The 113766-nt window shown below is 67.8% G+C and carries 112 protein-coding genes, 4 tRNA genes, 3 pseudogenes and 1 riboswitch (2 of these 120 running past the window's edge); of the genes and pseudogenes, 64 read left to right on the forward strand and 55 right to left on the reverse strand.

Annotated elements, in window-relative coordinates; genetic code table 11:
• A protein-coding gene (locus ACFPIH_RS19740) for a hypothetical protein (RefSeq protein ID WP_381173777.1) crosses the window boundary here: on the reverse strand, positions 1–283 show its 5' portion. It extends 233 nt beyond the left edge of the window; the window shows 283 of its 516 coding nt (coding positions 1–283); its start codon is at positions 281–283; its stop codon lies off the left edge, out of view.
• A gap of 475 nt (positions 284–758) precedes the next feature.
• On the opposite strand from ACFPIH_RS19740, the gene ACFPIH_RS19745 reads away from it, so the two are divergent.
• The 25 genes from ACFPIH_RS19745 (at position 759) to ACFPIH_RS19865 (ending at position 22350) form a co-directional block, all read left to right on the forward strand.
• Positions 759–1094: an HNH endonuclease gene (locus ACFPIH_RS19745; protein WP_381173775.1), complete on the forward strand. Its 336-nt coding sequence runs from the start codon at positions 759–761 to the stop codon at positions 1092–1094.
• 152 nt (positions 1095–1246) lie between these two features.
• A tRNA-Asn gene (locus tag ACFPIH_RS19750) sits at positions 1247–1322 on the forward strand.
• 117 nt (positions 1323–1439) lie between these two features.
• Positions 1440–1513: transfer RNA gene (locus ACFPIH_RS19755), tRNA-Glu, on the forward strand.
• Between the two features lie 5 nt (positions 1514–1518).
• Positions 1519–1590 (forward strand) — tRNA-Gln (locus ACFPIH_RS19760).
• A 149-nt stretch (positions 1591–1739) separates the two neighbouring features.
• Positions 1740–1815, forward strand: a tRNA-Pro gene (locus tag ACFPIH_RS19765).
• A 226-nt stretch (positions 1816–2041) separates the two neighbouring features.
• On the forward strand, positions 2042–2470 hold the full coding sequence (locus ACFPIH_RS19770; RefSeq protein WP_381173773.1) for a phage terminase small subunit: 429 nt from the start codon (positions 2042–2044) through the stop codon (positions 2468–2470).
• Positions 2471–2491: 21 nt separating this feature from the next.
• A complete protein-coding gene (locus tag ACFPIH_RS19775) occupies positions 2492–4057 on the forward strand; it encodes a hypothetical protein (protein WP_381173771.1) in 1566 nt (521 codons plus the stop codon).
• A gap of 12 nt (positions 4058–4069) precedes the next feature.
• Positions 4070–5488, forward strand: coding sequence for a phage portal protein (locus ACFPIH_RS19780; protein ID WP_381173769.1), 1419 nt, complete (start codon positions 4070–4072; stop codon positions 5486–5488).
• Positions 5489–5518: 30 nt separating this feature from the next.
• Positions 5519–6076, forward strand: coding sequence for a hypothetical protein (locus tag ACFPIH_RS19785; protein WP_381173767.1), 558 nt, complete (start codon positions 5519–5521; stop codon positions 6074–6076).
• Positions 6077–6140: 64 nt separating this feature from the next.
• Positions 6141–7232, forward strand: a complete 1092-nt coding sequence (locus ACFPIH_RS19790; protein ID WP_381173766.1) for a phage major capsid protein — start codon at positions 6141–6143, stop codon at positions 7230–7232.
• 129 nt (positions 7233–7361) lie between these two features.
• Positions 7362–7835, forward strand: coding sequence for a phage gp6-like head-tail connector protein (locus ACFPIH_RS19795; protein ID WP_381173764.1), 474 nt, complete (start codon positions 7362–7364; stop codon positions 7833–7835).
• Positions 7819–8148, forward strand: coding sequence for a hypothetical protein (locus ACFPIH_RS19800; RefSeq protein WP_381173762.1), 330 nt, complete (start codon positions 7819–7821; stop codon positions 8146–8148). Before ACFPIH_RS19795 ends, ACFPIH_RS19800 begins: the two co-directional genes overlap by 17 nt.
• 349 nt (positions 8149–8497) lie before the next feature.
• Positions 8498–8884 (forward strand): hypothetical protein, encoded by a 387-nt coding sequence (locus tag ACFPIH_RS19805; protein ID WP_381173760.1) that lies wholly within the window; start codon positions 8498–8500, stop codon positions 8882–8884.
• Between the two features lie 61 nt (positions 8885–8945).
• Positions 8946–9533 (forward strand): phage tail tube protein, encoded by a 588-nt coding sequence (locus ACFPIH_RS19810; protein WP_381173759.1) that lies wholly within the window; start codon positions 8946–8948, stop codon positions 9531–9533.
• A gap of 71 nt (positions 9534–9604) precedes the next feature.
• Positions 9605–9919: a hypothetical protein gene (locus ACFPIH_RS19815; protein ID WP_381173757.1), complete on the forward strand. Its 315-nt coding sequence runs from the start codon at positions 9605–9607 to the stop codon at positions 9917–9919.
• Positions 9919–10335, forward strand: a complete 417-nt coding sequence (locus ACFPIH_RS19820; protein WP_381173755.1) for a hypothetical protein — start codon at positions 9919–9921, stop codon at positions 10333–10335. Before ACFPIH_RS19815 ends, ACFPIH_RS19820 begins: the two co-directional genes overlap by 1 nt.
• A gap of 8 nt (positions 10336–10343) precedes the next feature.
• Positions 10344–14894 carry a transglycosylase SLT domain-containing protein gene (locus tag ACFPIH_RS19825; protein WP_381173753.1) on the forward strand — a complete coding sequence of 1517 codons (4551 nt, stop codon included), beginning with the start codon at positions 10344–10346 and terminating at the stop codon, positions 14892–14894.
• 204 nt (positions 14895–15098) lie between these two features.
• The gene (locus tag ACFPIH_RS19830) at positions 15099–15899 is read left to right on the forward strand and encodes a phage tail domain-containing protein (protein WP_381173751.1); all 801 of its coding nucleotides are present in this window, start codon (positions 15099–15101) and stop codon (positions 15897–15899) included.
• Positions 15900–15908: 9 nt separating this feature from the next.
• A complete protein-coding gene (locus ACFPIH_RS19835) occupies positions 15909–17141 on the forward strand; it encodes a siphovirus ReqiPepy6 Gp37-like family protein (RefSeq protein WP_381173749.1) in 1233 nt (410 codons plus the stop codon).
• 4 nt (positions 17142–17145) lie between these two features.
• Entirely contained in the window at positions 17146–18213 is a 1068-nt protein-coding gene (locus ACFPIH_RS19840) for a hypothetical protein (RefSeq protein ID WP_381173747.1), read from the forward strand.
• A gap of 12 nt (positions 18214–18225) precedes the next feature.
• Positions 18226–19755, forward strand: a complete 1530-nt coding sequence (locus tag ACFPIH_RS19845) for a hypothetical protein (RefSeq protein WP_381173745.1) — start codon at positions 18226–18228, stop codon at positions 19753–19755.
• Positions 19756–19766: 11 nt separating this feature from the next.
• The gene (locus ACFPIH_RS19850; RefSeq protein WP_381173743.1) at positions 19767–20747 is read left to right on the forward strand and encodes a hypothetical protein; all 981 of its coding nucleotides are present in this window, start codon (positions 19767–19769) and stop codon (positions 20745–20747) included.
• 130 nt (positions 20748–20877) lie between these two features.
• Positions 20878–21099 (forward strand): hypothetical protein, encoded by a 222-nt coding sequence (locus ACFPIH_RS19855; RefSeq protein WP_381173741.1) that lies wholly within the window; start codon positions 20878–20880, stop codon positions 21097–21099.
• Entirely contained in the window at positions 21099–22112 is a 1014-nt protein-coding gene (locus tag ACFPIH_RS19860; protein ID WP_381173739.1) for a peptidoglycan-binding protein, read from the forward strand. The genes ACFPIH_RS19855 and ACFPIH_RS19860 overlap by 1 nt, the downstream gene beginning before the upstream one ends.
• Positions 22113–22122: 10 nt before the next feature.
• On the forward strand, positions 22123–22350 hold the full coding sequence (locus ACFPIH_RS19865) for a hypothetical protein (RefSeq protein ID WP_381173736.1): 228 nt from the start codon (positions 22123–22125) through the stop codon (positions 22348–22350).
• A gap of 277 nt (positions 22351–22627) precedes the next feature.
• On the opposite strand, the gene ACFPIH_RS19870 is transcribed toward ACFPIH_RS19865, so the two are convergent.
• The 20 genes and pseudogenes from ACFPIH_RS19870 to ACFPIH_RS19965 form a co-directional block, all read right to left on the reverse strand.
• A complete protein-coding gene (locus ACFPIH_RS19870) occupies positions 22628–22873 on the reverse strand; it encodes a hypothetical protein (RefSeq protein ID WP_381173734.1) in 246 nt (81 codons plus the stop codon).
• Positions 22870–23058 (reverse strand): hypothetical protein, encoded by a 189-nt coding sequence (locus tag ACFPIH_RS19875; protein ID WP_381173732.1) that lies wholly within the window; start codon positions 23056–23058, stop codon positions 22870–22872. The genes ACFPIH_RS19870 and ACFPIH_RS19875 overlap by 4 nt, the downstream gene beginning before the upstream one ends.
• A 250-nt stretch (positions 23059–23308) precedes the next feature.
• Entirely contained in the window at positions 23309–23701 is a 393-nt protein-coding gene (locus ACFPIH_RS19880) for a hypothetical protein (protein ID WP_381173730.1), read from the reverse strand.
• 98 nt (positions 23702–23799) lie between these two features.
• Positions 23800–24114: a hypothetical protein gene (locus ACFPIH_RS19885; RefSeq protein ID WP_381173728.1), complete on the reverse strand. Its 315-nt coding sequence runs from the start codon at positions 24112–24114 to the stop codon at positions 23800–23802.
• A 509-nt stretch (positions 24115–24623) separates the two neighbouring features.
• On the reverse strand, positions 24624–24989 hold the full coding sequence (locus ACFPIH_RS19890) for a histone-like nucleoid-structuring protein Lsr2 (protein ID WP_381173726.1): 366 nt from the start codon (positions 24987–24989) through the stop codon (positions 24624–24626).
• Between the two features lie 498 nt (positions 24990–25487).
• Positions 25488–25751, reverse strand: a complete 264-nt coding sequence (locus tag ACFPIH_RS19895) for a hypothetical protein (protein ID WP_381173724.1) — start codon at positions 25749–25751, stop codon at positions 25488–25490.
• A gap of 59 nt (positions 25752–25810) precedes the next feature.
• Complete coding sequence (locus ACFPIH_RS19900) at positions 25811–26158, reverse strand: hypothetical protein (protein ID WP_381173722.1); 348 nt, start codon at positions 26156–26158, stop codon at positions 25811–25813.
• Between the two features lie 276 nt (positions 26159–26434).
• The gene (locus ACFPIH_RS19905; RefSeq protein ID WP_381173720.1) at positions 26435–26941 is read right to left on the reverse strand and encodes a hypothetical protein; all 507 of its coding nucleotides are present in this window, start codon (positions 26939–26941) and stop codon (positions 26435–26437) included.
• The gene (locus ACFPIH_RS19910; RefSeq protein ID WP_381173718.1) at positions 26938–28587 is read right to left on the reverse strand and encodes a YfjI family protein; all 1650 of its coding nucleotides are present in this window, start codon (positions 28585–28587) and stop codon (positions 26938–26940) included. The genes ACFPIH_RS19905 and ACFPIH_RS19910 overlap by 4 nt, the downstream gene beginning before the upstream one ends.
• 100 nt (positions 28588–28687) lie before the next feature.
• Positions 28688–28984, reverse strand: a complete 297-nt coding sequence (locus ACFPIH_RS19915; RefSeq protein WP_381173716.1) for a hypothetical protein — start codon at positions 28982–28984, stop codon at positions 28688–28690.
• A 1-nt stretch (position 28985) separates the two neighbouring features.
• Positions 28986–29138 (reverse strand): hypothetical protein, encoded by a 153-nt coding sequence (locus ACFPIH_RS19920; RefSeq protein ID WP_381173714.1) that lies wholly within the window; start codon positions 29136–29138, stop codon positions 28986–28988.
• Positions 29139–30453: 1315 nt separating this feature from the next.
• On the reverse strand, positions 30454–30813 hold the full coding sequence (locus tag ACFPIH_RS19925) for a hypothetical protein (protein ID WP_381173712.1): 360 nt from the start codon (positions 30811–30813) through the stop codon (positions 30454–30456).
• Positions 30814–31230: 417 nt separating this feature from the next.
• Positions 31231–31575: a hypothetical protein gene (locus ACFPIH_RS19930; protein WP_381173710.1), complete on the reverse strand. Its 345-nt coding sequence runs from the start codon at positions 31573–31575 to the stop codon at positions 31231–31233.
• On the reverse strand, positions 31568–32467 hold the full coding sequence (locus ACFPIH_RS19935) for a hypothetical protein (protein ID WP_381173708.1): 900 nt from the start codon (positions 32465–32467) through the stop codon (positions 31568–31570). The genes ACFPIH_RS19930 and ACFPIH_RS19935 overlap by 8 nt, the downstream gene beginning before the upstream one ends.
• Before the next feature lie 859 nt (positions 32468–33326).
• Positions 33327–33611, reverse strand: a complete 285-nt coding sequence (locus tag ACFPIH_RS19940) for a hypothetical protein (protein WP_381173706.1) — start codon at positions 33609–33611, stop codon at positions 33327–33329.
• Positions 33612–37468: 3857 nt separating this feature from the next.
• Entirely contained in the window at positions 37469–38461 is a 993-nt protein-coding gene (locus tag ACFPIH_RS19945; protein WP_381173704.1) for an MvdC/MvdD family ATP grasp protein, read from the reverse strand.
• Between the two features lie 20 nt (positions 38462–38481).
• Positions 38482–38748 carry a hypothetical protein gene (locus ACFPIH_RS19950; protein ID WP_381173702.1) on the reverse strand — a complete coding sequence of 89 codons (267 nt, stop codon included), beginning with the start codon at positions 38746–38748 and terminating at the stop codon, positions 38482–38484.
• An 89-nt stretch (positions 38749–38837) separates the two neighbouring features.
• Positions 38838–38977 (reverse strand): annotated as a pseudogene (locus ACFPIH_RS19955).
• Positions 38978–39077: 100 nt separating this feature from the next.
• Positions 39078–39584: an NUDIX domain-containing protein gene (locus ACFPIH_RS19960; protein ID WP_381173700.1), complete on the reverse strand. Its 507-nt coding sequence runs from the start codon at positions 39582–39584 to the stop codon at positions 39078–39080.
• Between the two features lie 469 nt (positions 39585–40053).
• The gene (locus ACFPIH_RS19965) at positions 40054–40569 is read right to left on the reverse strand and encodes a hypothetical protein (protein ID WP_381173698.1); all 516 of its coding nucleotides are present in this window, start codon (positions 40567–40569) and stop codon (positions 40054–40056) included.
• 125 nt (positions 40570–40694) lie between these two features.
• On the opposite strand from ACFPIH_RS19965, the gene ACFPIH_RS19970 reads away from it, so the two are divergent.
• On the forward strand, positions 40695–41519 hold the full coding sequence (locus tag ACFPIH_RS19970; RefSeq protein ID WP_381173696.1) for a helix-turn-helix domain-containing protein: 825 nt from the start codon (positions 40695–40697) through the stop codon (positions 41517–41519).
• Positions 41516–41725, forward strand: a complete 210-nt coding sequence (locus ACFPIH_RS19975) for a DUF397 domain-containing protein (protein WP_381173694.1) — start codon at positions 41516–41518, stop codon at positions 41723–41725. Before ACFPIH_RS19970 ends, ACFPIH_RS19975 begins: the two co-directional genes overlap by 4 nt.
• A 137-nt stretch (positions 41726–41862) precedes the next feature.
• Here ACFPIH_RS19975 and ACFPIH_RS19980 read toward each other — a convergent pair whose 3' ends face one another.
• Positions 41863–42093 (reverse strand): hypothetical protein, encoded by a 231-nt coding sequence (locus ACFPIH_RS19980; RefSeq protein ID WP_381173692.1) that lies wholly within the window; start codon positions 42091–42093, stop codon positions 41863–41865.
• Positions 42094–42201: 108 nt separating this feature from the next.
• Here ACFPIH_RS19980 and ACFPIH_RS19985 point away from each other — a divergent pair, with 108 nt between their 5' ends.
• Positions 42202–42420 carry a hypothetical protein gene (locus ACFPIH_RS19985; RefSeq protein WP_381173690.1) on the forward strand — a complete coding sequence of 73 codons (219 nt, stop codon included), beginning with the start codon at positions 42202–42204 and terminating at the stop codon, positions 42418–42420.
• Positions 42421–42481: 61 nt separating this feature from the next.
• Positions 42482–43279 (forward strand): SURF1 family cytochrome oxidase biogenesis protein, encoded by a 798-nt coding sequence (locus ACFPIH_RS19990; RefSeq protein WP_381173688.1) that lies wholly within the window; start codon positions 42482–42484, stop codon positions 43277–43279.
• 48 nt (positions 43280–43327) lie between these two features.
• Here ACFPIH_RS19990 and ACFPIH_RS19995 read toward each other — a convergent pair whose 3' ends face one another.
• Positions 43328–43498 carry a CstA-like transporter-associated (seleno)protein gene (locus tag ACFPIH_RS19995; protein WP_381173686.1) on the reverse strand — a complete coding sequence of 57 codons (171 nt, stop codon included), beginning with the start codon at positions 43496–43498 and terminating at the stop codon, positions 43328–43330.
• Entirely contained in the window at positions 43495–45639 is a 2145-nt protein-coding gene (locus ACFPIH_RS20000; RefSeq protein WP_381173684.1) for a carbon starvation CstA family protein, read from the reverse strand. Before ACFPIH_RS20000 ends, ACFPIH_RS19995 begins: the two co-directional genes overlap by 4 nt.
• 226 nt (positions 45640–45865) lie before the next feature.
• Between ACFPIH_RS20000 and ACFPIH_RS20005 the strand changes: the two genes are divergently transcribed.
• The 5 genes from ACFPIH_RS20005 (at position 45866) to ACFPIH_RS20025 (ending at position 51111) form a co-directional block, all read left to right on the forward strand.
• Complete coding sequence (locus ACFPIH_RS20005) at positions 45866–47422, forward strand: sodium:solute symporter family protein (RefSeq protein ID WP_381173682.1); 1557 nt, start codon at positions 45866–45868, stop codon at positions 47420–47422.
• Positions 47419–48015: a SigE family RNA polymerase sigma factor gene (locus ACFPIH_RS20010; RefSeq protein WP_381173680.1), complete on the forward strand. Its 597-nt coding sequence runs from the start codon at positions 47419–47421 to the stop codon at positions 48013–48015. Before ACFPIH_RS20005 ends, ACFPIH_RS20010 begins: the two co-directional genes overlap by 4 nt.
• Before the next feature lie 221 nt (positions 48016–48236).
• On the forward strand, positions 48237–48518 hold the full coding sequence (locus ACFPIH_RS20015; RefSeq protein ID WP_381173905.1) for a hypothetical protein: 282 nt from the start codon (positions 48237–48239) through the stop codon (positions 48516–48518).
• Positions 48519–48552: 34 nt separating this feature from the next.
• Positions 48553–50340 carry a glycoside hydrolase family 15 protein gene (locus ACFPIH_RS20020; protein ID WP_381173678.1) on the forward strand — a complete coding sequence of 596 codons (1788 nt, stop codon included), beginning with the start codon at positions 48553–48555 and terminating at the stop codon, positions 50338–50340.
• Positions 50341–50355: 15 nt separating this feature from the next.
• The gene (locus ACFPIH_RS20025) at positions 50356–51111 is read left to right on the forward strand and encodes an SDR family oxidoreductase (RefSeq protein WP_381173676.1); all 756 of its coding nucleotides are present in this window, start codon (positions 50356–50358) and stop codon (positions 51109–51111) included.
• A 40-nt stretch (positions 51112–51151) separates the two neighbouring features.
• Here ACFPIH_RS20025 and amaP read toward each other — a convergent pair whose 3' ends face one another.
• The 5 genes from amaP to ACFPIH_RS20050 are packed head-to-tail and all read right to left on the reverse strand — an operon-like array spanning position 51152 to position 53470.
• Positions 51152–51730: an alkaline shock response membrane anchor protein AmaP gene (amaP, locus tag ACFPIH_RS20030; RefSeq protein WP_381173674.1), complete on the reverse strand. Its 579-nt coding sequence runs from the start codon at positions 51728–51730 to the stop codon at positions 51152–51154.
• Between the two features lie 5 nt (positions 51731–51735).
• Complete coding sequence (locus ACFPIH_RS20035) at positions 51736–52395, reverse strand: DUF6286 domain-containing protein (protein WP_381173672.1); 660 nt, start codon at positions 52393–52395, stop codon at positions 51736–51738.
• Positions 52392–52769 (reverse strand): Asp23/Gls24 family envelope stress response protein, encoded by a 378-nt coding sequence (locus ACFPIH_RS20040; protein WP_381173670.1) that lies wholly within the window; start codon positions 52767–52769, stop codon positions 52392–52394. The genes ACFPIH_RS20035 and ACFPIH_RS20040 overlap by 4 nt, the downstream gene beginning before the upstream one ends.
• The gene (locus tag ACFPIH_RS20045) at positions 52766–52951 is read right to left on the reverse strand and encodes a hypothetical protein (protein ID WP_381173668.1); all 186 of its coding nucleotides are present in this window, start codon (positions 52949–52951) and stop codon (positions 52766–52768) included. The genes ACFPIH_RS20040 and ACFPIH_RS20045 overlap by 4 nt, the downstream gene beginning before the upstream one ends.
• A gap of 36 nt (positions 52952–52987) precedes the next feature.
• Positions 52988–53470, reverse strand: coding sequence for an Asp23/Gls24 family envelope stress response protein (locus ACFPIH_RS20050; RefSeq protein WP_381173666.1), 483 nt, complete (start codon positions 53468–53470; stop codon positions 52988–52990).
• Between the two features lie 88 nt (positions 53471–53558).
• Between ACFPIH_RS20050 and ACFPIH_RS20055 the strand changes: the two genes are divergently transcribed.
• Positions 53559–54446, forward strand: coding sequence for a nucleopolyhedrovirus P10 family protein (locus tag ACFPIH_RS20055; protein ID WP_381173664.1), 888 nt, complete (start codon positions 53559–53561; stop codon positions 54444–54446).
• Positions 54447–54571: 125 nt separating this feature from the next.
• Here the strand turns inward: ACFPIH_RS20055 and ACFPIH_RS20060 are convergent, their stop codons facing one another.
• From ACFPIH_RS20060 to ACFPIH_RS20070, 3 genes are all read right to left on the reverse strand, one after another.
• Positions 54572–55375: an enoyl-CoA hydratase/isomerase family protein gene (locus ACFPIH_RS20060; RefSeq protein ID WP_381173662.1), complete on the reverse strand. Its 804-nt coding sequence runs from the start codon at positions 55373–55375 to the stop codon at positions 54572–54574.
• A 116-nt stretch (positions 55376–55491) separates the two neighbouring features.
• A complete protein-coding gene (locus tag ACFPIH_RS20065; RefSeq protein WP_004002281.1) occupies positions 55492–55713 on the reverse strand; it encodes a helix-turn-helix domain-containing protein in 222 nt (73 codons plus the stop codon).
• A 364-nt stretch (positions 55714–56077) separates the two neighbouring features.
• On the reverse strand, positions 56078–57676 hold the full coding sequence (locus ACFPIH_RS20070) for an ABC-F family ATP-binding cassette domain-containing protein (protein ID WP_381173660.1): 1599 nt from the start codon (positions 57674–57676) through the stop codon (positions 56078–56080).
• Positions 57677–57818: 142 nt separating this feature from the next.
• Between ACFPIH_RS20070 and ACFPIH_RS20075 the strand changes: the two genes are divergently transcribed.
• Positions 57819–58232, forward strand: coding sequence for a VOC family protein (locus ACFPIH_RS20075; RefSeq protein WP_381173658.1), 414 nt, complete (start codon positions 57819–57821; stop codon positions 58230–58232).
• Positions 58233–58248: 16 nt separating this feature from the next.
• On the opposite strand, the gene ACFPIH_RS20080 is transcribed toward ACFPIH_RS20075, so the two are convergent.
• The 3 genes from ACFPIH_RS20080 to ACFPIH_RS20090 all read right to left on the reverse strand — a co-directional run bounded on the left by ACFPIH_RS20080 (position 58249) and on the right by ACFPIH_RS20090 (position 61793).
• Entirely contained in the window at positions 58249–59676 is a 1428-nt protein-coding gene (locus ACFPIH_RS20080; protein WP_381173656.1) for a hypothetical protein, read from the reverse strand.
• 158 nt (positions 59677–59834) lie between these two features.
• Positions 59835–60971, reverse strand: a complete 1137-nt coding sequence (locus tag ACFPIH_RS20085) for an alpha/beta hydrolase (protein WP_381173654.1) — start codon at positions 60969–60971, stop codon at positions 59835–59837.
• A 174-nt stretch (positions 60972–61145) separates the two neighbouring features.
• Complete coding sequence (locus ACFPIH_RS20090) at positions 61146–61793, reverse strand: class II aldolase/adducin family protein (RefSeq protein WP_381173652.1); 648 nt, start codon at positions 61791–61793, stop codon at positions 61146–61148.
• A gap of 83 nt (positions 61794–61876) precedes the next feature.
• Between ACFPIH_RS20090 and ACFPIH_RS20095 the strand changes: the two genes are divergently transcribed.
• The 10 genes from ACFPIH_RS20095 to cobI all read left to right on the forward strand — a co-directional run bounded on the left by ACFPIH_RS20095 (position 61877) and on the right by cobI (position 75641).
• The gene (locus ACFPIH_RS20095; RefSeq protein WP_381173650.1) at positions 61877–62620 is read left to right on the forward strand and encodes a lysozyme; all 744 of its coding nucleotides are present in this window, start codon (positions 61877–61879) and stop codon (positions 62618–62620) included.
• 69 nt (positions 62621–62689) lie between these two features.
• Positions 62690–63895 (forward strand): inorganic phosphate transporter, encoded by a 1206-nt coding sequence (locus ACFPIH_RS20100; protein WP_381173648.1) that lies wholly within the window; start codon positions 62690–62692, stop codon positions 63893–63895.
• Between the two features lie 38 nt (positions 63896–63933).
• Positions 63934–64155, forward strand: coding sequence for a hypothetical protein (locus tag ACFPIH_RS20105; RefSeq protein ID WP_381173646.1), 222 nt, complete (start codon positions 63934–63936; stop codon positions 64153–64155).
• Positions 64156–64567: 412 nt separating this feature from the next.
• A riboswitch (cobalamin riboswitch) is annotated at positions 64568–64707 on the forward strand.
• Positions 64708–64808: 101 nt separating this feature from the next.
• Positions 64809–65738, forward strand: a complete 930-nt coding sequence (locus ACFPIH_RS20110; protein ID WP_381173644.1) for a cobalamin biosynthesis protein — start codon at positions 64809–64811, stop codon at positions 65736–65738.
• Positions 65735–67270, forward strand: coding sequence for a cobyric acid synthase (locus tag ACFPIH_RS20115; RefSeq protein ID WP_381173642.1), 1536 nt, complete (start codon positions 65735–65737; stop codon positions 67268–67270). The genes ACFPIH_RS20110 and ACFPIH_RS20115 overlap by 4 nt, the downstream gene beginning before the upstream one ends.
• On the forward strand, positions 67267–70920 hold the full coding sequence (gene cobN / locus ACFPIH_RS20120) for a cobaltochelatase subunit CobN (RefSeq protein ID WP_381173640.1): 3654 nt from the start codon (positions 67267–67269) through the stop codon (positions 70918–70920). The genes ACFPIH_RS20115 and cobN overlap by 4 nt, the downstream gene beginning before the upstream one ends.
• On the forward strand, positions 70917–72917 hold the full coding sequence (locus ACFPIH_RS20125; protein WP_381173638.1) for a putative cobaltochelatase: 2001 nt from the start codon (positions 70917–70919) through the stop codon (positions 72915–72917). Before cobN ends, ACFPIH_RS20125 begins: the two co-directional genes overlap by 4 nt.
• Positions 72917–73516, forward strand: a complete 600-nt coding sequence (cobO, locus tag ACFPIH_RS20130) for a cob(I)yrinic acid a,c-diamide adenosyltransferase (protein ID WP_381173636.1) — start codon at positions 72917–72919, stop codon at positions 73514–73516. Before ACFPIH_RS20125 ends, cobO begins: the two co-directional genes overlap by 1 nt.
• On the forward strand, positions 73516–74892 hold the full coding sequence (locus ACFPIH_RS20135; protein ID WP_381173634.1) for a cobyrinate a,c-diamide synthase: 1377 nt from the start codon (positions 73516–73518) through the stop codon (positions 74890–74892). Before cobO ends, ACFPIH_RS20135 begins: the two co-directional genes overlap by 1 nt.
• Positions 74889–75641 carry a precorrin-2 C(20)-methyltransferase gene (cobI, locus tag ACFPIH_RS20140; protein ID WP_381173632.1) on the forward strand — a complete coding sequence of 251 codons (753 nt, stop codon included), beginning with the start codon at positions 74889–74891 and terminating at the stop codon, positions 75639–75641. Before ACFPIH_RS20135 ends, cobI begins: the two co-directional genes overlap by 4 nt.
• A 35-nt stretch (positions 75642–75676) precedes the next feature.
• Here the strand turns inward: cobI and ACFPIH_RS20145 are convergent, their stop codons facing one another.
• Entirely contained in the window at positions 75677–76405 is a 729-nt protein-coding gene (locus ACFPIH_RS20145) for a ZIP family metal transporter (protein WP_381173629.1), read from the reverse strand.
• Positions 76406–76493: 88 nt separating this feature from the next.
• On the opposite strand from ACFPIH_RS20145, the gene cobM reads away from it, so the two are divergent.
• Genes cobM through cobC form a run of 6 tightly spaced genes read left to right on the forward strand, consistent with a single transcriptional unit; the run spans position 76494 to position 82880 of the window.
• Positions 76494–77321 (forward strand): precorrin-4 C(11)-methyltransferase, encoded by an 828-nt coding sequence (gene cobM, locus ACFPIH_RS20150; RefSeq protein ID WP_381173625.1) that lies wholly within the window; start codon positions 76494–76496, stop codon positions 77319–77321.
• Positions 77318–78553 carry a precorrin-6y C5,15-methyltransferase (decarboxylating) subunit CbiE gene (gene cbiE / locus ACFPIH_RS20155; protein ID WP_381173622.1) on the forward strand — a complete coding sequence of 412 codons (1236 nt, stop codon included), beginning with the start codon at positions 77318–77320 and terminating at the stop codon, positions 78551–78553. Before cobM ends, cbiE begins: the two co-directional genes overlap by 4 nt.
• Positions 78550–80253 (forward strand): precorrin-3B C(17)-methyltransferase, encoded by a 1704-nt coding sequence (cobJ, locus tag ACFPIH_RS20160; protein WP_381173619.1) that lies wholly within the window; start codon positions 78550–78552, stop codon positions 80251–80253. Before cbiE ends, cobJ begins: the two co-directional genes overlap by 4 nt.
• Complete coding sequence (locus tag ACFPIH_RS20165; RefSeq protein WP_381173616.1) at positions 80250–80915, forward strand: precorrin-8X methylmutase; 666 nt, start codon at positions 80250–80252, stop codon at positions 80913–80915. Before cobJ ends, ACFPIH_RS20165 begins: the two co-directional genes overlap by 4 nt.
• The gene (locus ACFPIH_RS20170) at positions 80912–81826 is read left to right on the forward strand and encodes a sirohydrochlorin chelatase (protein WP_381173613.1); all 915 of its coding nucleotides are present in this window, start codon (positions 80912–80914) and stop codon (positions 81824–81826) included. The genes ACFPIH_RS20165 and ACFPIH_RS20170 overlap by 4 nt, the downstream gene beginning before the upstream one ends.
• The gene (gene cobC / locus ACFPIH_RS20175) at positions 81816–82880 is read left to right on the forward strand and encodes an Rv2231c family pyridoxal phosphate-dependent protein CobC (RefSeq protein WP_381173611.1); all 1065 of its coding nucleotides are present in this window, start codon (positions 81816–81818) and stop codon (positions 82878–82880) included. Before ACFPIH_RS20170 ends, cobC begins: the two co-directional genes overlap by 11 nt.
• Here the strand turns inward: cobC and ACFPIH_RS20180 are convergent.
• From ACFPIH_RS20180 to ACFPIH_RS20225, 10 genes and pseudogenes are all read right to left on the reverse strand, one after another.
• Complete coding sequence (locus ACFPIH_RS20180; protein WP_381173608.1) at positions 82828–84678, reverse strand: DUF2264 domain-containing protein; 1851 nt, start codon at positions 84676–84678, stop codon at positions 82828–82830. The two genes, cobC and ACFPIH_RS20180, sit on opposite strands and share 53 nt — an antisense overlap.
• 100 nt (positions 84679–84778) lie before the next feature.
• On the reverse strand, positions 84779–85828 hold the full coding sequence (locus ACFPIH_RS20185; protein WP_381173605.1) for a LacI family DNA-binding transcriptional regulator: 1050 nt from the start codon (positions 85826–85828) through the stop codon (positions 84779–84781).
• A gap of 69 nt (positions 85829–85897) precedes the next feature.
• Positions 85898–87535, reverse strand: coding sequence for an extracellular solute-binding protein (locus ACFPIH_RS20190; RefSeq protein ID WP_381173603.1), 1638 nt, complete (start codon positions 87533–87535; stop codon positions 85898–85900).
• Between the two features lie 17 nt (positions 87536–87552).
• Complete coding sequence (locus tag ACFPIH_RS20195) at positions 87553–88440, reverse strand: carbohydrate ABC transporter permease (RefSeq protein WP_381173600.1); 888 nt, start codon at positions 88438–88440, stop codon at positions 87553–87555.
• Positions 88437–89291, reverse strand: coding sequence for an ABC transporter permease (locus ACFPIH_RS20200; RefSeq protein WP_381173598.1), 855 nt, complete (start codon positions 89289–89291; stop codon positions 88437–88439). The genes ACFPIH_RS20195 and ACFPIH_RS20200 overlap by 4 nt, the downstream gene beginning before the upstream one ends.
• Positions 89292–89510: 219 nt before the next feature.
• A pseudogene (locus tag ACFPIH_RS20205) lies at positions 89511–90435 on the reverse strand (SCO1860 family LAETG-anchored protein).
• A 153-nt stretch (positions 90436–90588) separates the two neighbouring features.
• Positions 90589–91680, reverse strand: a complete 1092-nt coding sequence (locus ACFPIH_RS20210) for an amidohydrolase family protein (RefSeq protein WP_381173595.1) — start codon at positions 91678–91680, stop codon at positions 90589–90591.
• Positions 91681–91717: 37 nt separating this feature from the next.
• The gene (locus tag ACFPIH_RS20215; protein ID WP_381173593.1) at positions 91718–92497 is read right to left on the reverse strand and encodes an amino acid ABC transporter ATP-binding protein; all 780 of its coding nucleotides are present in this window, start codon (positions 92495–92497) and stop codon (positions 91718–91720) included.
• On the reverse strand, positions 92494–93327 hold the full coding sequence (locus ACFPIH_RS20220; protein WP_381173590.1) for an amino acid ABC transporter permease: 834 nt from the start codon (positions 93325–93327) through the stop codon (positions 92494–92496). Before ACFPIH_RS20220 ends, ACFPIH_RS20215 begins: the two co-directional genes overlap by 4 nt.
• Positions 93324–94175, reverse strand: coding sequence for a transporter substrate-binding domain-containing protein (locus ACFPIH_RS20225; RefSeq protein WP_381173589.1), 852 nt, complete (start codon positions 94173–94175; stop codon positions 93324–93326). The genes ACFPIH_RS20220 and ACFPIH_RS20225 overlap by 4 nt, the downstream gene beginning before the upstream one ends.
• Before the next feature lie 175 nt (positions 94176–94350).
• On the opposite strand from ACFPIH_RS20225, the gene ACFPIH_RS20230 reads away from it, so the two are divergent.
• From ACFPIH_RS20230 to ACFPIH_RS20240, 3 genes and pseudogenes are all read left to right on the forward strand, one after another.
• On the forward strand, positions 94351–95445 hold the full coding sequence (locus ACFPIH_RS20230; protein ID WP_381173586.1) for a pyridoxal-phosphate-dependent aminotransferase family protein: 1095 nt from the start codon (positions 94351–94353) through the stop codon (positions 95443–95445).
• Between the two features lie 42 nt (positions 95446–95487).
• Positions 95488–95949: a hypothetical protein gene (locus ACFPIH_RS20235; RefSeq protein WP_381173584.1), complete on the forward strand. Its 462-nt coding sequence runs from the start codon at positions 95488–95490 to the stop codon at positions 95947–95949.
• A gap of 41 nt (positions 95950–95990) precedes the next feature.
• Positions 95991–96302 (forward strand): annotated as a pseudogene (locus ACFPIH_RS20240) (hypothetical protein); the annotation flags it as partial.
• Between the two features lie 336 nt (positions 96303–96638).
• Here ACFPIH_RS20240 and ACFPIH_RS20245 read toward each other — a convergent pair.
• Complete coding sequence (locus ACFPIH_RS20245; RefSeq protein ID WP_381173581.1) at positions 96639–97682, reverse strand: alpha/beta fold hydrolase; 1044 nt, start codon at positions 97680–97682, stop codon at positions 96639–96641.
• Between the two features lie 534 nt (positions 97683–98216).
• Between ACFPIH_RS20245 and ACFPIH_RS20250 the strand changes: the two genes are divergently transcribed.
• The gene (locus ACFPIH_RS20250; protein WP_381173903.1) at positions 98217–98393 is read left to right on the forward strand and encodes a DUF4259 domain-containing protein; all 177 of its coding nucleotides are present in this window, start codon (positions 98217–98219) and stop codon (positions 98391–98393) included.
• A gap of 166 nt (positions 98394–98559) precedes the next feature.
• On the opposite strand, the gene ACFPIH_RS20255 is transcribed toward ACFPIH_RS20250, so the two are convergent.
• The 3 genes from ACFPIH_RS20255 to ACFPIH_RS20265 form a co-directional block, all read right to left on the reverse strand.
• Complete coding sequence (locus ACFPIH_RS20255) at positions 98560–99594, reverse strand: hypothetical protein (RefSeq protein WP_381173579.1); 1035 nt, start codon at positions 99592–99594, stop codon at positions 98560–98562.
• Positions 99595–99613: 19 nt separating this feature from the next.
• Positions 99614–100822, reverse strand: coding sequence for a right-handed parallel beta-helix repeat-containing protein (locus ACFPIH_RS20260; protein WP_381173576.1), 1209 nt, complete (start codon positions 100820–100822; stop codon positions 99614–99616).
• A gap of 238 nt (positions 100823–101060) precedes the next feature.
• The gene (locus ACFPIH_RS20265; protein WP_381173574.1) at positions 101061–101789 is read right to left on the reverse strand and encodes a hypothetical protein; all 729 of its coding nucleotides are present in this window, start codon (positions 101787–101789) and stop codon (positions 101061–101063) included.
• A gap of 438 nt (positions 101790–102227) precedes the next feature.
• On the opposite strand from ACFPIH_RS20265, the gene ACFPIH_RS20270 reads away from it, so the two are divergent.
• Together ACFPIH_RS20270 and ACFPIH_RS20275 are read left to right on the forward strand one after the other, a co-directional pair.
• Complete coding sequence (locus ACFPIH_RS20270; protein ID WP_381173571.1) at positions 102228–102524, forward strand: GYD domain-containing protein; 297 nt, start codon at positions 102228–102230, stop codon at positions 102522–102524.
• Between the two features lie 111 nt (positions 102525–102635).
• Entirely contained in the window at positions 102636–103433 is a 798-nt protein-coding gene (locus ACFPIH_RS20275) for a bestrophin-like domain (protein ID WP_381173568.1), read from the forward strand.
• A gap of 32 nt (positions 103434–103465) precedes the next feature.
• Here the strand turns inward: ACFPIH_RS20275 and ACFPIH_RS20280 are convergent, their stop codons facing one another.
• On the reverse strand, positions 103466–103684 hold the full coding sequence (locus ACFPIH_RS20280; RefSeq protein WP_381173566.1) for a GIY-YIG nuclease family protein: 219 nt from the start codon (positions 103682–103684) through the stop codon (positions 103466–103468).
• A 266-nt stretch (positions 103685–103950) separates the two neighbouring features.
• On the opposite strand from ACFPIH_RS20280, the gene ACFPIH_RS20285 reads away from it, so the two are divergent.
• From ACFPIH_RS20285 to thpD, 6 genes are all read left to right on the forward strand, one after another.
• On the forward strand, positions 103951–104250 hold the full coding sequence (locus ACFPIH_RS20285) for a MarR family winged helix-turn-helix transcriptional regulator (protein ID WP_381173901.1): 300 nt from the start codon (positions 103951–103953) through the stop codon (positions 104248–104250).
• Between the two features lie 57 nt (positions 104251–104307).
• Entirely contained in the window at positions 104308–104835 is a 528-nt protein-coding gene (locus ACFPIH_RS20290; RefSeq protein WP_381173564.1) for a DinB family protein, read from the forward strand.
• Positions 104836–105062: 227 nt separating this feature from the next.
• On the forward strand, positions 105063–105572 hold the full coding sequence (ectA, locus tag ACFPIH_RS20295; protein WP_381173562.1) for a diaminobutyrate acetyltransferase: 510 nt from the start codon (positions 105063–105065) through the stop codon (positions 105570–105572).
• Positions 105573–105623: 51 nt separating this feature from the next.
• Complete coding sequence (gene ectB, locus ACFPIH_RS20300; RefSeq protein WP_381173559.1) at positions 105624–106895, forward strand: diaminobutyrate--2-oxoglutarate transaminase; 1272 nt, start codon at positions 105624–105626, stop codon at positions 106893–106895.
• A gap of 69 nt (positions 106896–106964) precedes the next feature.
• The gene (locus ACFPIH_RS20305; protein WP_381173557.1) at positions 106965–107369 is read left to right on the forward strand and encodes an ectoine synthase; all 405 of its coding nucleotides are present in this window, start codon (positions 106965–106967) and stop codon (positions 107367–107369) included.
• A gap of 5 nt (positions 107370–107374) precedes the next feature.
• Complete coding sequence (thpD, locus tag ACFPIH_RS20310; protein ID WP_381173555.1) at positions 107375–108262, forward strand: ectoine hydroxylase; 888 nt, start codon at positions 107375–107377, stop codon at positions 108260–108262.
• 36 nt (positions 108263–108298) lie between these two features.
• Here thpD and ACFPIH_RS20315 read toward each other — a convergent pair whose 3' ends face one another.
• From ACFPIH_RS20315 to ACFPIH_RS20330, 4 genes are all read right to left on the reverse strand, one after another.
• The gene (locus ACFPIH_RS20315) at positions 108299–109138 is read right to left on the reverse strand and encodes an RICIN domain-containing protein (protein ID WP_381173553.1); all 840 of its coding nucleotides are present in this window, start codon (positions 109136–109138) and stop codon (positions 108299–108301) included.
• Positions 109139–109247: 109 nt separating this feature from the next.
• Positions 109248–110141 (reverse strand): RICIN domain-containing protein, encoded by an 894-nt coding sequence (locus tag ACFPIH_RS20320; RefSeq protein ID WP_381173551.1) that lies wholly within the window; start codon positions 110139–110141, stop codon positions 109248–109250.
• Between the two features lie 52 nt (positions 110142–110193).
• A complete protein-coding gene (locus tag ACFPIH_RS20325; protein WP_381173549.1) occupies positions 110194–112803 on the reverse strand; it encodes a right-handed parallel beta-helix repeat-containing protein in 2610 nt (869 codons plus the stop codon).
• Positions 112800–113766: the 3' end of a hypothetical protein gene (locus ACFPIH_RS20330; protein WP_381173546.1), read on the reverse strand. Its footprint extends 7637 nt past the window's final position; only the last 967 of its 8604 coding nucleotides appear in the window; the start codon falls outside the window, past its right edge; it ends in the stop codon at positions 112800–112802. The genes ACFPIH_RS20325 and ACFPIH_RS20330 overlap by 4 nt, the downstream gene beginning before the upstream one ends.

Genomic DNA, 113766 nt, shown 5'->3' on the forward strand with positions numbered 1-113766 from the left:
CCCGCTCAGAGAGCTTTTCTCCCATGCGTTTCTGAAGGAAGTATCTGAGGCCTCGGAAAGGTGCCTGGTTTGTCAGTCTGCGCTTGTCCGGATGACGGGCTATGTCCCAGGGCAATGCCGAGGACACAGGACTTCCCGGCCCTTTCAGGCTGATTCCCATGCGGTTGAATCGGTTGTAAACCGCCGAGGGACCCACGTTGTACCGTGCGGCAATCGCCTCGCCATTAAAACCAGCGGAAAGCAGCTTGCGCAATTCGAGATCACTTTCAGGAAGTGCACCCACTGATATCTTTCCTTCGTTTATTACTGGTCCCCAGTTCGCTACCTGGTCCCGCTACTCGGTGACTGAACAAGGGAACGTTACTCGTACCTTACTTAACGTTCAAGATGGCGCTCAGCCCCATTCCTGACGGTGTGACCTACGTCTCACTGACAGTCCATGGCGTCCGCCAGGACGCCTCAGGACGCCTACATACCTAGTGAGAGAACACAACAGGAGGAGACCCTGAGACTACCTACTCGGCAACAATAATAAACAGAAACAAACCTACCCGTCTGTTTCTGTGGTTAGCCGTTTGAGTCTGCTGAGTCTCCTCTCAAGCAACCTCGTGGACCTCCCAGTAGGGGAGTCCTGAGACATCGGCCCCGGCGCCAGATCAGCAACCGCCGGGGCCGCCACGACTCATCCAGCACCAGCCCAGGCAGCGGGCCAACGCAAGGGACTGCCACGTCCCGGCCACACAACGGAGGTGGGAACGATGCCACGTGCCGCCTCCATCTGCTACGTCCGAGGGTGCCCCAAAAGGACGGTGTACCGGGGCCGATGCCCCAAGCACGCTCCACCGGCCTGGGAGACCACCAGCGCCCGGAACACGGTCAGAGGACCCGAGCAACGTGCGTGGGACCGCGTAATCCGACCCCGTGTGCTGGTTCGGGACGGCTTCGCGTGCTCCCTCTGCGGAGCCCGTGAGCGCCTGGAGGTCGATCACGTGGTCCCCGTGGCACGTGGGGGCGCCTGGACGCTGGAGAACGCTCAGACACTATGCCAGGACTGTCACGCAGCGAAGTCCGCCCGCGACCGCCGGCAGAAGTAGCGACCCCCCGCTCAGCAGCGAGGAGCGTCGTCTTGGAGCACCAAGGTCGCGGGTCCGACTCCAGCAAGGTCGGCTAGGAGTCATGACGGCACGACTCCTACACCTAAACTCGCCTGTCCGCGATTCCCGATTCGGCGATAAGGAATCGGCCTTGGCGTGTAGCTCAATGGGCAGAGCAGCGGACTGTTAATCCGTGAGTTGCTGGTTCGAGTCCAGCCACGTCAGCCAAGAGGGTTCCCGACGCTACGGGATGAGAAAGCAAAGCGGGCTGAGCGCCCCGCCCTCTTAGAAGTGGGGTAGCTCCCCTGTCTCTGAAACTCCCCCCGATCAGGGGACAGAAGGGACGCGCGTTTCGTCTAATGGGCACAGGACTCCTCCCCTTCCGGGAGGTAACGCGGGTTCGAATCCCGCAACGCGCCCACCTTCTCTGTTAGTGCAATTGGCAGCACACCGGGCCCTGGACCCGGAGGTTGAGGTTCGAGTCCTTAACAGAGAGCATTTGTGACTGCTCGCTCCTGCCTTTAGGTCGGCATTGAGAGGCATGCCGCAGTCACCCCACCGTGCTCATCCGAGGTGGCTCAGGTAAACGCCTGAGGAAATCGGTGCAGCCCTACAACGTCATCTCGACCATGGCGGTAGGGCCCTCTGGCTATAGCTCAGTTGGGAGAGCGCTCGCTTTGGGAGCGAGAGGCCGCAGGTTCGTGACCTGCTAGCTAGACCACCACCAGGCCCCCGCTGAGGGGCCTTAGTTGTTGTTACTACACGGGGGTTGATGCAGGGATGCATGAGGACGACCAGACCCAGGACCACCAGGCCCAGGACGGCCCGCGCATGCGGGACGCTGCGGAGCCCAACCGGGCTAGCAGACAACGGGGTTGGCGGCAGGAGGCCTTGTGGGAACTCAACGATCTTGCGGACCTGTACCCAGACCTTCCGGCGGTGAGGCTGTGACGAGAGGGCCAGCGCCGAAGCCCAACGCCGCCAGACGCAACGTCCACGAGCACGCCCAGGAGCTGGGGGCGGACACGCAGCCCGGTCGCGAACTCCCCCGGGTCCTCGGGATCACCACAGGGGGCGCTAAACGCTTCTGGAAGACGTGGAGTCAGTCACCTCAGTCCGCGTCGTGGGTCGAAACAGACTGGGCCGAGCTGGAAATCACAACCAAGCTGGTCGACGAGTTTTTCAAGGGCGACACCAAAGTAGCCGGGGAGATTCGTCAGAGGGTGGCCAAGTGGGGCGCCACGGTCGAGGACCGCAACAGACTGCGCATGAAGATCGAGGACCCCGAGGACGAGTCCGACAAGGACGCGCCGGCAGGGAGTCCCCCAGAAAATCGGATCACTGACGACGAGCTTTACCGGATGCTCAGCGAATAACTGAATGGTGGTGAGGCCCCTGTGCAGACAGGAAACCTCCCGCCGGGTGTCCCGAAGACCAATGAGTCACTGGGATACCGGATCATCGAATGGGCTCAGACCTACATTGTCCAGCCCGACGGAGACAGCGCCGGTCAGCCCTGGAAGTTCACTCCTGAGCAACTCCGCTTCGTACTTTGGTTCTATGCGCTGAACCGTGATGGGACCTGGCAGTACTCAGCCGCCACACTAAGACGTGCTAAGGGCTGGGGGAAGACACCGCTCCTTGCTGCTCTGGCCATCGTGGAATTCCTCGGGCCCTGTCGTTTCTCCCACTGGGATGCCTTCGGGCTCCCTGTTGGTAAGCCCGTACCGCTTCCCGTCGTCCAGATCGGTGCTACGTCGCTTGATCAGACGGAACAGACCATGGATATGGTCCGGGCGATGCTGGCCGAGTCTCCGGCAGAGGTCGTGTACGGCCTGGATATCGGCAAGACGATCGTTCAGTTCAAGTCTGGCAAGCCCGGAAGCATCCGCCCAAAGGCCACCGCGGGGCGTACTAACGAAGGAAATCGACCATCGTTTTGTCTGATGGACGAATGCCATCACTGGGTCAGCTCCAACGGGGGCCCAGAATTCTTCCAGACTCTAAAACGGAATATCGAAAAGACCACCAAGGCCGGTAGCCGTTGGGTCTCTACGACAAATGCCTACAACCCGTCCGAGGACTCCGTAGCCCAGATCATCCATGAGTCCGAAATGGTGGCTCAGGGGTATTGGCTGTATGACTGCCTTGAGGGCGGGATAGACCCGGAGGGCATCCGGATTGAGCATCTTGTTCGCCAGGCGCTCATAGAGGCATACGGAGATGCCTCCTGGGCTGACATTGACGGCCTGACGAGAACGATCCTCCACGACCGTACGACGCCCGACAGCACCTATTTCCGGTTCTTCTTCAACCAGATTGCCGAATCTTCTGGCGGCTGGATGAGTAAGAGCGAGTGGGACGCATGTCTTGTTGACGACGATGACCCGATCTTGCCGGGCGATCAAATAGCAATTGGATTTGACGGGAGTATCCGGGGAGACTCAACAGGGCTCGTGGGCGCCCGTTTGAGGGACGCCAAGGTATTTGTCATCGACGTGTGGGAGCGTCCGGAGAACGCCCACGATGACTGGGAGATTGACGTTCTCTCGGTCGAGGCCGCTGTAGCGGAAGCCTTCCGGACGTATCGAGTCGAGTGGATGTATTGCGATCCGCCTTACTGGCAGGAGGCCATTGGGCGGTGGGCGATCGAGTTCGGCGATGACTATGTCTATGAGTTCTGGACGAACAAGCCAACTCGGATGGTCCAGGCTGTCGAGCGCTTCCGAAGTGCCGTCACTGTCGGGGATCTCAAGCACGAAAACGATCCGAAGCTGAGCCGGCACGTCCTCAACGCCCAGGCACGCGAAGTTCCTCAAGGAATTCTCATTCAGAAGGACTCACCGCGGTCGAAGCGAAAGATTGACCTAGCTATTTGTGCAGTTCTCGCACTGGAGGCAAGAGCCGATGCCATCGCAGATGGACGTCTCAAGATACGCAGGAGCCGCGTAGTGGGCTTCTAAGGAGGCCCGCCTATGATCGTTCCCCCAGGTAGCCATACCGCTTTCATCGGTAAACCCGAGACTCCTGAGCAGTGGCTCATGTACCTCTACGGAAAGGTTCCGGGCCCCGTTCACCAGTCGCAGGAGTTCTCTCGCTACTACGAGGGAGACCAGCAGAAGCTTGCTTTCTCTCAGATGCGCTACAAGGCCGCGTTTGCCAGCGTATTCCAGCAGTGGCGGGACAACTTTTGCGGGACCATCATCGACGCCACGAACGAGCGCCTTCACGTCGACAGCTTCCGGATTCCCGGAGAGGACGATGGAAAGGACGCCCGGCGGTTCTGGCAGCGCTCGTCCATGGATTCCTACTCGACATCCGTCCACCTTGAGTCCCTGATCACCGGGATCTCCTATGTGGTGGTCTGGGCCGACGCCAGAGGCGAGCCGACCATCACACCCGTGCCGGGTCACCGCATGGCCGTCTGCTACAAGCCGGGCTCCCTCTGGGAGCTGGAGGCAGCGGCCCGCTTCGAGGTGGACCCTTGGGGCCGGCAGCAGGTGACCTTGTGGACCGAAGAGTACGTCTACGAGGTCGCGTACGGTACGACCGAATGGGACAAGGGCGAGACCAAGCCCAATCCGCTGAAGACCGTTCCAGTGGTGCCTTTTGAGAACCGGTCCCGGCTCGACATGGAGCCGACTTCGGATCTGGTGAACTGCATTCCAATCCAGGATGCCATCAACAAGATCACCATGGATGCCCTCACGGCAAGTGAGATGGCTGCTTACCCCCAGCGATGGGTCACAGGGCTTGAGATTCAGGAAGACGAGAACGGCAACCCGCTTGCCCCGTTCAATGTCGGTCTTGACAAACTCCTTCAAGCCGAGGACCCCCAGTCTCGATTCGGGTCCTTCGAGCCCGCCAGTTTGGCGAACTATGTAGCCCTGGTCGATATGCTCGTCCAGCACCTGGCAACTGTATCCAGGGTCCCGAGTCATTATTTCTTGGTCAACTCCTCCAACACTCCCTCGGGCGAGGCCATCATTTCGGCGGAAGCCGGTCTAGTGGCCAAGGTCCGAGAGCGGATGCTTCATTTCGGTGAAGCCTGGGAGAGGGTCATCAGGCTTTGTTTCGCGGTGATGGGCGACAAGCGCCGAGACGCCTTCGAAATGGAGACGCGTTGGTGCGATCCTGAGTACCGCACTGAAGCCCAGCACATCGACGCGCTGCTGAAATTGAAGCAGCTCGACGTTCCCCTTGAGTTCCTGTGGGTCCAGGCGGGTTTCACCTCCGCCCAGATATCTGACTTCCGCGAAATGCGTAAGCAGGATGCGAAGGCACAGGCGGAGATTCAGAAGCTTCTCCCGCAGCCTGAGCCACAGGCCTCCATCAAGCCCCCTCAGGGCAACTCCGGCAATGCCAACCGGAAGATACATGAGGTTAAGCCGTGACCCGCCGAAATGGCATGGGTCCCTTCCGAAATGGAATCACGTATGACGACTCCGATTGATCCTGCCCAGCCTGTCACTCCTCCGTCTACCGAGGGAAATCCTCCTTCGACGGCTCCGATCACACCTCCTTCGACTTCCGACGTCGAGGCGCTTCAGGCAGAAGTCGAGAAGTGGAAGAACCTTTCCCGCACCAACGAGCGGCGTTGGAACGACAGCAGCGCGGAGCTTCAGCAGCTCCAGGCGAACCAGGAGGCCGCCGTGGAGGCCGCCCGCACCGAGGGCCGGACCTCTGTCCTTGGGGAGGTCTCCACTGAGCTGGTCACGGCAGAGCTTCAGCTCCAGGCCGTCAAGGCCGGTGCCGAACTCCCAGACCTGTCCTTCCTCGACCTGTCCCGGTTCAAGGGCGACAACGAGCGCCCCAACTCGGACACCGTAAAGGCCTTCGTCGAGTCTCTCCCCCAGACTTCCGCCGGTTCCGGCTTCCCTCACATCGCGGGCGCCGGCCACAACCGGGGCGGGAACGGAACCTTCAGCAGCTTGAATCCGAACGAACTCGCTGACTACATCTCCGGCGATTCTTTCCTCTAGACCTCCACCTCTTTCGCACAGCCCTCCATCTGGGGGGCTTTTTTTATGCCCTCTTGGAGGCTGAATGCCAACTCAGCATCACTTTAACCTTGACCCGGTTCAGGTCACTATTGCGGCTCTGGGCATTCTCGACCGGCAGCTCACCCTTGGTGGCATCCCTGCCCGGTACTCGGAACTCAACTTCACCGGCGGTGTGGGTGACGTCATCAACGTCAACCGGGAGAGCCGGGGTATTCCGGTCCAGGAGTCGGGTATTTCCTCGCCGATTACCAACCCGATCACGGGTGATAAGAACGTTTTCGCTGCGGCTTCCGACCGTCCGCTTCCGAGCGCCGACCGCCGCGCGCCAAACGGATTTGTCAACGAAACTCGGTTCCCCGTTCAGCTGACCACCTTGGCGCAGAATGCTACCGCCCTGGGGATGGAGCAGGTGGCTTTCGACCTCAAGCGCTTCGGTGCTCAGGTTCTCACGAAGCTTACCCGTGGCTTTGCCGAGTACTTCGATGACACGATCGCCGCCTTTATCAAGGCCAACATCAACCGATCCAGCCTTACGGCTGCGCAGAAGAACGCGGTTGGCGGTGACGTCGCAGTGTCCATACCGAAGGCTGACGGCACTTCGGCCAACCTCACTCAGCGGGCTCTCTCTATTCGCACCTCGCTGGTCGATGCCCGGATGGCTCTCGGCATTGCCGGAGTCCCCGTCTCTGAGCGTTACCTCATCTGCGGGCCAGAGGTCGAGGCGATCCTTCTCAAGGATCCCGAGTTCGTTGCCGTGGACTATTCGGGCGACACGAACGCCCTTCGTCGGGCGACCATCGGACGTATCTACACCTTCGATATCGTGCCGCACAACTCCTTTGGTCTGGAGATGTACGTCTTCCACAAGTCGGCAATGCTTCTCGCGTCGGCCTGCCCGGCCCTGCCGATGGGCGCGGTTACCGGCTCCGTTCAGAATATCAACGGAATCGCCACGCGAATGCTGGTCGACTACGACTACGGGAAGAAGATGGACACCATCGGCCTGGACACCATGTACGGTCTCGCGACCGTCAAGGAGGATCCCGATTACGCGGTTCGAGGGACAGTCATCGGCGAGAAGTTCATTCGCGGTCTGAAGATTTCCATCACGGAAACCGCTTCTTCCGGTAGCTGATTTCTCTGCCCTTTGGGGGGTCTAATGCCTCTGGCTACCATTGAGGATGTGGCCGTCCGTCTCGGGCAGCCCATCTCTCCGGATCAACTCTCTCGCGTCTCCGCCTTTCTTGATGACGTCACAGGTCTGATGGAGGACCACTGTGGGCGGGACCTGGACCGGCGCCTTGACCGGGCCCTAGAGGTGCTGGCGAACGGCAGCCGTTCCCTCCGGGTTCCCCCGCGCTATCAGACCTTCCTCTCCGTCTCGGCCGTCGAGGTCGACGGCCAGGCCGTGACCGGATGGGCCTTCAACGGCAGGCAGCTCACTCTTGACTCCCCCGCCGGCTGGCCGGTCGGCCCGGTCACCCTCTGGGCGTCCTGGGGCTTCCCGTCGCCTCCGGCTTCCCTCAGAGCCCTCGCTTGTAGTGAGGTCATACGCTGGCTTGCCCTCTCCCCCGGCATCCAGTCAGAGAAGGTCGGAGAGGTCGAGGTGACCTTCTCCGGCGCGTCGAGTACACAGACGCTCTCCGCCCTCACCAGGTCGGCCCTCAAGCCGTACCGACGGCGTGCGGTCGGAACTCTCTCCCTCCGGAGGGAGGGGCCGCATGGTTTCGGCTACTGACCCTGTCGAGGTCTGGCGCACGGCGGCCAGGAGCCGGAGCGCCTACACGTCCCGGCTGGACTGGGACCAGGCCGTCAAGGTGTGGGAGGGGCTCGGAGACGTCCAGCCGGACAGGTCTTACGAGTCGTACACCCCGTCCCGGGATATCTCTCAAGAGCGGCGCATCGTCTTCCTGCCCATCACGGCAGACGTCACCGAACAGGATCGACTTCTCATTGAGGGGCAGTTCTTTGAAGTGGACGGCAGGCCCGAGCGTCATACCAAGACTTCCCGCCGGCACATCCGCCTGATTGCCTGGCGGTCCTTGCGATGACAACGCCAAGGGTGAAGGTCACTCTTCGTAAGGGCTGGGAAAGAGAGGTCTACTCGTCCCTTGGCACGAGAGACCTGATCCGGCTGGCCGTGGCGCGGGTCGAGGCTTATGCCAAGGGCGATACCCCGCGACGCGGGACGGGACGCCGGACTTCATGGAACTCCATCCGCAATCAGATCGGCTCCGTAACCGCCATGGACAAGGACGGCTGGTACGGAGGCGTTTACACCGAGGCGAATGACCGGGCCCGGCACGCCATGCTTGTTGAGCGGGGATTCACAGACCGTTCCGGCCGGAGGCACCCCGGGCGCCGTTGGCTCAAGCGGGCTCTGCTGAAGGGGAGGACTGAGTGAAACTCGACCCTGTGGAAGTCCTGGTGCAATTCCTCAGAGAGCAGCCCGATATCCCCGCCGGCTCCCCCATCGGCGACATGACGGAACATCGGGCCGGTGAGACCTGCGTCTACCTAGAGCACTCGGGCGGTTATCGAGTAGTAAGGGACTCCGAGGACTGCGCGCACGTCGAGTACGACGTTTACGACCTGGACCGCAAGGCCTGTGTTGATCTGGCGTTCCTTGTCAGGGAAAAGCTTCTAGAGGACCTGCCCGGTAGGGCTGTTGCCGGTGCGCTCGTGCTCGACGTGGAGGACGTCGCCATCCCCTCCTACTACCCGGATGACTCCTCCCGAGAACACATGTACGGCGGAGAAGTCGCCGTCTTCTACACCTCCGCCTAATTTCTCCCTGATCCGCCCCCCCTCCACTTCTGGGGGGCTCTTTTATGCCCTAGGAGGCCCTATGGCCAATAACCCCAAAAAGATTCGCTTTGCCCCCAACGGGGCTATCTATATCGCCCCCGCACCTGTCCAGGGAGGTACCGGGGGCACTGTTCCGCCGATCGATCTGGGATCCACCCAGACAGCGCCGACCGGATACACGGCCGTCGGCTACGTCGACGAGGCAGGCGTAACACTGACACCCGCCCTTCAGACTCAGCCGGTAAACGCGTGGCAGAGCGCAGTGCCGGTTTTGTACAACGTCCAGTCTGCGTCGTTCTCCGTGAAGGCGACTTTGCAGGAGACCAACGAACTCACGACTGAGCTTTTCTGGGGTTCCGAGTGGGTTGAGACTTCCACCGGGTCCGGAGTTTTCAAGCTGGATCTTTCCAGCAACCCGGACCTCAGGGAAATCAGTCTCGTTGTCGACTGGAACCAGGACGCCATCCGGTACCGGTGCGTAATTCCGCGCGCCATGATTTCCGACCGCGGGGCCATCCAGCTCAACCGAACGGAAAACGGAAAGTACGAGCTGACGATTGAGGCCATGGATTTTGACGGATCTCTCGGCTACGTCCTCACGAACGACGACATTACCGATACACCGTAGGCAGTGCACCGAACCGGGGCGGGGCCGCAGCCCCCGGATCATTCCCTCTCACCCGTTCCTCAGGAGACCACATGACCGCTGAAAACACGCCTGCACGTAAAACAACCTCCCGCAAGCCTTCAGCCCCCAAGGCGGCCAAGGCCGAGGCGCTCAATGAAGAGATCTCGTTCGAGCATGCGGGCATCGAGTTCACGTTCCCTGCCGACCCCAAGAAGCTTCCTCTCACCCTCCTCATGACGGACGACGAGATCGAGGCGACTCGCATTGTTCTCGGTGAGCGACAGTTCACGGAATATCTGGCTACCAATCCGACGATTGAGGACTTCGGGATTCTCGTTGACAAGATGAGTGAGGCCCGCGGCCGGGAAGCCGGCTCGGGAAACTGATGGCAGTCGCCCGTGTCATCCGAGAATTCCACGACGAACTTGAAGCCGATCTACTGGAATTCTTCGGCGTCGATCTGCTCGACGTTTGGCGCGGGCGACTCTCTCTCCGCCGGGTAGGCGTTCTCATTGACTCACTCATGAGGAAGAACGGCCGAAGCGCCCTGCTGATGGCCATGGATGAGCGTTCTTCCTGGTCCGATACGGACTATCTCCTTGCTCGGGTCAGCGACGCCCTTGAGCTGTCCAACTTCCTGTTCATCAGGGCTCACGCCGATAAATCCGATGACCTTGAAATCCCGATTCCCATTGCCAGGCCCGGAGAGCCGGAGCCTGAGCCGCACCAGCCCGAGACGCAAAATGACTTCGCCACCGGCGAAGAACTGTCGAGCTTCCTCGGGCGGATGAATTCGCTTTAGGAGGCTCCATGGCGAGTGAACGCGGGCCTATCAAGGTCGGTTCAGGTTACGTCGAAATCGTCCCCAAAGTTCTGTCCAGGGACATGGCGGAACTTCGCGGGAAGATCACCTCTGAGCTTGGCAAGATCGGTGTAGCGGCTTCCAACGAAATGACCCAGGCCGTCAGCAAGGGCCTCGCCAGTCTCCCAGGGGAAGTCCAGAAGCAGGCCCGAAAGGCCAAGCAGGCTGTTGAGTCGGAAGCCAAGGACTCTGCCGAGACGATTGCAGAACTGGAAAGGTTCGTCACCAAGCAGTATGGCGAGCAGTCCAAGAAACGGCTTCAGGAACTCCGCGAGTTCTACGCCCGGTATGAGGGGATGACCGAGGAGGCATCCGCGACGACCCGTCAGGCCCTGCGGGAGACGGTCCGCCAGGAGGAGCGCGCTGCCAGGGACCGCGTCACGGCCGAGCGGGACCGGGTACGGCAGTCCGAGCGCCTGGCCCGCCAGCAGACCACCGATCAGCAGCGCGAGCTACAGCGGCAGACACAGGCGGCCCGTGAGGCAGCTCGGCAGCAGGCTGCCGCTCAACGGGCTGCGGTCCAGGCGCAGATAGCCGAGATCCGGGCTCAGGCGACCGTGCAGCGGCAGGCCATTCAGCAGCAGATCAGCGACCAGCAGAGAGCCATGCTCCAGCACCGCACGAGCATCCAGACCCTCCGCCGGTCGATTGCTGACGCCAATACGGCTCAGGCTTCCATGTTCAAGCGGACTCAGACCGGTCTCAAGAACATGGGCACTTGGTTTCACGAGCTTGGTACGAGCATCACCGAAGCCGGCAACCTCCTCGCAACCAAGTTCATTGCACCTCTGGCCATAGCGGGTACCGCCCTTACTGCTGTCGGTGTCACGAACGCAGATAAGCGCCTCCTCGGTCAGCTCGGTCTGACGTCTGCCGGCGTCTCCCAGAGCGAGTCTGCCAAGCAGATGAGCGCCATTCAGAAGTACGCCATCGACACCCCCTACAGCATTGACGTCATGCACGAGTACCAGATGCGTCTCATCCGCTCTGTAGCAGGTGCAGACAAGGACTGGTATTCGAAGAATCCTGTTACCCGCACTACTGCCGCGAACAAGGCGGCCGACAAGACAACCGACCTCATCATGTCCGTTGGTGACTCGATGGCGCGTGCGGGAAATCTCGACCCTGAGATGTTCCGCCGGGCCATGTACGCCGTGGACATGATTATGGACATGGACCGGGCTCCGACCCGGAGCCTTAAGCAGCTTGCGGCCGCATCCGGTATGCCTGCTTCTGAACTCGCTCACCTCCTCGGGTTCGAGAACTCTCAGGAGCTTTGGAAAGTTGTTGGTACTCCGGCAAATCAGGGTTCCAAGACCAAGAAGGCGGGCGTATCCGGCACCGAGATCATGAATGCCCTTCTCAACTACTGGAACCCTAGCGAGTACAGAGGTACCCAGACGGGTGACGGATCCCTCGGATTCGCTGAGAAGATGACCTCTGAGACTATCTCCGGTCGAATCCAGCAGATGAAAGAGCGGGCAACCTTCGAGCTGGGCAACATGTTCATCCGCGAAGGTGACAACGGGAAGTACGAATACACCGGGCTCGGCCGGAAACTGATGGGTCAGCAGGTCCCGGTCTATCAGCGTGACGAGAACGGTGAACTCACCGTCACCGGCTACCGCAATCAGGGCGGGCTGCTGAACCAGGTACAGGACGTAGCCAAGAAGTACGCTCCCGACGTTGAGAAGTTCCTCAGCGAATTCCTGGATGCGGTCTCCCGTTTCGTTTCGGTGATTGATCAGGTCATTGGGTGGGTCAAGGAATCCGGTCTGGACAGGCTTGCTCTGGCAGTCGGCAATTTCCTGGTCCAGTGGGGTCCGCTGATCGTGGCTGTCGGCCTGGTCAGCAAGCTCCTCGGGAAGGTGCTGAAGGTCGGTGGTGCTGCTCTTGCTCCTGCGAGAGCCGCCGGCCGTGGCGTCCTCAACGCCCGTGACGGCATTCAGGACATCCGCTCTCAGCGCCAGGCCCGGACCGCTGCGCAGGAAGCAGCTCGGGGCCGTGGAGCCTCTGACCGGGAGGTGCAGCAGGCGGGCCGGGACGCCTACCGCGCTCAGCGGACCGAGAATCGTGGGGGCGACAGCCGCTCCAACGGCCGCCGGATGGCTGACGCCGTCTTCGGCCGGGACGGTGCCGATACGAGCGCTCAGCGGGATGCGATACGGGACCTTGAGGACCAGATCACCGAGGCCCGGCAGGAGTCGGCTCGTCTCCGTGACGAACTCCGGGGCGTCAACAACGAGAGCATGCGGCAGATCGCTGCGGCTCTCAGCGGCAGCAGCAACAACGCGGTTACCGGTGCGGCCAGTCAGGCCCAGCAGGGCCTACAGCAGGCTCAGCAGCAGGCCACCCGCCTCAACGCGGCGACCCTTTCCGGGCTCGACCAGGAACTCACCAGGACCAAGGAGAAGGCGGAGTCCCTCGCCAAGGGGCTCCGGGAGGCCGGAACCGAGGCCAAGACCCTGGACAGCCGCAAGCTGGGCTCGCTGCGGGCTCAGCAGGTCGAGACGACCACCAAGCGGGTGGGCGACCTCAAGAAGGGCGTGAGCGACGCTGAGAAAGCCGTCCAGGCCCTCAACGGGACCACGCTTACCGGCCTGCGCAACGACTTCAAGGAGACGTCCTCGGCGGCGGACGGCACGACTGGGGCCGTCAAGGACGTGTCCAGCGCCGTCGAAAGGCTCAAGGTCAAGTCCCTCAAGGCACTGCGGGAGCAGTTCAAGGGGGTCGAGGACGCCGCCCGCGCGGCCTACCAGATCGTCGGCCAGGGCACGGGTGCCGGGTCCCTGGCCGGTCGTGTCGGGCTCCTCAACGGGCGCTCTCTGTCCAAGGTGACCCGTGCGGTTGAGGGCCTCAGGGGCGGGCTGAAGAAGGCCCGTGACGAAGGTGACGGCCTGGACGGTGCGCTTGACCGCATCGGCAAGAAGTCGCCGGGAGGTTCCTCCTCGGGAGGCAAGAAGAGCAAGAAGGCTCGCGGCGGTGTCGCCAAGGCGTCTGAGCCTTCCTACGCGGGAGTCATGCCGGGCTACCAGCCTTGGGCAGACAAGATCCCCACTCTTCTTACTCCTGGTGAGGCGGTACTTCGTCCAGAGGTCACGCACGCCCTTGGCGAAGAGCGGATCAACGCATGGAATGCCCTTGCAGTCCGGGGCAAGATTTCTCGCCACGCTCGTGGTACCAGTGGGGGTGGAAAGTTTGATCTCGACCAGCTCAAGGAGCTGATTGAGCTTCAGACCATTACGCCTATCGGCACTGCCATGCTGAAGACAATGCAGCTCGACGGCTCCTCTGACCCATTGGGGGGAAGCACTCAGGGCGGCATTCTGCGGACGGGCGACGTGTCCGCCGGCTTCGGTGGCTCCATTGCGGCCGACAAGTTCAAGGGGATGTACGACTGGTTCACTGGGGACATTTACACCTTCGCCAAGAAGGTGCCGTCTTTCATCGGCCAGATTGCCGGTATTCTCGGCGGCGCTCTCTCGCCTGTCCTCGGAGACTACTTCTGGTCGGACGTCTGGAAGGGGCAGGGGAACATTGTCGACCGAGGGAAGGATTACCTAGGTGACGTCTTCTCGACGAAGACACTCTCTGCCGTCTGGGACAACCTGTTTGGTGGCGTAAGGGATTCCCTCGGCGCCATCTGGGACACCGTTACCAATCCGGTCGATGCCTTCTCGGGAGCCTTCTCCGATCTGGGTGACATCGTCTCCGGTTCGTACAACAACCTGATTGGAATGATCGAGACAGTCAAGGAGATCAAGGATTCTCCACTGAGCTATGCGGGCCGTGTGGCCGAAGGCTTCATGGACGACGCACAGGCGGCAATGCCGAACCTGACCGGTCTCTTTGATTTCGACAAGGGTTCAAAGGTCAACGCCGATATCCCTGACTTCGGCGCAAGCATGCAGACGCCAACGGGCAAGGGTGTTCAGCGGTGGGCACCTATTGCCGCTCAGGCTCTCGGCATGCTCGGCCTCCCCGGAACGGCGCTCAACACAGTGCTCGGCCGGATTCAACTGGAGTCCGGTGGTAACCCAGTGGCCGTCAACAGAACGGATATCAATTGGCGGAACGGCACGCCGAGTGTCGGACTCATGCAGGTAATCGGTCCGACCTACAAGGCGTATTCCGGGATGTTCAAAGACACCGGGCCCTTCATGTACGGCACTTCCACGAACGCACTCGCCAACATCTATGCGGGATTGAACTACGCCAGAAACCGTTACGGCTCCAACTGGCAGAGCGTTCTTGCCGGAAACAAGGGATACGCAACTGGCGCCGCTTCCGCTTCTCCTGGGCTTGCCCTGGTGGGCGAGAAGGGGCGCGAGTTGGTGATGTTCGGGGGCGGTGAGCGCGTCTTCGACAACCGGGACACCGAAGGGATTCTCAACGGCCGCAAGTACGAAATCCACGTGCATGAGGCTCGCACCGAGCCGACGCCCCAGGCAGTGATGAGGGCACTCCAGACCGCTGAGGCTCTCTATACGACCCTGTAAGGAGGCAACATGCCCATCCCGGTTCCAGCACGGGCAATTCCGCCCGTGGCCTCCAACCCGCCTCCGCCGGCACCAGTCAAGTGGGGTCGGACGAGCCTATCTGTGGTTGGGAACAACGGTGAGGGAGAGCCAATCTCCCTCACCGGTTTCCGGGATCATGGTTGGCCGTCCATCATCTTGCAGCCGGGAGCTACCGGCCTGGACATGCCGCCATTCGCGCTCTTTTCCGACGACTCTCCGAACCTGGACGGCTCGATATACCGTTCCGCCCGTGCCTCGGCGCGAGAGGTCGTGATTCCCGTCTATCTCTACGGCATTGACCGGACAACGGTTAACCAGATCAAGCGCAAGCTATTCCAGAACCTCAATCCCAAGCGCGGCTACTGTCTCCTCAGGTTCACCGAGGGAGACAACCGAAGCCGCATACTCCAGGCTTACTACAAGGGCGGCATGGAGGGATCAGAGTCCACGGACACGGCCGGTTTCACCTGGGCTAAATATGGGCTGTCATTCACCTGTATGGATCCCTGGTTCTACCCGGACCGGCCGGAGTCCGTACGGTGGGATTTCGGTTCCGGTGAGCCGCTGCTGAGTACTTCTCAGGCATTTTTCCCGATGCGGATCAGTGCCGGAGTAATGGGTACTGGTTCAGGCCTCACAATCTCCAATCCCGGAGATATCGAAGCATGGCCGACCTGGCAACTGCACGGCCCCATCAAGAATTTTACTCTGACGAGCCCTTACGGGCAGACCGTGAAGGCCTCGGCTCCTGCTGACGGCTCGGACCTTGTTCCGACGGGACGAGTCCTCACCATCGACACACGGCCGGGACACAAAACTGTGAAAGATGACCTGGACGCCAATTACTGGTCCAGGCTCGACACCGCTCCCGAATTCTGGAGCATCGATCCAGGAGAGTCGACCGCATCAGTAAGCGTCGTCACCGGTGCCGGAAAGGCCGCAGTCGCCCTCTCTTTCTTCCCCCGGTACGCGTCTTTCATCTAAGGGGGAGCCGTGGGCTATCGCGTCGAGGTGTTCGACAGGAACATGAAGCGCATTGGAGAGATCGACCAGTGGCTGTCTCTGAACTTCACTGTCCGTCTCCGCCAAGAAGGAGCCTGGCAGATCCTTATCAAGGACGGCACGCCTCAGGCTGAACTCATCCAGAAAGGCGGGGGTGTCATCATCTGGCAAGACGGCGTCGACAGGCCCGTTCTCAGCGGCCCCGTGGACACCTATCAGAAGTATTGGACCAAGCTCCAGCACACGGGCCCGGGAAGTCTCTACATCGCCGGTAAATGCCACAACACCCTTGCCTACCGGCGTCTCGCATTCCCCGATCCCTCCAAGTCCGTCACGAATCAGTATCAGAGCCGTCTCTACTCCCGTCCAGTCCGCGAAACCAACGCTGGCCGCGCCATCTACAACGAGGTCTACACGGCTCTTGGTCCTGGTGCCCTGGCCGATCGACGGATCGGAAATGTCAACCTCGTTGACTCAGGAGCCGGGTCGGCGATTGGGGACACACTTCGGTTCGACGTCATCGGCACCAAATTCGAAGAGTGGTGCGAGGAACACAACGTGGCCTACCGGTTCATCTACAACCCTGCCACGCAGAAGATCGACCTTGAGATCTTCGAGCCCAGAGATCTTTCCAAGACCGTACGGTTCAGTCCCGAGCTGGGAAACCTTCGGGAATACATCTGGACCCTTCAGGCTCCGAAGGTTACCCGGGTCATCGTCGGTGCGGCCGGCGAGCAGCGTGACCGCTATTACTACCAGAAGATTGATGCCACCGCGGAAGCCGAATGGGGAATGCAGGTCGAGCAGTTCCTAGACCGTCGGGACATTCAATTGAAGGTGGACCTCACCACTGGTGAGGCGGTCAAGGCAGACGACTCAATGACCGCCGATGACGTCGAGGCCGCCCACCAGGCCGTCACGGATGCCGCTGACGGTGCTTTCACCGAGGGAGGCGGAGACGGCAACTTTCAGATTTATCCCATCGACACGGAAACGTGCGCCTTCGGGAAGCACTACTACGTAGGCGACAAAGTGACAGTCGCGGTCGACGGCACCGAGTACACAGACATTGTGCGCGAGGTCGTCATTTCGGTGGACGACGCCGGCAGCACACAGGACGTCGCTCCGAAAATCGGGCAGCAGGGAACGGGAGAGCCCCTGAATCTCTACCGGACCGTGAGCGAGATGCAAAAGAAACTGCGCCGACTCGAAGCGAGGATGTGAACCCATGCCCGAACTCAGTTTTCCTTTCGACGCGGACAATACCGATGGCGGCTCCAAGGTGGTCTCTCAGACACAGTGGCAAGCCATGGCCGCCAACTGGGGAGGTGACCGCGTCGACTACGCACTCACCAACACCTCATACACCGCTGCGGCACTCCCCTTTGCCCCAACGATCAGCGGCAGGAACATCACCCTCTCCGACGGATCCGCGTGGGTTGGTGGCTTCTATTACAAGCTCAGCGGCACCAAGACACTGGCCATTGCGTCCAACTCCAGCACGAAGGCTCGGAAGGATCTCGTCATCCTTCGGGCCGACATGGCCAAGTCTGCGGTCAACATGGTCGTCCTCCAGGGAACTGGAGCCACGACACCGGTAGCTCCTCCGCTTACCCGAACACCTGGTGGCGTATGGGAAATGGCGCTGCACGAGGTCGAGGTGCCAGCCAACGGCGGAAGCATCGTGACAGTTTCCCGTCGGGCTCCACACCCCGTCCCAGGATCAGTCTCCTACCCCTGGAACCAGGGCGACAGCGCCGCATTGATGCCCCGTGGCACGTTCAGTTACGACCTGGACAGCAACGGCGGAGGAGTCCAGCTAGAGGCCTACAACGGTCGTGACGGCTGGGTCAGGACCAGGGACTTCGGCAAGTCCCGCACCTACACCCCGAGCACGCTTTACGTCAGCGCTCTGCCGGCAGCCAACCGGCGGGGCCGTTGGCGCTGGGTTTCTCCGAACGTCTTTTGGTTCTCGATCACCGTTGTGAACGATTTCGAGGACCAGGGGGCGGGAGTTACCGGGTCAAATACGGTGGCCGCCGTAACCCTCCCCGCGGCCTGCAATCCGAGAATGTTCCAGACGACTCACGGGATGCTGCGGAACCCCTACGAAAGCGGGGGCCTGCCAAACGCCATGGCCATTACCGGCGTTACGCAGCCGGGTACTTCGACGCTCTACTTGTACACACAGAACTACAACACCCTTTCCCAAGGTCTCGACGGACTCCGGCAGTTCCCGGCACGTTCCACCTTCCTCATTACCGGCAGTTTTGAGGCGAATGAATTCAACGAATAAGGCGGTTACCTCATGGCTCGTAATCAGTATGGCGGGACTGCCGCTGACGTCGCGGAGGACGTGACCGGCGCCCGTGTGCCCGGCGCAATGGGAACTGTCTGGGACGGCCCGGGATCCGGAGCCAATCAGCTCACAGATCTGACCGACATGGACGGCAACGCCATGGGCCAGCTCGTTGCGGACGACCAAGGCATGATCCCCGCCTTCCTTGGGCCCGATGAGGCGGAAGTCCTCTGGGTCGACTTCGGTGGGGGCCGAGTCGCCATCACCCCGGTAGACGTGGGCAGTCGGCTCCGGAATCACGTTGAGAACCTCACACCCGACGCGCACGGGGACCGTGCCTATGCCAATGCCACGTTCGTGAAGCTCGTGGATGCCGCGTGGCTCGTCACACCGAACGGCAGGGCGACAGGTAAGGGTGTTTACGTTCCCCGCCAGTGGGGCGAGTTCTGGCGACCGGCGCGAGCAGCTGCCAGGGCGGGCACGGGTAAGGCCAGGATCGCAGTCATCGGCGGATCCAGCGCCGTCGGCTTCTACGCGTCGAACCTCGTGACCAGGTCCTGGCCGGGTGTCGTGGCCACTGCTCTTCAGGCTGACAACGGGGACGGCGGTTCGGGGTTTGTCTCCGCGCTCTTCAGCGCGACCGGCATTCAGGGCAACGACGCTGCGGCGGTCAACCAGTGGAACACCAGCGGTGGGCTCGCCTCCCAGACCGGTACATGGGCCATCGGCGGTCTCCAGGCCGGTCCGGGCTGGGGCTACCTCTACACCTCGACCACCGGCAGTTCAATGACCTGGACCGTCCGGGGCAGCACACTGACCGTCTACACCCTCGGGGGCGACGGGGGCCGGGCGCCCTGGGCGTACTCCATCGACGGAGGCCCCGACGTCGTGGTGACCGACTCGACCACGACAGGGCTCACGGTCCTCAGGACGACTGTCCCCGGGCTCTCCGCCGGCACCCACACCGTACGGGTGAGGCACACCGGTACAGGCTCGCAGTACCTCTCTGTCTGCGGCGTCTCTGCCGAAAACAATTCGGGCGTCGTGCTGAACAACTTCGGCAAGAAGAACGCCAATGCCAGCCAGTACCTCCCTGTGGGCAAGGTCGGTTGGAATGGCGGAACCAACTACCCAGCGGACATCCTGATCTACGGCATAAGCCCCCAGGACGTCATTGATGGCGTTGCCGTGGACACCTGGGCATCCCAGGTTCGACAGCACCTTTCCCAGGTGAAAGACGGCGGTTCGAACGTCGGGACAACGGACGTTGTCTTTGTCCTCCCGCACATCGGGCGGGCGGACACGCAGGGCCATCGCTTCCAGGATTTCACAGACCGAACTTATGCACTGGCGAGCACATTTGAAGCCGCGGTAGTCGACATATGGAATCTCGGGCGCAATTCCTGGAACTTCTTCAACTCTCTCGGGTACTGGGGAAACCCGTCGGCTCCCGGCACGGCGGGAACTGATGACGCCCTGCTTTCCGATGCAGGCCACTCCTACATGGCGGGAGTTCTCGCCTCGCTCCTGAACAGCTAAGAGGAGGCCTCATGGCAACCAATAATCAAGTGGCCCAGGTAATCGCCGTGGCCAAATCTCAAGTCGGTGTCCGAGAGGGATACGCTGAAGGCGGCTGGACCAACATTACCCGGTATGCCACCGAAGTTCCCGGACTCGCCTGGGCCCAGGGAATGAGCTGGTGTGCCATCTTCACGTCATGGGTAGCAACGCGCTCCGGTACAGCACCTCTATTCCCTCGCACTGCGGACTGCTCTGCTGCGGTAGCGTGGTTTACGAATGCAGGCCGCTGGTCCTGGTTTCCCGCCCTCGGGGCTCAAGTCATGTATGGCTCTTCAGGCCAGGACCACACCGGAATCGTCATCGCATACGACCCAACTTTCATTTGGGCTGTAGAAGCCAACACAAGCGATAACGGCTCCACCGAGGGCGACGGTGTCTATATCCGCAAGCGTCGTCGCTCGGACTCTATTGTTTACGGATATGGCCTGCCCGCGTATGCCGAGGGCATTTACACCTCCGACCCCGCCAAGAACGGCGTGAGCGGCTACATCTACCAAGCCGCTCACGCAGGCCCCGGTCCCGCTGAACTCACGGCCGGTGTCGTAGCTGTGCAAAACTTCGTAGCGGACACCGCAACCATTACCGGCCCCCTTCATGCGGGCCGAGCCTTCATCCAACAGAACGACGGCTCCACCATTGCCCTTGAGGTGGTGGGCTTCACCGGGACTGGCCCCCAACTCGTCCTCGTGAAAGACCCAGACGGCATCGCACGCTTCGAAATCTCAGCGTCCGGAGCAATCACTCACCGAGGAGTCTCAACGTTCTCTCAGGCCGTACAGATCGGATCCGCCACAGCTGACGTAGGCGGGGGCGCCGGCGTGCTGGGACTCAAGAACGCAGCCACGATCCCGACGTCCAACCCGACCGGTGGAGGGGTCCTCTACCCCGAGAACGGCGCCCTCAAATGGAGAGGCCCCAACGGCACCGTTACCACCATCGCTCCCGCATAAGCAGCAGACCTCTCCATAGGCGGCCCAGACACCTGGGCCGCCTTTCTGCTGCCCTATCGGAGGTCTAATGAACCCTTCTCAAATCTTCTCCTACTCAGGGCCTCTAGCCACTTTCATCGCGGCTGCTGTCGTGATCCTCGCAGCCTTCCGGACCAATACCGCGCGAGTCTGGAAAGAAGAGGCCGAGGCCCAGAAGGCCCGTGCTGAGCGCCTTGAGAACGACCTCAAGGAAATCAAGTTGCGCCTGACGCATATTGAGCGGGATAACGCCCGCCTGGTGCAGCTCCTCACTTCTCTCGACCCCGCAAGTCTGGCGCTTATCCGCCGGACCCCCAACCCCACGGAGGAATAATGGCGACTACTTGGATTTCTGGCGCCGAGCGTCTCGGAGACGGCTCTATCGGCGGAGCCATGGACAAGCCCGATGCCCCTGCCCGCGTTGTCTGGCACACAACCGAGTCCGGGCACGGCAACGCGGCTTTCGATAGCGTCGCGGACTACCTGATCCAGAAGGCTGCCGAGCCGCACATTCTCTATGACCCAGTCACTGACAGAATCGGGCAGTACGGTTCTTTCGCTGAGTCGGCTCGTGCTCTCAAGAATGACGGTTCGACCCGTACCAACAGGGTCGGCAGGGCCTGTATCCAGATTGAGGTTCTGGCCCGAGCCGGCGACCCCTTTACGGCCTACTGGAGGCCTGGCAAGAATTTCAAGGCTCTCATGGCGGCCATTCGTTCCTGGGGTATCCTCGACGAATTCCCCATGGGCACTCCCGCTAAGACCGCTTCTGCGGCCAAGCGGGACCGGAACAAGTGGCTCACCAAGGGCGGCCACTACGGGCATTGCAACACGCCCGGAAACGATCACTGGGACCCTGGCGCGATCGACGTGAAGGCCCTGTTTGCTGCGGCCCCCGCCTCCGGCGGATCGAACGGGGGCGCCTCGACGTCGCCCAGCTCGGCCGCGTACACCGTCAAGGCCGGTGACACGCTGTCCAGCATCGGCGTCAAGACCGGCGTTGCCTGGAAGACCATCGCGACCCTCAACGGCATCAAGTCGCCGTACACCATCACGGTTGGTCAGAAGCTCAAGCTCAAGGCGACCGCCACGACTACCCGCCCGAGCGTCCCCGCCTTCCCCGGCGCCGGCTACTTCCGTCCGGGCGCCAAGAACTCCTACGTCACTCAGCTCGGTCAGCAACTCGTGAAGCGGGGCTACGGCCGGTACTACCAGGAGGGCCCAGGACCAACCTGGACTGCTGCTGACCGCGCCGCCGTTCGAGCCTTCCAGCACGCTCAGGGCTGGACCGGTACGGATGCCGACGGCTACCCGGGGCCGCTGACCTGGAAAAAGCTTTTCAGCTAAGGGGGACCACATGACCGACTTCATTTCCAAGCACGGTGTACGTGTCTATGCCATCCTCGCGGCCCTGGTGCCAGCGCTCGTGCTGATCTGGCCGAACCTTCCGTGGGAAGCGCTCGTGTCCGCGTCTGCGGCCCTCCTGGGCGTCGGTGTGGCCGCAGCCTCACACGAGGACGCCAAGACCCTCAGAGCCCTGTACGAGGACAGCCCCTTTGCGGATGAGGTCCAGGGACTCGAATAGTCCCCCAACGTCTTAGGCGGAGCGGTCCGTCTAAAGTGAGAGAGAAAACAGAAAAGCCCCCTGCCAATGGCAGGGGGCTTTTCGTCGTTTACAGCTCCGATTTACAGACCTCGTTCAGGGCGTCGCGGATCTGTTCTGCCCTGGCTGAGTCCGTGTACTTGTGTGCATCTCTCTCGGCCCCTTGGGGAGTTACCGCAATGACGACGTAATGATTCCCAAGCTCTTCACTCCACCGCTCGGCCATCCTGTAAGATTCAACCTGGGCCATATGCTCTCTCTACGAAAGGTAAGTGTCTACAGGTCGCAACCCGGCAAGCTGCTCAATCTCCTTGTCCACCGACTGACCGAGCTGCACCATGGCCTGAATCAGCAGAGAGAACGCTTTCGAGTCGATCCCGTGGAGTTCTCTCAGAGTCGGAGGCATGTTGCCCTCCGAGACCTCTTCGAGTCGTTCCCACGCTTCCGCAAGTTGCTTCTGGACTTCTTCCCTGGAGCGGATGACAACGTACTGCCCATCGCTCATTGCCCAACCTCCTTGTCCCGGAGCGCGTTCAGGAGACCCGCCACCTCGTCAGCAGCGGGCCTCTCGGTGTGCTTGTACTCCCCGATGACCAGCCCTCCGCTTCCGCCGTTCGGCCTCTTGATGACGCGCCAGCCACCGGCCGCCGGCTTGGCCTCGACCTCATACCGGTGAGATGCCCCCTCCATCACTCGCCCTCCTCGTTCACGGCCTGGTGAGCCCTGACACGGCGGACCCCTTCCCAGCCGGTCAGGCCGACCGGCTGACTCACGGCCCCCTGGACGGCCCCCACGATGCGGGCCCACCTGGAAGCCTCCCACGGTTCGGCTTCCTCCTGGCGGACTTGGAGAGCGAGACTCAGAGCCCCCATGTCCTCTTCTGTGAGCCCCCGCAGGGTCCAGCTCGACGCCGGACCCTCGGAAACCTGCTGCTCGCCGGTCACTGAGCCTTCCTCAGGTAGTCGCTCTCTCCATCCGGGCCGCACAACAGGACCTGGTCACGACCCCGAGTGCCGACCACCACAGTCCAGGGCTCCGCCAAGCCACCACTGGGCCAAACCCCGGTAACGACGCCCAGTCTCCAGTGGTCGTCTCCAGATTGAAGCTCGACCTTGTCCCCGGACTTGAACGGCGCCCCGTCCGCCTTCAGAGACTCCGCGTGCCACCGGTTGTCCGAGTCCCGGTAAACCCGGCCGGAAGCGCCCTTGAAACCGGTCTGCCCCCAACCACGAGTTGAGAGTGCCCGAAGCGGCTTTTCTCCAAGCTCCTCAAGTTTCGCCAGAGCTAGGAACGCCGCAAGATACGCCCGGCTCACTTCCTGTTCATGGATCACTCAAAAACTCGCCTTCTGGTACGGCTGGAGCGTGCGCCCCGGGTATCCGGCCCGAATCTTCTTCGTATCGCTATCGCAGGAGTCTCCGCACTTGCAGTTCATACGGGGCTCTCCTTGTCTTTCTCGTCCAGGTCGATTGCCTTAAGGAAGCGTGAGCGGTGCTCCTTGATGAGCTTCTCCGCCTGCTCCTCAGTCTCAACTTCGTTGTATTCGTCGGACAGCAGGATAATAACTGCCGACTTGCGGAAGCCTTCCAACTGAGCGTTGAGAAGCCGCTTAGCGGGGCGGGCAAGATCCCTGCTGCGGTACTCTAGGCCGCTCATGGTTCCGAGTACGCGAATGTAGGCCTTCGGGAAACCGGATTCCGAAAGCTCTTGCCTCAGATAATGCCGCTCCTGCGATACACCGTTCACATTCTTCCCTCCCTATGAAAACAGCCCCCTCCCCTTGTGGGGGAAGGGGCCGTTTGATGCTCCTGATTTGGTGTTACCGGAGCCGGCACACACTCTGTGTGCCGCTCTCGAAGTACGCCCAGAACTCCTCATCGGAGCCCTCAGGGGACTCGAACCGCCACCGAACGTTCCTGCCCGCCTGGAGCCCGTCCCCGGCTGTCAGCGACTCAATGGCATGACTCACTGACGCAGCGAGGCCACACCAATCGCACGGGCACGCGCCACACCGGCACTGCTCGGCGTCCGGGCAATGCGTCTCGCAGCTCTCCCGGTAGAACGCCGCTTGCAGCCTCAGAACAGCGCCCAGGGCTGCGGATGCCTCACCCTGGTCGGCAAAGCACTGCGGCCCTACCTCCGGCTCACATCCGGGCGCGCTGTGCCCGACGTGTATATGCATGGACCTGTCTCCCAAACAGACGACGCCCACTCCCCTCGGAAGGGAGTGGGCGCCCTGGCCGCTCTGCTGCTGGCTACGCAGTCGCCTTCGCGTACGCCTCACGGATGTGCTCGGGGACGCGGCCCCGGTCGTTGACCTCGAAACCGTTCTCCTTCGCCCACGCCCGGATCTGGGCGGTGTTCTGGCCGCCTCCGGCCGACGCGCTACCCGTACCGCTCCCGGTCGCCCTGGTGGACACGTGCCCCGGCTTCCGGCCCGGACCACCGGCCGTCTTCCGCCCCTTGGTCACGTACGGCTCCAGGAGCTTGCGCAGTTCGTCGGCGTTCGCGTGGCTGAGGTCGATCTCATACGTCTTGCCGTCGAGGCCGAACGTCACGTTCTCGTCTGCTTCTCCGCCGCTGAGGTCGTCAATGAGGAGAACCTGAACCTTCTGAGCCATTCTTTCCCACTTCCTAGTAACTGTGATTGCGGCGTATGCCGTCATGAGATCACACAGAGACGACGTTCGATACCTGCTTTCCCGAACGCCTGACTTGCATGCTGTGTGAAGTTGGTCAGAACTCTTGGGGGCGGTGCGTGTCTCGGTCAGATGCGATGACCGCCCACTTCCGGCAGAGCTGGGAGTATCGACCCTGTATGAGACGGGGTCCGACCGGCTGTGTCTGCGGCATCCCCGAGGGGGCCGGATGCCTCCGGCCCCCGTTTAACCGAGAGGTCACCTCAGTTGCCGTCTTCCGAGGTCTCACCGGACTTCGCCGGCTCGGTCAAGGCAGGCGAGACCGGACGGTCGCGATAACGCTCCTGCTGCCGTTGGTGACGGTCGGCCGCGATCCCGTGGTGTGCTTCACAACGGGTGATCGTGTACCGCGCGTCAGCGGCGGACGGCCGGGCTGTTATCGCGCCCGAGCACTTGCCCTCAAGGGCGTGCAGGCATCCCTCATAATTCATTGCTCACCACCTTCCAACGGGTCTTGAGGGCTTCGAGTTGTTCGGCACGAGCCGTGTTTTCGCCGATCACCTGAAGTTGGGTGTTTCCCCAGTAGCTGTCGACGTGTGCCCCGGAGCCGTCCAGGTTCAGGACGACTCCGTACACGGCCCCCTCGTACCAGAGGTCAACGATCCTGCTGAATGCCGTGTCGTAGGGCATTTCATGCAGGTGCAGCCGTCCAGGCAAAGCGGCCTTGCGGAGAATCTCGTCCACCGCCTCACGCGGCAGCTCAAGAGTCCTTTGCGTAGCCGTGCTTCCCTCAGGAAATCCCATCAGGGCGCCCCCACTTCCCTCATGTCTCCGCATGCTGCCCTGAACTCTGCCTGAATTCGCGCAGCCATGCCCTCGTTACGGTCCGCCTTGCGGGCGAGTCGCACCGAGTCACAAAGCCAGTCGTAGTCAGCCTCGCTCAGGTAGAGAACGTATTTCATCTCGCCCTTGTCCAGGTAAGCATCCGCTGTTGCCTCGGTTACAACCGAGTCCACCACTTGATAGCGATCCCTTGTTTTCGCTGAACGGATACGCCGTCCACGTCCTTCCCAGGACGCTACGAGATAGTTCCAATCTTCCTCAAGGAGGAAGATTGGATACCGGTAGACCGTTGCCCTGTCATTGGCCATTGGAGGGCCGCTCTACCTTTCCGGGTCGCACTACTTTTACACGCCCGTCGACGACTGCGTAAAACGCGCCCTCCATCTCGGAAGTGTCCGGATAATACGCGGTCCGGCACTTGAGCTTCGCATCCCAACTGCATTTCCAGTACCAGACTTGTATCCCGTCCTCATTTCCGTCCGTGGCACGCAATACCTTGGACTTCAGACGAAAGACACCCCACAAGCAGTGCGGACACTTGACGCCCTCAGCAAGACGCACCGGGCCGGTTCCACCGTCCGCCACTACTGCCCCTTGCTCAGATTTCCTTCAGCGGCCTTCTCCAACTCGGCCTTGACGTCCTCGACTGCGACGAACCCGTTGTTTGGGGTGCGGAAACCAATCAGCCGGTCCGCGTCACGGACGTGGTAGAGCGGGTGGCCGAAGGAGGCCGGGACGGTCACGCCGTCCACCTGGACGCCCTGAGGCTGGTTGGCGGCCTCCGCCTTCTCCCCCTCGTAATAGGCGTCCTCGTAACGCTGGAGCGCGTCACTGGCTGCCCGAGCGGCAGACGGAGTCAGGTCGGGGAAGTCCAGGTAAGCCCGCGCGATGACCGCGATCCACCCCAGAGTGACAAGGCTGACCTCTCCATAGGCCGCCTTCCCCTTGGGCTGACGAAGGCTCTCCAACTCAGCCTTGACGTACGGCGGTTCGCTCTTGTCGCTTCCCTCCATGAGGCCGGTCCCGCCGATGTGGTCCATCAACCCGTTGGGGATCTTCACCGGGTACATGGTCAACTGCTGCTCACTCACTGAGTCTCCTCTTCCCACAGACCGGCAGGCGGGTTCGCCGCCGGCGCCTTCTTAACAGCCCCCGCTGACACTGGTGTCCTGGCGGGAGTCTTGGCCTGACCTGCGGCAGCCTTCTTGGCCGCCGTCCCCCTGGCCCTGGTGCTCGTCGGTCTGGTGTGTCCAGCTGCCGACTTACTGGCCTCTGCCGTGGCCTTCCTGGGGGACGCAGAGCGCTTGGCAGGCACCGTCCCGACGCGAGACTTGGCTGGTCCCTGCGAGCTCGTCAGGAAGTCACTCACGGACTTGCCCCCGTTGCCTGGCTTGCCCAGCCATTCCGCGTAGGCGTTCAACAGGGCTTCCGCATCCTCCGCCGTCCTGACCGATTCAGGCTCCCGAGTCTGAGCCGGAATTGGTGTGGCGGTTTCCTCAGGGACAATCAGCCGAAAGATTCTCGCCTGTGCACCGGCCCTGCCCGGTTTCCTGGGGGTATCGAAGACCTCAACATCAGCCATCGCCACTGCTTCGGTTTCGATCTGCTCAGCAGTGAAACGACCTGAGCCCAGAGCACGGTATAGCTGCGACCGGGTAGCTTCCCCATCGAGTTTGAGGAGGTGCCGCCTGATCAGATCATCAAGCGCTTTCGGTGTGTGCGCCGTAGAACTCACGGTGTCGTTGTTGAGCTGAGTAACGCTCTGCACCGAGTAATTCACAAACGCGTGCGCCGCCTCAATTGCATCCAGCGGAATGACAGTCTTCTTGTTGGCCGCAGTCAGAACCGCAGCAACACGCCAGACCTGCTCTGCCGACCGCTCGATAAATGAAGCCAACACTTCCGGCAGCTTAGCAGTCTCCACCAGGAACTGAGCCCGGATCTCGTCGAACCGCTTACGGGCGGGCACCCCCAATGTCATGACCCGCTTTTCCTTGCGTGCCCAATCGTATGCCTGCTTGAGGGCCATTCCGGGTTCGTAGTCGAAGATGGGACGCTGTTGCCCAGGTTCCGGGGAAGGCAGAACCTTTGACATCTTCACGAGTACAGGAAGGATCCGGTTGTACGAACCCCCGAGAGCTTCAGTATCAGATATGTACCGAGCCCAAGCACCCGGCTGAATGTGCGAGTGGAAGCCCAGGAGGGGTTTCTCTACGCACTGCTCATCAGACTCGCCCTTCTTACCCTTGGTTGTATTCCGGATAGCCTTTCCGTCCCATGCGGTCCTGAAGTTTCCGGAGAAGGTAGGGCACCGGTTAGTGCGCTTGAGCTGATTTACCCACTCCTCTTCGATCACGATGATCCGGCCGTCAGGGCCGTCCTCCAGGGTCAGGCTCTTTTCGTACTGCTCGTAGAGGGTGTTGATGAGTGACGGGCCTGAAGAAATGCCGCCCCGCCGGTTCTTGCCCAGGAAGTCAGAAAGCCCGTAGAGGATGTGCTCTGCGGCTTCCAGGGCTGTTCCCTTGCAGCCCTCACCCGACCGGCCAACCAGAGCCGTCCAGACCACAATTGGCCTGTCTCCTGACTGCACCACATGCCCGCTCAGTGCTGCCGAGAAGAGCGCCAACATGGCCGCATGCACTCCAATGGGGTCGGCTTCTGTGTAGGGCTGCGACTCCAGTACTTCCCTGCCGATGGGCCCGTAGGCCATTTCGTCGTATCGCGTTCTTGTCTCCACTGGTCCTCTCTAGGCAAATGGGGTTGCACGTTCACGCGGAATGCATGAGCGTCCATGGTTCGAGCCGGAACTGAATCCGCCCAGCTCTCCCCAAAGCAGCTCAGTACTCCAGTACGTTGCCCAGCTCCGCCGACACGCGGGCGGCCTCACTGGCGTTGTGGCGGTACTGATCCGCTAGCCCACCCCAACCCTCGTTCGTCACCCAGGAACCATCCTGCTTTGCCCTGATATCCGGATCAGACTGGCCGTCCTCGTAGTGCCTTTGGGCCATCGTCCTGGCAGAGGTCATGGCCTCCTGGTAGACCCTCAACGCCTCCTTTATGACGTACTTGTTGGCCACCACGAACCGGCGGAGGTTCTCCGCACTATTCAGTGCGCTTGCTTCGATGAACGGCATTTCAGCTGTCCCCCTTCGGGCAGTCTTCGTGTTCCTCTTCCAGGGAAAGAACGATCTGGAAGGCATCAGGACCCACATTCTGGCAAACGGTGAACTCTTCCTTGCAGTCACCGCACTTATAGGTGACCTCAACTCCAGTTGCCTTGCCGGCCACGCTTACTCACCCTCCCTTTCAATGGCCCACAGATCACCAGGTCCGCCCTGGATGTCCCAACGGTCATCCCTGTGCGTAACCCACTTGTGTAGATCGGGATCCCACCTGTGGGTTGTGAGCATGCCCCGTGTTATCGGTCCCGCCTTCACGGCTTCGCTCACGTTGGTTACGGTGCCCGGCCAGAAAAGACCAATTTCGCCAAAGTTGACGCCATGCGCCTTGAACTTGGCAGGTTCACCCTGGATCAGGACCCGCATACCCCAGACAAGGACGACGTCCCCACTCCGCAACTCGGAAGTCGTGACCGTTCTGACGCTGCCCATTACTCGGCCTCTCGCACCGTCAGGCTTTCCGACCCGATGCGGACTATTTTCCCTTGCCCTACGTCCAGAACGTGACCCTGTTTCGTCAGCAACTCCCATACTCCATTGATGACTTGGCTAGGGGATGCGTCCGGCTTGCCTCCGACTTCCAGGGACACGACTTGCCGGCCGTAGAGGGGCGGGGGGAAGGTCTCCCACCACACTCGGTAAAGCGGGTACTCCTCCCCCTGCTCAGGAGTCGCACCCCCTTCCAGGGCTCGGCGCTTCCGCTCTGCCCGGTACACCCTCACCGCCTCCTGGACCAGCCGCCGCGCGGCCTCCTGCGGGCAGTCGTACCGGTTGGAAGCATCTCCAAGCGATCTGAACAGCTGACCCAGGAGGTCCATGCGTTCGCGCCCTAGTGGGAGGCCCGCAGCCTCTCGGGCACCCTTACGAGCCGTCCTCAGGTCTTCCGGCCAGTCCTTGACTCTCACGCAGTCTCACCCGACCGAACCTGAGGAACGATCCTGGCATTTGCCCAAGGAGAGTCCGCAAGGAAACTGTCCCGCGCCCGATCCGCATCCGCCCAATCCGAATAGTTCCGGAGGCTCAAAGGACGGTATGTTTCGCCGCCTTCCGTGACCTCTATCTGAAACACAGTGATCCTCTCTTAATCCAGCCGTTCCCAGTGCCGGGTAATGCGAGCCGACCGCGAAGGCAGTCGACCCGCAAAACGAACCACTAGGCCTAGCGAAGGGGCTTAATCCTCACCCGGTCCACATACCAAGGGAAGGGGTGAATGCCCCTTCCAGACTTTCGAGAGAGCGCAAGCATCTGCGCGTAGTCCCTCTGATAGGAGCCCACAGGAGGAACGGGCCGCCAACCCGCCCACTGGTGTTGCCTCACGCGTATGCGGGCGATCCGTCCCGCATGCCCACGGCTGCGGGAGCCGTTTGGCCAACTCGTCCACTGGTGCTGAGTCTTCCGGACAATACGAATGGTTTGGCTCTCCCTCATCGCGCCAACCTCTCCGGAACCCACTTCCAACCCCACTCCAAGGAGAAGTGAGCTGCGAGCGATACCGGGTCGGATGTCCAACCCGACCCCGGAATCCGCCACTTATCCAGGTGCGCACCCACCAGCCGGTCAAGTTCAGAATCCTCTACCGGGGTGCCTCCTTCCTTCAGCGAAAGAGGGTCGGCTGTCTCAACGTCCCAGCTTCCGTATTCCTCCGCCGTTTCCAGGTCTGAGAGTACGAGCCGCGCCCCCTCCTGCCCTGCGATCCAGTACACCCGAATACGCAATTCCAGGGGCTCACCGATTCCACCGGCCGCACAATGCGTGGCGGTTTCCTCAGTTACGAACACGGACATGCACTATTGCCTCTCACTATCGGTGGGAGGTGGCCCCGAGTTGGCCACCTCCCGCCTTCATTGCTAGCTACCGGCTCGCGCGACACGTCTTGCAGTACGCGCACGGATCGGCAAGTCGGATCCCCGACTCTTCGTAGATCTCTCCGGCCCACCCCTCCGGAACGTCCGTACTGCGGTGAGCGAGGTACTGAGCGACCCGCCAAAGACGCCAGCCTTCGGGGTCAACGGCCCTCCACTCCGTGAGCAATTCGCGCCGCCGGCGGAGGTACTTCTGGCGGGTCAATTCGGGTAGAGGCGCCAGCACCGGACGTCCGCCGGACCCATTCGGGTATGTGTTCACCTTTGCCCCCGGAGAGGCAAGATAGAGAACCTGCCGGAGGCTCACCGCGATTGTCTGAGGCGTGCGAGGAAGGCGAGTCACTTACGCTCCCTCCATTCCTTCAGTGCGGCCTCACGCTTGGCAGACGGAAGGCAGCCCTTGTGACGTGGGCTCGGCTTCCAGTTGCCTTCCTTGTCCTTGCGTCCCCGGATGTGACTGTAGAACTTCTCGACCTGCTGTCCGCAGCCCTTCAGCTCACAGCGCCACAGAGAACGGGTGTCACTGCCGTTGTAAGTGCCGAGCAACGTCCACCCATTGAAGAGGGCGACCGCGACCGCATTACGGGCCGCATCGATGTTGCGCCTACTCGCCCCTTGCTTCAGCACAGGGGAAATCTCGGGAATCTGGTCAGCCATTTCGTACGTTCCCTTCTTGTCAGGCATTCGAGTGACCTCGTGCGTGGATAAGGTCAACGCCGCCATCAGGGCAGCGCGTACAAGGGACGGAGTTCTCTCGCTCCCACTGCTCTTTGGTGATCACGATTTCGCCGCTGCACGCGGCACACTGCACGGTTCGTTTCTCTGTCTTGCTATTCAGGTACTCAACGGCCTCACGCTCTATGAGTCGCAGCAGATCAAGCGGCAGGGCGGCGTTTTCCTGCCCGTGGTCCTCACGCATGTAGACCTCGTACATACCCTCTGCGTGCTCCTGCGCACGCTTCCACTGTCCCCGCGCATCGATGCACGACCTCTCGTTCAGGTCGAGCGGATAGCGCGCATAGTGAGCCCTCCAGTAATGCAGTTCGGCCAGCGGATGGACCACGCGGCCAAGCGCAATCCACATATTCCGCTCGGTCATGGTCGTTGCGTCGTAAGCGCACTCTTGAATGGTCGGGTAATCCAACGGAGGAACAACACGGTCGCCGTAAATACCCGTATCGGGGATGAGTCCGAACTCACAGCGATAGTCCGTGACGTGGTCCGTTTCCCAGCCCTTCATGACGGCGGAGTGTTCGCCGCACAGAACCAATCGCAGCCGCTCACCTTGGTAGACCTTCGACCGGACTACCGCCCCCGGATACGGGCAGTGACCCGTTTCTTTGTTGCGCCAGACCTCACACAGGAACTCGCCCCGTACGGCCGTCTGTGCCGCCTCACGAGTGGGAGCCGCAGCAACCCACACGTGCTCCCCCTTACGCGTGTCCCGCTCGTACGCGAACCACTTTTCGGGGAGGGGGTCACCCTGGATCCGCACGACGTAACCGCCGTACTCCTCCGTTCCCTCCTTGCCCAGGTAGAAGACCCCGTCATAACCGCCCTGTCGCCATTCGACCATTGAGTGATCCCTTCTGCTTTGCTCCGAGCTTGCCTCTAGAGACTCAATGCCTAAGGCATGGGTGATCTCCGCCCGGATAGCCGGGTGACCTTCCCATGCCTTGGCATTCAATCGCTAGTACCAGGTGATCCCGTTATTCCTCGTACTGGCTCACGACCGCGAAGCGGGACGCCCTTTGCGCGCGCTGCAATAGAGCGTGCACGTGTCGGAAGCAGGCGAGGAGAACGAACTCCGTTCCTTCTCCTGGCAGGCCTGAAGGGTTGTACACGTACCTCACGACGTGACGGGGTTTCCTGGTGCAGCCAGCACTACCGAGCCCCGCCCCCACGCAGGCCGGTCGGGTGTCGCGTCTTTCCTCCGCCAGCTCACCCGTAAACAGGCGCCAGAACTTGACCGGGTACTTCATTACCTGTCTCGCCCCTTACGTATGTCTTCACGTAGCGAATGCTGGGGGATGATGCGGAGAGGCTCCGCCCCGTACAGGTTGGCGGCACGGGCTACGTCCCTGATTGCTTTACGGATGTGGCGCCCGCATGCATACCTACCGCCGTTACCGTCGACGAAGTACGTCACGAACACGTCTGCCGTGGCCAGGCATAGAGTGCCCCCGCGCTTTTCGACACTGCACACGGTCACTCGATTTCCTGAGGAGTACTGGCAGGCAGGACAACCAGCACGTATTGATAGGACCCGTACCGCCGGCCAGAGTGCACAGAAAGAGCCTGCATCCTGGGCAGACACCCGCCCTCACAGCGAAAGGCAGTCTGTTCTGTCGCTCTGAGTGCGCGGTTTTTGAAAACGACCTCCACGACAGCCCAGAGGCCCCCGCACCAGCCGCACGGCATTGACTTGTAGCGGCTCACGCGGAAACCTCCGCCATTTCCCCAGTGATGTTCGCGGCGTCCATATGCCGCACGAACGCCACGCCGTCGTCAAATCCGCCCCGCATTCGGAATGCCACAGCGAGGGGAGTTCGCGGGTTGTGGTACCAATACTCCGGCCGTCGGTAGGCAATGCTCCATACACTTCCGTCCGTCATCTGCACCACTTCACGGGTGGTGAGGGCCGGGTCCCTTTCCAGGGTGAATTTCTTACGGCGCACTGCCTTCAGCAGCACAACGCGATCCGTAGACAGGTCGATCATTGCGTCTCTCCGCTCGAATGAACGGGCACACGAAACACCGAGTTTGTATCGTGTGCCCTTACACGTACGGGCTACTTAGTGGGGCCTAGTAGGCACCCCACCGGGTCACGCGCCGCCCAAACTGATGGGCCTCCTCCAGAATCGGGGAACCGTTCTGGTCCTCCCCGATCACGCGGGACACAGTCACACCGAACAATGGCGCGTTCGGTTCCTGGGAGTACAGGGCGTGTCCGACGAACGCAACAAACCTGTACCGAGTCGCGTTGATTACTCTGTCGTGCGTCTCGAAGATCTGCGAAGCCTGGATTCCAGATAAGAACGGCTCACGCTTGCCTATCTGCACTGCCCTACCTCCAATTGCGCTACCGCATTTCCTGTACGCAGTAGGTAAGGGGGCACACGAAACACCGAGTTTGTCTCGTGCACCCGATACCTATTCAGCGGACTAGTTCTTGACCTGTGCAGCCCACCTGAGACGCTGTTCAAAGAGTGCGCGGGCTGCGTCTTTGCGGTCCGCATGACCGTGTACGTGATGCTCTGGGTTGTCCAGTTGGCTTGTGAACGTTGAGCCGTGCCATCCCTTGCAGTGCTCACCGTTGTCTACGCACAAAGCCTTGGCCGCCCATTCCGGGCACGGGTAGACCGTGCCAACCCACTTTGATGGGGAAAATCCCGCAGGTTGCGGCAGGCCGTCAAACTCACTGCTGTAGACCGTGAGCGTGTCCTCCCCCAGATGAGCGGGTGCAGGCTTGAATGTGAATCGAACCTCAGCCATTGGAAACTATCCCCTTGTGTTCCTCGCAGTTACATCCGCGCATGTGTGTGCAGTAGATAGCCGCATAGCCATGCTTCGGAAGAACGAGGTTCGCCCGGTACCTCACATTCCCGGACAGCCACCATTCGACCCGCTTAACGGCCAATTCCCAGTCATCTCCCACACGTCCGGGACACAGTCCCCCGTTAAAGGGTTCCGTGAGTATCCAAAACGTCACCTCACTGCGGATGACTTGTCCCCCACTTTTGTCCATATGGACCTGTGTGGAACACGCATCACTCAGCCACACAGTGAGCACGAGAGAATTACCAATTTCCTGTTTCCTGATCTCACCTATTCCGGGCATCACTACCTCTTTCCCAGTTCCACTACGCACTTTCGCAGCGGGTGACAGGGTGCACGAGACACCGAGTTTGTCTCGTGCACCCGACGCCCTTACGAAGCGGCTAGTCCCCCATCACCTCGCGATAATGAGCGCAGCCACGGTGAGAGACACCAGGAAGAGGGTCACGAACGGTTTCCACATCTGATTTCACCTCCTCTCGGACAGGGATCACTTGGACAAAGGACCCGTTCACTTGGGCTTCGCCCTTGCGGTAGATATCCGCCATACTCCGGGTCACTTCGCCTGTCATTCCGGCGTACTCAGTGAACCCGCGCACGGAATACACCATGCGTGCGAACGAGGTAACCCTGTACACGAACGGCACCGATTCCCCGGGATCCAAGATGCCCACCTGAAACAGCAGGTGGTCTCTGTGATCAATCCAGAATCGGAACTCACTTACGGGAGAGCGAAAATCCCCCGCCTTTGCTGCCATAGATCCACCTATGGGTTGCTCGGCGGCCATTACAGGCCCTTGCAAGTGCCTTGACGACACTCCCATAGGCAGACATGCGCTCACGGGTCATAGGGACCAGCCCACGGCCGAGTGAGTATCAGTCGCTCGAACCGCCGTGATCCTGCTGATTCCGGTATTGCGTCATATCTGCCGTAGGCAATCTCGTAAAGCTCTCGCGGCATCCGGGCGTACAACTCTCATGCGTTGTTGGTTTCCCTTCGTGCCGCTCATCAGGTGTTCAGCCCTCTTGCGTTGCTGATTTCCTGGTCACAGGTACTCACCCCTGTGTGGTGAAACCGTGCGCTCCCTCAGAGTTGAGGACTACACGGACTGTCCGCACCAATGTGAGATGCGGCCCTCAGTGACCGTCTGAGAGGTGGACACCCTTTACTGGCACTGGTCGGTGTCACCAGTCCCGTTCGAGCCTCTGAGACGCTTACAGGGCCGTTGCTGGCACTGTGTAGGTGTGAGCCTTAGTGCGCTCACTACGAGACTGCCGTTTCCGGACCAGTCACCATGCGCCCCGAGTAGGGAAAGTGTGGCGAGTCGCTTTCACTCGCGGTACTGAATTGATCTAGGCATTTGGCACTCTGTTCAGTTATCAAGCAACGCATTTCCGACGTCACCCCCGATTTCCCGGAGTTCACTGCCGCTCTTTCACTCCACCTCTTCCAGGACTTCCGCACTCCCCTTCTTTGCGTGACGCCCCGTTTCCGCTTGCCCTCTGGGCCGGTACTCCGGGGCCGCTCCGTTCGGTGCGGTTGGTGTTGCATGACGAATCAGATCACACGTTCACCGCAACCTCACTTCGCGTCATCTCGACATGAAGGGTGTCGCCGAGAGCCTCAATAAAAGAAATAAGGCCTAGTCATGGCATTAGTGAGAATGTGAATGGGGCATAGTCAGACATAGCGACACCGTCACCGCAACCTCACTTGTTATCCGTTCGTTACCATTACAACGTATCGTTCTTATGCAATTCGGACTCCGTGCAGGTAGCACCTATATGCATGGCCGTATAGGCCTGGTGCTGACTACACCCCTTACATTCCCGCTAGCCGTACCCGGGTGAGCCGATAGGGGACGCACCTCTCTTGGCTCATGGGTCGGCATCCCAACGGCAAGGGTCCTCAATGGGCACACAGAGGCCGTAGCGGCTCGTTCACGCACTTGGCCGCACCCTGGGGCACTCGGAGGCTGCACGAGTGGCACACAGAGGGTTGCGTGACTGCATCACTGAACTCTTGGCTAGCGAATTTGGTTGCCAAGGTTCACGCCCCACCACTGAACCAACAACATCTGTAGTGATGTAGTAATTACTCCACAGGTAACGGGCGAATAACATTGCTACATCACTACACGTCATGCACATATAGGCACGGGGGTAATATAACGATAATCCAACTCAGAGAACCGCAGGAGCGGGTTCCTTCCGCCGTGTACGGGTTTCAACAATTTCCCGTCAGCGCGATCCGCCGGCCCGCCCAAGCCGCCCGCGGCCTCCGTTATGTCCCTTTGGGTCCTACTTGCCCTCCCCGAGGGACTCTCAGCTGGCTCGGGGTTCTTACATCACGGCTGATGTAGTAACAATAATTTCCCGCAGGTCAGGGGCAGGCACACCCTCAGCAACTGCGCCTCTCCTTGCGTTGGCTGGCGCACACCTTGAGGCCGAGCTGTCCCGCTCTGAGCCAAAGGACACCTACGATATTTATGAGGGGTTGGTTATACCCCCCCCCTCAGTCGTCCTCCAGCTCCCCGATTGGGGGGAGGGTTCCATACTGAGCGAGGTGGGCCATGGCCTGGTCTAGGATGGCAGAGAGGGCCACTCTTTCCGGATCTACTGTCTCCCAGTCACACCCCCCCGAGTGGTCCTTAAAGAGCGCGCAGGTTTCCGAATCCGGAGACGCCCTGTTGAGGCATGGCTTCGTCACGGATACATACTGAATTATCCCATCAACCCAGAAGAAAAATATCTCTCGGTCATCTCCGGGGATGCTGCGAAGGAAAGCCCCGTGAACTCTATGCTCCGTGCTATCCAACTGACATTGAAGAGTGTCGTGTAGGTAAACGAAGGTGTCGTCTTCGCTGTATGGGGCGATGTGGAGGGCAAAACTTGCCGTAATGGGCTCGATTGTGCGGAAGCTAGTGCAGCGAAGGGTCATTTCCACGTCTCGTGAGGATATAGAGAAGCCCCGGCCTGTCCCCTTTAGAACCGAGACGGGCCGGGGCTTCGCTGTTACTCAATCTGCCGATCTCGGCCGCCGGCGCCCAGATCCGGATGAGGCCCTATGGCCTCCATCCGGAGTGAAGACGCGCGTTGCCATGGCTGTCTCAACCAGATGCTCCGCAATGGAGCGTGAGATCACCATGCCGGTGGCAGCTTGGACGAATCCGAATTGACCTGACGGATTCGCTTCCAGGAACCACCAAGTGCCATGGCTGTCAACGGCGAAGTCCAGTGCCGCGTATTCCAGCCCGAGTTGCCCCATGAGCTTCTGAATCTTCTTGACCAGCGGCTGACTCACTGCCACGGGCTCGAAGGAGAGTTCTTCTTCGGGCACAACCCGCCAGTCCAGTTTTCCGCCCTTCCCGTTGATCTTGCAGGGGAACAGCCGATCCCCGATCACCGTAAGGCGAATGTCGTAGACCTTCTCAACAGGTTGTTGGAAGTAGTGCACTGCCCGGCTGACGGCATCCGCGTCCGCTTCGATCTCGCCGGCCGTTACGATCCGTGCGGGCACGAACCGTTCGGAGTGGCCAGTGAGGGTCTTGCAGACGGCTCGGCCGTTGTGCTCACCGGCGAAACGGACCGCTTCCTCGGGGTCGTTCGTGTAAATCGTGTGAGGTGTGCGGAAGCCGAGTGTGGCAGCCTGCTTGAGCTGCCCAGGGCCAGGCTTGGCCGCTGCGGCGCGGTGCGGATGGTTCACCCACAGGACGCCTTCAAGTCCGTACAGAAGACCTTCCAGCACGGCCCGAGATTCACCCTGTGACCAGCCCTCGGGGGCATCAGGATGCCACCAGAAGACTGACACGATCGCGGCCGAAGGCGTTGTTCGATGCTCGTCGGCGAGTAGGAACCTCAGCGGTTCGTTGTCGGCGTACCCGGTCAGACGCAGTACGCCAGGCTTCACCAGGTCGTTGGGGTCGATCCGGTGGACGTCCGTCCCGCGACCGGTGAGTTCCCGAACCACGAGATCGGCGCTGAGGTCGCCGGGTGCAGCGACGACAAGCACTGTGGGAGGGAGAGGCATTGTCAGTCGTCGTCCTTCTTGTGGCCGGAGGAGTTGTGCGTGTAGGTCGGCCCGAACAGCATCCGGGGGGCGTTCGCGAAGTCGTCATCCTTCTTGAAGCCCTTGGAGTTGTGCGTCATGGTCTCTGCCCTGACGTCGGCGATGTCGACCACGGCCGCGCCGGAGGCGGCGACGTTGAGCTGCCGGAACCTGTCGTACGTGAAAGCGGGCGTCCGGTCGACGGGGGGCGTCGGGGACTCCACGAGGAGCGCGAAGGGAGCGATCGTCATGGTGACGGTCCTTCCAGGTAGACGATTGGAGGGTAGCGCGGTGCATCTCGCTCCAGCCGGGTTGCACCGTCACAGGTGGCTGGAGCGAGCAGTCCCCTTGTCCGGACTCGAACCGGAGTCTCCGGAGGATCCCCAGACGCTACAACCGGGGGTCCTCGGCGCGGGAAGTTGAGCGCGCCGTTGCCAGTTTGTTGGTAACCGGGCTCTTCCTGACTGAGCTATAGGGGCTGCGCCCGCCCCTGCCGGGCTTACTGATTAGCGTGGGAGGTTGACTAACCAGCTACTTCCGGCAGGGACGGAGTTCTCAGGTGGTGCGCTTCTGTTCGGCTTCAGCCGGCGGTGACCGCACGTCCTTCCACGAGGTACACCCCGTGCCGCCCTTCTTCGAGCGCTGCGACCGCCTGGAGGATGCGGCGTTCCGTGTGGGGCGCGACGAACGTTGCCAGTTGATCGAGCGCCACGAAGTCCGAGCCGATTAGCTCCGGCCCCTCACCAGGCGCGGCAGCGGGGAGCCTGATGTTGGTGTCGCTCGACACCCGGCCTCCGTCGAAGACGAAGTTGTAGCCCTCCGCTGCCCCGTCCTTCTCGTTTCGGGGCATGTAGTCCATGACGAGGAGCGGCCCGCGCGGTACGTGCAGGCCCGTCTCCTCAGCAACTTCCCGGGCCCATCCCGCGTGCGGCGGCTCGCCGGCATGCGCACAGCCGCCGGGTAATCCCCACGTCTTGTTCCCGTAGTTCTTGTGGACCAGGAGGACTCTGCCGTCCTCGTCCGTGACAAGGGCGAGGTTGCCGATACGGCGGGCAGGGGGGTGGTTGAAATCGGTGTCGCTGTGCACGCGTCTCCTAATGTTAAAAGGGGTTGGGGTTGTGCAGCTCCCATGTCCGGACTTGAACCGGAGTCCTCTGGTGCCTGTCAGGGTCGAGTGTTTTGACAGTTACGGCGCATTCTGCGGGAAAAGAACCGCGGTGAGCACTGCGCCACCGCCGGGTGGTTGGCGGTCAGGCTCTACTCATCTGAGCTACATGGGAACGGTTCCCCTTGCCCGGATTCAAACCGGAGTTTCGGGTTGCCTACGTGGCCGTTCAGTTACCAGCGAAGGCGCTTCCGCGTTCTTTCACGCTGAACTACAAGGGGAGTCCGAGGACTCCCCTCACCAGTGCCCGAAATTTTGCGGATGGCGGTTTCTGGTGAGGGGAGGTTTCGCCCTGCCCTGCCGGTCGCTCTTCTTGACGAGACGGGGGGATCGTCAAGTGGCCTTACCGACAGGGCAGGTGTTCAGGGGGCGGCCGGTTGACGCCGATCAGTCACGCAGTCACGCGCTCCGCTTGGGCGGGCTCCAGCATCGCCGGCGCCGTTGCCCGCTGGCCCCTGCTGTACTGCGCCATGCGGGCCCTGATCAGCCGGTCCCTCGGAGGGCGTGCAATGTTGTCCGGCTCGGCGGTCCACAGCCTCCCTGCCTCCAGCGGGCGCAGGACGTAGCCCGTCACTTCTCCGATTTCGTTCGTACCCGTGTCGAGTACCGTTTCGCCCATCATCGGCTCGTGGGGGCGCTCTTCCAGGAGGTTGGCGGGCAGGTTCCGTTTGAGGCCAGCCATAATCGCTCGGTTGATCCTCAGCACGTCCCCGATGCTCAGGGCTCCGATCGTGATCGGGGCATCCGGTGTGTCCGGGCTGTCTGCCCAGCTCACCCTCATCTGAGGGGGGAACACCTCAATCCGCCGAAGCAGCTCCCGCAGCTCCTCGTAAGCGTTCTGCGATCTGTTATTTGCCGACCCGCCGGGGAGTTCAACGGTCGGGTCGGCTTTGCTGGCCTCGGGCATGGGGAAGACCTCTCTCAGGGGCTGGGTTCGTTCGCCCTGTGTGCCTCTAGCGTCACAGCCAGCGCCGTACCCTCAACAGTAGGTACGTGGTTACAACCGAGCTGTAACACCGAGGAGTTGCACATATGGCCTTACAACCGGCCTCAGAGGAGCCCCAGGACGGGGCGGCGTTCCTGGGAAGGGAGGTACGCATGTGCCGCGAGGCCGCGAACATGACGCAGCAAGCGCTAGCCAAGGAGTCCGGATACACGCGGCCCTACGTCTCCCGCGTTGAGTCGGGAAGCCTTCTGGCCTCTGAGGAGTTCGTGGAGAGCTGTGACAGGGTCTTCGGCACCTCGGGGTACCTGGTCCGGCTGCGTCAGCGGTTGAGCGAGGGGGGACACCCTCGTTGGTTCGTCCCGTACCTGAAGCTAGAGCAGACAGCGACTCAGATCCTGGACTACTCCAACGCGCTCATCATGGGCATGCTCCAGACTCCGGCGTACGCGGCGGCCGTCTTCAAGGCCGTACACCCGAGGGAGACGCCCGATGAGACGAAGCAGCGGGTCGAGCTGCGCATCCGTCGTCACGATGTGATGGACCGGCCGAACCCCCCACTTCTGTGGGTCATCCTGCATGAGGCCTGTCTGAGGACGGCTGTGGGCGGCGCGGAGGTCATGGAGGGGCAGATGTCCCGGCTACTGGTTGAAGCAGAGTCCCCGCATGTGACGATCCAGGTTCATCCCTTCAGCGCAGGTGCACCGGCGTCCAGTTTGCCCTTTACTCTGATCATGCAAGACGAGCACCCGACAGTCTTGTACGGAGAGACTCGGGGGTTGGGGCACGTGACCGACTCGGCCTCTACTGTTGACGAGGCCAGCATCACCTATGACCGTCTCAGGGCGTCGGCCTTGTCCCCTGCTGACTCAGCGTCCATGATTCGAGAAGTGATGGAGGGCTACGCCCCATGAGCAACACCCGCCCCGGAGAGTCCTGGGCCAAGTCGAGTTACAGCGGTGGTGAAGGGGGCCAGTGCCTAGAGTGGCTCCCCTCTTCCGCAGCAGCATCCGGTGTCGTTCCGGTTCGGGACAGCAAAGCGCCGGCGGCTGGAACCATCTCGGTGACGGCGGGGGCCTGGTCCTCGTTCGTCGAGTTCGCTCAGGGTCAGGACATCTGACAGACTGAGCCGCGACGGGCCCCCTCCCGCCGAGTTTGGGAGGGGGCCCGTTCTCGTGTCTACGAAGCCCTCTAGGGCCCTCTGCGGCCTCCTCGGTTCCGCTGAGCCCGAGGGGCCTGACCTGCGTCATACGGCTGTCATACGGGCTTCCTAGGCCTGTAGGAGACCCTCATGTCCGGGATCCGGCCCGGCTCCTCGTGACCGTTCATCCATGCGTACCGAAGGATGTTGGCAGCGACCTTGAGTGCCCACTGAGTGGCGTCGGTGTCGTTCCCGAAGGCTTGTCGGATGGTGGCCAGGTCTCCGTTCATCTTGGGGGTACGGCGGACCGAGAGGATCTTGGGTGCCTTGCGCTCCTGGGTGGTCACTCGTCATCCCCCTCCGCCGTCAGGATGTGGTGGATGTCCTCCAAAACGTCATCCGACAGTGTTGGAGCCTGTGACATCCAGTGATCGAGCCACTCACTCTTTGTCATATTGGCAGGTCACCCGCCCGTCTCTGAGGTATCAGTTTCTTCACAGAGGAGAGTGCATGTCTTCGACTGCTTCTCCTGTGCGATTCATCGCATGGCCCCCATCTGCGAGCACTGCCGGGTGCAGATCATCGGCCAGGGCGTCGAGGTCGAGGGCCACTGGTACTGCGGCGCCCACTGCGCGCGGGCGGAGGGGAAGGCGGGCATCGTGGACCGGGCCTGAGCCGACCGCATGGGCACCCCCCTCCGACAGCACCCCACGGACCGGGAGGTACGGTCGTGGGGTGTACCGCTTCCTGTTGTCCCGGCAGTGGGTGATCCTCACGCTGGTCGCCCTCGTCCTCATCCCCACGATGATCCGGCTGGGCTTCTGGCAGATGCACCGCTACGAGGAGCGCAGCGCCCGCAACCAGCTGGTCTCCGACGCGCTCCACGCGAAGCCGGTGCCCGTGGAGCGGCTGACGTCCCCGGGGCACACCGTCACCCGCGACCAGCGCTACCGCGCGGTGACCGCGACGGGGACGTTCGACACCGCGCACGAGGTCGTCGTCCGGCGCCGGGTGAACTCCGACGAGACGGTCGGCTTCCACGTCCTCACCCCGTTCGTGCTCGCGGACGGCAGGGTGCTGCTGGTCAACCGCGGCTGGATCCCCGCGAACGGCCCGACCCAGACCGCCTTCCCGAAGATCCCCGCACCGCCCGCCGGCAAGATCACCGTCACCGGGCGGCTGATGCCCGACGAGACGACCGCGGCGAGCGGCATCAAGGACCTCAAGGGCCTGCCGGACCGGCAGATCATGCTGATCAACAGCGAGGAGCAGGCGAAGCGGCTCGGCGCGGAGGTACTCGGCGGCTACATCGCGCAGAGCGCGCCCGAGCCGAAGGGCGACAGCCCGGAGCTGATCGGCGGCAACCCCGGGGACGAGGACGCCGCGCTGAACTACGCCTACGCCATCCAGTGGTGGCTGTTCTCCGCCGCCGTCCCCGTGGGCTGGGTCGTCCTGGTCCGCCGGGAGCGCCGCGACCGCGCGGCGGCGGCCGTGGCGCAGGAGCGGAAGGAAGCGGCACCCGCGCCCGTGTAGGGCCTTCAGCACCCCCCGCAGGACCTTCAGCGCCCCGTGTAGGGCCCTTCAGCAGCAGCGGCCCGGTGACGCGCACTCGCTCCGTGCGGTGCGCATCCGCTGGTACTCCCGGCGGGAGACGTGCGGGTGGCGTGTGCGGTAGCGGTCGTACTCGGCTTCGCCGGTCACCTCGCGGGCGTACCAGAGCACGGTGGCGAGCACCCTGCGCAGGGCGGTCATGAGTCCGCTCCCACCAACGGCCGCTCTACGACGTCGAGGCGGGACTCGACGTACGGCGTCTCCGTCGTCGGCAGCGGTCCGGCGGCCCGTAGGGCCCGCACGCACACCACGCCGCAGTTGACCAGGACCGTGAGGACCAGCAGCAGGAAGACGGCCATGAGCACGCCGTCGACCGTGTTGTTGAGGACGATGGTGTGCATGTCGTCCATGGTCGTGGCCCCCGGCAGGAGCTTGCCCGCGTCGACGGCGTCGGCGTAGACGTCGCGCTGTGCGAAGAAGCCGATCTTCGGGTCGGCGGAGAACACCTTCTGCCAGCCGGCGGTGAAGGTGACGGCGACGACCCAGGCCAGCGGGATCGCGGTCACCCAGGCCCAGCGGGCCTTGCCGGACTTGACGAGCATGGTCGTGGTGACGGCCAGGGCGACGGCGGCGAGCAACTGGTTGGCGATGCCGAAGAGGGGGAACAGCTGCTTGATCCCGCCCAGCGGGTCGGTGACGCCGGCGTACAGGAAGTACCCCCAGGCGCCGACGACCAGGGCGCTGGTGATCCAGATGCCGGGCTTCCAGGTGACGCGGCCGATCGGCTTCCAGACGTTGCCCAGCATGTCCTGGAGCATGAAGCGGCCCACCCGGGTGCCCGCGTCCACCGTGGTGAGGATGAACAGCGCCTCGAACATGATCGCGAAGTGGTACCAGAACGCCTTCGTCCCGGCGCCGCCGAACACCCCGGAGAAGATCTCGGACATGCCCACGGCGAGGGTGGGCGCGCCGCCGGAGCGGCCGATCAGCGTCTGTTCGTCGACGGCGTGGGCGGCGGCGGTCAGCTGGTCGGGGGTGATGGCGAAGCCGAGGTGGCGCACCGCCTCCGAAGCGGTCTGCGCGGTCGGGCCGAGGAGAGCGGCCGGGGAGTTCATCGCGTAGTACAGGCCGGGTTCGAGGACACAGGCGGCGATCAGCGCCATGACGGCGACGAAGGACTCCGTGAGCATCGAGCCGTAGCCGATCAGCCGGACCTGGGACTCCTTGCGGATCAGCTTGGGCGTCGTACCGGAGGAGACCAGGGCGTGGAAGCCGGAGAGGGCGCCGCAGGCGATGGTGATGAAGAGGAAGGGGAAGAGCGAACCGGCGAAGACCGGCCCGGCACCCGTGTGGGCGAACTCGGTCACCGGTGCGGCCTTGAAGGTGGGAGCGGCGACCACGACGCCCACGGCCATCAGGGCGATGGTGCCGACCTTCATGAACGTCGACAGGTAGTCGCGGGGCGCCAGGAGCATCCACACCGGGAGCACGGAGGCGACGAAGCCGTAGCCGACCAGACAGAAGACCAGGGTCTCCGGGCTCCAGACGAAGTACTCGGCCAGGGACGAGTTCTGGATCCAGCCGCCGCCGAGGATGGCGAGCAGCAGGAGTCCCACGCCGAGGACGCTGGTCTCCACCACCCGGCCGGGCCGCAGAAAGCGCAGGTAGAAGCCCATGAAGAGGGCGATCGGGATGGTCGTGGCGACCGAGAAGGTGCCCCAGGCGGACTCCGCGAGGGCGTTGACGACGACCATCGCCAGCACCGCGAGCAGGATGATCATGATGGCGAAGACACCGATCAGCGCGGCGGCCCCGCCCACCCGGCCGATCTCGTCCCGGGCCATCTGGCCGAGGCTCTTGCCGTCCCGGCGCATGGAGAGGAAGAGGACGATCATGTCCTGGACCGCGCCGGCGAAGATCACGCCCGTGATGATCCAGACCGTGCCCGGCAGATAGCCCATCTGTGCGGCCAGTACCGGGCCCACCAGCGGTCCGGCGCCGGCGATGGCCGCGAAGTGGTGGCCGAACAGCACCCGGCGGTCGGTGGGGTGGTAGTCGACGCCGTCCTCGAGGCGCTCGGCCGGGGTGGCCCGGGTGTCGTCGAGGTCCAGGACCCGGCGGGCGATGAACCGCGAGTAGAAGCGGTAGGCGATGGCGTACGAGCCGAGCGCGGCCACCACCAGCCAGACGGCGGAGATCTCCTCGCCGCGGGAGAGCGCGAGGACGCCCCAGCCGACCGCGCCCGCGAGGGCCACAGCGGTCCAGACCGCGAGGGACTTGAGCGACATACGTGGCTTTTCCGGCGCCGGACGGCCGGTTCTGGGCATGACTGATGTGGGCATGGCGACTCCTGGTTGGAGCGATGGGCTGCGAGTACGGAGCGATGGACCGGGACGGTGGACGGTGGACGGCTCTCCCGCTCGCCGTCGGTCTGTGCAAGAGTTGCGCCCCCGCTGAGAACGGTTGACAGCGGATGTCCAGAAGATTTCCCGCCGGTTCCGTGTCATCCGAACCGGCCGCCCGCGCAACCAACAGTCGAGGGCACAGGCACACCAAAGGCGGTGACCCATGGCGGACGGAGCCATGACCACGACGTTCCTCGCCGTGATCGGCGGAGCGTCGCTGCTCGCCGTCACCGCGCGGCGCCTGCGTCCCGTCGACCGGCTGCCCGACCTGGAGGGCTGGGCGCTGGCCGACCGCTCCCTCGGCCCGGTGTGGACCTGGCTGCTGCTCGGCGGCACGGTCTTCACCGCGTACACCTTCACCGCCGTACCGGGTCTCGCGTACGGCAACGGCGGGTCCGCGTTCTTCGCGGTGCCGTACACGGTGATCGTCTGGCCGCTCGCCTTCGTGCTGCTGAGCCGGCTGTGGGCGGTGGCCCGCAGCAACGGCTATGTCACCGCCGCCGACTTCGTGCGGGGGCGGTACGCGTCGCCGCCGCTCGCCCTGGTGGTGGCGCTGACCGGGATCCTCGCGACCATGCCGTACCTGGCGCTGCAACTGCTCGGGATACGGGCGGTGCTGACCGCCGGGGGCGTCTATCCGCGCGGTGCGGCCGGGGACCTGGTGATGGTGGCGCTCTTCGCGGGGCTCGCGGTGGCGACGTACCGGCACGGGCTGCGGGCGCCCGCGGTGATCTCGGCGCTGAAGGCGGTGGCGGTGTTCGTCTCCCTGACCGCCGTCTGCTGGCTGGTCCTGCGGCACTTCGGCGGCCCCGGCCCGGTCTTCGAGGGCGCGGCCCGGCGGCTGGGCGGCACGGACGTCGCCCACTCCCCGCTGGTCCTCTCCCCCGCGCAGCAGCCCGCGTACGCCACGCTCGCGCTCGGCTCCGCGCTGGCACTGCTGATGTACCCGCACGTGCTCACCGCGGGGTTCGCCGCCGACGGACCGCGCACCCTGCGCAAGGTCTCGGTGGCGCTGCCCGCCTGGACCGCGCTGCTCGCCCTCTTCGGCTTCCTCGGCATCGCCGCCCTCGCGGCGGGCGTACGGGCTCCGGCGGGCGGCGCCGAGGCCGCCGTACCGATGCTGGTCGACCGGCTGATGCCGGGGCCGCTGGCCGGGCTGGTGTTCGCCGCGATCACGGTCGGTGCGCTGGTTCCGGCAGCGGTGATGTCGATCGCCGCCGCCACGAGCTTCGTACGGAACGTGTACGTCGAGTACGTCCATCCGACGGCCACGCCCAAGCGGCAGGTGCGCATCGCCAAGGCGGTGTCGCTGACCGCGAAGGCGGGGGCGGTGGCGTTCGTGTTCGGGCTGCGCGACCAGGACGCCGTCAATCTGCAACTGCTCGGCGGGGTGTGGATCCTGCAGATCTTCCCGGCCGTCGCGGTCGGGCTGTTCACCGCGCGGCTGCATCCGCGCGCGCTGCTCGCCGGCTGGGCCACCGGTATGGCGGCCGGCACCGTGCTGGTCGTCCGCGAGGGGTTCTCGTCCATCGTGACCGTGGGCTTCGGACCGCTGGAGGTCTACGCCGGGATGGTCGCCCTGCTGCTCAACCTGACCGTCGCGGTGGCCGGCACCGCGCTCCTCGAACGCCTCGGTGTCCCGCGCGGCGCCGACACCACCGACCTGCCCTCCCGCCTGACCCTCGGGCGGCCCCGCGAGACGGGAGCGAACAGACCGTGAGACGCAGACAGACGATTCCCGCGCCCGTTCCCGCGCCCGTTCCCGTGCCGGAGGCGTACGTGGAACCGGTGGCCGTTGCGGCGGAACCGGCGGACGCGGCGCGTGAGGCGGGCGTCGCCCGGCTCTTCGAGCTGCACTATTCCTCGATGCTGCGGCTCGCCGTGCTGCTGGGCGCCGACGACCCGGAGAACGTGGTGGCCGAGGCGTACTACCAGATCTACCGCAAGTGGCGCAGGCTGCGGGACGCGCAGGCGGCGGAGGCGTATCTGCGTTCCACCGTCTGCAATCTGACCCGGATGCGGATACGGCACCTCCAGGTCGCCCGCAAACACGTCGAGAGCCCGCCGGAACTTCCCGACGACACCGTCGCCTCCGCCGAGAGCACCGCGCTGCTCCACGACGACCAGCGGGTGCTGATCGACGCCCTCCAGCAGTTGCCGGCCCGGCAGCGGGAGGCGCTGGTGCTGCGGCACTGGCTCGGGCTGAAGGAGAGCGAGATCGCCGACGCGATGGGTATCTCCTGCGGCTCCGTCAAGACCCACACCTCACGCGGCCTCGCCGCGCTCACCCAGGCGATGGAGGCCCGGCGATGAACCACACGGGACGTGACCACACCGGCCCCGACCGCGCCGGACCCGACAACACCAGCGCCCACCTCACCGGCGCCCACCCCACCGGACCCGACAGCGCCGGCGCCGACCGCGCCGGCGCCCGCCGCACCGAGCGGGATCGCGCGCGGGGAGACGGCCGACCGGATCTCACCGAGCACGACAGCTGCCCCTCGCGGGGCCTCCGGCAGGAGCCCCCGGCCGCCGTGCGCACTGAGCGCGCGTTGCGCGAGGCGTTGGAGACGCTCGCCGACGGGGTGCACCCGGCCCGGCCCGCCCCGGACGTCTACCGCACGGCACGTGGTGAGTGGCTGCGCCGAGAGCGCCGGCGGCGGCTCGTGCTCGTCGTGCTGATCGCCGTCGTCTTCGCCCTGGCCACCCTGATCGGCCTGTGGGTGCTCAACCAGGCACCGGCCCACCCCGGCGTGATCTTCTCGGGCGCCGGGGAAGCCGTCGGTCATGCGTCACTCTCCCGGCCCCACCCCTGATTGCCATCCCCGTTCGGCGGGAACCCGCACTCCCGTGCACCCCCGCATCGAGGACTACGCCCTCATCGGCGACGAACAGACCGCCGCGCTGGTCGGCCGGGACGGTTCGATCGACTGGCTCTGTCTGCCCCGGTTCGACTCGGCGGCCTGCTTCGCCAAGCTGCTCGGCGACAAGAACAACGGGCACTGGCGCATCGCGCCCAAGGGCGCCGAGGGCCCCTGCGCCCGCCGCGCCTACCGGCCCGGCACCCTCGTCCTCGACACCGAGTGGGAGACCGACGAGGGCGCGGTGCGCGTCACCGACCTGATGCCGCAGCGCGAGGCCGCCCCGGACGTCGTTCGGATCGTCGAAGGACTGCGGGGCCGGGTCACCGTGCGCAGCACGCTGCGGCTGCGCTTCGACTACGGCTCGATCGTCCCGTGGATGCGTCGCTCCGACGGCCACCGGGTGGCGGTCGCGGGGCCGGACTCGACCTGGCTGCGCAGCGAACCGCCCGTGCGCACCTGGGGCGAGGACTTCTGCACGTACTCGGAGTTCACCGTCGAACCCGGCGAGCGGGTCGCGTTCGTCCTGACCTGGCATCCCTCGCACCATCCCCGGCCACCGCTCTGCGACCCCTTCGAGGGGCTGGAGACCAGCGTCGCCGACTGGCAGGCGTGGTCGGCCCGGTGCCGCTACCGGGGGCCGTACCGGGACGACGTGCTGCGCTCCCTGATCACCCTCAAGGCCCTCACCTACGCCCCCACCGGCGGCATCGTCGCCGCCGCCACCACCTCACTGCCCGAGGAACTGGGCGGGGTGCGCAACTGGGACTACCGCTTCTGCTGGCTGCGGGACTCCACGCTCACCCTGAACGCCCTGCTGGCCGTCGGCTACCTGGAGGAGGCCGAGGCATGGCGCGACTGGCTGCTGCGCGCGGTGGCGGGCGACCCGGCGGAGCTGCAGATCATGTACGGCCTGGCGGGAGAGCGGCGGCTGCCCGAGTACGAGGTGCCGTGGCTGGCGGGCTTCGCCGGCTCGGCGCCGGTACGGATCGGCAACGGCGCCGTGAAACAGCGTCAGCTCGACGTCTACGGCGAGGTCCTGGACTCGCTGTCGCTGGCCCGGCGGTCCGGGCTGCCGGGCAAGCCGCACATGTGGTCGCTCCAGGCGCTGCTGCTGAAGTTCCTGCGCACGGAGTGGCACAAGCCGGACGAGGGGCTGTGGGAGGTGCGCGGCGGCCAACGGCACTTCGTGCACTCCAAGGTGATGGTGTGGGTCGCCGCCGACCGCGCGGTACGCGGCATGGAGGACGACCCGAACCTGCACGGCGATCTGGACAGCTGGCGCGCCCTGCGTGACGAAGTGCACGCCGAGGTCTGCGCGAAGGGCTACGACCCCGTGCGCAACACCTTCACCCAGTACTACGGCTCCCGTGAGCTGGACGCGGCGCTGCTGCTCATCCCGCGCGTCGGCTTCCTGCCGCCCGACGACCCACGGGTGGTCGGCACCGTGGACGCGGTGCGCGCCGAGCTGGACCAGGGCGGCTTCGTCCGGCGCTACGACGCCGTCGACACCGATGTGGACGGCCTGCCGGGGGACGAGGGCGCCTTCCTCGCCTGCTCGTTCTGGCTCGCCGACGCCCTGCACATGACGGGCCGGACCGAGGAGGCGCGCGCGCTCTTCGACCGGCTGGTGGGCCTCACCAACGACGTGGGGCTGCTGGCCGAGGAGTACGACCCGGTGACCGACCGCCATCTGGGCAACTTCCCGCAGGCGTTCAGTCACATCGGCCTGGTGAACACCGCCCTCGCCCTGTTCGGGGGCGAGGAGGCGGGATAGGGGAGGATAGGGGCCATGGATCTTGGACTGAAGGACCGGGTGTACGTCGTCACGGGGGCCACGCGCGGCCTCGGCAACGCCGCCGCGCGTGAGCTCGTCGCGGACGGCGCGAAGGTGGTCGTCACCGGGCGGGACGACAAGCGTGTCGCCGACGCGGCTGCCGAACTGGGCCCGAACGCGGTCGGGGTCGCGGTCGACAACGCCGATCCCGAGGTGGCGACCCGGCTGATCACCGCCGCGCGCGAGGCCTTCGGCGGGTTCGACGGCGTCCTGGTGAGCGTGGGCGGGCCGCCGCCCGGGCTCGTCGCGGACACCACCGACGAGCAGTGGCAGTCGGCGTTCGAGTCGGTGTTCATGGGCGCGGTGCGGCTCGCGCGGGCCGCCGCCGCCGAGCTGGAGGCGGGCGGTGTGATCGGGTTCGTGCTGTCCGCGTCGGTGCACGAGCCGATCGCGGGGCTGACGATCTCGAACGGGCTGCGGCCGGGGCTCGCGGGCTTCGCCAAGTCCCTCTCCGACGAGCTGGGGCCGCGCGGGGTCCGGGTGGTCGGGCTGCTGCCGTCACGCATCGACACCGACCGCGTGCGCGAGCTGGACGCCCTGTCGGCCGACCCGGCGGCGACCCGGGCGGCCATCGAGTCGCGGATCCCGCTGCGCAGGTACGGCACCCCGGAGGAGTTCGGGAGGACGGCGGCCTTCCTGCTGTCCCCGGCCGCCTCCTACCTCACCGGGCTCATGATTCCGGTCGACGGCGGGATGCGGCACGGGTTCTGACGCCGGGCCACAGAGGTTCCGGGCGGATTCTGGCGCTGGATCAGCTGACCCGCTCCGCCTTGTGCTTGGCGGCCCGCAGGCGGACCTCCGTCGGCAGGGCCTTCAGGGCCGCCGAGTCCCGGGCATGAGTCAGGGCCTCGGCCGTCAGCCGGTCCAGGGCCGTCGCCGGGTCCACATGGGGTTCCAGCTGGAGCCGTACCCGGGTCTCCGGCGCGTCCCTGCGGCCCGTCAGGTGGACGTGGGCGTGCGTCACACCCTCCACCTCGCCCGCCTCGCCCGCCAGGACGCGCTCCAGGGCCCGGCCGCGCAGCAGCGCGCCCGCACCGTCGCCGGTGTCCACCAGCACCTCGCCGAGCCGGCGCCTGCGCAGGACCGACACCAGCCACCACAGGGCGAGCAGGACGAGGACCGCGAGGACGGCGATGACGACCGGCCACCACCAGTCGTCGTCCCGCCAGCGGGTGCGCTCGGCGGTGCTGAGCAGGACGTCGTGACGGCTGTCGTGGATCCACCAGGACGGCGGGGAGGCACCGAGCCCCACGGCCAGCACCGCTCCGCCGACGGCGAGCAGCACCAGACCGACGACTCCGATCAGTACGCGATTGACGGTCCGCAGCATCGCCCTCACCCCTTCTTCGCCGGCCGCCGCACATGGACGGACAGGGCGGGCGGCCGGACCAGCCCCAGTCCCCGCACCGCGTCCCCGAGTACGGCGTCCAGGTCGGCGTGTACGTCGTCCAGGTCCCGGAAGTGGCAGACGGCCCGTACGTCCGCGCGGCGGCGGCGGGCGTGGACCCGCGCCGACTGCACACCGGCGACCTCCATGGCCCGGTCGCGCAGCACCAGCGCCACGGCGTCCCGGTGCAGGCCGGCCCGGACGTCGGGGTGGGTGCGGCGCATCGGCAGGACGGCGCGCTGGCCCGGCGTGACGGCCAGGACGACCAGCCACAGGCCCAGGGCCGCCGCGACGCCCGCGCCGACCAGCACCCAGATGTCGTCGAGGGGGCGTTCGGCGAGCTGGTCGGCCAGCCCGCTGCGCCAGGCGAGGGCGTCGCGCCCGGCGCGGACGGCCACGACGTCGTAGAGGAACGCGCCCGCGACGACGAGCGACAGGGCGGCGACGACGGCCGCGGGGACCCTGCGCGCGGACCAGAAGCGGTGGCCGCCGCCGGAGTCCGGGACGTCCGGCGCGCGCTCGACCGACTGGTCCTTGCCCTGGTCCCCGTCCTTGTCCAGGACGGGCAGGGTCGTGGTGGTGCCCTCCGAGCCCCGGGGCTCGCTCATCGCGTCCTCCCGTGTGCGTGGGCGGAGGTCAGATGCAATCGTTCGACCTGGACGGCGACCTCCGGAACCGCCATTCCCACCAACGCGCCTACCCGCTCGGTGACATGTCGACGCACTTCGTGGCAACGGGTTCCGATGTCGGTGGGATAGCCGAGTTCCAGGTGCACGTGCACGTGTGCGGCGTCATGGTGCACGACCACGGTGGCGTGCGGGTGAGCCGCCTCCGGAGGCAGCGGGCCGACGGCCTCGCGGGCGGCCTGGGCGGCGATCTTGGCGACGACCCGGTCCGCGATCCGGGTCGCGCCGCGCTCGCCGGGCAGGACGACGGCCGACCGGGGGCCGGCGGCGTGCGCCCCTTCGCTCACGTCGGTCACCTGCGCCGGTCGTCACGCGTGCGGAAGAAGTCGCCGAGCTCCAGGTCCCCCTCCAGGAACCGGCCGACGACGAACCCGATGGCGCCCAGCGCGGCCACCAGGAGGAAGGCACCGAACCCGCCGAAGTATCCGGCGAAGCCCAGTGCCATGCCGGCGATCAAGCCGACCACGGCCATGCTCATGCTGTGTTCCTCCGCTTACGTCGTCGGGCGGACATGTCACTGGATCCGGGGTTCCGGCTCGTCTTCCTCTTCGTCGGGCAGTTTCACATCGCTCACCGCGATGTTGACCTCGACGACCTCGAGGCCCGTCATCCGCTCCACGGCCGCGACGACGTTCTCGCGTACGTCCCGCGCCACGTCCGAGATGGACACGCCGTAGTCGACGACGATCTCCAGGTCGAGCGCGGTCTGCACCTCGCCGACCTCGGCCTTCACACCGCGCGTGACCGACTTGGACCCGCCGGGCACCCGGTCCCGTACGGCGCCGAAGGTGCGGCTGATGCCGCTGCCCATGGCGTGGACGCCGAGGACGTCCCGGGCGGCGAGGCCCGCGATCTTCTCCACTACGCCGTCGGCGATGGTGGTCCGCCCTCTGGTCGACGGATCCCCGCCGCCGCGCCGGGTGCCCTTGCGGGTCGACACGGACTCCGGACCGCCTTCCGTGGTCTGCGTCCGGTTCTGCTGTGTTGCCTCAGTCATGGCCGTACGTCCTTTTCGGTCGTCGTCCCTTCGACCACCGTAAGCGCGGTTGCCCCGTCGCGCCCCAGGGATGCGGCAGGCTGGAGGAATGGACGGGTGGACGAGTGTGGTACGGCATCAGCTGGGCATTGGCCGGCTGCTCCCGCTGGGCGGGGCGCGGGACGGCGCGTGGATCACGGAGGAGGCGGCGCGGGACGCCCTGCGGGAGGCGGTGAGCGAACTGCCCGGGGTACGACTGGGGGCGCTGCGGGTGGGCCCCGTGTATCCGGAGTACGCGGCGGATGCCCACGGGGCCGCCGTACCGCCACCGCCGAGCGCCCTGCCGCCGGGGCCGCTCCGGGTGACGGCGGACTTCGCGGCGTCCTCGGCCGAGCCCCTGCCGACAGCGGCGGCCCGCGTACGCGAGGCCCTGGCGACGGCAGCGGCGCGGCGACTGGGCCTGGCGGTGACGGAGGTGGACCTACGGGTGACGGCCCTGCTGGACGCTGCGGATACCGACGGCTCCGCCGGGGGCGCGGGCGAGGACGGCGGCGGGCACGCGGGCGAGAGCGGGGGCACGGGCGGCGGCGGGCACGCGGGCGAGAGCGGGGGGAAGCCGGAGGCCGTATACCTGCCGGAGGTCGTAAGCCCACCGGTGTCGCCGCCGACCGCACCCCCACCGGCCACCGGCCCTGCGGCCACCGCCGGGCCCGCAGCCGGCGTTGGGCCGGCGCTCGCCGGTGCCGAGGTGCGGGTGGCCGAAGCCGCGCGGGCCGTGCCAGGGGTGGTGGGGACGACCAGGGTGCTCGGGCGGGCCGTACGGCTGGAGGACCACGCCGAGGACGGCGCCGCGCTGCCCCGTCGGCACGCGCGCGTGGAGATCGCCGTACACCCGGACCACCGGGCACTGGACGTGGCCCGGGAGGTCCGCGCGGCGGTGACGAAGTCGCTGCCGGACCGCCCGACGGTCGCCGTACTGGTCACAGCCGTGCGCTGAGGGGCACTCGCCGCGAGCGGCCCGGGCCCCGAGGGTGCCACTCGCTTCGTCACCACGCGCGCGTGGCGACGAGTTGCCCGGGCGGTCGGCGAGGGTGGTGTGCTGGTTGGGCCGGGTGGCGAGGGTTACTCGCCGAGGCCGGCCAGGTCGCGTAGGCGGCGGGACTGGGCGGCGCGTTCGGCGGTGCGCTGGGCGTCGTAGGTGCGGTCGGCGGCGCCGCGGAGGAGCGCCTTGGTTTCGATGACGGACTCGCGGGGCGCGTCGAGGATCGCCGTGGCGAGGTCGTGGGTCGCCGCGTCGAGGTCGGCCGTCGGAACGGCGATGTTGGCCAGACCGGCCGTCACCGCCTCCTCGGCGCCCACGAACCGGCCGGTCAGGCAGATCTCGGCCGCGCGGCCGTAGCCGACGAGCGAGACGAGGGGGTGCGTGCCGGTGAGGTCGGGGACCAGGCCGAGGCTGGTCTCGCGCATGGCGAACTGCACGTCGTTGGCGACGACGCGCAGGTCACAGGCGAGCGCCAGCTGGAAGCCCGCGCCGATGGCATGGCCCTGGACGGCGGCGATGGACACGACGTCGCTCCGTCGCCACCAGGTGAAGCCCTCCTGGAACCCGGCGATGGCGGCGTCTAGTTCGGCGTCGCCACTGCGCGCGAGTTCGATGAAGGAAGGTTCGCCCTCGATCCCCTCGGGCGTGAACATCTGCCGGTCGAGGCCGGCGGAGAAGGACTTGCCCTCGCCGCGCAGCACGACCAGACGGACGGTGCCCGGCAGCAGCCGCCCGGCCTCGGCGAGCGCCCGCCACAGGGCGGGGCTCTGCGCATTGCGCTTGGCCGGGTTGGTCAGCGTCACCGTCGCGAGCGCGTCCTCGACGGTGAGCCGTACGCCGTCCTTGTCGAGCAGGGGAACGAGTTCCTTGGCGGGCGTGGCCATGGGGCGCCTCCGATGCGTGCGGTCAACAGAGCGATGCTAAGTGACTGCACAGTAACCACCCGGCCGATCGGAAGACCGACCGGGTGGCCACCATCGAAGCCGGTGGGCCGCCCGGGTCAGGACGAGGCGGCCTTCTTGCCTCGCGTCGCGCCGCCACGCCCACGAAGCGTGACACCCGACTCGCTGAGCATCCGGTGTACGAAGCCATACGAGCGGCCGGTCTCCTCGGCCAGCGCCCGGATGCTCGCACCGGAGTCGTACTTCTTCTTCAGGTCTGCCGCGAGCTTGTCGCGCGCGGCGCCGGTTACCCGGCTGCCCTTCTTCAGAGTCTCGGCCACCCGTGCCTCCTCATGGGAAGTGCGCTCTGGTCTCCTCATGATCACCCCTCCGGGCCTGGTTGGCCACCCATTCGGCAAGGTCCGTGCGAGAGGGTTTTGACGACAGGAGTGCGTCCACACAATCGGAATCTGTGATTCCACCCGATGGTGTTCGTGGGGCCGAACGGGTTGTTGCGTGAAGTACCAGGTCAGAGACGTGAAAGAGCCGACCCCTCGGTGATGGAGGGATCGGCAGGGAAATGGATGTAGGACACACCTCGATACGAGGAGATCTCACACAGATGATGGATCACCGATGGGCCGAATGATCCATTACCGATGATCAAGCGAAGCCGATCAGGCGATGCGCATCAAGCGATGCGCGTCAGGCGAGCGCGACGAGGTCCGCGTAGTCCGAGCCCCACAGGTCCTCGACGCCGTCGGGCAGCAGGATGATCCGCTCGGGCTGGAGCGCCTCCACCGCGCCCTCGTCGTGGGTGACGAGGACGACCGCGCCCTTGTAGGTACGCAGCGCGCCGAGGATCTCCTCACGGCTGGCCGGGTCGAGGTTGTTGGTGGGCTCGTCGAGGAGGAGGACGTTCGCGGACGAGACCACCAGGGTGGCGAGGGCCAGCCGGGTCTTCTCGCCGCCGGAGAGGACGGCGGCCGGCTTGTCCACGTCGTCGCCGGAGAACAGGAACGAGCCGAGCACCTTACGGACCTCGACGAGGTCCAGGTCGGGGGCGGCCGAGCGCATGTTCTCCAGGACGCTGCGCTCCGGGTCGAGGGTCTCGTGCTCCTGGGCGTAGTAGCCGAGCTTGAGGCCGTGACCGGGGCGGACCTCGCCGGTGTCGGGCGTCTCCACGCCGCCGAGCAGCCGCAGCAGGGTGGTCTTGCCGGCGCCGTTCAGGCCCAGGATGACGACCCGGGAGCCCTTGTCGATGGCGAGGTCGACATCGGTGAAGATCTCCAGCGAGCCGTACGACTTCGACAGGCCCTCGGCCATCAGCGGCGTCTTGCCGCAGGCCGCGGGCTCCGGGAAGCGGAGCTTGGCGACCTTGTCGGAGACGCGGACGGCCTCGAGCCCGGCGAGCAGCCGGTCGGCGCGCTTGGCCATGTTCTGCGCGGCGACGGTCTTGGTGGCCTTGGCGCGCATCTTGTCGGCCTGGGAGTGCAGTGCGGCGGCCTTCTTCTCGGCGTTCTGCCGCTCGCGCTTGCGGCGCTTCTCGTCGGCCTCGCGCTGCTGCTGGTAGAGCTTCCAGCCCATGTTGTAGACGTCGATCTGGGAGCGGTTGGCGTCCAGGTAGAACACCTTGTTGACGACCGTCTCGACCAGGTCGACGTCATGGCTGATGACGATGAAGCCGCCGCGGTAGGTCTTGAGGTAGTCGCGCAGCCAGACGATCGAGTCGGCGTCCAGGTGGTTCGTCGGCTCGTCGAGGAGGAGCGTGTCGGCGTCCGAGAACAGGATGCGGGCCAGTTCGACCCGGCGGCGCTGACCGCCGGAGAGCGTGTGCAGGGGCTGGCCGAGCACCCGGTCGGGCAGGTTGAGCGCGGCGGCGATCGTGGAGGCCTCGGCCTCGGCGGAGTACCCGCCCTTGGTGAGGAACTCCGTCTCCTGGCGCTCGTACTGCCTCATGGCCTTCTCGCGGGTGGCGCCCTGGCCGACCGCGATCCGCTGTTCGTTCTCGCGCATCTTGCGGATGAGGACGTCGAGACCGCGCGCGGAGAGGATGCGGTCGCGGGCGAGGACGTCGAGGTCGCCGGTGCGGGGGTCCTGCGGGAGGTAGCCGACCTCGCCGGAGCGGGTGACCTGTCCGCCGGCCGGGACGCCCTCGCCGGCCAGGACCTTGGTGAGGGTGGTCTTGCCGGCGCCGTTGCGCCCGACCAGGCCGATGCGGTCGCCCTTGGCGACACGGAAGGAGGCGTTCTCGATGAGGATGCGGGCACCGGCGCGCAGCTCGATGCCGGAAGCGGAGATCACGGTCAGACTCCTGTGCGGGGTCGGTGGCGGAAGGGGCGGCTGATGACGTTCCCGCCGTCTAATGCGCGAGGAGAATGGCCATAGCGGTAAGTCTAACGGGCTCATGCAAGCGCTTTTCCTGCGCACAGAGGGAGTGATCGGCATGGCAGGCACGAACGGCGCGCGTCCGAGCGTCTACCCGACGCTGCTCTACACCGACGCGAAAGCAGCGATCCGCCAGCTCACGGAAGCCTTCGGATTCACCGAGCTCTCGGTGTACGAGGGCGAGGACGGCTCGGTGATGCACGCCGAGCTGGTGCAGGGCAACGGCGCTGTGATGCTGGGCTCGAAGGGCCGCGGCGGTGTCTTCGACAAGGCGATGGGCGAGGGGGGCACCACGGGGGTGTACGTCGTGGTGGACGACGTCGACGCACACCACCGGCGGGCCGTGGAGCACGGCGCGGAGATCCTGATGCCCCCGACGGACCAGGACTACGGCTCCCGGGACTACATGGCCCGGGACGCCGAGGGCAACATCTGGAGCTTCGGCACGTACGCCCCGGACATCCAGGGCTGAGCGCCTCTTCGGTAACTCAGCTGCCGCCGGTGTGCACCTGGAAGGCGGCCCGGCGGACGGCCTTGGCCAGCGCCGGGTCGGGGTGCGCGGCGGCGAGCGCCACCAGCACCTGCACGGTGCGCGGGTGTCCGACGGCCCGTACCTCGTCCAGGAGCGCGGGCACGGTCGGCTGGAGCGCGGACTCCAGGTGGCGTACGAGCATCGGGGCCTCGCCGTGGTCGGCGACGGCCGCGGCGGTGTCGACCCACAGCCAGGTGGCCTCCTCGCGGGTGAGCACCTCGTGCGCGTCCTCGGGGTCGACGCCGTCGTGCTCGGCCAGCCACAGCAGGGCGTACGGCCTGAGGGCGGGCTCGTCGACGACCGCGCGTACGTCGGGCTCGGCGGGGGCCCCCACGACACGCAGCGCCTCGAAGGCGAGGCCGCGCAGCAGGGCGTCCTCGCCGCGGGAGGCGACGAGGAGTTCGGTGACGGCGCCGCCGACGGTGCGGGCGGCGAGCCAGGCGCGGTACTCGGCGCGGGCGGCGTTGGGGCGGAGCTGGGCGCAGCCGCGCAGCATGTCCTCGGCGGCCTGCTCGATGTTGCCGGCCGGGCTCTGCGCGGCGACGCAGATCTGCTCCAGCTTGACCCAGACCGCCCAGTTGCCCAGCGGGGTGAGGGTGGCATGGCCGTCGCCGCAGGTGAGGGCGCCCACGGCGGCGAGGGCGCGCAGGGCCCAGTCGAGGAGGGGGGCGAGCTCGGCGTCGTGGGCCGGCTCCGCCGGGTCGGCGTCGGCGGCGGGCTCGGCGGCCGTGGGGCCCTTCCCGGCGGCGTAGGGGACCTCGCAGCGCTCGGTGCGCAGTTCGGTGACGCGCTGGCGCAGCAGGTCCAGGAGCTGGTCCACGGGGACGGGCCCGGCGGACAGCTGGAGGAAGGAGAGCACCTGCGGCATGGCCGAGACGACCTCGGCGACGGTCGCCGCCTCCTCCCCCGCGGGTTCCGGGGTGGCGAGGGACCAGGCGTCGAAGAGGGCGACCCAGCCGCGCAGTACGGCGCTGTCGTCGCGGTCCCAGGCGCGCAGTCGCCAGCCGGGGCGCGCGCTGTCGCCGTGCACCTCGACGAGACCGGCCAGCCGGGCGGTGTCCCAGTCGTGGCGGACCTGATCCGGGGTCAGGCCCAGATCGCGGCCCGCGCGTTCGGCGGTCGGGTCGGCGAGGACGGCTGTGCCGTCGGCGGTCGCGGCGTCGCCGCCGGGTCCGAGGACGCTGTCGGCCCAGCGGGCGACGCGAGCCGCCGCGGCCAGTCCTGAGCGTGCCATTCTGGCCAGCTCCGCCGGTGCCGGGGTGCCCTCCGGAGGGCGGGGCGCGGGGCGGCGCGGGCGCCGCTGGTTCACAGCTGTGGGGGCGGCGGCCAGGGGTCGCGGGCGGACGAGTCGAAGCCTGGAGTCGCGCGGGATACGGGACGTCACGGGTGCAGTCTTCCGGTTGACGGTCCGAAAACCCAAACGGAATGTCACGGCGGGCTACGGGACTGGCCAAGGCAGGGGGTGCGGAGAGACGCGAGGAGGCGGGTTCAGGCCAGTGGTACGGGGTTAAACGGAACTTCCGGGACCGCTGCGGCGGGAGTTCAGCTGAGCGGGGTGAGGAATCGGCGCAGGGCCTCCTCGTAGCCTTCCGGGTCGGCGTTCCACATGGCGCCGTGCGGGGCCCGCTCGACGGTGTGCAGGGCGACGAGGTCGGGGCGGGCGGCGGCGAGGCGACGGGAGGCGGCCCAGGGCGCCACGGTGTCGTCGGGGCCGTGGACGACCAGCGCCGGCACGGTCAGCCGGGCCGGATCGGCGGCCTCGTCGGCGTGGACGCCGTCACCGCCGTGCAGTCCGGTGCGGCCCTGCGCGGCGCGGACGGCGAGCGGCAGCAGGACGCCGGGGGTGTGCCGGGCGGCGGCGAGGGCGCGCAGCGTGGCCTGCCAGCTGAGCACCGGGGAGTCCAGGACGAGCCCGGAGACCAGGTCGCGCACCCCGGAGTGGGCGGCGGCGCGCAGCGCCATGGTGGCGCCGGTGGACCAGCCGAGCAGGATGACGCGTTCGGCGCCGTAGCGGACGGCGTAGCGCATCGCCGCGTCCACGTCCCGCCACTCGGTCGCGCCGAGGTGGTTCAGGCCGTCAGGGGGGCGGGGCGCGCCGAGGTCGCCTCGGTAGGCGAGGGCGAGCACCGGGAAGCGGCGCTCGTGCAGGAAGCCCAGGAGGTTCAGGGCGTGCTCGCGGGTGGTGCCGAGCCCGTGCGCCGCGATCACCCAGGTGCGGCGGGCTCCGGGCACGAACCAGGCGGGCAGCGGGCCGAGCTCGCCGGGCACGTCGACGTCGGCGTGTTCGAGACCGAGGGCGGCGCTCGGGTTGCCGACGTACAGGTTCGGGGTGAGCCACACCGCGTCGCCGGCTTCGAGGGTGCCGTGCGTGACGCGTTCGAGGCGGCGTACGACGGTGTCGGCGGACTGGGAGGCGCCGGTCAGCACGGGGCCGACGACCGCGTGCGAGCCGTCGCCGGCCAGGCCGTAGGTGCCGGGGCGCAGGGCGGCCAGGTCCCGGGTGAGGGTGACCTGGCCGGCGGCCGTGCCGTGCACGGTGAGCCGGGGTTCGGTGGGCAGGGGGCGGCCGGGCGGCGCCTTCAGCGCGGCGTCGCTGGCGAACCGGCCGGCGGCGACACTGGCGGCGCCGGCGGCCAGGGCTGCGGTGACGGCGGCGGCCGTCGCGGTGACAGTGCGCACGCGTCCAGTGTCCTGGCCATTCATCCTCATGGCCAGTGGGGCGGGGGTTGGGGTGACGGGCGGGGGCCCGGGGGGTGGTGGGGTTGCCGGGAGTTCGGCACCGACGGTGTGCGCCGTCGCGGCTGACCGCCGTCGCGGCTGACCGCCGTCGCGGCGGAGAAAGGAGCCGATGGCTCAGCGGTGCCGGCCGTAGTCCCTCAGGCGCTCCCCCGCCTCCGCCACCTGTTCCTCCGTCAGGAGGGCGGGTTTCAGGCCGGGTACCGAGGACGCCGTCAGCCAGAGCCGGCACATCCACTCCAGCTGGGCCGTGCGGTCGTATGCCTCGTCGAGGGTGGTGCCGTAGGTGAGGGTGCCGTGGTTGCGCAGGAGGCAGCCGGTGCGGTCGGCCAGGGCGCGGAGGGTGTTCCGGGCCAGTTCCTCGGTGCCGTACAGGGCGTAGGGGGCGACCCGGACGGGGCCGCCCAGCGCGCCCGCCATGTAGTGGACGGTGGGGAGTTCGTCGACGAGGACCGAGACGGCGGTGGCGTGCACGGCGTGGGTGTGGACGACGGCCCCGGCGTCGGTGGCGCGGTACACGGCGAGATGCATGGGCAGCTCACTCGTCGGGGTGAGGCCGCCGAGGACCTGTCGGCCGGTCGTGAGGTCGACGCCGGTGGCGTCCGCCGGAGTGAGCCGGTCGTACGGCACGCCTGACGGGGTGACCAGCACGGTGTCGCCGACGCGTACCGAGACGTTGCCCGAGGTGCCGACGACGAGTCCGTCGGTGACCGTACGGCGGGCCGTCGCCACGAGCGCCTCCCAGGCGCGTTGCTGACCATTCATGCCGCGATCCTGCCAGGCTGGGCGACTTCTCCTCCTAGCCTCTGGCTGACATTCGCGCCTGCCACCACCCCGGGGGAACAACCATGGCCCGCGTCCGCATCCTGGCCGCCGCTTCCGTCGCCGCACTCGTCGCCGTCGGCGGCCCGCCCGCCTCGGCGGCGGAGTTGCCCAGGGGGCACGACGTCGCGTCCCATCAGCGGACCGTCGACTGGGCGGGGGCGAGGAACGCCGGCGCGCGCTTCGTCTACGTCAAGGCGACCGAGTCGACCGGCTACCGCAACCCGTACTTCGCGGCGCAGTACGACGGGGCCGCGAGTGCCGGACTGCTGCGGGGGGCGTACCACTTCGCGCGGCCGGACCGGAGTCCGGGCAGGGCCCAGGCCGCGTACTTCGTACGCAACGGGGGCGGCTGGCGGGCCGACGGGCGGACGCTGCCGCCCGCGCTGGACATGGAGTACAACCCCTACGACGCGCGGCGCCCCTGCTACGGCCTGAACGCGGCGCGGACGGTCGCCTGGGTCCGGGCGTTCAGCGACGAGGTGCTCCGGCTGACCGGCCGCCGGCCGGTGATCTACACGACCACCCACTGGTGGAACACGTGCACGGGCGGCAGCGGTGCCTTCGCCGCGGACCACGCACTGTGGATCGCCCGGTACGGGTCGGCGGACGCGGGGACGCTGCCGGGCGGCTGGTCGTCGTGGACCTTCTGGCAGTACGCCGACCGGGGCCGCCTTCCGGGGGATCAGAACGTCTTCAACGGCTCGCCGTCCCGGCTGACTCGGTTCGCCACCGATCCAGACGCCACGGACACCCCAGAGACCTCTTGAGTTCACCTTCCGTTCATTCAGGTTACTTACCTTCAACTGGCCAGTAACGTCAAAAGAATGACTGGGTAAATGGAAAGCTTCTCGCTGATCCTCGCGATTGTGGTCGTCACCGCACTTGCGTTCGATTTCACGAACGGTTTCCACGACACCGCCAACGCGATGGCCACGACCATCTCGACCGGTGCGCTCAAGCCCAAGGTGGCGGTGGCCATGTCCGCCGTGCTCAACCTGGTGGGCGCCTTCCTCTCCGTGGAGGTCGCCAACACGATCTCCAAGGGGCTGGTCGACGAGAGCGGCATCCGGCCCGAGGTCATCTTCGCCGCACTGGTCGGCGCGATCCTGTGGAACCTTCTGACCTGGCTGGTGGGCCTGCCCTCCAGCTCCTCGCACGCCCTGATGGGCGGTCTGATCGGCGCCACCATCGCCTCTGCGGGCTCGGGTGCGGTGCACGGCGACGTGCTGGTCACCAAGGTCCTGATCCCGGCGATCGCCGCGCCGATCGTCGCCGGAGCCGCGGCGATGCTCGCGACCCGGCTCTCCTACACCCTCGGCCGGAAGGCCGACGGAAAGGCCGCCGAAAAGGGTTACCGGGCCGGGCAGATCGCCTCGGCCGGGCTGGTCTCCCTCGCGCACGGCACGAACGACGCGCAGAAGACGATGGGCATCATCACCCTCGCCCTGGTCGCCGGCGGCGCCGTGGCCCCCGACTCCGACCCGCCGGTCTGGGTCATCCTCTCCGCGGGCCTGGCCATCGCGCTCGGCACCTACCTCGGCGGCTGGCGCATCATCCGCACCATGGGCAAGGGCCTGACCGATCTCCGGCCGCAGCAGGGCTTCGCCGCCCAGACCAGCGCGGCGACGGTCATCCTCGCCTCCTCCCACCTCGGTTTCTCCCTCTCCACCACGCACTCGGTCTCCGGCGCGGTGATGGGCGCGGGCCTCGGCCGCAAGGGCGGTGTGGTCCGCTGGTCGACGGCGACCCGGATGTTCGTGGCCTGGGGCCTGACGCTCCCGGCGGCGGCCCTGGTGGGCGCGCTCGCCGAGTCCGTGACGGACCTGGGCGACTGGGGCACGGCGGTCGTGGCCTTCTTCCTCGTTGCCTCCAGCGCGGCGATCTGGAAGGTCTCGCGGCGCGAGGTCGTCGACGCGACGAACGTCAACGCGACCGAGGAACCGGCCATCGCTCTCGTCACCGACGACCTGAAGGCGACCATTCCGGCCCCGGCCCCGGCCGCCACCGCCGCGACCACCGAGCCCACCGCCCCGGCCGTCTGAGCCCCCCGGTACCAAGGACACGAAGGAAGAGAACCAGCATGAAGATCGACTGGGCGGCCCTGGGCTCCGTCTTCGGCGTCAGCCTCGTGGTCACGGTGGGCCTGGTGGCCCTGTTCACCCTCGGCGTCATGGGCCTGTCCCGCCGCGAACGCGCCGCGGAACAGGGCGACTCCGCCGCGCTCGCCCTGACCGGCGCCTACGCCTGCTTCGCCGCCTGCGCTGCGGCGGTGGCGTACGGCATCTCACTCATCGTGGTCTGACCGTCTCCCGTGGGCGGCCCTCCCCTGTCTCAGCAGGGGGGGGAGCCGACGTCAGGTCCCAGAGCACGATGCCGTCGTCAACACTGACTCACGGCCACCTCCCCGTCCGCCCGGCACCTCGCGCTCCACCCCGCAGCCGCGCCGTGGCCACGACGACGCCCGCCTCCGCGCCGAGGGGCGATGCCGGACTCGACGGTGCCGGACCCGGGCGTGGAGTGTCTCCGCCGCCCCCGCGAGCCCGCCGCCGCCCCGCGACACACGCTGGACGCCCGCGGAGCCGTCGCCGAACACCTCCAGCAGCACCACCTGCCCAAGGGGATTCGCCCCGAGTCGGTGGCCGGGACGAGCCCGGCGTACCGGCGATGTGGGGTTCTGCACACTCTCCCCGTGCAGGTCAACGGCAAGTTGACGGGTCTTCCGGGCCCGTGGTGGACTGCCGGAGCCATGTACGGCGGCAGGAGAGGAAGCCGGTGTGAATCCGGCGCGGTCCCGCCACTGTGACCGGGGTAGCAATCCCCGGGAGCCAGGAACTCTCACCGCCGGTCTAGTCGAACCAGGGCGTGGACACCCTGAGTGAGGACATATCGCCATGCTCGCTGGGCCGTTGAGGTACCGCACCAGGTCACTGCCCGACCCCACGGCCGGCTGAGCCGATGCGTGCCGATCGCGTCTTCGCGTACGGCGCCGCCGCCGGCCTCCTCGGTGATCTGCTGCTCGGCGATCCGCGCCGCGGCCATCCGGTCGCCGCGTTCGGACGGGCGGCCGGCGCCGTGGAGCGGGCGCTGTGGCGGGACCACCGCGGCTGGGGCGCGCTGCACACCGCCGTGTGCGTGGGCGGGGCGGTGGCCCTGGGCGCCGTCGCCGAGCGGGCCGTACGGTCCTCCCCCGCCGCTTCCGTCGCGCTGACCGCCGCCGCCACCTGGGCCGTCGTCGGCGGGACCTCGCTCGCGCGCGAGGCCCGGGTGATCGGGCGGGCGCTGGAGGCGGGGGACGTCGAGGCCGCCAGGGCGCGGCTGCCGCATCTGTGCGGGCGGGATCCGCAGGCCCTGGACGCCGACGGCGTCGCCCGAGCGGTCGTCGAGTCCGTCGCCGAGAACACCTCCGACGCCGTCGTGGGGGCGGTGGTGTGGGGGGCCGTCGGCGGGGTGCCGGGGCTCCTCGGGTTCCGGGCGGTCAACACGCTGGACGCCATGGTCGGGCACCGGTCCGCGCGTCACCGGCGCTTCGGGTGGGCGTCCGCGCGCCTCGACGACCTCGCCGGCTGGCCGGGGGCGCGGCTCACCGCCGTACTCGCCGCCCTCGCGGGTGACGATCCGCGCGGGGCCGCGCGGGCCTGGCGGGAGGACGCCGGCCGGCACCCGAGCCCCAACGCCGGTCCCGTCGAGGCGTCCTTCGCGGGGGCGCTCGGGGTGCGGCTGGGCGGGACGCTGTCGTACGGCGGCCGGGTCGAGCACCGTCCGGTACTGAACCAGGAGGGGCGTGCCGTGCAGGCCGACGACATCGAGCGGGCCGTACGGCTGTCCCGCCGGGTCGGTCTGCTCGCCCTCGGCGTCGCCGCGGCGGTCAAGGGGGCTGCGTCATGACGGGCGGAGGCCTGCTGGTCGCCGGGACCACCTCCGACGCCGGGAAGAGCGTCGTCACCGCCGGGATCTGCCGGTGGCTGGTGCGGCAGGGGGTGAAGGTCGCGCCCTTCAAGGCGCAGAACATGTCGCTCAATTCGTTCGTGACGAAGGAAGGCGCCGAGATCGGGCGGGCGCAGGCCATGCAGGCGCAGGCCTGCCGGGTGGAGCCCACCGCGCTGATGAATCCCGTGCTGCTCAAGCCGGGCGGTGAGCGCAGCAGCCAGGTCGTGCTGCTCGGGAAGCCCGTCGGGGAGATGAGCGCCCGTGGCTATCACGGGGGGCGTCAGCAGAAACTCCTCGGAACGGTTCTCGACTGTCTCGCCGAACTGCGGGGCACGTACGACGCGGTGATCTGCGAGGGCGCGGGTTCGCCCGCCGAGATCAACCTCCGGCGGACCGACATCGTGAACATGGGGATCGCCCGGAATGCCGGGCTGCCGGTCCTCGTCGTCGGCGACATCGACCGCGGGGGCGTCTTCGCGTCCTTCTTCGGGACCGTCGCCCTGCTCTCGCCCGAGGACCAGGCGCTGATCGCCGGGTTCCTCGTCAACAAGTTCCGGGGTGATGTCTCGCTGCTCGAGCCGGGGTTGGACATGCTGCACGGGCTCACCGGGCGGCGCACCTACGGCGTGCTGCCGTTCCGGCACGGTCTCGGGATCGACGAGGAGGACGGACTGCGGGTCTCGCTGCGCGGGACCGTGCGCGAGTCGAACGTCTCCCCGCCCGTCGGGGAGGACGTGCTGCGGGTGGCCGTCTGCGCGATCCCGCTGATGTCCAACTTCACGGACGTGGACGCGCTGGCCGCCGAGCCGGGTGTCGTCGTGCGGTTCGTGGACCGGCCCGAGGAACTGGCCGACGCCGACCTCGTCGTCATCCCCGGGACGCGGGGGACCGTACGGGCGCTGGAGTGGCTGCGCGAGCGGGGGCTGGCGGACGCCCTGCGGCGCAGGGCCGCCGAAGGGCTGCCCGTGCTGGGCATCTGCGGCGGCTTCCAGATCCTCGGCGAGCACATCGAGGACGAGGTCGAGAGCCGGCGCGGACACGTGGAGGGGCTGGGAGTCCTTCCCGTGCGGGTGAGGTTCGCCCGGGAGAAGACCCTCACCCGGCCGGTGGGCGAAGCCCTCGGCGAGCCGGTCGAGGGGTACGAGATCCATCACGGGGTCGCCGATGTCGTAGGCGGGGAAGCGTTCATCTCCGATGACGAAGGACACAGCCTGGACGGCTGCCGGGTCGGGCAGACCTGGGGAACCCACTGGCACGGCTCGCTGGAGTCGGACGGGTTCCGGCGGGCGTTCCTGCGCGAGGTGGCGACCGCCGCGGGCCGCCGGTTCGTGCCGGCCGCCGACACCTCCTTCGCCGCGCTGCGCGAGGAGCAGCTCGACCGGCTCGGCGACCTGATCGAACAGCACGCGGACACCGACGCGCTCTGGCGGCTCATCGAGTCGGGCGCGCCGCAAGGACTGCCTTTCATTCCACCGGGAGCGCCCGCATGAGCACAGTGTTGTTGTTGTCGACCGCCGACACCGATCTGCTGGCGGCCCGGGCCGCCTCCGGCGCCGACTACCGGATCGGCAACCCGACCCGGGTGGATGTCGAGCGGGAGCTTCCAGGGCTCGTCGAGGGCGCGGACCTCGCCGTCGTACGGCTGCTCGGCGGGAAGCGGGCCTGGGAGGACGGGCTGGCCGCGCTGAAGGCGGCCGGGATCCCGACCGTGCTGCTTGGCGGCGAGGCGGTGCCGGACGCCGAGCTGATGGCGGAGTCGTCGGTGCCCGCCGGTGTCGTCGCGGAGGCGTTGCGCTACCTCGTCGAGGGCGGGCCCGCGAACCTCACGGAGCTCGCCCGGTTCCTCTCCGACACCGTGCTGCTGACCGGTGAGGGGTTCGTCGAGCCGCAGAAGATGCCCGAGTACGGCGTCCACGGCGAGCGTGCCTTCGTGGAGGGCCGGCCGACCGTCGGTGTCCTCTTCTACCGGGCCCACCAACTGAGCGGCAACACCGCCTTCGTGGACACCCTGTGCGAGGCGGTCGAGGCGCGGGGCGCCAACGCCCTTGCCGTGTACTGCGGTTCGCTGCGCGGGGCGGACGCGGGCCTGTACGAGATCCTCGGCCGGGCCGACACCCTCGTCGCCACCGTGCTCGCCGCCGGCGGCACGCACGCCTCGCAGGCCTCGGCCGGCGGGGACGAGGAGGCGTGGGACATCGGGGCGCTCGCCGACCTCGACGTGCCCGTGCTGCAAGGACTTTGTCTGACCTCCTCGCACGCGGCCTGGGAAGCGTCCGACGCCGCCCTGTCCCCCATGGACGCGGCGATGCAGGTCGCGATCCCCGAGTTCGACGGACGCCTCATCACCGTGCCGTTCTCCTTCAAGGAGCAGGGTCCGGACGACGTCCCGGTGTACAGGGCCGACCCCGAGCGGGCCGCGCGCGTCGCCGGAATCGCCGTACGGCACGCCCGGTTGAAGCACAAGGCGAACGCCGAGAAGAAGCTCGCGCTGGTGTTCACCGCGTACCCGACCAAGCACTCCCGGGTCGGCAACGCGGTCGGCCTGGACACGCCCGCGTCAGCGGTACGGGTCCTGGACGCCCTCAAGGGCGCCGGGTACAGCGTCACCGAATACCCCTCCGGCGGCGACGAGTTGATCCACCGGCTGATCGAGGCCGGCGGTCATGACGTGGAGTGGCTGACGGAGGATCAGCTGGCCTCGGCGCCCGCGCGGGTGCCGCTCGCCGACTACCGGGCGTGGTTCGACAAGCTCGACCCGGGACTCAGGGAAGCCATGCTGGAGGCGTGGGGCGAGCCACCGGGGAACCTGTACGTCGACGGGGACGACATCGTGCTCGCCTCCCTCCGGTTCGGGAACGTCGTCGTGATGATCCAGCCGCCGCGCGGCTTCGGGGAGAACCCGATCGCGATCTACCACGACCCGGACATGCCGCCCTCCCACCACTACATGGCGGCCTACCGCTGGCTGGAGAACAGTTTCGGCGCCGACGCCGTCGTGCACATGGGCAAGCACGGCACGATGGAGTGGCTGCCGGGCAAGGGCCTCGGGCTCAGCGGCGGTTGTGCGCCGGACGCCGTGCTCGGCGAACTGCCCCTCATCTACCCGTTCATCGTCAACGACCCCGGCGAGGGCACCCAGGCCAAGCGGCGCGGACACGCCACCGTCGTCGACCACCTGGTGCCGCCGATGGCGCGCGCGGACACCTACGGCGACCTGGCGAAGCTGGAGCAGCTGCTCGACGAGTACGCGCTCGTCTCCGACCTGGACCCGACGAAGGCCCCGGCGGTGCGGGCGCAGATCTGGACGCTGGTCAAGGCGGCCGAGCTGCACCACGACCTGCATGTCGACGACCAGCCGGACGACGACGCCTTCGACGAGTTCGTCATGCACATCGACGGCTATCTGTGCGAGATCAAGGACGTTCAGATCCGCGACGGTCTGCACATCCTCGGCGGCGGTCCGGTCGGTGAGCCGCGCGTGAACCTCGTGCTCGCGGTGCTGCGGGCCTCGCAGGTGTGGGGCGGGCAGGCGAACGCGCTGCCGGGGCTCAGGGCCTCGCTGGCGGCCCGTTTCGGGCTGGTCGAGAAGGAGTTGCTGGCCGAGCCGGGCGCTCCGGTGAAGGTCTCGGTCGAGCTGACGGATCTGGTGGAGGGTCCGTCGCGGACGGCGGCCGACGCGATCGATCTGCTGGAGCAGCTGTGCCGGGGGCTGGCGGAGGGGATGGAGTCCCACGGCTGGGACCGCGCAGCCGTCCCGGCTCTGGTGCGGAAGGTACTCGGCACCGAACTGCCTGATGCCGTGGCGGTGTTGGAGTTCGCCTGCGCGGAGGTCGTGCCTCGGCTGGAGAGGACGACCGACGAGATCGGGCACATCCTCAAGGCCCTGGACGGCGGGTACGTCCCGGCCGGACCGTCGGGCTCGCCGACGCGCGGCCTGGTCAACGTCCTGCCGACGGGGCGGAACTTCTACTCCGTCGACCCCAAGGCCATTCCCTCCCGGCTGAGTTGGGAGGTCGGGCAGTCGCTCGCCGACTCACTGGTACAGCGGTACCTCCAGGACACCGGTGAGTACCCGAAGTCCGTCGGCCTGACGGTGTGGGGCACCTCGGCGATGCGGACGCAGGGCGACGACATCGCGGAGATCCTGGCGCTCCTCGGCTGCCGCCCGGTGTGGGACGACGCCTCGCGGCGGGTGACCGGCTTCGAGGTGGTCTCCCTGGAGGAGCTGGGCCGGCCGCGCATCGATGTCACGGTCCGTATCTCCGGCTTCTTCCGGGACGCGTTCCCGCACGTGGTCGGGCTGATCGACGACGCCGTACGCCAGGTCGCCGATCTGGACGAGCCCGCCGAGAGCAACTTCGTGAAGGCCCACGCCGACGAGGACACCGCCGAGCACGGCGACCGGCGGCGGGCGACCGCCCGGGTCTTCGGGTCGAAGCCGGGGGCGTACGGCGCGGGGCTGCTGCCGCTGATCGACGCGCGGAACTGGCGGAGCGACGCCGACCTCGCCGAGGTGTACGCCGTCTGGGGCGGCTACGCCTACGGGCGCGGGCTGGACGGACGGGCCGCGCGCGGGGACATGGAGACCGCGTTCAAGAGGATCGCGGTCGCCGCGAAGAACGTCGACACCCGCGAACACGATCTCGTCGACGCCGACGACTACTTCCAGTACCACGGCGGCATGGTCGCCATGGTGCGGCACCTGACGGGCGCCAGCCCCGAGGCGTACGTGGGGGACAGTGCCGTACCGGACCAGGTGAAGACCCGGACCCTGGGCGAGGAGACGCACCGGGTGTTCCGCGCCCGGGTGGTCAACCCGCGCTGGATGGCGGCGATGCGGCGGCACGGCTACAAGGGCGCCTTCGAGATGGCGGCGACCGTCGACTACCTCTTCGGCTACGACGCCACGGCGGGCGTGGTCGACGACTGGATGTACGAGAAGCTCAGCGCGGAGTACGTCTTCGACGCGGAGAACCGGGACTTCATGAAGAAGTCCAACCCATGGGCCCTGCGCGGCATCACGGAGCGGCTCCTGGAGGCCGCGGACCGCGGGCTGTGGGCCGAGCCGGACGCCGACACGATCGAGCGGCTGCGGGCCACCTACCTCGAGCTGGAAGGCGACTTGGAGGGCGACCAGTGACAACTCCCTTCCCTTTCACGGCCGTCGTCGGCCAGGACGATCTACGGCTCGCGCTGCTGCTGAACGCCGTGTCGCCTGCGGTCGGCGGGGTGCTGGTGCGCGGCGAGAAGGGCACCGCCAAGAGCACGGCCGTGCGGGCCCTGTCGGTGCTGCTGCCTCCGCTGGAGGTCGTCGTCGGCTGCCGGTTCTCCTGCGATCCCGGCTCCCCCGACCCCGGGTGCCCGGACGGGCCGCACGAGCCCGCGTTCGAGACGCGTCCCGCGCGGATGGTCGAGCTGCCCGTGGGTGCCTCGGAGGACCGGCTGGTGGGCGCGCTGGACATCGAACGGGCGCTGGCCGAGGGCGTGAAGGCCTTCGAGCCGGGCCTGCTCGCCGCCGCACACCGCGGGATCCTGTACGTCGACGAGGTCAATCTCCTCCATGACCATCTCGTCGATCTGCTGCTGGACGCCGCCGCCATGGGCGCCTCGTACGTCGAACGCGAGGGCGTCTCCGTACGGCACGCCGCCCGCTTCCTGCTCGTCGGCACCATGAACCCCGAAGAGGGCGAACTGCGGCCGCAGTTGCTCGACCGGTTCGGGCTGACCGTGGAGGTGGCCGCCTCGCGGGAGCCCGACCAGCGGGTGGAGGTCGTCCGGCGCAGGCTCGCCTACGACGACGATCCGGCCGGGTTCGCCGAGCGGTGGGCGGACGAGGAGAGCGCCGTACGCGAACGGATCGTGGCGGCGCGGAAGTTGCTGCCGTCGGTGCGGCTGGGCGACGGGGCGCTGCGGCAGATCGCGGCGACCTGTGCCGCGTTCGAGGTCGACGGTATGCGGGCCGACATCGTGATGGCGCGGACGGCCACGGCGCTGGCGGCCTGGGCCGGGCGGACGGACGTGCTCGCCGAGGACGTACGGCAGGCCGCGCTGCTGGCGCTTCCGCACCGCCGGCGCCGGAATCCCTTTGACGCGCCGGGACTTGACGAGGACAAGCTCGACGAGACGCTGGAGGAGTTCTCCGGCGAGGACGACTCCGACCCCGATCCCGACGGGCCCGGCGGCGGCGGTGGTGACGGCGGACAGCCCGCCCCGGACGACGGCGGCCCGCAGGGCGGTGACACGGGAGCCTCTCCCGAGCCGGGCGAGGACGGCGAGCCGCAGTCCTCCGGTGCCGGGGAGCAGTCCGCCGTACGGGCCGCCGAGCCGTTCCGTACGAAGGTGCTGAGCGTGCCCGGGATCGGTGAGGGGGCCGCCGGGCGGCGTTCGCGGGCGCGGACCGAGCACGGACGGACCACGGGTGCGCGGCGCCCCCAAGGTGCCCTGACCAAGCTGCACCTGGCGGCGACGGTGATGGCCGCGGCTCCGCATCAGCGGGCGCGGGGGCGGTCCGGGCGGGGGCTCGTCGTACGCCGGGACGATCTGCGGCAGGCGACCCGGGAGGGGCGTGAGGGGAACCTCGTGCTGTTCGTCGTGGACGCGTCCGGGTCGATGGCGGCCCGGCAGCGGATGAGCGCCGTGAAGGGCGCTGTGCTGTCGCTGCTGCTCGACGCCTATCAGCGGCGGGACAAGGTGGGCCTGGTGACGTTCCGGGGGTCGGCGGCCGAGGTGGCGCTGCCGCCCACGTCGTCGGTGGACACGGCGGCGGTCCGGCTGGAGTCGCTGCCGACCGGTGGGCGCACTCCGCTCGCCGCCGGGCTGCTCAGGGCGCACGATGTGCTGCGGGTGGAGCGGCTGCGGGATCCGGCGCGGCGCGCGCTGGTCGTGCTCGTGACCGACGGACGGGCCACCGGCGGGCCCGAGCCCGTCGCGCTCGCGGGGCGGGCGGCCCGGCTGTTCGCGGCCGACGGTGTCGCGTCGGTGGTCGTGGACTGCGAGTCGGGGCCGGTGCGGCTGGGGCTCGCCGGGCAGCTCGCGGATGAGCTGGGAGGTACGGCGGTGACGCTCGACGAGTTGCGGGCGGACTCGATCGCCGGGCTGGTGAAGGACGTCCAGAGTCGTTCGAGGAGGGCCGCGTAGTGCCGCAGGGACAGCCGAGTGTCGTACCCGATGACGGTCTGACGACGCGTCAGCGCCGGAACCGGCCGCTGGTCGTCGTGCACACCGGGATCGGCAAGGGCAAGTCCACCGCCGCGTTCGGGCTCGCGCTGCGCGCCTGGAACCAGGGGTGGCCGATCGGGGTGTTCCAGTTCGTCAAGTCGGCGAAGTGGAAGGTCGGCGAGGAGCGGGCGCTGCGGGTGCTCGGTGACTCCGGCGAGGGCGGGTCCGTGGCCTGGCACAAGATGGGCGAGGGCTGGTCCTGGGTGCAGCGCGACGCGCAGATGGACAACGAGGAGAAGGCCCGCGAGGGCTGGGAGCAGGTCAAGCGGGACCTGGCCGCCGAGACGTACCAGCTGTACGTGCTCGACGAGTTCGCCTACCCGATGCACTGGGGGTGGGTGGACACCGACGAGGTCGTGGAGGTGCTGCGGAACCGGCCGGGCACGCAGCATGTGGTCGTCACCGGGCGCAACGCACCCGGGAAGCTCGTCGACTTCGCCGACCTCGTGACCGACATGTCCAAGGTCAAGCACCCCATGGACGCCGGGCAGAAGGGGCAGAGGGGCATCGAGTGGTGATGTCGTCCGTCCCACGGCTGGTCATCGCCGCGCCCTCCTCGGGCAGCGGCAAGACCACCGTTGCCACGGGGCTGATGGCCGCGTTCGCCGCGCGGGGGCTCGCCGTGTCCCCGCACAAGGTCGGGCCGGACTACATCGACCCCGGGTACCACGCGCTCGCGACCGGGCGGGTGGGGCGGAACCTCGACGCGTATCTGTGCGGGCCGGAGTTGATCGGCCCGCTGTTCGCGCACGGTGCGTCCGGGTGTGACATCGCCGTCGTCGAGGGTGTGATGGGGATGTACGACGGGGCCGCCGGGGAGGGTGAACTGGCGTCCACCGCCCATGTGGCGAAGCTGCTGCGGGCGCCGGTGGTGCTCGTCGTGGACGCCTCGTCGCAGTCGCGGTCGGTGGCGGCGCTGGTGCACGGGTTCGTGTCCTGGGATCCGCAGGTGCGGGTCGGGGGCGTGATCCTCAACAAGGTCGCCTCCGACCGGCACGAGGAGTTGTTGCGGGAGGCGCTGGAGTCGGTCGGGGTGCCGGTGCTGGGCGCCTTGCGGCGGGCTGCGCAGGTGGAGACGCCCTCTCGGCACCTCGGGCTGGTTCCGGTCGCCGAACGGCGCGGTGCGGCGGTCGACTCCGTCCGGGCGATGGCAGCCCAGGTCGCCGCCGGATGTGACCTGGCCGCCCTGGAAGACCTTGCCCGTACTGCCGGTGCCGTCCCAGGGGGCTCCACCCCCTGGACCCCCGTCCTGCCCACCCACAACCACTCGTCTCGGTTGGTTGAGAGGCCACGGCCGGTCGTCGCCGTCGCCGGAGGTGAAGCGTTCACGTTCTCCTACGCCGAGCACACCGAGCTGCTCACCGCCGCCGGTGCCGACGTCGTACCCTTCGATCCGCTTCGCGACGAGCGGCTGCCCGACGGGACCGCCGGCCTGGTCGTCGGGGGCGGGTTTCCCGAGGTGTACGCCGGCGAGCTGGCCGCCAACGACTCCCTCAGGAAGGACATCGCCGCCCTCGCGGAGCGTGGCGCGCCCGTCGCCGCCGAGTGTGCCGGGCTGCTGTACCTGTGCCGGGAGCTGGACGGCCTCCCGATGTGCGGGGTGCTCGACGCCACCGCCCGGATGTCGGAGCGGCTCACCCTGGGCTACCGGGATGCCGTCGCCGTGAGCGACAGTGTGCTGGCGCCGGCCGGAACGCGGATGCGGGGGCACGAGTTCCATCGGACCGTCGTCGAGCCGGGCGCGGGGGCGGCCCCCGCGTGGGGCGTACGCGGCCCCGACCGGCGGATCGAAGGCTTCGTACAACAAGGTGTGCACGCGAGTTATCTGCACACGCACTGGGCGGCCGAGCCCGGTGTGGCCCGTAGGTTCGTGGAGAGGTGCCGGACGTCATGAGCGAGCGCAGGTTGGTCGGGGTCGGGGTGGGTCCCGGGGATCCGGAACTGGTGACCGTGAAGGGCGTCAACGCGCTGCGGGACGCCGATGTCGTCGTCGTACCCGTCATGGCTGCGTTTGATGGAAAAGACGGCGGTGAGCGCGGGCGCGCCGAGGCGACCGTGTTGCACTACGTGCCCGTGGAGAAGGTCGTCCGGGTCGTGTTCGCGCTGAACGAGCGGTCCGACCGGGCGCGCCGGGAGGCCGCCTGGGACGCGGCCGGGGAGCAGGTCGCCGAGCTGCTGCGGAAGCACGGGACCGTCGCCTTCGCGACCATCGGTGACCCGAACGTGTACTCGACCTTCACCTACCTCGCGCAGACCATCGCGGAGCTGGTGCCGGGGACGGGCATCGAGACCGTGCCCGGGATCACCGCGATGCAGGACCTGGCGGCCAGGTCCGGGGCCGTGCTGACCGAGGGCACCGAGCCGTTGACGCTGGTGCCCGTCACCGCCGGTGCCGCCGTACTGAAGGACGCGCTGGCCGGTCCGGGGACCGTCGTGGCGTACAAGTTCGGGCGGCAGGCGGCCGAGGTCGCCGAGGCACTGCGGGAGACCGGGCGGATCGGGGACGCGGTGTGGGGTTCGGCACTCGGGCTGGCCGGGGAGTCCATCCGGCCCGCCGCCGAGCTGGACGGGGAGCCGCTGCCGTATCTGTCGACGCTGATCGCGCCCGCGCGGCGCGAGGGCGGGCGGGGCGGCAAGCTGTGAGACCAGGTCCCGTACCCAGTCCCGCACCCGGCCCCTCACGCGGCCAGGCCCACCACCAGCCAGATGAAGGCCACGCCCGCGACCGTGCACAGCACGGTCGAGCGGGCGGGGTGTTCGTGGTGGGCCTCGGGGAGGATCTCGGCGGCGGCCAGATAGAGCAGCGCGCCGCCGAAGAAGCCCAGATAGCCGCCGAGCAGTTGCGCCGGAATGGTGACGAACATCGTGGACGCGGCGCCCACGACCGGGGCCGCGGCGTCCGCGACCAGCATGGCCACGGCTCTGCGGCGGGCGTTCCCGTACAGGCTCGTGATCGTGTAGGTGTTGAAGCCGTCGGCGAAGTCGTGGGCGATCACCGCGAGGGCGACCGCCGCGCCCATGCCGCCGCCCACCTGGAAGGCCGCGCCGATCGCGACGCCGTCCATGGCGCTGTGGCCGACCATCGCCGCGGCGGCCGTCAGACCCACCTCGGGGGCCCGGCCGTCGTGCTCCTCCGCGCCGTGCGCGGCCTGTCGTACGGCGAGCAGGCGTTCGACCAGATGGGCCAGCAGGAAGCCCGCGACGAACAGCAGCAGCGCGGCCGGGACGCCGAAGACCTCCGTGCCGGCCGCCTCCAGGGCCTCCGGCAGCAGGTCCAGGCCGACCACGCCCAGCATCAGGCCGCCGGCCAGTCCGAGGACCAGATGGCGGCGGTCGGTGACCCGCTGTGCCGTCCAGCCGCCGGCCAGCGTCATCAGGAACGCGCCGAGCGCGACGAGGACCGCCATGGGCCCTTGGTATCCGATCCGACCCCGGTAACGCACATCCGCGTCCCGCACTGAACCGCCAGAGCCCGTTATGAGAGGACCCGACCCCATGGCCGATGCAGCCGATGCCCCCACCGGCAAGGTGACCTTCGTCGGTGCCGGCCCCGGCGCCGCCGACCTGCTGACGTTCCGCGCCGCGCGCGCCATCGCTGAGGCGGACGTGGTGATCTGGGCCGCGAGCCTGGTCCAGGAGGCGGTTCTCGAACACGCGCGCGAGGGTGCGGAGATCCTCGACTCGGCGACGATGTCTTTGGAGGACGTCGTGGCCGTGTACGAGCGGGCCGGGCGGGAGGGGCTGAAGGTGGCCCGTATCCACTCCGGGGACCCGGCGTTGTGGGGCGGTACGCAGGAGCAGTTCGACCGGTGCACGGAGATCGGTGTCGAGACGGAGATCGTGCCGGGTGTCTCGTCGTTCTCCGCCGTCGCCGCGCTCGCCGGGCGTGAGCTGACCATTCCGGAGGTCGCGCAGTCCGTGATCCTCACCCGACTGGGCGGCGGCAAGACGCCGATGCCGCCCGGCGAGGAGGTCAGGGAGTTCGCACGGCACGGTACGACCATGGCGGTCTTCCTGTCGGCCGCCCGCAGCGGACAGCTCGTGCGGGAACTGCTGGAGGGCGGCTATCCGACCGCCACCCCGGTCGTGATCGCCCACCAGGCGACCTGGCCGGAGGAGCTGGTCGTGCGGTGCACGATCGGCACGCTGGAGGAGACGGTCAAGGAGCACAAGCTCTGGAAGCACACACTCTTCCTCGTCGGCCCCGCGCTCGACGCGCACGGCACCCGCTCGCACCTGTACCACCCCGGTCACTTCCACGGCCACCGCAAGGCCGACCCTGAGGCCCGCCGGGCCCTGCGCGAGCGGGGGGCGAGTACGTGATCACGGTCTTCGGTACGGGTACGGGGGCGCCGCCCGGCCCGGACGAGCTGGCCGGTGCGGAACTGGTCGTCGGCGGGCGCCGGCACCTGGACGCCGTACGGCTGCCGGATTCCGCCGAACGGATCGTCCTCGGACCGCTCGCGCCCGCCCTCGACACGATCGGAGAGTACGACGCGAAGGACCGGCCGGTGGTGGTGCTGGCCTCGGGCGACCCGGGGTTCTTCGGGATCGTGCGGGCGCTGGCCGAACGCTTCGGATCGGAGCGGCTCGATGTGCGTCCCGGGGTGACGTCCGTCGCCGCCGCCTTCGCCAGGCTGGGGCTGACCTGGGACGACGCGGTCGTGGTCAGCGCGCACGGGCGGGACCCGCGGACGGCCGTGAACGTGTGCCGGGCGTATCCGAAGGTGGCCGTGCTGACCGGGCCCGGTGCCGGGCCCGCCGAACTCGGGGCGGCGCTGTGGCACTCCGAGCGTGTCCTCGTGGTCGCTTCCGCGCTGGGCGATCCGGAGCACGAGCGGATCGAGCGGGTCTCCCCCGCCGAGGCCGCGGACCGCGACTGGGGTACGGCGGTGAATGTCGTCCTGTGCCTGGACGAGACGCACGCGCTCGGTCCCGTACGCACCCTGGCCGGGCCCGAGCTCCGGCCGGCCGGGTGGGCGCTCGACGAGGACGCCTTCGCGCACCGCGACTCGATGATCACCAAGTTCGAGGTACGGGCGCTGGCACTGGCCCGGCTCGGGCCGCGCCCCGGCGACCTGGTCTGGGACGTCGGCTCCGGGTCGGGGTCGGTGGCCGTGGAGTGCGCGCGCCTCGGCGCGGCCGTCAGCGCGGTCGAGAAGGCCGTGGACGGGGTGCGGCGGATCCGTGGCAACGCCGCCCTGCACGGTGTCGACGTCCATGTCGTGCACGGCACGGCACCGGACGCGCTGGCCGAACTCGACGATCCCGACGCCGTGTTCGTCGGCGGCGGCGGCCGGGAGCTGGCCGGCATCGTGGACGCGTGCGCGCGGCGGGCGCGGCGGACGGTGGTCGTGGCCATGGCCGCGCTGGACCGGGTGCCGGCGGCGCGCGCGGCGCTCACCGGTGCCGGGTTCTCCTGCGACGGGGTGCTGCTCCAGTCCTCGCGGCTCGCACCGCTGCCGGGCGAGGTGACCCGGCTCGCCGCGACCAATCCCGTCTTTCTGCTGTGGGGGACCAGAACCCCGTTTTCCTACGAAGGAGTTGCTCAGTGATCGGCCTCATTTCCGCCACCTCGGCGGGGGCGGCGGCACGCGACCGGCTGGCCGCGGCGTGGCCGGAGCGCACGCGCGTGTACGAGGGTCCCGTCGGGGACGCCGTGCGGCGGGCGTTCGCGGAGTGCGAGCAGCTCGTGTGCTTCCTGGCGACGGGGGCCGTGGTACGGCTCGTCGCACCGCTGCTCGGTGACAAGACGACCGACCCCGGTGTGGTGTGCGTCGACGAGGGCGGGCGGTTCGCCGTGTCGCTGCTCGGCGGGCACGGCGGCGGGGCCAATGAACTCGCCGCCGAGGTGGGCGAGTTGCTGGGTGCGGCGCCGGTGGTGACCACGGCCACGGACGCCGTCGGCATCCCCGGCCTGGACACCCTCGGGCTCCCGGTGGAGGGCGATGTCGCCGGGGTGACACGGGCGCTGCTGGACGGGGAGCCGGTCGCCCTGGACGCGGAGGTGGCGTGGCCGCTGCCGCCGGTGCCGTTCGCCGCCCAGGACACGGCCGGCGCGTACCGCGTGCGGCTCACGGACCGGGCCGTCGAGCCCGGCGACCGCGAGGTGCTGCTGCGCCCGCCGTCCCTGGTCGTCGGCGTCGGCGCGTCGAAGGGGGCGCCGGCCGAGGAGGTGCTCGACGTCGTCGAGGGCGCCCTGCGGGACGCGGGACTGTCTCCTCGTAGCGTCGCCGAACTCGCGACCGTCGACGCCAAGGCGGCGGAACCCGGCATCGTGCGGGCCGCGTTGCGGCTCGGGGTGCCCGTGGTGACGTACTCCGCCGGGGAGTTGGCCGCCGTGGAGGTGCCGAACCCCTCCGCCGCGCCGCTCGCCGCCGTCGGTACGCCCTCGGTCGCGGAGGCCGCCGCGCTGGTGCGCGGAGGTGAACTCCTCGTGCCCAAGCGGAAGTCGGCCGGGGTACCGGCCATGGCGACCTGTGCCGTCGTACGGCGGCCGGGGCGCGGGCGGCTCGCGGTGGTCGGGCTCGGCCCCGGCGCCCGGGATCTGCTCACGCCGCGCGCGAAGGCCGAACTGCTGCGGGCCTCGGTGCTGGTGGGGCTCGACCAGTACGTGGACCAGATCCGCGACCTGCTGCGGCCCGGTACCCGGATCCTGGAGTCCGGGCTCGGGGCGGAGGAGGAGCGGGCGCGGACCGCCGTCGCCGAGGCCCGGCGCGGACACGCGGTCGCGCTGATCGGCAGCGGGGACGCCGGGGTGTACGCCATGGCCTCCCCGGCGCTCGCCGAGGCGTCCGACGACATCGACGTGGTGGGGGTGCCGGGTGTGACCGCCGCGCTGGCCGCCGCCGCGATCCTGGGCGCGCCGCTCGGCCACGACCATGTGTCGATCAGCCTGTCCGACCTGCACACGCCGTGGGAGGTCATCGAGCGGCGGGTGCGGGCGGCGGCCGAGGCCGACATCGTGGTCACCTTCTACAACCCCCGCTCCCGGGGCCGCGACTGGCAGCTGCCCAAGGCGCTGGCGATCCTCGCCGCGCACCGGGAGCCGACGACGCCCGTGGGCGTCGTACGCAACGCCTCGCGCCCGGACCAGGCCGCCCGGGTGACGACCCTGGCGGAACTGGACCCGGCGACGGTCGACATGATGACGGTGGTGGCCGTCGGCAACACGGCGACCCGGAACATCGCGGGACGCATGGTGACGCCTCGCGGCTACCGCTGGCAGGAGAGCACGCAGGAGGAGCCCAAGTGAACCGTACGGTCCACCCCATCGAGCAGGAGTCGTTCCGGCGGCTGCGCGCCCGCCTCGACACCTCGCACCTCCCGCCGCTGACCCGGGCGGTGGTGGAGCGGGTCGTCCACTCCGCCGCCGATCTGGAGTACGCGAGCGATCTCGTCATGGACGAGGGCGAGTTGGCGAAGGCGCACGCCGCGCTGCACGCCGGCGCTCCCGTCGTCGTGGACGTGGAGATGGTCGCGGCGGGCATCACCCGCCGCGAGACCGTCTGCCGGCTGAGGGACGCCGAGCCGGAGGCGGGGCTGACCCGTTCGGCGCGCGCGGTCCGGCTGGCGTACGACGAGGTCGGACCGGGGGCGATCTGGGTGATCGGCTGTGCGCCGACCGCCCTGGAGGAGCTGCTGACGCTCGACGCCTCCCCCGCGCTCGTCATCGGCCTGCCCGTCGGCTTCGTCGGCGCGGCCGAGTCGAAGGCCGCGCTGCGCGAGAGCGGGCTGCCCGCCGTGAGCAACGTGTCCGAGAAGGGCGGCTCGGCGGTCGCCGCCGCCGCACTCAACGCCCTGCTGTACCACCCTGTTTCACCGTACGAGGCATCGCCGTCCGATGCCGCACAGTTCAATGGCGCACAGTTCGATGCCGCACAGTTCGATGCTGCACAGTTCGAGGAGAAATCGTGACCACCCCGCCGCCCGCCCTGCTCATCGCCGGCCATGGCACCCGGGACGACGCCGGAGCCGAGGCGTTCCGCGACTTCGTCCGGGAGTTGGGGAACCGCCACCCCGAACTGCCCGTGGCGGGCGGCTTCATCGAGCTGTCCCCGCCGCCGCTGGGCGACGCCGTGACCGAGCTGGTGGAGCGGGGCGTGCGCCGTTTCGCGGCCGTTCCCCTGATGCTGGTGTCCGCCGGGCACGCCAAGGGGGACATCCCGGCGGCGCTGGCCCGCGAGAAGGAGCGGCACCCGGGGATCTCGTACACCTACGGCCGTCCGCTGGGCCCGCACCCGGCGCTGCTGTCCGTCCTGGAGCGACGCCTCGACGAGGCGCTGGGCTCCGCCGGGCGCACCCCGCAGGACCGCGCGGACGTCACGGTGCTGCTGGTGGGGCGCGGTTCGACGGACCCGGACGCCAACGCCGAGGTGTACAAGGCGGCGCGGCTGCTGTGGGAGGGGCGCGGGTTCGGGGGCGTGGAGACGGCGTTCGTGTCGCTGGCCGCGCCGGACGTGCCGAGCGGTCTCGACCGGTGTGTGCGGCTGGGCGCGCGGCGGATCGTGGTCCTGCCGTACTTCCTGTTCACGGGCATCCTGCCGGAGCGGGTACGGCAGCAGACCGAGGGATGGGCCGCCGCGCACCCGGAGGTGGAGGTGCGGTCGGCGGACGTCATCGGGCCGGAGCCGGAACTCCTCGACCTCGTGATGGAGCGCTACGCGGAGGCCGTCCGGGGCGATCTGCGGATGAACTGCGACTCGTGCGTGTACCGGATCGCGCTGCCCGGGTTCGAGGACAAGGTGGGGATGCCGCAGCAGCCGCACTTCCACCCGGACGACGACCACCATCACCATCACCACGGCGGGCACGCGCATGCGCACTGACGGGGAGCACGATCTGCGGCACCACGGGGACGCCGAGGTGCGCGACGGCGGCTCGGCGCTCGTCGACCTCGCGGTCAACGTCCGGGCGGGCACCCCGCCGCCCTGGCTGCGCGAGCGCGTCGCCGCGTCCCTCACCGGCCTCGCGGCCTACCCGGACGGGCGGGCCGCGCGTGCGGCGGTCGCGGCGCGGCACGGGCTGCCCGTGGAGCGGGTGCTGCTGACGGCGGGCGCGGCGGAGGCGTTCGTGCTGCTGGCGCGGTCCCTGAAGGCCCGTCAGCCCGTCGTCGTCCACCCGCAGTTCACGGAGCCGGAGGCCGCGCTGCGGGACGCCGGGCACCGTGTGGACCGGGTGCTGCTGCGGGAGGCGGACGGCTTCCGGCTGGATCCGGCGGCCGTTCCTGAGGACGCCGACCTGGTGGTGATCGGGAACCCGACGAACCCCACCTCGGTGCTGCATCCGGCGGAGACGATCGCCCGACTGGCCCGGTCCGGACGGACGTTGGTGGTCGACGAGGCGTTCATGGACGCGGTGCCGGGCGAGCGCGAGGCCCTCGCCGGGCGGACCGACATACCGGGTCTGGTCGTGCTGCGCAGCCTGACGAAGACCTGGGGTCTGGCCGGACTGCGGATCGGGTACGTGCTCGCGGCGCCCGACACGATCGCCGTACTGGAGCGGGCGCAGCCGCTGTGGCCGGTGTCCACTCCGGCGCTCGCGGCGGCCGAGGCGTGCATGTCGCCGCGCGCGCTGGCGGAGGCGGCCCACGCGGCGCACCGGATCACCGCCGACCGCGCCCATCTCGTCGCCGGCCTCGAGGAGTTCGCCAGTGACGGCGTGCGGGTGACGGGACCGGCCGACGGCCCCTTCGTCCTCGTACGGCTGCCCCGGGCCACGGCCGTCCGCCGGCATCTGCGGGATCTGGGGTACGCGGTCCGGCGCGGGGACACCTTCCCGGGGCTGGGCGAGGAGTGGCTGCGGCTGGCGGTGCGGGACCGGCAGACGGTCAACTCGTTCCTCCAGGCGCTGGATCAGGCGGTGACACTGGCCCGGCGCTGACCGGTGCGCCGGTGCCGTCCGGGAAACGGACCGTCACGGTCCCGTCGGCGTCGACCGTCGCGCTCGCGCCCGTCGTCCGGGCGTCCCGGCCGAGGACGACGAGGGTCACCAGCAGCGGGCCGGCGCCGACCAGGACAGGGGTCGCCGAGTGGCGTCCGCAGGCGTTGGCGTCGAGGGCGCGAACGACCGTGCCCTCCCCCTCCCCCCAGCCGTACAGCCCCACGATCGCGCTGGTCAGCCCGTCGGCGCGGCGGACCACCGCCCGGCCGGGCGCTGTCCGCGCGTCGGGCGGCCGGGTGTCGTCGGCGACGGCCCAGCCCCCCTCGCGCACCGGGGTGCCGGGCGGGGCGTCGACCTGGTGGACCCGGATCTCCCATGGCCCGTGCACGACGCTGACGGTCTCGATCCGCCCGTCCTGCCAGGAGGCGGCACATCGGCCCGCCACGCCCAGGGGATGAATGCGCCCGCGCTGCGACGGCGTCCCGTCGGGGGCGAGCAGCGCGATGTGGTTGTCGGGCCCTGCCGGGGTGTCGGGGGCGGTGGCGGTGGAGTAGGCGAGTTTGGCGTAGTGCGGGCTGTCGTCGGCGGTGGCGGGCGGGGGCGGCAGCCGGTCACTGCCGTGGTTGACGAGCCGTACGATCCCGTCGGCGGCGGTGGAGTGCAGCAGCCAGCCGGGGGCGGGCAGGGCGAGGACGGCGTCGGCGGTGTCGACGGGCCCGGGCTCCTCGGTGGCCGTCCACACGGGATGGTCCTCGGGGAGCAGGAGACCGAGGAACGCCTTGCTCGCCCAGTAGGGGGAGGCGGGGCCGGAGTAGCGCTGGGTGACGGGGCGGAAGGGCGCGTACCAGCCGAGGCTGAGCAGCCCCTTCTCGTCGGGCGCGCCCCGCTCCACGAAGTGCTTCAGGGCGCCGGAGGCGAGGCGGCGGGTGCGGCCGGGCGGCAGCGGGGTGACGTCGGCGAGGGCGCCGGCCCACAGCGGGACGGCGGTCGCGAAACGGTAGGTCAGGGAGCGGCCCTGGTGGACCGGGGCGCCGTCCGATCCGAAGAAGTACTGGTGGACGGTGAGGAATTCACGCAGCCGCGCCCGGTGCCGGGCCACCGTGCCGGCGTCCGCGCGCGGCCCCGCGATCCGCGCCCACAGCACCGGGTAGAGGTGCAGGGCCCAGGCGTTGTAGTAGTCGAACTTCCGTCCGTCGCCGTCGGTGTACCAGCCGTCGCCCCGGTACCAGTCGTCCAGGCGGGCGAGCCCGGCGTCGATCTCGCCACGGCTGTGCGGGGCGCCGACAGAAGCCAGGAACTCCTCCGTGATGACCTGGAACAGCCGCCAGTTGGAGTCGTTGACGTCCGCGCCGACGAAACCGCCCAGCCAGTCGGCAACCTGTTCCCGGACCTTGTCGTCGAGGTTGTCCCACAGCCAGCGCCGCGACTCGTGCAGCGCGACGGCGACGGAGGCCGCCTCGACCATCGGCTGGGCGCGGTCGGTGACGGGCGGCCAGTGCTCGGGATGGTGCGGATCGGTCCCGGCGGCGAGCCCGGCGGCGTACCGCTCGATGAGCGCCGGGCCGACCCGCCCGTCGGACCCGGCGATCCGGAACGCGGCAAGGAGGAAGGACCGGGCGAACCCTTCCAGCCCGTCCGACCAGACCCCGGAATGACTGGCGGGCCCGGGCAGCCGGTACTGGGCGAGCCCGGGGGTGGCGTACGGCACCAGCCCGTCGAGCAGCCGATCGGCAACCCCTTCCCAGTGGGCACGGGTCCATCCGGTGAGGGGCGAGAGAACGAAATCAGGCTCGGGCATAGAGGAGTGGGCCCTCCGTCGGTTAATGGCGGACGTGGAGTACAGCGCCCCGTAAAGGGGCGCGGGGAACTGCGCGACCAGCCACACACGACCCGCACCATCAAGACGACCCTCCCGGCGGAGCCACACTGCGCCGCACGACGATATGGGTGCCCAACAGATGATGCGTCCCTGCGGCATGGTCGGAGTCACGCAGAGCGATGCGAACAGCGGCACGCCCAAGCTCCTCGGCCGGCGTCCGCACGGTAGTCAGCGGCGGACTGAAATCCTCGGCAAGCGGAATGTCGTTGTACCCGACGACGGAGACATCCCCGGGAACGGACAACCCCGCGTCGGCGACAGCCCGGAGCACCCCCGCCGCGACCATGTCGTCCCCGGCCACGACGGCCGTGAACTCCCGTGTCTCCTTGAGGAGTTCGGCCATCGCACGCAACCCGGCCGCCCGCCCGAGCCCGCAGTCGACGACCCGCGCCGCCGCCGGAGGCACCCCGTGCTCGGCGAGCGCCGCCCGGTATCCCGCGACGCGCGCGTCCAGCGCGGTGTTGCCGGGCAGCCCGCCGAGGAAGACGATCCGCCGATGGCCCGCCGAGAGCAGATGCCCGGTGATGGCCCGAGCCCCCGCCTCGTTGTCGAACTCCACCACCAGCGCCGGGATCTCAGGCCCCGGCGCCGGCCGCCCGCACAGTACGAGCCGTGCGCCGGACGCGTCGAGGGCCTGCGCGTAACGGGCCACGCGCGAGCGGTACGCGTCGTCCTCGACGACCCCGCCGACCAGGATCACCAGCCGCGCGCCCTCCTCCCGCATCAGCTGCACGAACTCCATCTCGCGCTGCGGGTCCCCACCGGTCGCGCCGACCACGCACAGCCAGCCCCGGTCGGCGGCCTCCGCCTCGACGCCCTCGGCGACCTGGGCGTAGAAGGGGCTGGTGACCTGGCGGACCACCACGGCGGCCATCTTGCGGCCCCCGCCGACCAGGGCGCGGGCGTGCGCGTTGGCGACGTAGTCGAGGTCACGGGCGGCGCGCAGGACGCGGGCCCGGGTCGCGGCGGGCACCGGGTGGTTGCCGCTGAGCGCTCGGGAGGCGGTGGCCATCGAGACGCCCGCGCGCTCGGCGACCTCGCGGATCGTGACCCGCCCCTTGGAACCCATCCCGCTCCCCTTGTCCATCCCCATCCCCCGCGTCCTCTCCGTCACAAGCGGCTGCCACCGGCGGCCGGTTCAGGTGTTGGCCGCATGGTCCTTCGCGAACTCCTCGGCCATTCTGTCGCCGCCCCGGCCGCGCCACTTCTTCACCGTGGCGTCCCACTCGGACAGCGGGAGCCGGCCGGCGACGATCCCGGTGACGGTGTCGTCGAGGAGCGCCTTGAGGGTGGTGCCCTGGGAGTTCTTGGTGCGGGACTGGAGGCCGAAGGAGGCGTTGCGGATGGCGTGCGGGACCACCTTCTGCTGCCAGGCGTGCAGGGCGCGTACGGCCTCGGGCATCCCCGGTACGAACAGCACCTGGGGGCCTTCGGCGAGGTACTTGAGCGGCAGGTTGGTGTTGTTCTCGACCTCGCCCAGCGCGGTGAACTGCGGGGAGCCGTCCTTGCCGCGGGTGAAGTGGGTGCCCTCAACGCCGTAGTGGACGAGTTCCCACTCCTGGCTGCCGAAGGGCGCGGCGAGGTAGTCGAGGATGCGGAGCAGAAGCTCGATGCGCTCCTTCTTCGCCTTCTTCAGGATGGTGTAGCCGAAGGAGCGGCGGGCGGCGACGATCCCGCCGGGCTCGCCGTCCACGCTGTACGGCAGTGCGGCGGCCGGGGTCAACTTGCCTTGCGATTCCCGGTACTTGGGGAGGTAGGCACCGAAGCCGTCCTGCATGGAGCCGACGGTGCCGTTGTAGTAGAGGGTGGTCAGGTCGATCTGGGAGACGGAGGTGGAGTCCGGGAAGTAGCTGCCGTCCTTGCGGAGCTGGGACTGGAAGGCGATCGCCGCCTTGAAGCGTTCGTCGGCCCAGCCGGGCTGGAAGACCCCCTCCTCGGTGACGGCCCACTCCTGGGGTGCGCGGTGGGCGGCGGAGTGCACGGCGTTGCAGAACAGCGAGCCCTGCGCGGCTCCGAGGGCGTAGGTACGGCCGCCGGTCGCCTTCTTGGCCACGGCGGCGAAGGCGTCCGAGGTCCAGCCCTCCGCCATGCCGGCGTCGGTGAACATGCCCTGGTTGACCCAGAGGGTGGAGCCGGGCAGCGGGCGCTCCAGCGGGATGCCGTAGATCCGGCCGGCGATACGGCCCATGTCCCGCCAGGCGTGGGTGGGGATGCCCGCGAGGTTGGGGTGTTCCGCGATCGCGGTGCCGGAGAGATACGGCGTGAGGTCCTCGGCCCGCCGCTGCACGAACTCCGCTTCTCGCGGCAGGACGAACCCGGAGAACATGTTGATGATGTCCGGCAGGCTGTCGGGGTCGCCGGCCATCACGGTCGCCATCTTCTTCTGGTAGTCGGCCTGGGCGACGATCGTGTACTCGATCTTCACTCCCAGGGCCTTCTCCACGGCGGCCCAGAACCTGTTGGCGGAGGCGGGCTTGGGCGGGGTGCCGAAGGACACCGACATGACCTTGACGGTCGAGCCGTCGCCGGGCGTGCGGGAGACGGACTTGACCAGGTCGGCGGGGTAGGCGGTGTAGCCGGCCTGGACTCCGGCGTCGGTGGGGGCGAGGTCGGGCCGGGGTCCGGCCGCGGGCTTGTAGGCCGGCCAAGGGGCCAGTTTCTTGCCCGAGTTGGAGACGTCGCTGTCGCCGGATCCGGTGGAGCAGGCGGTCAGCAGTCCGGGGAGGGACGCCGCGGCCATGGAACCGAGCAGGGTACGGCGGGACAGGTTGGGCATGGGTGAATCACCTCGTGTCAGCTCTTGACGGCGCCGGTGAGCACGCCCTTGGTGAAGTACTTCTGCAGGAACGGGTAGACGAGCAGGATCGGCACGGTGGCGATCACCAGGACCGCCATCTGCGTGGTCTGCGGGGCGGTGACCGTGCCCTCGCCGGTGGTCGCGTCGGTGAGTCCGGACCCGGCCACCACATAGGTGCGCAGCACCTGTTGGAGCGGCCAGTGATCGCTCTCCAGGTAGAGGGAGGCGTAGAACCAGGAGTTCCAGTACGCCACCGCGTAGAACAGTCCGACGACGGCCAACGCCGCCTTGGACAGGGGCAGTACGACCGAGAACAGCACCCGCCAGTCCCCCGCGCCGTCGAGGCGGGCGGCCTCGTACAGCTCCTCGGGGATGCCCTGGAAGAAGCCGCGCAGGACCACCAGGTTGAAGACGTTCACCAGGACGGGCAGCACCAGCGAGGCGTAACTGTCCAGCAGGCCGAGCTCCTTGACCAGCAGGAAGCTCGGGATCATGCCGGGCGGGAAGAGGAACGTGAACAGGATCAGCAGCAGCACCGGCCTGGCGCCGAAGACCCCGGGACGGGACAGGGCGTAGGCGAGGGTGACCGTGCAGGCGAGGCTGAGCAGGGTGCCGACGATCGTCACTCCGGCGCTGACGCCGAGGGCGTGGGTGACGATGCCGCCGTCGAGGATGTCGCGGTACGCCTTGAGCGAGGGCTCGGTGGGCCACAGCACCCAGCCGCCGTTGTCGACGACCTCCTCGGTGGAGGCGAGCGAGGTCGACACGATGACGAGGAACGGCACGCAGACGAGCAGCACGACGGTGGCGAGGGCGAGGACCTTGCCGACCTGGGTGAGGGGCTTCGGCTTCTCCATCCAGCCGGGCCGGACCTGAGCGCTCACTTGTAGACCCCCTGTTCGCCGAGGCGGTGGGCGACCTTGTTGGCGGCGTAGACGAGGAGGGCGCCGACGACGCCCTTGAACAGGCCCGCGGCGGCGGCGAATCCGTAGTCGCCGCCGACGATGCCCTGGTAGTAGACGAAGGTGTCGATGATCTCGGCGGCCTCGGGGCCGACCGCGTCGCGCTGGAGCAGCATCTGCTCGAAGCCGACGGAGAGGATGTCGCCGAGCCGCATGATGAGCAGCAGCACGACCACCGGGCGGATGGCGGGCAGGGTGACGTGCCAGAAGCGCCGCCAGGGGCCCGCCCCGTCGATCGCGGCGGCCTCGTACTGCTGCTCGTCGACCTGGGCGAGGGCGGCGAGGAAGATGATCGTGCCCCAGCCGGCGTCCTTCCAGATCACCTGGGCGACGACGAGCGGGCGGAAGGCGTCGGGGTTGCCGATGATGTCGACGGTGTGCAGACCCAGGCCGTCGAGGCCGGAGTTGAGCAGCCCGGTGTCGCCGAGGACCTGCTGGAACAGGGCGACGACGATCACCCACGAGATGAAGTGCGGAAGGTAGGCCACCGACTGCACGAAGCGGCGGACGCTGCTCCAGGTGAGGCTGTGCAGGAGCAGGGCGAGGCCGAGCGGCACCGGGAAGTAGAAGACGATCTGGAGGACGGCGATCCAGAGGGTGTTGAGGACCGCGTCCCAGAACGCCGTGTCCTCGAACATCCGCCGGAAGTTGTCGAGGCCGACCCAGGGGCTGTTCCAGAGGCCGTCGAAGGGGACGTACTCCTTGAACGCGATGACGTTCCCGGCGAGCGCGCCGTAGTGGAAGAGCAGGAAGTAGCCGAGGCCGGGGAGCATGAGCAGGAGGAGGGTCCTGCTCTGAAAGCGTTTTCTCCGTGCACGCCGGACATCTGCCACGGGTTCCCCTTCGCTGCAGGGAGTAAGAACGAAGAGGAAACTAAAACGCTTTCATAGCTCGGTCAACAGTCCTGACAACATTCCTGCGAGGAAAGGGAGTTGGCCCAGGTCAACGCCGTGCGTCGACCTGGGCCATGGGATGAAAACGCTTGCTCTCGATCAGCTTCGGTTGCGGCGGGCGAGGGCCACCGCTCCCCCGCCGGCCGCCAGCAGCGCCACCGCTCCGCCCGCGACGTACGGCGTGATCGAGCCGCCGCCGGTCTCGGCCGGGTCGGCCTGGGCGGGCGCGCCCTGCGGCTTGGCCCCGTCGGCCTCCGGAGGTGTGCCCGGCTCGGTCTGTTTCGCGGGCGCGGGCCCGGGCGGGGTCTCGCAGGTCGCCTCGGCCAGGGTCAGGGTGCCGGTGACGTCGGCGACGTTCAGCTTCAACGGGTTGACGGACACGGTGAGTTCGAGGGCGGTGGCGGCGGCCGTGCGGGAGGTGACCTCGCGCTTGGACAGGTCGAGCCGGACCTCGCCGACGCCGGGTACCTTCACCTCGGTCGGGCCGCCGGCGCTCACCGACACCTTCTTGCCGAGGACCGTCACGGAGCCGAGCAGGTCGGCGTCGGCGACCGGGGTCTTCCCGGCCTCGCAGGTCGCCCTGGAGGTGACCGTGCCGAGTTCGATCAGGGAGAGCAGGGGCAGGCCGGGGACGTGCAGCTGCGCGTGGGCGAGGCGGGTGGAGGCCTCGGCCTTCGTGTCGTCGACGGTCGCCTTCGCCTCGGCGACGTCGGCGCGCAGGACGCTGAAGGGCTTTCCGCCGTCCACGCCGTCGAGTTGAGCGGTGAGCGGTGAGCGCGGTCTTCTCGGCGCTCCGCGGCGCCTGCACCTCGTTGAGGGAGACGGCCAGCGGGACCTCGACGGTTCTGTTGAGCAGGGCCACGTCGAGCCCGGTACGCAGGACGGCGGCGCTCGCGCGACCCTCGCCGTCGGTCGCGTGGACGGGGCCCGCACAGGCCAGGGCCACGGGACCGGCGGCCAGGGCGGTGGCCGCCTCGACAGCGGACAAACGGCGTGCGGGCATGCGGAAGTACAGCGTGTTCAAGGTGGGACCCCCAGAAGAGAAGCCTCGGGACCCCGCAGGAATTACGTACGGGGGGGGTGACCGGTCAGCAAGCTGACGACAGTTCACTCCTCCGTGAGTTCTCCGTGCACGCCTTCGAATCCATCGGCACACACGTTCTCCACCGTCAGGGGGTCACCCCATGATCGTGCCGTTCAGGACCACCCGGCGGGGGGCCGCCAGGACGCGGACGTCGTCACGGGGGTCGGTGTCGTAGACGACGAGGTCGGCGGGGGCGCCCTCGACCAGGCCGGGGCGTCCGAGCCACTCGCGTGCGCCCCACGTGGTCGCCGAGAGCGCCTCCCGGGGCGGGATGCCGGCGGTGACCAGCTCCGCGACCTCGGCGGCCACCAGGCCGTGGGGCAGGGTGCCGCCGGCGTCGGTGCCGACGAACACCGGGATGCCGGCGTCGTACGCCGAGCGCACGGTGTCGTAGCGGCGCTCGTGCAGCCGTCGCATATGGGCCGACCAGCGCGGGAACCTGGCCTCGCCGCCGGCCGCGAGCTTCGGGAAGGTGCCGATGTTGACCAGGGTCGGGACGATCGCGACACCGTGCGAGACGAAGAGCGGGATCAGCTCCTCGGTGAGGCCCGTCGCGTGCTCGACGCAGTCGATGCCCGCCTCGACCAGATCGCGCAGGGAGTTCTCGGCGAAGCAGTGCGCGGTGACCCGGGCGCCCAGGTGGTGTGCCTCGGTGATGGCCGCCTCGACCTCGGCCCGGGGCCAGCTGGGGGCCAGGTCGCCCACCTCGCGGTCGATCCAGTCGCCGACCAGCTTGACCCAGCCGTCGCCGCGCCGGGCCTCCTGGGCGACGTACGCCACGAGGTCGTCGGGCTCGATCTCGTGGGCGTAGCCGCGGATGTAGCGGCGGGTGCGGGCGATGTGCCGGCCGGCCCGGATGATCTTCGGGAGGTCGTCGCGGTCGTCGACCCAGCGGGTGTCCGAGGGCGAGCCCGCGTCACGGATCAGCAGGGTGCCCGCCTCTCGGTCGGTCAGCGCCTGCTTCTCCGCGACGTCCTGGGCGACCGGGCCGTCCGGGCCCAGGCCGACATGGCAGTGGGCGTCGACCAGTCCGGGCAGCGCCCAGCCGTCGACGGTCCGTACGTCGCGGGCGCCGGCGGGACGGTCGTAGGAGATCCGGCCGCCGACGACCCACAGCTCGTCGCGGACGTCCTCGGGTCCGACGAGAACCCTGCCCTTCACGTGCAGCACCGCGTGATCGCTCATGGGCTCAGCCTAGGACGACCACGAGCCCCGCCTGCTTCTAGGTCTCGTCCTCCACGTCGGCCATCGCCGGGTCGAGGAGGCGGGAGAGGAAGTGGCGGGTGCGTTCGTGCTGCGGGTTGCCGATGACCCGGGCGGGGGCGCCGTCCTCGACGATCACTCCGGCGTCCATGAAGACGACCCGGTCGGCGACCTCGCGGGCGAAGGTCATCTCGTGGGTGACGACCATCATCGTCATGCCCTCACGCGCGAGCATGCGCATGACGGCGAGGACATCCCCCACCAGCTCCGGATCGAGCGCCGAGGTCGGCTCGTCGAACAGCATCACGTCCGGGCCCATGGCCAGGGCGCGGGCGATGGCGACGCGCTGCTGCTGGCCGCCGGAGAGGGAGGCGGGGTAGGCGTCGGCCTTCTCCGCGAGGCCGACGCGTGCCAGGTTCTCGGCGGCGACCTTCGCGGCGGTGGCCTTGTCGCGCCGCAGCACCCGGCGCTGCGGGAGCGTGAGGTTCTCGGTCACCGACAGGTGCGGGAAGAGGTTGAACTGCTGGAACACCATGCCGATACGGCGGCGTACGGCGTCGATGTCGACGTCCGGATCGGTGAGTTCGGTGCCGCCGACGAAGATCTGGCCCTTGCTGGGCTCTTCGAGGAGGTTCACGCACCGCAGCAGCGTCGACTTGCCCGAGCCGGACGGGCCGATCACACAGACCACCTCGCCCTGGCCGATCTCCAGGTCGATCCCGCGCAGCACCTCGTTGGTGCCGAACGACTTGTGCAGGCCGCGGACTTCGATCTCGGGTCGGTTCGTCTCAAGGCTCATTTCACGGCCTCCTGGGCCTTCGCCTCCATACGGCGCACGACGAAGCCGAGCGGGATGGTCACCAGCAGGTAGCACAGGCCGGCGACCAGGATCGGCGTGGAGTTGGCGGTCGTACTGGCCAGGTCGCGGCCGTACTTGGACAGTTCGCGCTCCTCCAGGGTGACGCCGAGGAACAGCACCAGCGAGGAGTCCTTGAAGAGCAGGACGAGTTCGTTGGTGAGGGGCGGGAGGATGATGCGGAAGGCCTGCGGAATGATGATCGAGACCATCGCCCGGGCCGACGAGAAGCCCAGTGAACGGGCCGCCTCCATCTGCCCCTTGGGCACGGCCTGGATGCCCGCCCGGATCGTCTCCGCCATGTAGGCGGCGGCCACCAGGCCGAGCGCGAGGGCGACCTTGCCGTAGGTACCTCCGACGATCTCCGTGCCGGGGAAGGCCAGCGGGACGGCCACCCCGATGAAGATGAAGATCAGCAGGGCGGGCAGGCCACGGAAGATCTCGATGTAGACGCCGGCCAGCCAGCGGTACGGGCCGACGGAGGACAGCCGCATCAGCGCGATCAGCATGCCGAGCGCGAGTCCGACGACGAAGCCGGAGACCGTGTACAGCACGGTGTTCTTCAGCGCCAGCGTGATGACGTCCGGGAACATCTCCTTCGCGATGTCCCACTGGGCGAACTGGTTCTTCAGCCGGCCCCAGTCGGCCGATACCGCGAAGGCGATCACGGCCGCGACGAACAAGACGTACTGCGCGCTCTGCGACAGACGGCGCTTCTGACGTCGCGTCAGTCCCCTTCTCCGGGGCTGGAGTCGGGTGTCGACGCCGCTCATGACGCGGACGGCGACGCGGCCGGCTCGTCGTACGGGCCGATCCACTTCTCGTACAGCGCCTTGTACGTGCCGTCCGACTTCGCATCGCCGAGCGCCTTGTTGATCGCCGCGAGGAGCTTCGCGTTGCCCTTCTTCACCGTGAAGCCGTACTGCTCACCGGTGTTGAGGTTGTCGACGACCTCGAAGGCGTCGGCGTTCGCCTTGTCCTTCAGCCAGCCCTGGACGACGGGGTAGTCGATGATCACGGCCTTGACCTGACCGGCGCGCAGGCCGTTGAGGACGGCGTCGGAGGACTCGAAGGAGACCGGGTCGAAACCCTGCTTCTTCGCGTAGTCCTCACCGGTGGTCTGCGCCTGGGCGCCCAGCTTGACCTTCTTCGACTTCACGTCGGCGAGCGAGGTGACCCCGGCGTCCTTGTCGACGAGGACGGCCTGGGTGGCGTCGAAGTACGGGTCGGAGAAGTCGACGTTCTTCTTGCGCTCCTCCGTGATGGTCATCCCGGCGGCGGCCAGGTCGCACTGGCCGGAGTTCAGGAAGGCACCCGTCTTGAAGTTCTCGAACGGCGTGTCGAGGATCTGCTGCTTCACGCCGAGGTCCTTGGCGACGAGGTCGACCAGCGCGACGTCGAAGCCCTGCACCTTGCCGTCGATCTCCGACTGGAAGGGCGGGTAGGGCAGGTGCGTACAGGTGGTGAGCTGTCCGGCCTTGGCCAGCTCGACCCCGCCGGCCGCGGTTTTGGAACCGCTTCCACCGTCGTCGGTGGAGGTACAGGCGGCCACGAGCACCAGCCCGGCCGTGGCGGTGATGGCGGCCAGGGAGCGGGCCCGGCGGCCGGGGACGGTGTTCACGGGAGACCTCCTGTGAGGGAACTATGGCTTCCGATTATAAGGAGATGTTTGAGTCTCTCAAACCAATCCGATGGCAGTAGCGCTGTTCAACCTAAGAAGTCACCAGTGGAGGGTGGGGCGGGCGTGCCGGTTAGTCTCGTCACCTCTACCCCGTGAGCAAGAAGAGAGCACCCCCGTGACACACCCGTTCCTGGACCTGGCCCCGCTGAGCGCCGCGCACTTCGCCTCGATCGAGGACCGGGTGGCCCGGCTGCTGGACACCCGGCAGGACGTCGTGATCATGCAGGGCGAGGCGCTGCTGCCGCTGGAGGGCGCGATCAGGGGGACCGCCGGTCCCGGCACGGTGGCGCTGAACGTGATCACCGGTCCGTACGGGCAGACCTTCGGCGACTGGCTGCGGGACTGCGGCGCGACGGTGATCGATCTGGCGGTGCCCTTCCACACGGCGGTGACGGCCGCGCAGATCCGCTCGGCGTTCGCGGAGCACCCCGGGATCGACTTCGTGTCGCTGGTGCACGCGGAGGCGGCGACCGGCAACACCAACCCGGTCGCGGAGATCGGCGAGGCGGTGCGGGAGCAGGGCGCGCTGTTCTACCTGGACGCCGTGGCCTCGGTCGGCGCCGAGCCGGTGCTGCCGGACGCGTGGGGCGTGGACCTGTGCGTGATCGGCGCGCAGAAGGCGATGGGCGGTCCGGCGGGTGTGTCGGCGGTGTCGGTGAGCGAGCGGGCATGGGCCCGGATGGCGGCGAACCCGCGGGCACCGCGCCGCTCGTACCTCTCCCTGCTGGACTGGAAGGAGCGCTGGCTCGACGCCGGCCGCAAGGCACTCCCGCACGCTCCGGCACAGTTGGAGATGCTGGCGCTGGAGGCGTGCGTCGCCCGGATCGAGACGGAGGGCCTGGCCACGGTGATGGCCCGGCACGCGTCCGCCGCGGCGGCGACCCGAGCGGGCGCGGTGGCGCTGGGCGGGGGCCTGGAGCCGTACGTGCACGACGCGACGGAGGCGGCGCCGGTCGCCACGACGCTCCGGACACCGCCGGGCGTGGCGGCGTCGGAGCTGGTGACCCGTGCCCTGGCGATCGACCCCGCGCTGCCGCTGGCGGCGGGCGGGGGCGCCCTGGCCAAGGAGATGATCCGGGTCAACCACTACGGGACGGACGCCACCCGGGGTGCGGTCGGCGCCGCCCTGACGGCCCTGGGCGTGGCGTTGCGGGATAAGGGGCTGGACGTGGATGTGGTGGGGGCACTGCGGGCGGTGGAGAACCGCTAGCTCCGACGGAACCGATCTCCCCCGGCCGATGTCCGGGAAAGCGTGGCGACCATCCTCTTCCTGATTCTGACCCTCGCGCCGTTCCTGACGCCGTTCGTGGTCGTGGGTACCGCCGCGGCTCTCGCCTGGCGGGCCCGCGGCTGGTCACCGGGCGGCGGACTGCGCCTGCCGGACGCCACGACGTGCACGCTGGTGATGGTCATGGCCGGCGCGGCGGCCCTCGGCGCGTACGCGTGGGGCGTGATGTCGGGGTTCTACATCCTGGACCCGGACCAGATGTGCGCGGCCCGCGGCGCGGCCGGCGACCACGTGGTCACACGGATGTCCCTGCCGGTCAGCGCGCAGTGCGTCACGGACGACGGCCGCGGCACGGAGCTGGTACCGGACTGGGTGAACCCGGTCGTCTACGCGGGCCTGACGCTCTGCGCTCTCGCCTTCGGGGCGGCCATCGCCTCGGCGGTGCGCCGCCCTGTCAGCTCGCCGGCAAAAGAAGGGATCACGTGAGTCTGCGGGGGTGGACCTGTCGGTATGTGGGCCCGGCCGACCTGAAGGCCGGAGTCCGCGCCGGCAGCGGCGGTTGCCGGATCGGCTCGGCGGTCGACTTCGACAGCCGGGTCGCTGAGCGTCCGGCGGCGGAGCTGGTCGAACCGTTCACCTTTGTGGTCGGCATGGACGGTGTGCTGGTGCCGGCGCCTCGACGGAGCGAGCATGTGGCCTGTGCAGGCGGACGACCGGTCCTGAGCGCCGGCGAGATCGGCTTCACCCACGAGGCGGGCCGATGGTTCGTGAGCGACGTCAGCAACCACTCAACCGGGTACTGCCCGGACGTCGGTTCTTGGCCGTCGGTCGCCCAGGCCGCGGTCGGGCTGCCGTTCATCGAGGCCCCTTGATCGAGCCCGCACTTCACCGGTCATCGGGGAGTACTGGCGGATCTGGTGGTCCCGGTCTTGGACGACCGGGACCACCAGATCCGGGTGGACGACGGGATCGGCGCCGGGTCAGCGTTGCTGGATCCACCAGATGATCCACCCGGTCACGCTCGCGCCCAGGGCGCCGGCGCTGCCGCGGACGATGCCGTGGCCCGCCGTTCGGGCGAGGGCTCGCAGACGGCGGACTCCACCTGGCCGGTGCCTGTGGCGGCCCTGACGACGGCGCAAGGGCCCCCACGGTTCGCGGTCGAGGGCTCGGCTGTTCTACGGAGCCGGGCTGATGTCGCCGTTGGTGTTCATGTCGAAGATGCCCTGGGTCTTGCCGTCGACCTTCAAGTGCTTGAGCCAGTGCTTCGAGAGGTTGTGCACGTTCTTGTGCTGCATCTCCCACACCACCGAATGCCCGGCGCAGTCCAGCTTGACCATCAGCTTGTGGTCGCCGGCGATGGCGTCGTAGAGCGCGGGGACCGAGAAGTTGAATTCCGGATCTTCGCTCGACGTGTTCACCTGCCTGTCGTGCTCCCCGTACGCGATGAGGACCGGCACGCTGCCGCCGAGGACGCCGCCCTGCGCCGCGGTGGTCTTGTTCCAGCCCCACCGGACGAAGTTTCTGATGCGATTGCGCCCTTCGCCTTCCGGCCCCCACGTGCTGCCCACCGGATCGCTTTTCATGATCGCGTTCCACACCTTGTCGCGCATCTCTGCTTCGCGCTGGCCCTCGCAGTGCACCTCGTTGCCCCACCCGTTCCAGGTTCCGTCTTTCGTGCTCAGGAACGTCGGGAAGCCGGGCTGCGGTAGCGGATCGGGGGCGTTCGACGTGCCCTCGGGCGGGAAGATCGGCGCCAGCAGGAGCAGGCTCGACACCTTGCCCGGGTTCTTGACCGCGTACGGCCCCATCGTGAACGCGGCCGCGGACCAACCGATGAAGGCGACCTTCTTCACCCCGCGCTCGCGGATGATCCACTCCACGACGGTGTTCAGCTCGTCCCGGTCGCTGTTGGAGTTGGTCAGCTGGAACGGATAGTTCGGCGGGCCCGGCGTGAAACCTGGAGGTCTCGGCTTCAGAAGGTTCTGCTGGGCGGGGTTGACGTTGCGAGGGTCGTCCATCTTCGGCCGCGGCGACAGCCCCGAGCCCTGGAGGTCCATCATGAAGACGTCGTAACCGGCCTTCGCCAGCACATCGGCCCAGCTGTACGACTTGAAATCGAGATCAAAGCCCGCGAGCACCGGAACGCTCCGGCCGTGGAGCATCAGGACGGCCGTGCGCTCGTCGAGGTGGCCGGGGGGCGTGCCGTCGCGCTCCCGCACGAAGAGTTCGACGTCCTCGCCCCTGTTCGCGGGGACGGTGGACTTGTGGGGTACCCGGTGGTCTTTCACGGTGACGGGCATGAGGATCCGTTCTATGAGCTCGGCCGGGGCGTCGTTGCCCCGCCCAGACCACGCTCGATGCGCGGGACCGTCCGCGCCACAGCAGGGGGCCAGTCGTGTGACGTGCATTTTCTCCGTGTCGGCGGCGGCCTGCTCCTGCTCGTCGTCCTCCAACGGCGACAGCGCCACCCTGTCGGCGGTCAGCTCGCCCGCCAGCCCCGTCAGCCCGGCGTGCCGCTCAGCGACCACCCCAACGATCCGCCTCGGCGTGTTCTCCGCGTCCATCCGCCGCCCGTTGCGGGAGGTGAGCAGCGGCCTGGAGGCAAGCGCCGATGCGGGTGCTCTACGAACGCCAGACCGGCAGGCGAAGAGACCAGACCGGTAGGACGCGCCCTCATTGTGTTGGCCGCTGTTAGTGATCAAGCCAGTTGAGACGATCTCTTACCAGGAGCCGATGACGGCCCCGGAGAACCGCTGTCCGAACTACCGGCATCGCTCCGCGCGTCGGCCAAGCTCGCACTGGACCGGGCGCTCCAGGACGGATCAGAAATGGCGACCGGCTGGGTGGACAGCGCCGACGCCGACCATTGGCGCCAGGAAGTGCGACAGATCCTCCAGGCACTCGAAACGCCCACTGGTCACTCATCGTGACCGGATCACGGAAAGCGAGCCAGAACCCGGGAACCGACAGCACATGTTCAGCGGGTCCGACAGCGACCTGGCGTAATCCTTGTTCGGCAGAGGGGACCAGGTCCGAGCTCCGGCTTCTGGCCCCACCAGTCGGCCGCCCGGAGCGGTGACGGCCCGGTCCGCCGAGTCAGGAAGGCCGGCGGATCGCGTTGCCGGGCGACGTGCGGGCGAACCAGGTCCGCGTCTCGTCTGCGGTCAGTACGCGGGCCAATTCGGCTGTGCCCGGGAGATGCGGGAAGAACCGGTCGGCGTTCCAGCTGCGCTGGTATGCCGGCTCGTCGAGCACGAGCAGGCGGTGTCCCTCGACCGCGGGGATGTCGTCGGGCAGCCCCTCGTTCCAGATCCGCTCGCCGTCCGGGGCGAGGAGTTCGAAGGCCCCGGTCGCGATGGTCCGGGTGCGTCCCCGGGCGGGCTCGGGGTCCGTGGCCAGGCGGACGCTCTCCGCCGAAGGCGTAGTGCCGGGAACGTAGCCGCCGCCGACGAGGACGTGGGCGAGCAGCGTGTGCAACTGGAAGTTGTCTCCGATGCCGCCGATGCGCACCTCGAACCCGGTCCCGGTGGGCCTGTGCAGCACCACAAGGGGCTCGTCGTCCAGAACCGCCAGCGCGTAGGCCAGGCATTTGAGGTCGTGCCGCTCCAGGGCCGCCAGGTCGCGGCAGGCGGGGAGGATCTCGGATGCGTGCCGACGGCGCACCTCTGCGCTGCGGCACAGCACGGCCAGCGCGGGCGGCTGCCACTCCTCGACCGAGCACCAGGCCAGCGCCAGCCGCGTGGCCTCGTACACCTCGCCGCCGAGGCGGGCCAGCAGCGCGTCGTCGATGATCTTCTCGTCCGGCTCCGGCAGTTCGTCCTCGGCCGCGCCGGTGGCGGTCCAGCGGCGGGCGAACTCCAGGGCGTCGAGCAGGTCCTGGTGGACGCCGCCGAGGATCGGCTCGGCGCAGGCCGCCGGATCGGCCCCGCGCTCGACGCAGAAACCGGCCGCCATCGCCAGCATCGGCCGCGGGCCGGCAGGCGGGAAGGCAGGGAGCAGCGCCGCCAACCGGGGCCCTGCCAGAACGCGTTCGGCGTCCGACGTCGACTGCACACCGTTCATCACGGCGTTGAAGGCACGCCCGGTGCGGTCGCCATCGCGAGCGGCAACCGCCTCCTCCAGTTCGGACACGATGGCGGCGAGGCATCTATCAGAGGCAGATGCCGGAAGGGGCCGCGTTCGGGCCGATGTTGCGGATCCAGGTGTTGGCCGTGCCGTCGGTGCCGGTGCCGGTGGTGCTGTCGCGGCAGTCGAGCATGCCGCTGCCGCGGGCGACGTTGGAGTCGATGGTGTTGCCCCCGTTGCCGCCGGCATCGATGCGGATGCCGTCGCCCGCGTTGTCGCTGGCGATGTTCCGGGAGATGACGGAGTTCGTGAGGGAACTCGGTGCCACGCTGATGCCGTGGCCGACGGTGCTTGATTCGGAATTTCTGATGATGTTTCCGGTGATGGTGACGTTGGTGTTGGGCGAAAGGCCAAAGGCGTTGGCCCGAACGCCCAGGAAGCCCCTGTCAATGGTGTTGGAGGTGATCCTCAAATTCGTGTTGCTGTCGCCGAAGAAGATCCCGGGGGCGCCAAAGTTGTCCTGGATGATGTTACTCCCTACGGAGACGTTGCTGGACTTGAAGATGAACGCAAAGGCTCTGTCCGCCAAAGAGATGTTTCTGTTCACTCTGACATTTCCGACCCCTCCGGGTGCCACTGCGTCCAGGAGAACACCGGAGTTCTCGTTTCCGGAAAAGGTGTTTGTTTCGATGTCCGCATTCTTCAGGCCCGCGTCCGAGTAGACTCCGTTGCCGCTCGCAGAACCGGGTTCATTGTTCTGGCGGATACAGTTCTGTTCGACCTCGGACAGATTTGTGCCGCTGGAGTTGAAATAGACTCCGAATACGTTTTCCTGGATCATGTTCTGCCGCACTTGGTGGCCCGAGTGTGCCGCACTCGTGACAATGCCATAGCTGGAGGTGTTGTTCTGAACGGTGAAGCGGGAGAAGGTGATGCCGTTCTCCGCCAAGCGCACAGTTCCTGAACCGTCCGCCGACTGAATGATCGCCTGCCTGGACGGATCCGGAGCTCCGGCCTGGCGGCACGCTGTCCCTATGGGGGCGGCGGCCGGTCCGACCACCCGCAAATTCGCCTTGTTCACCGTGACCACTTCGTTGTACGTTCCGGCGCAGACCCTGATCTCATCTCCCGGCGAGGCCGCGGTGATCGCCGCCTGGATCGTGGTGAAAGGCGCACCGGGGCATTGCGCCCCGTTGTCATCCACGACGAGTACGGCCTGGGCTGCCTGGCTGGGCGCTGCCGGGAACGCGGTAGCCGCCGCCACGCACACCGCGACAAGAATCGTCTTCTTCATGGTCTTCTCCTTGGCTCTCGACGCAGACCGCAATCCGGTCGTGCGGGCATTTGCCGAACTCCATCAGTCCCGTAAGCCGAATGAAGCGCGGGCAGGAATTCGCTGATCACGAAGCTAAGCGTGTCACGCCGAGTATGCAAGTGGTGGCACTCCGTATGCGTCGCCGAGCGGGCGACGCCGCCAACCTGCCGGGGCGGGCAAGCCTGTACTTGTCCAAGGAATCCCGCGAAACCCGATCTCAGGGGATCCGGAACCTCGCGCACGTAGGCCCGCGCTGTGCGTGCGAGCCACACTCGTCCTGGGTTCCGTCGCCGGCGTTGAGGGCCATGATGCTGATTCCTGCGGCCTGCGATGGAAGGGACATCGGTATGCTGACCCGCTGTTCGACCACGCCCTTGTCGTTGGGTCTGAGTTCACTTGAGTAGTCATCGACCGAGTCATCGACAGGTTCGGACAAGTCGGCCCTTACCTGGGTTACATACACCTCAATGCCGGCCCCCGTCTCGACGCCGTCAGCATGAACATCGAAACTCAATTTCAGATTGGACCGAGGGCCGTCGACTTTAATGTTGGTGATGGTCGGCCGCCCGTTTCCCCCGGCAGCCTTGGCCGCGCCGATAACCGCCACGCTCAGAGCCACCATATAGAAGATCACCCCGAGAATGAGCACCACGGTCTCCCACAGGTTGCCCAGCCGTGTGGGGTGGACGAGTAGCGCCACGATGCTGCACACGATGGCGAGGATGGCGCAGAGCGAGGCCACATAGATGGGCCACGACTCATTGTTGAGGGCAACGAACACGATGTCACTGCTGAGGCCAAGCAGGGTCATGACGCCGGCAACGGCGACGAGGGCGCCGGCCAGGATCTTCGCAACGTCGTCCAGGCGCTTTCCGATCCTGGCCTGGATCTCTTCGTGCGTCGGGGCAGGTTCTTGTTCGCTACCCCTCTTCGGGACCCCGCTCATGGCGCTCCTCCTGACCCAAGGTCCAGGCCTTCAACGACGTACGCCACCGGGCGGCCCCGGCGGAAACGCTAGGTTCGCGCGAGAACCTCAGCGACCCGGGGATAGGCCGAACAGAGGAATGATCAGGTGCGCTTCAGTTCTGTCCGTCATCTCCTTTGGACTTTGACCCACCGGGCCTTCGCCGTTACCGAGGCTCCCGGCGAAGCCGTTCATTAAGTGATCGGCTTGATGGAGAGGGCCGGACTCGCATCCCTCGCGGGAGCACTCAGCTTGGGAATCTCGGGGCTCTAGAGGCGGTTGCGGGGCCGACCTGCGACGAAGCGCTGTGTGACCTGACGGGCTGACTTGTTGTTCATTCGGGTGTACATCTTGAGCGCTTTTCGGCTGTGATGCCCAAGGTTGACCTTGCGATGTGTTCCCACAGGAGGGTGGAAGACCATGCCGGCGTATGTCACGTTGCTGAACTGGACCGATCAGGGGATCCGAAACTACAAGGACACCGCAAAGCGTGCCGAGGCCTTCGCCGTAGCGGCGCAGAAGCTCGGGGGGAAGATCCTGAGCCTCTACTGGACCGTCGGTTCGTACGACCTCGTGGCCGTTGTCGAGGCACCCGACGACGAAACCGCCACCGCGGTGCTCCTGCAGCTCGGCGGGGTGGGCAACGTCCGTACGACGACCCTGCGGGCCTTTGGCCCAGAGGAGATGGATCGCATCATCGCCAAGGCCGCTGGCTGAGGGCATGCATGTGAGTATTGATTCCAAAAGTGATCGACGAGGAGCTCCAGGCCGCCGGCCGATGTGCCGCCGCTGTGTGGCCGCTCGCGATAACGCGCTGCAGGTGATGTGGTGAACTGGTTGACCTCGCTGCCGGCGGTGGTGCTGGTTGTGGGCGGACTCTTACTTGCCCTGCTGGTCGCGGCCGTGGCGCGGGTCGGCGTCCGGGCACTCGTACCGGTCGAGGAACGGGATCGGGTGCCGCAGATCGCCACGCCCCTGATGCCGACACTCGGCGCTGCCTTCGCAATCTTTGCGGCACTCACACTGGCCAGCGAGGCCGGCTACCTGCGCGCAGCCGAGGGGTTGGTGAGCGACGAGGCGGCCGCAGCCTCCCGCCTGGCATGGGCGGCGACAAGTCCGCGAGTCCAGTCGGAGCCGATCCATGCGGCACTGCTGGACTACGTGCAGAGCACGCGTGCCAGGGAATGGGAGGCTACAGCAGCGGCGTCCGGTGACGACCCCGCCACCGCTCGCGCGATCGCCCAGCTGGAGCGGAGCGTGCGCGCCGAGGCGGCCCGGCCCGAGGTGGGAACCCCGACAGGCACGGAGTTGGTGGTTTCCATGGACGGTGTCACCAGTAGTCGTCGCGCCCGGGTTGCGGCCGCCTCGCGCGACGTTCCCGCGCTCTACGTCGTCACGCTTGTGGTCAGCGGACTGGCCTTGATTGTGAACTCCGGCGCACTGGTCTTCCGCAGCAGCCTGCGAACGTCACTGCTGATCGTAGGTGTTGCGAGTGTGGTCGGGCTGAGCCTGGCGTTGCTCTTCGCACTCAGCGCGCCCTGGAGCGGACCATTCATCGTCAGTGGGCATCCACTCGACGCCATCATCGGGAACCTGAAGTCCGGCTTCTTCGACGGCGGGCCGTAGGCGACGGGCGCGATCAGTACGCCGACAACTGCTCACCCACGGCCGGGACGTGTGACGGCCTGATCGATCAACTGGCTGAGAGTGGTTTCGCCTGCCTTGCCGAAGGTCATCCGCTTACCGCTGCCCACGCGGCGCAGCTCAAGTCCGAGCATGCAACCCAGAGTGAGCCGCAGCGTCGGGCCGGCCGCGTTGCCCCGGTAGTGGTAGCGCACCCGCTTGCGCAGGTTCTGGGTACTGGTCCGGTTCGCCATGGCTGAGACGGACGGTCGTTTCGTCGTGCTCGATCGCCTGGTGGTGGAGGCCCGCTTGGGTGAGGCTTTGGCTGACGTGTAGATGCATGGGTGGACTGTGGGCTGCCACAGGGCTGGTCGGGTCAGCTGGTCGAGGTGGACCACGTCGCCTCTCTTGGGCCTGAGGGTCGAGTGGCCGCCGGAGGACGCCAGGTTCTCCCAGCTCACGAGCAGGCCCAGACACAGCCGTTGGGTCCTGGCGGCCAGGGCACTCAGCACATGACGAGCTGTCTCAACGGGAAGCGGCGGGCAAGCTGGGCATCGACCACACGACGATGGTGGCCCTCGTCGACGCTTTGGAGGGCAAGAAACTGATCGAGCGGCGCCGCAGTCCTCCGGACCGACGCAAGAACATCGTGCGGCTGACGCCGGCCGGACGGGAGCGCCTGCGCGACGCCGAGTTCGCCCGCCAGGAGATGGAACGCCGGTTCCTCGCCCCGCCCTCCGGCCCGGACGCCGGATGCCTGGTCCACGCCCTGCGGTCCCTTCTCGGCGCGGACCGGACGTCGAGGCGCTCCACGAGTTGACCCACCGCGCGGCAAGACGGCTTACTCGACACCAGACCCCCGTGCCATCCTCCCCACATGACCACCAACACGCCTCAGAGGCTTCCCGACGGCCGGCCCGTGCCGTTACTGACCGGTGATGAACTCCCCATGCTGGAGAGCTGGTTGGAGTTTCACCGGGCAACGCTTGAGTTGAAGTGTGCGGGGCTGGACGACGCGCAGGTGCGGCAGGCGTCCGCCGAGCCGTCGGAGCTGACGCTGCTCGGGCTGGTGCAGCATCTCGCCGAAGTCGAACGGAACTGGTTCCAGCGGATGTTCGCCGGGCTCGACGTGCCGCCGGTGTTCGAGGAGGAGACCGGGTACTCGCTCGTCCCCGGGCGGGGCATCAATGAGGCACTGGCGGTCTGGCGGCGGGAGATCGCGCGGGGGCGGGAGCTGACCGCGGGGCGGTCGCCGGCGGACACCGGGCGGATGGTCGGCGGGCCCCTCGCCGGGGTGGAAGTCAGCCTGCGTTGGATCCTCATTCATCTCATCGAGGAGTACGCGCGGCACAACGGTCACGCGGACATTCTTCGAGAGCGTATCGACGGGGTCACCGGAGCCTGAATTAATTTCGATTGGGAAATCCAGGTTCTTCTGCCCCGGATTTCCAACATTAAACACGGGGGTTTTCCGGAGGTTACGCATGGGCGTGACGCATTGCACAGGTGGGGTGATATGCGTGTTTTATGGCGGGCGAAGCGGTACATAGTCGCCCCTCACCCCTCCCGCATCACGGAATCCCCACCACCCCTCCATGCGTTATTGAATTTCCCTGGGTAGGTTCAATCCGCATGACCACAGCACCCACAGACCTGCTTATCGACCGCCCGTCCATCGAGGACGGGGCCGCACTATGGCGTATTGCCAAGGAATCCGGAACCCTCGATCTGAACTCCTCCTACAGCTATCTGCTGTGGTGCCGGGACTTCGCCGCCACCTCGGCGGTGGCGCGGGTCGGCGGTGGGGAGCCCGTCGGGTTCGTCACCGGGTACGTACGGCCGGAGGACCCGCGCACGCTGCTGGTGTGGCAGGTGGCCGTCGACACCCGGCATCGCGGGCGGGGTCTCGCCGCGGCCCTGCTCGACGGGCTCACCGCGCGGCTCGCCGCCGAGCGTCCGATCGTCACGACCGTCGAGACCACCATCACGCCGGGCAACACCGCCTCCGAGCGGCTGTTCGCCTCGTACGCCGCCCGGCACGACGCGACCCTCAGCCGCGAGGAGCTGTTCGGCGCGGGGCTGTTCCCGGACGGCCCGCACGACCCCGAGGTGCTGTACCGGATCGGGCCCCTCTCCCGCTGATCCCCCGTACTCAGGCCCCCTCCCCACCCCCCACTCCGAGGAGCGATCTCCGTGACCATCACCCAGCCCGACCTGACCGTCTTCGAAACCCTCGAGTCCGAGGTGCGCAGCTACTGCCGTGGCTGGCCCGTCGTCTTCGACCGCGCGCAGGGCAGCCTGATGTACGACGAGGACGGTCACCGGTACCTCGACTTCTTCGCGGGCGCCGGATCCCTCAACTACGGCCACAACAACCCCGTACTCAAACGGGCGTTGGTCGACTATCTGCTGCGTGACGGGGTCACCCACGGGCTCGACATGTCGACCGTCGCCAAGCGCAACTTCCTGGAGACCTTCGAGGAGTTGGTGCTGCGGCCGCGCGAACTGCCGTACAAGGTGATGTTCCCGGGGCCGACCGGGACGAACGCGGTGGAGTCCGCGCTGAAGCTGGCGCGGAAGGTGAAGGGGCGCGAGGCGATCGTGTCGTTCACCAACGCCTTCCACGGGATGTCGCTCGGGTCGCTCGCCGTCACCGGCAACGCCTTCAAGCGGGCGGGCGCCGGGATTCCGCTCGTGCACGGCACGCCGATGCCGTTCGACAACTACTTCGAAGGGACCGTCCCGGACTTCCTGTGGTTCGAGCGCCTCCTGGAGGACCAGGGGTCCGGACTCAACAAGCCGGCCGCGGTGATCGTGGAGACCGTGCAGGGCGAGGGCGGCATCAACGTGGCGCGGCCCGAATGGCTGCGCGCGCTCAAGGAGTTGTGCGAGCGGCAGGACATGCTGCTGATCGTCGACGACATCCAGATGGGCTGCGGGCGCACCGGGGCGTTCTTCTCCTTCGAGGAGTCGGGGATCACGCCCGACATCGTCACCGTGTCGAAGTCCATCAGCGGATACGGGCTGCCGATGTCGCTGTGCCTGTTCCGGCCGGAGCTGGACGTGTGGGAGCCGGGTGAGCACAACGGCACCTTCCGCGGCAACAACCCGGCCTTCGTCACCGCGACGGCGGCCCTCGAGACGTACTGGACCGACGGCTCCGCGATGGAGAAGCAGACCCGGGCGCGCGGGGAGCAGGTGGAGGAGGGGCTGATCTCCATCACCGAGGAGAACCTCGCCGACATCAAGGAGTACCGGGGGCGGGGGCTGGTGTGGGGGCTGGAGTTCCACGAGAAGGAGCGGGCCTCGCGGGTGGCGCGGCGGGCCTTCGAGCTGGGGCTGCTGATCGAGACGTCGGGGCCGGAGGGCGAGGTCGTCAAACTGCTGCCCGCCCTGACCATCACCCCCGAGGAACTGGACGAGGGCCTCAGCGTCCTCGCCCGTGCCGTCCGCGAGACCGCCTGACAGAAGAACCGCCCAGCAGAGAGACGGCCGGGCAGAAGGACCGCCCGGCAGAAAGGGAAGACTCAGACCATGATCGTCCGTTCGTTCAAGGACATCGAAGGCACCGACCGGCATGTGCGGGCCGCGTCCGGCACCTGGGAGAGCAAACGGATCGTGCTCGCCCGGGAGCGGGTCGGATTCTCCCTGCACGAAACGATTCTGTACGCGGGCACCGAGACGGCGATGTGGTACGCGAACCACATCGAGGCCGTCGTCTGCGTCGAGGGAGCCGCCGAGCTCACCGACCACGAGACCGGGACGACGCACTCGATCACTCCCGGAACCATGTACCTCCTCGACGGGCACGAGCGGCACACGCTGCGCGCCCTGGAGGACTTCCGCTGCCTCTGCGTGTTCAACCCGCCCGTGACCGGGCGGGAGGACCACGACGAGAACGGCGTCTACCCCCTGCTCACCGAACCCGAGGAGGTGTGACCGTCATGACCACCGTCACCGATCTCTACCCCACCCGCGGCACCACCGAGGTGGCCGCCCCCCGCCAGGACCCCGTCGTCTGGGGCTCGCCCGACACCCCGGGCCCGATCCCCTCGGCCGACCTCCAGACGTACGAGCGCGACGGCTTCCTCGCCGTCGAGCAGCTCATCAGCGACGACGAAGTACAGGTCTGCCGGAAGGAGTTGGAGCGGCTGGTCCTCGACCCGCAGGTCCGGTCCGACGAGCGGTCGATCATCGAGCCGCGCTCCCAGGAGATCCGGTCCGTCTTCGAGGTGCACAAGCTGAGTCCCGTGTTCGCGGCGCTCGTGCGCGACGAGCGGGTGGTCGGGCGGGCCCGGCAGATCCTCGGCTCGGACGTGTACGTCCACCAGTCGCGGATCAACGTCAAGCCGGGCTTCGGGGCCGGCGGCTTCTACTGGCACTCCGACTTCGAGACCTGGCACGCCGAGGACGGGCTGCCGGCCATGCGGACGGTGTCCGTGTCGATCGCGCTGACCGACAACCTCGACACCAACGGCGGGCTCATGATCATGCCGGGCTCGCACCGGACGTTCCTCGGCTGTGCCGGGGCCACGCCGAAGGACAACTACAAGCAGTCGCTGCAGATGCAGGACGCGGGCACGCCGTCGGACGAGGCGCTGACCGGGCTGGCGGACGCGTACGGCATCCGGCTGTTCACCGGCCGGGCCGGCTCCGCGACCTGGTTCGACTGCAACTGCATGCACGGCTCCGGGGACAACATCACGCCCTACGCCCGCAGCAATGTGTTCATCGTGTTCAACAGCGTGGAGAACAGGGCGACGGAGCCGTTCGCGGCTCCGGTACGACGGCCCGAGTTCATCGGCGCCCGGGACTTCACTCCGGTGCGCTGAGCCCGGGAGCAAGGCCGGAGCACGGTGGCGGCTGTGTCAGGTGCGGCGGGTCCAGTCCTGGTTGTCCCGCCCGTTGCACTCCCAGAGGACGATCACGGAGCCGCTCGCACCCCCGAAGAGGTCGACGCACTTCTGGGACCGCTGGGCCACGAGCGTACGCGATCCGGTCAGCTTGAACAGCTGTGGTCCTGAGGCCTGGCAGGCGGTGACCGTGATCGGCGTACGGTCGTCGGTCGCGCCCCCGGAGACGGTCAGGCACAGGCCCGCCGAGCGGAGCGTGCTGTCGGCGGCGAACGTCCATCGCTGGGCGGCGGATCCGTCGCAGACGGTGGCGGTGGCCTGCTCACCGGAGCTGCCGCCGGTGAGGCACTTGCCTCCTGCCGCGACCGTCAGGGTGCTGCCGGCCGGCGCGGGGGGATCCTCCGACTTGGCCTGGTCCGTGTCGGTGTCGGTGTCCTTGCTCGTGTCCTTGCCCGTGGCCGCGGCCTCCGGCGAGGACTTGGCCGCGCGGGGTGCGGCCGGGGCGGCTTGGGGGTCTGTCCGCACGGCCGGGGCGGCGTCGCTCCTCGGCGGTGGGGCGGACGATTTCTCCGTACGGGCCGTCGGGCTCGCGTCCGGCCGCTGCTGGGCGCGGACCGGGGTGGGCGTGGGTGAGGCGGAGGGGACGCTCCGGGCGGCGGCCACCTCGTCGTCGCCGTCGTCCGGGGTGAGGGCACCACCGCCGACCAGCAGCACTCCGAGGGCGAGAACCGCGGCCAGGGCGCCGCTCCAGCCCAGACTGGCCCAGAACCGGCGCCCGGGAGCGAGCCCGTGAGGTGAGCGGGCAGGCTTGGAGGCGAAAGCCTCCGAGAAGCGCTTCGGGGACTGTGCGGGCATCGGAGGGGTGCTCCCAGGAATCGTGATCGGTGAGGCGGGGATCGTAGCTTGCGGACAGGGCCGGACACGCGGAGCCGGACAGACAGGGTCTGCGGGCTCCCGGGTGGTTTCAGGGCACCGTCCACTTCTGGGCGGCGTTGCCCGAGCACCAGGCGATCTGGAGCGGAGTGCCGTTGGCGGTACCGGCGTTGGCGACGTCGAGACACTTGTCGGCGGCGACGTTGACGATGTCGTAGGCGCCGCTGACCCGCCACTGGGTGACCGTGGTCGAGTCGCAGGCGGCCATGACGACACGGGTGCCGTCGCCGGTGGAGCGGCCGGAGAGGGAGAGACAGCGGCCGCCCTTCTGGAGGGTGCCGTTGGCGGCGAAACTCCACTGCTGGTCCGAGCCGCCGTCGCAGCCGTACAACTGGAGGGCGCTGCCGACGAGTTGGATGCACTTGCCGACGAACCCGTCGTAGTGGCCCGAGATCCGGCCGACGGGGCGGGAGAAGTCCTGGGACGGGGTGGGTTCGGCGGTGGTCCTGGTCTTGGTCTTGGCCTTGGCGGCGGAGGTCTTCTTGGCGGCGGGTGCCTTGGCCTTCGCGGTGGCGGTGACGGTGGCGACGGTGCCCGGGGGGTTCGGGGCCTGGGCCGCGGCCGGTTCCTCGGCCGCCTTCGGGGTCCGCTTCGCGGTCCCGGCGGGCGGCGCGGACCTCGGGGAGGGCGTGAGCGTCGGTGTGGGGGTGGCGCTGGGCGTGAGCGACGGCGTGGGCGACGCGACGAGGACGCTGCTCCCGGCGGCAACCTCGTCGCCGCCGTCCGAGGTGAGGACCCCGCTGCTCACCAGAGGGATGCCCAGCGCGCAGACGGCGGCCACGGCGCCGCCCCAGCCCAGGCTGATCCAGACCCGCCGCCCGGGTACGAGACCGCGGGGTGAGCGGGCGGGCCTGCGGGCGAAGGCCTCCGCGAAGCGCTGCGGGAGTTTCGAGGGCTTCGAGAGGTTCGGGGGCGTGGGAGACATGGGGGTCGCTCCGGGGATTCGGGAGTTGGGCCGGAAGACGGACAGGGGGCGGTCAGACGGGTGTGGCGGGCTGGGGCAGGTCCTGCTCGTCGAGCAGCACGAGTTGTGCCGCCTCGGGCGAGTTCAGTTCGGCGACGCGCATGGCCTGACGCTCCGTCATACGCTGGAAGAGCTGCCGAGCCGTGCGGCCGTTGCCGAACTGGGCGTTGCGCGGGATCAGTTCGACGTGCTCGGTCAGCGCCTCGCGGGCGGCCGCGCTGAGTTCGTACTGGTGGCGCTGGGCGTGGTGCTCGACGATGCTGACCAGTTCGGCCGTGGAGTAGTCGGCGAAGACCAGGCTGCGGGTGAAGCGGGAGGACAGGCCGGGGTTGGAGCCGATGAAGCGGTCCATGTCGTCCGGGTATCCGGCGGCGATGACGACGACCTCGTCCCGGTGGTCCTCCATCAGCTTGACCAGGGTGGCGATCGCCTCGCCGCCGAAGTCGTTCGCGGTGCCGGCCGGGACCAGGGCGTACGCCTCGTCGATGAAGAGGACGCCGCCCCGGGCGCGGTGGAAGGCCTCGGTGGTCTTCGGGCCGGTGTGGCCGACGTACTCGCCGACGAGGGCGCTGCGGTCGACCTCGATCAGGTGGCCGCGGGCGAGCAGGCCGAGCGCTTTGAGGAGGCGGCTGTAGAGGCGGGCGACGGTCGTCTTGCCGGTGCCGGGGTTTCCGGCGAATACCAGGTGGCGGCTGAGCGGCGGGGCGGGCAGTCCCGCCTGCTGGCGCAGCCGTACGGTCTGCATCAGCTTGACCATGCCGCTGACGTCCCGTTTGACGCCGTCCAGGCCGACGAGTTCGTTGAGCTCGGCGAGCAGGTCCTCCAAGGTCTCCGGCTCGGGTTCGGGCTCGCCCTGCTGGCCCAGGCCGGGGGTGCCGGCCGCCGGCTCGGCGGGGGTGGCCGGGGTGCCCGCCGGCGTGCGGGGTGCGGCGGGGACCGTCGGCAGGTCCGAGAGCGTCGGGAGCAGGGCCGTGCCGACCCGGATCGCGGCGCAGTCCTCGAACACCGGCTCGGCGCCCTCGGCGAGTTGTGCGTCGTGACCGCAGTCGAAGACCCGGCAGCCCCGGAACCGCGGGGTGGCGCCCCGGGCCATGTGCAGCGCGGGGAACGCGGTGGCCGACACGTCGCAGTGGTCGAAGGTGCCGCCGGACTCCTCGCCGACGAGGATGCCGTTCTTGCCGGTGCCCTCGATCCGCACGCCCCGCACCTCAGCCTGTGCCTTCCGCCCCAGGACCAGGCCGCCGGCCCCCGCACCGGACACCCCGCCGCCCTCCATGACCAGCCGGGCCCCGGTGTCGACGGTCACGCCCGCGCCGCCCACCTCGGCGATACGGGTGCCGCGAAGCACGGCGACCGCGTCGGCCTCCAGTTCGACCCCGCCCCGCCGCTGACGGGTCACCGAGCAGTCCAGGAGCTGCGACTCCCGGCCGGAGCGCACCCGTACGCCCGTTTCGCCGTCCTCCACGCGTACGGCGGCCAGCACCACCCGTGCCTCGTCGTCCACCTGGACACCGCACGCCCGCGCCCCGGCCAGTGTGGTCCGGGTGACCTCGGCCTGTGCGCCGCCGTCCACCGCCAGGGCGTGCTCCCCGCTGACGGTCACCCGGCAGCCGGTCATCACCGCGACGGCCCGCTCGCCCAGGTGCAGCGCCGAGCCGCCGGTCCGGGCGAACAGCAAGTCGGCCAGCATCACCGTCGTACCGCCGGCCGCCAGCAGGCCGTGGCCTGCCGGATCCAGCACATGGCAGCCGCGGGCCGTCAGCCGGGCCGCGTCCGCGGCCTCCAGGCCGTGGCCGCCCGCCCGGGTGATCCGGCAGTCGGTCAGCTCGGCCCGTGCCTCGTGCGAGACCTGGACGCCGGAGCGGGCCACGCCCTCGATCCGGCACTCGGCGAGCAGCGCCTCGGCGGTGTCCTGCACGAGGACGCCGTTGCGTCCGGCGCCCACCAGGCGCGCGTCGCGCACCAGCAGCCGGGAGCCGCCGCGGGCCCGTAGCGCGGACCCGGAGTTCTCCTGGATCCGCAGCCGCTCGGCGAGCAGCACGGCCGTGCCGGACAGCACGGCGCCGATGCCGTCGACCGACTCGATCACCGTGTCCTCGACGCGGGCGCGGGCGTCCCCGGTGAGGTGCAGCGCGGCGTGCTGGGCTCCGCTGAGCCGGGTCCTGCGCAGCACCAGGACTCCGCCGCCGAGCGGGTCCGCCAGTTCGGCGGCCAGGTCACTGTCCAGGTCCAGGGCCGCGTTGGCGACGGCTCCGGAGCCGTCCGGGGAGCCGAGCACCTCGACCCGGCCGTGGCCGAGCCGGCAGTCCTCCAGGCTGAGCCCGGCCGCGTCCTCGACCCGGATCAGCGCCTCCATGGGGTCGGCGCCGCGCAGCACCAGTCCGGTCAGCAGGCACTCCGGCGCGGTGACGGTGAGGGCGGTCCCCCAGGGGGCCCGCAGGACGACGGAGCCGGGACCGTACTCCGGCTCCAGCGTGACGCGCCTGTCGAGTCGCAGGGTCTCCTCGTACTCTCCGGGCGCGACGGTGACGACCGCGCCGGCGGGCGCGGCGGCGAGCGCCGAGGCGATGCTGCGGTGGGTGCCCCGGCCCTTGGGCGCCACCCTGATGACCTGGTCCGTCATGTGCCGCCTCCGCCGTTCCAGCCGTTGCCCCCGACGACCGAGTCGCGGACGATGCCGCTCAAGTACATGTTGGAGAAGATCTTGTCGACCATCTTGCCCATGCCCGCCACCACGAAGATGTCGAAGAAGCCCTGGCGGTGGTACCAGCGCCCGGCGATGTTCTGGGTGATGATCGTCCGCGCGAGGCCGGTGGTGAGACCGCCGATCACACCGGCCGCCGCGCCGGCGGCGCCCACCAGCAGCGCGTCGGCGCCGTAGAGGTGCACGGTGTTGCCGTTCTTGTCCTTCACACCGAAGATCGCCGCGCTCGCGCTGCCGCCGATGAAACCGGACAGGGCGCCGCCGAACATGCCGACGCCGAAGTCGTAGGTGCCCGAGCGCCAGCGGGTCACCTTCTCGTTGCCCGCGAACTCGCCCTGCCAGCCGTCGTCGTTGGGGCGCCGGGAGTAGGGCTGGCCCATGTCCATCTGGCCGAGGCCGGTCTTCCAGGGCCCGCCCCGGAAGGTGGCGAGGTGTCCGGCCGTGAGGGTGCCCTTGACGCCCGCGCTGACGGTCGCGCCGAAGGCCGCCTTGGCGACGTCGTTCCAGCCGAACTCGCCGCCGGTGGCCGCCGCGACGATGCCGTAGACCACCAGGTTCATGCTGAAGTCGAGCAGCCACTCCTGGCCCATCTCGACGGCCAGCATCTGGGCGGCCTTCCCGGCGAACGGGGTGTACACGGACTCGCCGCCGACGCTGCGGCCGAAGTCCCAGCGGTTGGGCTCGCGCCACATCCGGCTGAAGCCGCGGTACTCGCCCAGCGCGCCGATGTAGTTGGTCTCGCGGCCGATGAGCGTGGTCCGGCCGAAGGTGTCGGTGTTCCACATGTACCCGGAGATCGCGCGCTGTTCGAGGAGCGTGGTGCCGGTCGGGCCGCCGTAGCGGCGCCACTGCTTGTGCCACTCCTCGCTCTCCAGGAAGGTG

Source organism: Streptomyces vulcanius (genome assembly GCF_042653945.1).
In the GTDB taxonomy this organism is placed as follows: Bacteria; Actinomycetota; Actinomycetes; order Streptomycetales; family Streptomycetaceae; genus Streptomyces; species Streptomyces mangrovi.

Coding starts and splice junctions, on each gene's coding strand:
- ACFPIH_RS19745 (WP_381173775.1), top strand. CDS start 759: ATGCCACGTGCCGCCTCCATCTGCTACGTCCGAGGGTGCCCCAAAAGG.
- ACFPIH_RS19780 (WP_381173769.1), top strand. CDS start 4,070: ATGATCGTTCCCCCAGGTAGCCATACCGCTTTCATCGGTAAACCCGAG.
- ACFPIH_RS19785 (WP_381173767.1), top strand. CDS start 5,519: ATGGAATCACGTATGACGACTCCGATTGATCCTGCCCAGCCTGTCACT.
- ACFPIH_RS19790 (WP_381173766.1), top strand. CDS start 6,141: ATGCCAACTCAGCATCACTTTAACCTTGACCCGGTTCAGGTCACTATT.
- ACFPIH_RS19795 (WP_381173764.1), top strand. CDS start 7,362: ATGGAGGACCACTGTGGGCGGGACCTGGACCGGCGCCTTGACCGGGCC.
- ACFPIH_RS19800 (WP_381173762.1), top strand. CDS start 7,819: ATGGTTTCGGCTACTGACCCTGTCGAGGTCTGGCGCACGGCGGCCAGG.
- ACFPIH_RS19810 (WP_381173759.1), top strand. CDS start 8,946: ATGGCCAATAACCCCAAAAAGATTCGCTTTGCCCCCAACGGGGCTATC.
- ACFPIH_RS19815 (WP_381173757.1), top strand. CDS start 9,605: ATGACCGCTGAAAACACGCCTGCACGTAAAACAACCTCCCGCAAGCCT.
- ACFPIH_RS19820 (WP_381173755.1), top strand. CDS start 9,919: ATGGCAGTCGCCCGTGTCATCCGAGAATTCCACGACGAACTTGAAGCC.
- ACFPIH_RS19825 (WP_381173753.1), top strand. CDS start 10,344: ATGGCGAGTGAACGCGGGCCTATCAAGGTCGGTTCAGGTTACGTCGAA.
- ACFPIH_RS19830 (WP_381173751.1), top strand. CDS start 15,099: ATGCCGCCATTCGCGCTCTTTTCCGACGACTCTCCGAACCTGGACGGC.
- ACFPIH_RS19840 (WP_381173747.1), top strand. CDS start 17,146: ATGCCCGAACTCAGTTTTCCTTTCGACGCGGACAATACCGATGGCGGC.
- ACFPIH_RS19845 (WP_381173745.1), top strand. CDS start 18,226: ATGGCTCGTAATCAGTATGGCGGGACTGCCGCTGACGTCGCGGAGGAC.
- ACFPIH_RS19850 (WP_381173743.1), top strand. CDS start 19,767: ATGGCAACCAATAATCAAGTGGCCCAGGTAATCGCCGTGGCCAAATCT.
- ACFPIH_RS19860 (WP_381173739.1), top strand. CDS start 21,099: ATGGCGACTACTTGGATTTCTGGCGCCGAGCGTCTCGGAGACGGCTCT.
- ACFPIH_RS19865 (WP_381173736.1), top strand. CDS start 22,123: ATGACCGACTTCATTTCCAAGCACGGTGTACGTGTCTATGCCATCCTC.
- ACFPIH_RS19870 (WP_381173734.1), bottom strand. CDS start 22,873: ATGAGCGATGGGCAGTACGTTGTCATCCGCTCCAGGGAAGAAGTCCAG.
- ACFPIH_RS19875 (WP_381173732.1), bottom strand. CDS start 23,058: ATGGAGGGGGCATCTCACCGGTATGAGGTCGAGGCCAAGCCGGCGGCC.
- ACFPIH_RS19890 (WP_381173726.1), bottom strand. CDS start 24,989: ATGGCTCAGAAGGTTCAGGTTCTCCTCATTGACGACCTCAGCGGCGGA.
- ACFPIH_RS19900 (WP_381173722.1), bottom strand. CDS start 26,158: ATGGCCAATGACAGGGCAACGGTCTACCGGTATCCAATCTTCCTCCTT.
- ACFPIH_RS19915 (WP_381173716.1), bottom strand. CDS start 28,984: ATGCCGTTCATCGAAGCAAGCGCACTGAATAGTGCGGAGAACCTCCGC.
- ACFPIH_RS19925 (WP_381173712.1), bottom strand. CDS start 30,813: ATGTCCGTGTTCGTAACTGAGGAAACCGCCACGCATTGTGCGGCCGGT.
- ACFPIH_RS19930 (WP_381173710.1), bottom strand. CDS start 31,575: ATGCCTGACAAGAAGGGAACGTACGAAATGGCTGACCAGATTCCCGAG.
- ACFPIH_RS19935 (WP_381173708.1), bottom strand. CDS start 32,467: ATGGTCGAATGGCGACAGGGCGGTTATGACGGGGTCTTCTACCTGGGC.
- ACFPIH_RS19940 (WP_381173706.1), bottom strand. CDS start 33,611: ATGATCGACCTGTCTACGGATCGCGTTGTGCTGCTGAAGGCAGTGCGC.
- ACFPIH_RS19950 (WP_381173702.1), bottom strand. CDS start 38,748: ATGACGATCGCTCCCTTCGCGCTCCTCGTGGAGTCCCCGACGCCCCCC.
- ACFPIH_RS19965 (WP_381173698.1), bottom strand. CDS start 40,569: ATGCCCGAGGCCAGCAAAGCCGACCCGACCGTTGAACTCCCCGGCGGG.
- ACFPIH_RS19970 (WP_381173696.1), top strand. CDS start 40,695: ATGGCCTTACAACCGGCCTCAGAGGAGCCCCAGGACGGGGCGGCGTTC.
- ACFPIH_RS19975 (WP_381173694.1), top strand. CDS start 41,516: ATGAGCAACACCCGCCCCGGAGAGTCCTGGGCCAAGTCGAGTTACAGC.
- ACFPIH_RS19995 (WP_381173686.1), bottom strand. CDS start 43,498: ATGACCGCCCTGCGCAGGGTGCTCGCCACCGTGCTCTGGTACGCCCGC.
- ACFPIH_RS20000 (WP_381173684.1), bottom strand. CDS start 45,639: ATGCCCACATCAGTCATGCCCAGAACCGGCCGTCCGGCGCCGGAAAAG.
- ACFPIH_RS20005 (WP_381173682.1), top strand. CDS start 45,866: ATGGCGGACGGAGCCATGACCACGACGTTCCTCGCCGTGATCGGCGGA.
- ACFPIH_RS20025 (WP_381173676.1), top strand. CDS start 50,356: ATGGATCTTGGACTGAAGGACCGGGTGTACGTCGTCACGGGGGCCACG.
- amaP (WP_381173674.1), bottom strand. CDS start 51,730: ATGCTGCGGACCGTCAATCGCGTACTGATCGGAGTCGTCGGTCTGGTG.
- ACFPIH_RS20035 (WP_381173672.1), bottom strand. CDS start 52,395: ATGAGCGAGCCCCGGGGCTCGGAGGGCACCACCACGACCCTGCCCGTC.
- ACFPIH_RS20045 (WP_381173668.1), bottom strand. CDS start 52,951: ATGAGCATGGCCGTGGTCGGCTTGATCGCCGGCATGGCACTGGGCTTC.
- ACFPIH_RS20050 (WP_381173666.1), bottom strand. CDS start 53,470: ATGACTGAGGCAACACAGCAGAACCGGACGCAGACCACGGAAGGCGGT.
- ACFPIH_RS20055 (WP_381173664.1), top strand. CDS start 53,559: ATGGACGGGTGGACGAGTGTGGTACGGCATCAGCTGGGCATTGGCCGG.
- ACFPIH_RS20060 (WP_381173662.1), bottom strand. CDS start 55,375: ATGGCCACGCCCGCCAAGGAACTCGTTCCCCTGCTCGACAAGGACGGC.
- ACFPIH_RS20075 (WP_381173658.1), top strand. CDS start 57,819: ATGGCAGGCACGAACGGCGCGCGTCCGAGCGTCTACCCGACGCTGCTC.
- ACFPIH_RS20090 (WP_381173652.1), bottom strand. CDS start 61,793: ATGAATGGTCAGCAACGCGCCTGGGAGGCGCTCGTGGCGACGGCCCGC.
- ACFPIH_RS20095 (WP_381173650.1), top strand. CDS start 61,877: ATGGCCCGCGTCCGCATCCTGGCCGCCGCTTCCGTCGCCGCACTCGTC.
- ACFPIH_RS20100 (WP_381173648.1), top strand. CDS start 62,690: ATGGAAAGCTTCTCGCTGATCCTCGCGATTGTGGTCGTCACCGCACTT.
- ACFPIH_RS20105 (WP_381173646.1), top strand. CDS start 63,934: ATGAAGATCGACTGGGCGGCCCTGGGCTCCGTCTTCGGCGTCAGCCTC.
- ACFPIH_RS20110 (WP_381173644.1), top strand. CDS start 64,809: ATGCGTGCCGATCGCGTCTTCGCGTACGGCGCCGCCGCCGGCCTCCTC.
- ACFPIH_RS20115 (WP_381173642.1), top strand. CDS start 65,735: ATGACGGGCGGAGGCCTGCTGGTCGCCGGGACCACCTCCGACGCCGGG.
- cobN (WP_381173640.1), top strand. CDS start 67,267: ATGAGCACAGTGTTGTTGTTGTCGACCGCCGACACCGATCTGCTGGCG.
- ACFPIH_RS20135 (WP_381173634.1), top strand. CDS start 73,516: ATGTCGTCCGTCCCACGGCTGGTCATCGCCGCGCCCTCCTCGGGCAGC.
- cobI (WP_381173632.1), top strand. CDS start 74,889: ATGAGCGAGCGCAGGTTGGTCGGGGTCGGGGTGGGTCCCGGGGATCCG.
- ACFPIH_RS20145 (WP_381173629.1), bottom strand. CDS start 76,405: ATGGCGGTCCTCGTCGCGCTCGGCGCGTTCCTGATGACGCTGGCCGGC.
- cobM (WP_381173625.1), top strand. CDS start 76,494: ATGGCCGATGCAGCCGATGCCCCCACCGGCAAGGTGACCTTCGTCGGT.
- cobC (WP_381173611.1), top strand. CDS start 81,816: ATGCGCACTGACGGGGAGCACGATCTGCGGCACCACGGGGACGCCGAG.
- ACFPIH_RS20180 (WP_381173608.1), bottom strand. CDS start 84,678: ATGCCCGAGCCTGATTTCGTTCTCTCGCCCCTCACCGGATGGACCCGT.
- ACFPIH_RS20185 (WP_381173605.1), bottom strand. CDS start 85,828: ATGGGTTCCAAGGGGCGGGTCACGATCCGCGAGGTCGCCGAGCGCGCG.
- ACFPIH_RS20190 (WP_381173603.1), bottom strand. CDS start 87,535: ATGCCCAACCTGTCCCGCCGTACCCTGCTCGGTTCCATGGCCGCGGCG.
- ACFPIH_RS20200 (WP_381173598.1), bottom strand. CDS start 89,291: ATGCTCCCCGGCCTCGGCTACTTCCTGCTCTTCCACTACGGCGCGCTC.
- ACFPIH_RS20210 (WP_381173595.1), bottom strand. CDS start 91,680: ATGAGCGATCACGCGGTGCTGCACGTGAAGGGCAGGGTTCTCGTCGGA.
- ACFPIH_RS20215 (WP_381173593.1), bottom strand. CDS start 92,497: ATGAGCCTTGAGACGAACCGACCCGAGATCGAAGTCCGCGGCCTGCAC.
- ACFPIH_RS20220 (WP_381173590.1), bottom strand. CDS start 93,327: ATGAGCGGCGTCGACACCCGACTCCAGCCCCGGAGAAGGGGACTGACG.
- ACFPIH_RS20260 (WP_381173576.1), bottom strand. CDS start 100,822: ATGAAGAAGACGATTCTTGTCGCGGTGTGCGTGGCGGCGGCTACCGCG.
- ACFPIH_RS20265 (WP_381173574.1), bottom strand. CDS start 101,789: ATGAGCGGGGTCCCGAAGAGGGGTAGCGAACAAGAACCTGCCCCGACG.
- ACFPIH_RS20270 (WP_381173571.1), top strand. CDS start 102,228: ATGCCGGCGTATGTCACGTTGCTGAACTGGACCGATCAGGGGATCCGA.
- ACFPIH_RS20280 (WP_381173566.1), bottom strand. CDS start 103,684: ATGGCGAACCGGACCAGTACCCAGAACCTGCGCAAGCGGGTGCGCTAC.
- ACFPIH_RS20290 (WP_381173564.1), top strand. CDS start 104,308: ATGACCACCAACACGCCTCAGAGGCTTCCCGACGGCCGGCCCGTGCCG.
- ectA (WP_381173562.1), top strand. CDS start 105,063: ATGACCACAGCACCCACAGACCTGCTTATCGACCGCCCGTCCATCGAG.
- ACFPIH_RS20305 (WP_381173557.1), top strand. CDS start 106,965: ATGATCGTCCGTTCGTTCAAGGACATCGAAGGCACCGACCGGCATGTG.
- thpD (WP_381173555.1), top strand. CDS start 107,375: ATGACCACCGTCACCGATCTCTACCCCACCCGCGGCACCACCGAGGTG.
- ACFPIH_RS20315 (WP_381173553.1), bottom strand. CDS start 109,138: ATGCCCGCACAGTCCCCGAAGCGCTTCTCGGAGGCTTTCGCCTCCAAG.
- ACFPIH_RS20320 (WP_381173551.1), bottom strand. CDS start 110,141: ATGTCTCCCACGCCCCCGAACCTCTCGAAGCCCTCGAAACTCCCGCAG.
- ACFPIH_RS20325 (WP_381173549.1), bottom strand. CDS start 112,803: ATGACGGACCAGGTCATCAGGGTGGCGCCCAAGGGCCGGGGCACCCAC.